The following is an 86320-nucleotide window of genomic DNA, read 5'->3' on the forward strand; positions in this document are numbered from 1 at the left end:
GTTCGCCGGATCGGGCACGTCACCGGCCAGCTCGGCGGGCAGCACGCCCATGCCGTCCGGCTTGGGGATGGCCCCCAGCAACGCCCTGGTGTACGGATGTTTCGGGTCGTCCCACACCTCGGCCGTCTCGCCCACCTCGACGATCTTGCCGAGGTACATGACGGCGATCCGGTCGGCGATCAGCCGCACCACCGACAGGTCGTGGCTGATGAACAGCAGCCCGGCCCCGGAGTCCACCGCGAGGTCGCGCATCAGCCGGGCCACCTGGGCCTGGGCGGAGGCGTCCAGCGCGGAGATCGGCTCGTCGCCGATGAGCAGCCGCGGCCGGGCCGCCAGCGCCCTGGCGATCGCGATGCGCTGCCGCTGGCCGCCGGAGAACTCGTGGGGGTGCCGTCCGGCGAACTCGCGCGGCAGGCCCACCCGCTCCAGCAGGTCGGCCGGGTCGGTACGGGTGTCGTCCGCGGTGCGCAGGCCGTCGGCGATCTGGTCGCCCACCCGGCGCCGCGGGTTCAGCGACGCGTACGGGTCCTGGAACACCATCTGGATGCCCGTGAGCTTCCTGCGCCGCAGGCCGAGCGGCGTGACCTGCTGCCCCTCGAACGCGATCGACCCGTGGGTGACCGGGTTCAGCCCGCAGACCGCCCGCGCCAGGGTGGACTTGCCGCACCCCGACTCGCCGACCAGGCCCACGACCTCGCCCGCCCGTACCGTCAGGCTGGCCCCCGCCACCGCCCGCACCACCGGACGCCCGGGGGAGCGGTGCTCGACGACCAGGTCCTCGATGTCCAGCATCAGCCCTCCACATCCGGAGCAGGATCAGGCACAGAATCAGGTAGGGACTCCAGCAGCGCGCGGGTGTAGGGGTGCTCGGGGTCGCGCAGCACCCGTCCGCGCGGCCCGGTCTCCACGACCAGGCCGTCCTTCATCACGCTCACCTCGTCCGCGACCGCCGACATGACGCCCAGGTCGTGCGTGACCAGCAGCACGGCCAGGCCCAGCTCGTCGCAGAGCCCGCGCAGCAGCCGCAGCACGCCCGCCTGCACGGTCACGTCCAGCGCGGTGGTCGGCTCGTCGGCGATCAGCACCTTGGGCGAGCAGGCCAGCGCGACGGCGATCGCGATGCGCTGGCGCATGCCGCCGGAGAACTGGTGCGGGAAGCGCCCGTACGCCTCCTCGGCGCCCGGGATGCGTACCTTGCCCAGCAGCTCGACCGCCCGCGCCTTCGCCTCGGCCTTGCCCAGGCCCAGGTGGTGGCGCATGTGCTCGGTGAGCTGCCGGCCGATCGTGAGCATCGGGTGCAGGCTGGTCGCCGGGTCCTGGAAGACCATGGCGACCTCGCCGCCGCGCACCTGGTTGAGCTCCTTGGGCGGCAGCGTGAGCAGGTCCCGCTCGCCGAGCCCGATCCGGCCCGAGACGCGCGCGCCGTGCGGCAGCAGCCCCAGCACGGCCAGACCGGTCATCGTCTTGCCCGAACCGCTCTCGCCGGCCAGGCCGTGCACGCGCCCGGTGGCCAGCTTCAGGTCGACGCCGCGCAGGATCTCCTTGCCATGGATCGACACCTTCAGGCCGGTGATGTCCAGCGTCACAACGCACGCTCCTTGATCGCGCGGGCCGTCCGCGGGTCGAGCGCGTCCCGCAGCGTGTCGCCGAGGAAGTTGAACGCCAGCACCACGGTCAGGATCGCCAGGCCGGGGAACGTCGCCACCCACCAGCTGTCGAAGACCTCCACGCCCGAGGCCACCATCGCGCCCCACTCGGGGGACGGCGGCTTGGCGCCCAGGCCCAGGAACGACAGGCCGGACAGCAGCAGCAGCGCCGTGCCGATGTCGAGCGTGGCCAGCACCAGGATCGGGCCGGTCACGTTCGGCAGCACGTCCACCCGCAGCGAGCGCCACACCGAGAAGCCCAGCAGCCGCCCGCTCAGCACGAACTCCCGCTCGCGCACGCCCAGCACCAGCCCGCGGGTGACGCGGGCGTAGGCGGGCCAGGCCACCACCAGCACGGCCAGCACCGCGTTGCCCAGGCTCGCGCCCAGCGCCGCGGCCACCACCATGGCCAGGATCACGGTCGGGAACGCGAACACCAGGTCCGCGATCCGCATGATCGTCTCGCCGACCCACTTGCCGAAGTACCCGGCGCACGCCCCCAGCAGGCCGCCGACCAGCACCGACAGCACGACCAGCAGCAGCGTCAGCGGGATCGACACCCGCGCGCCGTACATGACGCGGCTCAGGATGTCGCGTCCGAGCTGGTCGGTGCCGAACCAGTGGCCGGGCCCCGGGGGCGCCAGCCGCGGCAGGTCCTGGGCCAGCGGGTCGTGCGGCGCCAGCCACGGCGCGGCCAGCGCGATCACCAGCCAGGCCACGGCCAGGACGGCGCCCGCGACGGCCAGCGGCTGCCGCCACGCCTCGGGCAGCCTGCCCAGCAGACCCTTGCCTCTCATTGCAGCCTCACTCGGGGATCGATGACGCCGTACAGCACGTCCACGATCAGGTTGATGACCAGGTAGACCACGCCAACGACCAGGCCGACGCCCATCACGGCGGGCAGGTCGAGGCTGGTGGCGCTCTTGTAGGCGTACTGGCCGACGCCGGGCCAGGCGAAGATCGCCTCGACCAGGACGGTGCCGGACAGCAGGCTGCCGAAGGCCAGACCGGCCACGGTGATGATCGGGACCAGCGCCGAACGCAGCACGTACCTGAACAGGATCACCCGGCCCGGCAGCCCCTTGGCGCGGGCCGCCCGGACGTAGTCCTGGCCCAGCACCTCCAGCACCGCCGAACGGGTGAAGCGGGTCAGCAGGCCGATCGTGTAGAGCGCCAGCACCAGCGCGGGCGTGATCAGATGGCCGACGGCGGAGGTGAAGATGTCCCACCGGCCCGCCAGCAGCGCGTCGACCGTCTGCAGCCCGGTCACCGCCGGCGCCGAGCCGAGCGCCGCGTCCACGCGACCGCTGCCCGGCGTGATCTGCAACCGGAAGAAGAACACGTAGAACGCCACCAGCGCCAGCCAGAACGTCGGCACCGAGATGCCGATCAGGCTGACCAGCCGCAGCACGTGGTCGGACAGCCGGTCCCTGCGCAGCGCGGCGACCACGCCGAAGGCCACGCCCAGCACCAGCGAGATCAGGATCGCCGCGCCCGCCAGCTCCAGCGTCGCCGGGACGAACTCGGCCAGGTCCTGGCTGACCGGGCGGTGGCTCTGCTGGCTCATGCCCAGGTCACCCTGGACCAGGCCCTGCAGATAGATCCCGTACTGCTGCCACAGCGGCTTGTCCAGGCCGTGCTCGGACCGCCACTGCGCCACGATGGCCGGGTCGCCCAGGGCCCGCTGGCCCAGGTTGGCGGCCACCGGGTCGCCGGGCACCAGGTTCGTCAGCAGGAACGTGACGAGCGTGATGCCCCAGGCCAGCAGCACGGCGATGAGGATGCGCCGGATGAGGAAGCGCGCCAGCGGGTGCACGCCCCGCCGTCGCCGCGTGCCCGCGGCGGCCGCCTCGACCGGGGAGCCGGCGCCGGGGCGCGGCGGCGAGCCCGCCGCGCCCGGGTTGTCGGACACCTGACGGTCTCCTTACTTCGCGCCGAGGTCGGCGACGTCCACGGTCCAGACCGGGTGGTACTCCAGGCCCGTCACGGACGCGGCCGACACGATGTTCTGGCTCGGCTGGATCAGCGGCACGAACGGGCCGGAGGTGTTGAGCTTGGTCTGCAGGTCGGCGTAGGCCGTCTTGCGGGCCTCGTCGCCGATCGCGGTCGCGGCCTTGTCAGCGGCCGCCTCGATCTCCTTGGCCGCGCCTTCCTTCCAGCCGGCCCGCAGGCCCACGGTCTTGCCGGGGGCGAAGGCCAGGTAGTCGCTCGGGTCCGGGTAGTCCGGGCCCCAGTACCACAGGCCCATCTCCTCCTTGCCGTTGCGGTAGTTGTCCAGCGCGGTCGTCACCGGCGCGGGCTGGAGGTCCACCGTGATGCCGACCTCCTTGAGGTTGGCCTGGATGCGCTCGGCCAGCGGCTGGAACGACAGGCCGTTGACGGTCAGCTCGCTCGGGAACTCCAGCTTGACGGTCGGGTTCGACACGCCGCTGGCCGCCAGGGCCGCCTTGGCGCCCTCGACGTCCCGCTTGGGAGCCTGCTCCGGCGGCAGCGCGCCGAGCAGCTGCGACGGGATCACGCCCGGCGCCTGCGTCGAGCCCTCGCCGGCCAGCTCCAGCAGGCCCGCGTAGTCGACGCCCTTGCGCACGGCCTCGACGAACTTGGCGTTCGGCGTGGTCTTGCTGACGCCCGAGTCCTGGTTGGCCAGCAGGAAGATGACGTTCGCCGAGGCGGTCTTCTTCACCTGCAGGGTGGAGGGCATGTTCGTGACCTGGTCACCGGACAGGTTCAGCGCCACCTGGCTGTCGCCGCGCTGCACGTTGAGCTTCTGCGTGGCGGCCTCGACGTTGCGGATGACGACCTTGTCGTAGGCCGGCTTGGTGCCGTAGTACTTCGGGTTCGCCTTGAGCGTGACCTGGCTGCTCACGTTGAACGACTCGATCGTGTACGGCCCTGACCCCGCCGAGGAGGCGTTCAGGTACTGCTCGGCCTTGTCCTGGGCGTCGGCCGTCGCGCCGTGCTCCTTGGCGACCTTGCTGTTGAGGATGCCCAGCGCCGGGTTCGGCAGGATGTAGGGCAGCGCCGGGTTGGGCGCCTTCGACGTCAGCGTGATCGTCGAGTCGTCGGTCTTGGCCACCTCGACGCCGTCCAGCAGGAACGACGGGGTGCCCTTCATGTCGCGCACGCGGTTGAGCGAGAACACCACGTCGTCGGCGGTGATCGGCGAGCCGTCGGCGAAGGTGGGACCCTTCTTGAGCTTGAGCGTCAGCGTCTTGCCGTCCTCGCTCAGCTCGTAGGACTCGGCCAGCGCCGGGACCGGCTTGGTCACGTCGGAACCGTCGAAGGTCAGCAGCGTCTCGTAGACGGCCTTGCCGACGATGAGCCCGGTCGGCTCGTAGGTGCGGCCGGGGTCGGCCGTCTTGAGGTCGAACGACGTGTCGATGACGAGCGTCTTCCCACCGCCACCGGAGGCCGCCGGGGTCTGCGAGGTGCCGCCGCTTCCGCAGGCGGCGAGGGCGAGCGCACCGGCGAGCAGCACTGCCGCCGTCTGCGAGCGGGTCGCCATGGGGTCCTCCAAATTGGACGTTCGGGAGAAGGATGTCGAGGATTGTCCGGCAGAACGTCCAGGTCATGTGCGGTCCGCGAGACGGATATAAATGGTCGAGGTGTAATGATGAGTGATATTTCCAGAAATGGTGCCAGCGGCGGCGGTCAGCCTGGACGGATCGGCATCGGTCTCGAACTGGACGACGTCCATATGAAGATCCTTGAGGTCCTGCGCGAGAACGGCAGGATCTCGGTCGCCGCGCTGGCCGAACGGGTGGGCATCTCCCGCGCGAACGCCTACACGCGCTTCGAGGCGCTGCGCGCCGACGGCGCGATCAAGCGCTTCACCGCGGAGATCGACCACGTGCGTGCCGGGCTCGGCATCACCGCGCTGATCTTCGTGACCGTGCGCCAGCAGATGTGGAAGCAGTTCAGGGCCGAACTGGCCCGGATGCCCGAGGTCGAGTACTGCGCGATCACCACCGGCCAGCACGACGCCATGATCCAGGTACGGGTCTCCGACGTGGCCGCCGTGCACGCCATGGTGACCGACCGCCTGGCCAACATCCCGGCGGTCAAGGCCACCGAAACCGTGTTCATCCTGGACGAAGTGCTCAGGCGGCCGTACGTGCTGCCCTCCGACCGGGACGCCTCCCGTCCCGCGCGGCGGACACCCCAGGAGACGCAAGGGGACGTGCCGCTCGGCATGATGCGCTTCGTCGGCGCTGCCGAGGGACGCGCAGCCCTCCGCAAGGACGGCTAGCCACCGCTCTGCGCAAGGACGGTGGACCACCGTTCTGCGCAAGGACGGTGGACCACCGTTCTGCGCAAGGACGGTGGACCACCGTTCTGCGCAAGGATGGCTAGCCACCGCTCTGCGCAAAGACGGTCGGGCGCCGCCCTCCGCATGGTCGGGCGCCGCCCCTCCGCGAGGAGGGCTGGGCGTCGCCCCCTGGGCCGAGAGCGGCCGGGCCGCCGGGCCGCCGGGTGGCCGGGTGGCCGGTGCGTTGCCCGCTCCCGGCCGATCGGCCCCTCCGGCCTTCCGGTTTCCCGTCGGAGGGCCGGTCAGGAGGCCGGGACCTCGGCGCACACGCTGACGTGCAGCTTGTCGTCGCCGTCGAACCGGAACTCCTCGACCAGGCGCAGCAGCCCGTCCTCGCCCTGCTCGACGCGGCTGCTGCTCTGGCCGCCCGCCTTGCCGCCCGCCTTGAGCGCATGGGCGTAGGAGATGGAGACGTCTGCGCCGTCGCGCGTCCCGACGAAGCGGCCGTGGGTCACGGTGTCGCCCGTGTAGCTGCCCCACACCACGCCGTCGGCCTCCCAGTACAGGAACTCCGTCGGGCTGTCGGGGTCCACCGCGCTCGCCGTCGAGCTCACCATCACGAATTTACGGCCGTTGAGATTCACGCCATCCATAGTCACCATTTTTCTGGATCATCACCGACCGGCTGGACGTTTGGTCAGAACGCCCGGTCATGATCAACGATCCGTCCAGCGGCGGCGCCGCCCCGGACCCCTGCGCGAGCAGGTTCTCGACGTCTCCGGTGCCGCCCGGCGCCGCCCGGCGCCGCCCGGCGCCGCCCGGCGCCGCCCGGCGCCGCTCCCTCGGCGGCCGACACGCTTGCCGCGACTTTACTTGCCGGTAGCTGACACCAGCGTTGCATAGTGTGATAGTCATGTAACACTGTGTATTCGAGAAGATTTGGGAGATCTTCATGCTGGCGTACACGCTCTCGATCGTGGCGGCCGTGGGCGTGGTGGCGCTCACCGCGCTGGTGTTCCGGCTCACGAAGAAGGGCAGCGAGGACGCCGAGCCCGACGGGGTCTCGGCCGGTCACTCCGGGTCGATGTTGTCGGCCCTGTTCCTGCTGGTGTTCGCGATCGCGATCATCGTGCCGTGGACCACCGCCGACGCCGCCCGCCAGAACGCCCAGGCCGAGAGCCAGGCCGCGATCGACGCCTACTGGGCCGCGGCCGACCTGCCCGGCACCGCTCAGCAGACGGTCCGCACCGCGCTGCGCGACTACGTCACCTTCGTGGTCAGAGACGAGTGGCCGCTGATGGCCGAGGGCCGGATGGACCCCGTCGGCGCCGCCCGGCTCGACGCCATGCGCAGCCGGGTGAGTGCCGTCGACGCCAAGACCGACGACGACAAGGACGCCCGCGACGCCGTGCTCGAACGCGTCGCCGCGATCGCCGCCGCCCGTTCCCAGCGCTCGATGGACGCCGCCGCCACCCCGCCCCAGGGGCTGCTGCTGCTGACCGTGCTCACCGGCCTGCTGGTCGTCGTCTTCCCCTACCTGGCCGGCGCGCGGCCACGCGGCCTGGCCGTCCTGCCGCTGCTCGCGATGGCCGCGATGCTCGGCTTCGGCACCTTTCTGACCTGGGACATCTCCCACGCCTTCGCCGGGCCGCTGGCGGTCGGGCCGCAGGCGTTCCAGGGCGCGCTGCAGGAGTTCTCCCGCATCGCCGGGGGAATGTGACCGTGGGCGTCAGGCGTGCGCCGCTGCTGCTGGCCGCCGCTCTGCTCGCCGCGAGCGCGGCCGGCCCGGCGGCGGCCGACCTGCAATCCCCGGCGCCCGGCGCCGTGCGCGTGCGTCCGTCGCAGCTCCCGAGCCCGGGGATCACGATCCACGGCGGGCGGGGGCGCGACGGCCGCACCGGGCCGGTGGTGTCGGTGCCGGGCGCCCAGATCTGGGACGGCCCGGGGCCGGTGGTGTCGGTCCCGGGTGCGCAGATCTGGGACGATCCGGAGCCGCGGGTGTCGGTTCCGGGTGCGCAGATCCGGGACGATCCGGAGCCCCGGGCGTCGGTGTCGACGCGGCCCGGCGGGCGGGCGCCACGGACCGGCGCCCCTGTGCCGCGCGTGTCGATCGGCCCCGGCTCGGTGTGCGTGTACGGGCCGAGCGGCAGCGTCGAGGTGGGCGACTGCCACGTCCGCCCGTCCCCGCCGCCGCCTCCGCCGCCTCGCTCGTCGCCGCGGCCGACACCGCGGCCGACACCGCGTCCCACGCTGCCATCCACTCCGCCGCACACGCCGAGACCGGTGCACCACCCCGCGCCCCGGCCGGTGCGTGTGGCGCCTACGGTGCGGGTGCCCGTCCAGGAGGTCACGCCGACGCCCAAGCCCACCCCGGCGGTCGCGATGCACAAGCGGGTCAAGCAGTTCCAGGCGCCGCCGCGGCGCAAGAACCCGCTCGGCACGGTCCTGGTCATGGTGGTCCTGGTGACGGCGATCGCCTCCACGACCGCGGTCGCGTTCAGGGCCCGCTGACGCCTCCCGGCGGGGTCCGGGCTCGACGGCGGTGGCCGGTGCGCGCCGTGATGCGAGGATGGCGGACGTGTCCGAGCGTGACGAGGAACTGCTGACCGGTTGTTGTGACGGCGAGTCGCTGACCGGTGGCGGCGGTGGCTGGGAGCGGGTGACCGGTGGCGGCCCTGACGAAGGGCTGCTCAGCGGGCGGCGGGGCGGGTGTGCTGAGGAGCTGCTGACCGGGGGCGGTGTCAACCAGGTGGCGCGGGTCGGCGCCACCGTGCGCCGCCCGACCGGCCCGTGGACGCCGGCCGTGCACGCGCTGCTCGCCCACCTGGCCGCCCGCGGCTTCACGGGCGCGCCGGCCGGGCACGGGATCGACGTCCTGGGCCGGGAGGTGCTCGACTTCGTCCCCGGCGAGGTGCCCGGCCATCCGTTGCCCGACTACGCCCGCTCCGACCAGGCCCTCGGCGACGTCGCCCGGCTGCTGCGCCGCTACCACGACGCCACCCAGGGTTTCCGGCCCGCCGACGGGGCCGCTTGGTACTTCCCCCCGCGCGAACCCGCCGAGGTCATCTGCCATGGGGACGTCGCGCCGTACAACTGCGTGTTCCGCGACGGGCGGCCGGTGGCTTTGATCGACTTCGACACCGCCCATCCGGGGCCGCGGGTGTGGGACGTCGCCTACGCCGCCTACCGGTTCGTCCCGCTGAGCGATCCCCGCCACGACGGGGCCGATCCGGTGGGGGAGCAGGCGCGCAGGCTGCGGTTGTTCGCCGACGCCTACGGCCTGGCCGAAGGTGACCGTCCGGCGCTGCCCGTCACCGTCGCCGACCGGCTGGCGCACCTCGTACGGCATATGCGCGACCGCGCGGCGGCGGGGGACCGGGCCTTCGCCGCGCACATCGCCCGCGGCGACGACGTGTTGTACGGCGCCGACCGCGAGCACGTCCTGCGCCACCGCGCCCTGTTCGCCACGGCGCTGACAGAGCCGCCCCCCGCCTGATCCGGACAGGCGCCGCTGCCTGATCCGGCCGGGCGCCGCTGCGGGAACGGCTCGGCGCCGTTGCGGGGCGGGCCGGGTGTCGCCGCAGGAATGGCAGGGTGGGAAGAGCGGGCGGGTGTGCGGGGTTGCACTCGACCGTGGAGACGACCGAGGTTGTGGTGATCGGGGCCGGGCAGGCGGGGCTGTCCAGCGCGTACTTCCTGCGGCGGTTCGGTATCAGGACGGTTGTCCTCGACGCGGCCGCAGGGCCCGGGGGCGCGTGGCGGCACCGGTCACCGTCGCTGACCATGGACAAGGTGCACGGCATCTTCGACCTGCCCGGCGTGCCGGACGGGGTGGTGGCGGCCGGTGACCGGCCCGCGGCGGAGGTCGTCCCGGAGTACTACGGCGACTACGAGCGGCGCGTGGGGCTGGAGGTCCTGCGGCCGGTCAAGGTGACGGCCGTCCGGGAGGGGGAGGACGGGCGGCTGGTCGTGGCGGCGGACGCGGGGGAGTGGGCGGCCAGGGCCGTGGTCAACGCGACCGGCACCTGGACGCGTCCGTACTGGCCGTACTACCCGGGGGGCGGCGACTTCCTGGGCGAGCAACTGCACTACGCGGGTTATCGCGGGCCGGCGGCGTTCGCCGGTCGCCGGGTGGTCGTGGTCGGGGGCGGGGCCTCGGCGATGCACGTGTTGTCGGAGGTGGCCGGGGTGGCCGCCGGCACCGTCTGGGTCACCCGGCGTCCGCCCGTCTTCAGGGGCGACGACTTCGGCGAGGACGCCCGGCGCGAGGCCGTCGCCCTGGTGGAGGCACGGGTGCGGGACGGGTTGCCGCCGCAGAGCGTGGTCAGCGTCACCGGGCTCGGCTACAGCGTCGTCGTGCGGGAGGCGATGGCGAAGGGGGCGCTGGAGCGGCTGCCGATGTTCCGCCGCCTCACCCCGTACGGCGTGGAATGGGCGGACGGGCGGCAGACCGCGGCGGACGTCGTCGTGTGGGCCACCGGCTTCCGGTCGGCGCTCGACCACCTCGCGCCGCTGCACCTGCGGGAGCCGGGCGGCGGCATCAAGGTGGACGGGACACGGGTCGTCCGGGAGCCGCGGCTGCAACTCGTCGGCTACGGGCCCTCGGCCAGCACGGTCGGCGCCAACCGCGCGGGCCGCACCGCCGCCCGCAACATCCGCGCCCTCCTGGCCCCACGCCCAGCCGTCCCAGCCGCCTGACCCGCGCCAGGTCCTACCCGTGGCCTGACCTCGCGTCTGGCGTTTCGGGCCGTCCGACCTCGTGCCCGGCGATTCCGGCCGCCTGGCCCTACGCCAGGGCCTGATCTCGTGTCCGGGGCTTCGGGCCGCGTGGCCTTGCGCGGCTTTGCCCTTGCTTCGCGCGCTGCTTGGCGCAGGGGGTCAGTTCTCGGCGACGCCGAAGGCGGTCCAGCCGAGGTCGGGGAAGCCCGCCGCCTTGGCGACGGCGGCCGAGGCGGTGTTGCTGACCGCGTGCATGTACGTCGGCACCGCCCCCTCGTCCAGCACCCGCCGCGCCGCCTGCGCCACCAGCCGTCTGGCCAGGCCGCGCCCGCGGGCTTCGGGCGCGGTCACCACCGACAGCTCCCGGCCGAACCGGTCGTGCCGTTTGATGCCCACCCCGGCCAGGTGCTGGCCGGTCTCGGGGTCCACGGCCACCAGCACCTCGCCGCCGAACACGCGCAGCCATCCGGGGACGGCGTCGTCCGTCGCCGGGACCCACTCGCCGGCGTCGGGCAGGGGCGTGGGCTCGGTGGTCCACCGGAAGACGGCGTCGAACCAGCCGCGATCCCCATATCCGATCAGCTCGGGGATCTCCCGGAGCGTCCGCGCGGCGCGCACCCGGGCGACGTGCTCGGGCGGCACCGACAACATCGCCCCCTCCGGGTGCCGACGCCGACGGCCGGGTGCACGCGGCCGTCCCAGGCGGGCAGCGTACGCAGCGGCGAGCCCGTGACGTCGAGGTTTCCCGTGGGCGGCCAGGCCCCGAGCCATTCGCGCAGATGATCGGTGAGAGCCACGGACCTACTATAGGAAGTAGGAAAAATACCGATTGCGACAGGGGGTCGGTTACTCTTGCGAAGGGGCTCGACACGGCGTGTTACCTTCGGCTAGCGTCCTGACATAAGGATCTTTATCCGGTCAGGAGGGCCCGACATGGCTGTTCCCGGTTACACGGAGATCCGGGAACTCGGTCACGGAGGAACCGGCCGCGTCGTGCTCGCCGTCCGCGACTCCGACGGCTTACCGGTCGCGATCAAGCACCTGTCCGAGGCCTTGCGCGCGGACGGCGAGTTCGCCGCCCGGTTCCGCGCCGAGGCCGGGGTCATCAGCGAGATCGACAGCCCCCACACCGCCCGCCTGCTGGACTACGTCGAGGCCGGAGGCACGTCCGCGATCGTGATGGAGCTGGTCGACGGCGTCACGCTGCGCCGCCTGATCGCCGCCGAGGGCGGCACCGGCGTGGAGGCCGCGCTCACCCTGCTGAAGGGGGCCCTGCTCGGCCTCGCCGAGGCGCACCGGCGCGGGGTGGCCCACCGCGACTTCAAGCCCGAGAACGTCATCGTCACCCCGGACGGCGACAGCAAGCTGGTCGACTTCGGCGTCGCGGCCCGGTTCGGCGAGACCGGCGCCCTGGCCGGCACCCCCGCCTACATGTCCCCCGAGCAGTGGGAGGACGCCCCGGCCGGCCCGGCCTGCGACGTGTACGCCGCCGCCCTGGTGTTCTACGAATGCCTCACCGGCCGCCGTCCGTTCACCGCCGCGAACCTGGCCGCCCTGGCCTTCCAGCACCAGCACATGCCGCCCCCGCTGGAGCACGTGGACGGACGCCTGCGCGGGCTCGTCGAACACGGCCTGGCCAAGGACCCCGCCCACCGGCCCGCCTCGGCCGAGGCGTTCCTGGCCGAGCTGGACGAGGTGGCGCGCGGGACGTACGGCGCGGGGTGGGAGCTGCGCGGGCGGTCCGGCCTGGCCGTGCTGGCGATGCCGTTCGCCGCGCTGCTGCCGTCGGCCGGGACCGGCGGGGGGATGGGCGAGGGCCTCGGCGGAGGGATCATCGGGAGGAGCGGTGCGGAGCACGGCGTCGCGACGGGGACCAGCGTGGTGCGCAGTTCGCTGGGGCCGCCGGCCAAGCTGGGGGTGACCGGCGGGCTGGTGCTGGCGACGGCGGCGGCGGTGGCCTCGACGTTCGTGATCTGGAGCGGCTCGCCCTCGCCGGACAGCGGCATCGCGATGCCGCCGGAGTCCGCGGAGAGCTCGTTCGTGACGCCGCCCGTCTCGCCGGATCCGGAGCTGCCCGTGCCGAGCGGGTCAGGGACGGTCTCGCCGCCTGTGACGGTCACCGCCGGGGCCAGCGGGCAGCCGACTGTGCCGGCCATGCCGACTGTGCCCGGCGTGCCGACCGCGGGGCCCGCGTCGTCCGCGCCGCCCGCCACGAGGGCCCCGAACAGCCGGCCGCCGAGGCCGACCAGCGGTCCGTCGGAGTCGGGGCCCCAGAAGTCCGAACCGCCGAAGTCCGGGGCGCCTTCGGGGCCGCCTTCGGGGCCGCCCACGCGGTCGTCGCCGACGTCCACCCGGCAGTCCGCCACCGGCGGCCCGGTTCCCAAGCCGCCCGCCACGAGCGCCCCCGCTCCGGAGCCCTCCGCGAAGCCGCCCGCCAAGAGCCATGAACCGCTTCTGTCCGTCTCGGTCGGGTTGTCGCTCGGCGGCTCGCTGCTCGGCGGGGGCGGAGGCGGGGGCGGGTTGCTGGACGCCGACCTCGACGTCGGGTTGGGCTCCAGCCTGCTCGGCATGCTCGTGGTGCCGGGATCGGCCCTGCTCGGAGGCCGCATCGCGGTCAGGCGCGCACGAAGATCACGTAGTCAGGAAAAGTCATGAGTTGCGGGGAATGATGCTTGATCCCCTACTATCAGCGTCGGAAAGAGGGCGTCCCGGACTCTGATTAGCTCCTGACCGGAACCCGCCCTGCGGCTCAGGCTAAGGAGGACAGTGGCGGTCGCCTCCTCCGCCGTGGGCCACGTGGCGCGGGCCGTGGTCGCCGTACTCGTCGGGCTGACGCTGACGGCGGGCAACGCCTCAGCCGGGCGCGCGGCCCCCAAACCCTCGGTGAAGCAGCTCAAGAAGGAGCTGGCCGCGCTGAGCAAGGAGTCGGACCGGCTCATCGAGGAGTACTACAACAGCCGCCGCGCCCAGCAGCAGGCCGAGAAGACGGAGAAGAGCGCGCGTGAGCGGCTGGCCGCCGCCCAGGAGATCTACGACCGGGAGTCCCTCCAGCTCAGGACGCTGGCCGTGGCCCAGTACATCGGCGGCGAACCTAACCAGATCGCCCTGTTCACCGGCAGCCAGAACCCGGACGCGCTGCTGAGCCGCCTGGCGCTGAGCCGCCACCTCATCGACGTCCAGGACGCCCGGCTGCGCGGCTACGCCAAGGTCAGGGACGAGCGTCGCAAGGCCGAGCAGGAGGCCGCCGCCCGCGCCGAGGAGCTCGGCACCGCGGTGGCCGACCTGGAGGGACGCAAGAAGAAGGCCGAGAAGCTGATCGAGAAGATCAGGGACCGGATCGACAAGCTCTACACGGCCCCGGGCGTGCGCCGCCCGGACGGCACGTGGGTGCCGCAGCTCCCGGACGGCTCCGAGAACATCACGCCCCGCATGCGCCTGGTCAAGACGCTGATCAAGGAACGGTTCACGGTGCCGTTCGGGATCGGCTGCTACCGGACGATCCAGGACGGCGGCGAGCACCCGCTCGGCCGCGCCTGCGACTTCATGCTCAGCCACGGCGGCGCGATGCCGTCGGCGGCCGAGGTCAAGCGCGGCTACGAGATCGCCGACTGGGCCATCAAGAACTCCCGGCGCCTGGGGATCATGTACATCATCTACCGCCAGCGCATCTGGCACGCCAGGACGGGCACCTGGCGGACGATGTCCAACCGCGGCGGCACGACGGCCAACCACTTCGACCATCCGCACATCTCGGTCTACTAGCGCGCCTCGGGACGTACCCGTCCGCGCGGTTTCAGGCGGATGGAGGGCAGTGTCGGGGCGGGCAGCGGCTCGCCGTCGAAGCCCTCGACCGCGCCGAAGCCCTCGCCCTCCGCCCACTCCTTCCGGAAGGCGGCGATCTCCTCGTGGGAGCGCCCCACGAAGTTCCACCACATGACGATCTCCTCGCCGAACGGCTCGCCGCCGATCAGCAGCACCCGCCCGCGGCCCGACAGCCGCAACGTGCCGGGACCCGGCGGCAGGTAGCGCAGCGTCCCCGGCACGGCCTGCTCGATCTCGCCGTCGAGCAGCAGCAGCCCGTGCTCGAAGGCGGGGTCGAGCGGCACCTCGCCCGTGCCGTCGACCGTCACCTCGGCGCCCACCAGCGGGGTGTAGGTGGTCGCGGGCGAGGTCACGCCGCCGAGCGTGCCCATGATCACGGTGGCGTCGAAGCCGGGGCCGGACAACACGGGCAGGGTGGCGTGGTGCTCGAAGGCGGGGGCCGTGCGCCGGTGGGCCTCCGGCAGGGCCACCCAGAGCTGCACGCCGTGCAGCGTCGTGCCGGGCGACTCCTCCGAATGGGAGATGCCGCGCCCGGCCGTCATCAGGTTGAGCCGGCCGGGACGCACCTCGCTCAGGCTGCCGACGCTGTCGCGGTGGAGCACCTCGCCCGCGAGCAGCCACGTCACCGTCTGCAGGCCGGTGTGGGGGTGGGGCGGCACGCGCATCAACGCCGGCTCGGGGCCGTAGGCGTCGACGAAGCACCAGGCGCCGATCATCCGCCGGTGCACGCCGGGCAGCGTCCTGCTCACCCGCATCGCGCGCGGGCCGCCCAGCGGCACCTCGCGTCCGGTCAGCACCTCGCTCCGGTCGCCGCCGTCGGCGGCGCAGCGGAGTTCGCGGGGGTCACGTTCCATATTGCTCACCCCACGACTGTAGGGGGCCGTACGGCCCCCTACAGTCGGCGTTCCCCGGACGGGACGGCTATCCCAGGGTCTCCCACCAGCCGTCCACGGATGGGATGGCGGTCACGTCGACGCCCTCGCCCGGGCGGGGCACCGCGATCTCGACGTCGCGTGCCTTCGCCTCCCGCCACAGGCGGTCCACCGGTTCGGCCCACGGGTGCAGCGCCAGCGTGAACGTCGCCCAGTGGACCGGCAGCAGCAGCTTGCCGCCGAGGTCGAGGTGGGCGTTGACGGCCTCCTCCGGGTTCATGTGGATGTCGGGCCAGGCCGGGCTGTAGGCGCCGATCGGCATCAGCGTCAGGTCGAACGGCCCGTGCGCGGCCCCGATGCCCCGGTAGCCCTGGAAATATCCCGAGTCGCCGGCGTAGAACACCCGCTTGCTCGGCCCGGCCACCACCCACGAGCCCCACAGGGTGTCGTTCCTGGTGAAGGCCCGCCCCGAGAAGTGCCGGGCGGCGGTGGCGACGAAGCGCAGGCCCGCCACCTCGGCCTCCTCGTCCCAGTCGAGCTCGATGATCCGGTACAGCGGCACGCCCCACCGCTCCAGGTGCGCCCCGATGCCCAGCGGGACCAGGAACGGCGCCTTCTGGGTGCGGGTGAGCGAGCGCACGGTGGCCATGTCGAGGTGGTCGTAGTGGTCGTGCGAGATCGCGATCGCGTCGACCTGCGGCAGGTCGCCGATGTCCACCGGCAGCGGGTGGTGCCGCTTGGGGCCGACGAGCTGGGACGGCGACACCCGGTTGCTCCACACCGGGTCGAACAGCACCCGCCTGCCCTCGATCTCCACCAGCGTGGAGGCGTGGCCGTACCAGACCGCGCGCAGGCCGTCGGCCGGCGGCGGGCCGGACGGCGGCAGGCGCAGCGGGATGGGACCGGCGGGATGCCGCTGCTCCTTGTTCCTGGCCAGCTCGGCCAGCAGGCCCACCGGGGGCGTGGTCATCAGGGCGGTCGGCTCGGACATGGGGTTGACGAACGTGTCGCCCCTGAACTGCGGCGAGCGCCGCATCCTGCTCACCCGGTCCGGCCCCGACGTCAAAGGCCGCACGCCCAGCTCGGCCGGTATCCCGCGCAACGCCCACCCGGCCGCGGCGGCGAGCGCGCCGCCCGCGAGGATCCGCCGTGCGGTCCGCATTCCTGCCATTGCCCACACTCCCCTGGAGATGATGTCCATCCCGCCCAACCGGGCGGGATTCCCCGGTGTTCCCGTTCTACGATATATCGCGATAGTTCATACCGTCTTGATCGCTCCGCCGTCGATGACGTAGTCGGCGCCGTTCACGCTCCCGGCGTGCGGCGAGGCCAGGTACGTCACCAAGGAGGCGACTTCTTCCGGTTCGACGAACCTACCGGTCGTCATTCCGGTGACCGACGGCAGCCCCGCGAGCAACTGCTCGTGCTCCATCCCAAGCGAGGCCGCCAGGGCGGCGCCGTACCCGTCGGGGGCCTCCCACATCGAGGTGCGCGAGGCGCCGGGGGAGACGGTGGCGACCCGCACGCCACGCGGGCCGAACTCCTCGGCCAGGGCCTTGCCGAACGCCGTCAGCGCGGCCTTGGCGGTGGTGTACACGACCGGCCCCATGTTCGGCACGCGGGCGCCGTTGGACGAGATGTTGATCACAGTGCCGCCCCGCCGCAACAGGCTGGGCATCGCGGCCCTGGTGGCCCGCACGGCGCTGAGGAAGTTCAGGTCGTACGACTGGCGCCAGGCGTCGTCGTCGAAGCCGAGGAAGCCGTTGAGCTGCCCCTCGCCGCCGTCGCCGCCGCCCACGTTGTTGACCAGGAGGTCGATCTCGCCCAGCTCGGCCAGCGCGCGTTCGACCAGCTCGGCCGGGCCCGCCGCGGTGGACAGGTCGGCGGTCACGGTGATCGCGCCGGTGCGCCCCAGCTCGGGGGAGATCGTGCGGGCCGCGGCCACGACCCGCATGCCCTCCGCCGTCAGCGCCTCGACGATCGCCAGCCCCAGCCCCCTGCTCGCGCCGGTGACGACGGCGGTCTTGCCGGTGAGTCGCATGTCCATGTGAATCGCCCTTCCTGCATCAGTGATGATGCGATGACTCTAGAACTTGCAACATCGATGACGCAACTCTCCCTTGAATGGGTACTGTCGTGTACCCTTTGGGGTGTGAGTGGGACGACACGGGCCCTGCGGTCCGACGCGGAGCGGACCGTCCGGACGATCCTGGAGGCGGCCGAACGGGTGCTCAGCAGGAATCCGGCGGCCAGCATGGAGCAGATCGCCGAGGCGGCCGGGGTGGCGCGCACGACCGTCCACCGGCGCTTCGCCTCCAGGGAGTCGCTCGTGGAGGCGATGGCCGAGTGGGCCACCCGGCAATTCGCCGCCGCCGTGGACGCCGCCCGTCCCGAGCAGGCGCCGCCGCTGGTCGCGCTCTACCAGGTCACGGCGAACGTGCTGCGGGTGAAGATCGACTGGGGGTTCGCGATGAGCCGCGGGCCGTCGGCGGGGGCCGAGGTGGCCCGGGTGCACTCCGAGGTCGAGGCCAGGTGCGACCGGCTGTTCCAGCAGGCGCGGGCGGCCGGGGTGCTGCGGGAGGACGTGGAGCCGGAGTGGGCCCGCCGGGTGTACTACGCGCTGATCCACGAGGCGGCGCAGAGCCGCGACGGCGAGCCGGAGGCGCTGGCGGGCCGGCTGGTGGACACCTTGCTGCGCGGCGTGGGCCCGGGCCACGGCCTTCCTCCCACCCCGAGCCCTTCTGCCGCCCCGCCCGCCTCCCCGAGCCCTTCGGAGTAGGAGGTTCGTTCGGTCAGGGGTTGCGGGCCAGGGCGTCGCGGCGCTCGTCCGGGCGGCGTTCCGGGTGGGGCCACGGGTTCGGACGGCAGCGGCCCAGCGACTTCGACTGCTGGACCATCACCGGAGCCGGCAGGCCGGGGCCGGGGCAGGCGCGGTGGCCGTGTCCCAGGCTGTGGCCGACCTCGTGGCTGATGACGTAGTCGCGGTAGGCGGCCAGGTCGCCCTCGTACTGCGGGACGCCGTCGGCCCAGCGGAGCGCGTTGATGACCGAGCGCGTCCCGTTCCAGCACGACAACGTGCCGCCGGTGCGCAACGGCAGGCACTGGCGGACGGTCAGCCCCGGGCTGGACAGCGCCACCCGCACCCGTACCGGGCCGTGGTCGACGCGCTGGAAGCGGGCCCATCCGCGCGGGTCGTTGAGGGTGCGGTGCACGGCGGCCGCGAACACGGTCCCGTCGATCGGCAGGCCGCGTTCGACCTCCACCAGGTACCGCACCACCTCGCCCTCTCCGGCTCGGGCGGGCGCGCCGCCGGGCACCACGGCGTACGAGCCCGAGGCGGCGTACGGGACCTTGACGTGTTCGGCGGGAAGGGGGATCGGCGCGGGGATCGAGGGGCGCGGCGGAGGGGGGACGGCGGGAACGGCCCGTTCTGCGGGGCGCTCGGGCGTTTCCGTGCGTTCCGGGGCGGAGGCGCATCCGGCGGCCAGCAGCAGGACGATCAGCAGCGCGAACAGCGGCAACGCGGCCTCCCCACGAGATCACGGCGGGGAGAAATCCACCATATCCGCGCAGTGCCGCCCGGATCATGCCGGGGTCTGACCAAGAGGTCGCGCAGACCGGCGCGCGACTGCCGCGCCTCGGCTGTTCCTACGAGGCGATCGCCGACAGCAGCTGCTCGGCCACCACGATCCGTGCCTCGACGAGATCGCCGTGGACGGCTCCTTCACCAAGGCTCCCGGAGGTGGAGAGGCGGCCGGGCGTTACCTGGCACGTCGGACGCGCCCACGCCTGCCACCGGATCGCCCGCTGCTGCGAGCGGCGCGAATCGCCGGCCATGACCGCGCCCTGCCCGTACGGCCTCCTACGGCCCCGGGTGGAAGCCCGGAGAGCCCAGCTCCGCGAACCAGCTCGGTGGCTCCGGCGCGGTGAACGCGGTGGTCATCGCGTCCAGCCAGGCGGCGAACGTGGGGAAGTCCGGGGTGGAGTCGGCCAGCTCCTCCCAGCTCCCGTCCTCGACGTAGCGTGCGCGCCCCTCCTGGTCGTCGTAGTGGTGGTGGTAGACCGGGTATTCGCCGTCCGCGTCCGGCCGGGTGACGTCGAAGCACCAGACCGCCTCGTTGTCCGCGTCCGCGAGGGCGAAGCCGACCAGGTGGTTGGTGGACAGCCACCGGCCGTCGCCGCGGTCCACACCCTCGGGCATGTGCACGAGATCGGAGTTCAGCTCGACGATGGCGTCGTCACCGACGACGACGAACTCGATGTACTCGTTGGACGAGACGTCCCGGCGCTTGCAGGCAAAGGTGTTGTGCTCGGCGAGGAAAGCCCGGTAGCTGGGCGGAGCCGTCCAGTCGACGGTTCCGAAATGGGGCTTCAGTCCAGTCTCGCGGTTGCGGACGGCTTCGGCGGAGGCGGGCTCCGACGCCGTGATGATGACCGTTCCGGATTCGGCGGCGCGGTGGAGGATTGCCAGACTCTCGTGTATCGACATCGCGGTCCTTGATCGGGGGATAGTACGGCTATGTGGGCGTGGCTCCACAACTGTCAGGTGCCTGATCGTGGCCGATGACCACGATCGGCGGAGTGGGCGATTCCTGTCCGGGCCCGCGGACAGCCTCCCTCCGCATCGATCCGCATGGCCTTTTACGCCGACCTGCCACCAACCCCCGCCGTCCGGACGCGGCACGCCCTGCTCACGTCCTGGTTCAGCCTGCCGTCTGGGGGCGGCGTCATCGGTGTCTGGCGCCCGATGGACGCCTTTCCTTCAGCGCGGGGACATTCGCCGGGCGTCCACGGGCCGGCCTGGTCGGCGCGGGGCTCCGCGCCGGGGCGCGGTTCCGCCGGGCCTGCGGGTGGGTCAGACGGTGCGGGGTGCGTAGGGGGTGAGGTCGATGGGGGGTTGTTCGTCCAGGGCCAGCTTGGCGACGAGTTCGCCGGTGAACGGGCCCGCCGTCAGCCCGTACGCGCTCAGCCCCGTCGCCACGACCACCCGCGGCGTGAGCCGCCCGATGAGCGCGGGGCCGGGGGCGTTGACCGGGCGCAGGCCGACCCTCGTCTCGGACACCGTCGCCCCGAACAGGCCGGGCGCCACCCGCAACCCCGCTGCGATCACCTCTTCGAGCCCGCCCATCGTGACCCGGGGCGCGAACCCGACGTCCTCCACGGTCGCGCCGATCACCACCCGCGAGCCGGGGAACCCCAGCAGGTACGGCCCGCTCCTGGGCAGCACGATGGGCCAGAAGGCGGTGTCCACGCCGTCGAGGGTGGCGTGCAGGATCTGCCCGCGCCGGGGGAACACCGGCAGCTCCACCCCGAGCGGACGGCACACCTCGCCCGTCCACGCCCCCGCCGCCACGATCACGACGTCCGCCTCCAGCGGGACGCCCTCGCCGGCGGGCACGCGTCCGGCCCCGGAAGGGGCGACGGGTTCGGCCGGCGGCACGGGGACGATCGGCTCCACCACGGGCGGGACGGGCTCGAAGGCCGGGGCGGGACCTCCCGGGGAGCCGTCCGGAGGGCCGCCGAAGGGCGCGTCGCCCGCTGCGCCGACCGGTCCCTCGGCGGACGCCTCAAGAGGGCTCTCGGTCAGGTCGCCGGTGGCGGACGGCGGGTGGTCCGGCGCGAGCGGGGCGGCCTGGCGCCAGGAGGTGGTCCGGCCGCTCACCGCGCCGGCTCCCGGCCCCGGCTGGGCCCACCGCGGCCCGTTCCCCGCCGGGATGTCCTCGTCGGCGGCGTGCAGGCGCACCTGCCCGTCGGAGGTGAGGACGGCGCTGCCGGGCAGCACCTCGGCGCCCCGGGCGACGGCGGCGCGCAGCAGCGCGTCGCGTACGGCGCTGCCGTCCACCCGGGCGGCGCCCGGCACGAGGAGCGCGCTGAGGTCGTCGGACAACGGCGGGAACAGGTCGGACGGCGTCAGCACGTCGGTGACCTCGCCCATCTCGGGCGCGTCGGCGTAGCGGCGGCGCAGCAGGGCCCGCACCGGTTCGAGATCGACCGGGTCCTCCGCCACCAGCAGGGCCCCGACCTTGGCGTAGCCGATGTCCTCGCCCAGGGCCTCGACCAGCCTCGGGTAGTGGCGGGCGCCCTCGCTGGTCAGCCGGTACCAGGCGTCGTCCTCCGGATGGTCCACCCAGGGGCACACGATGCCCGCGCCCGCCTGGGTCGCCTGGCCCTGGGAGCCGCGGTCCACCACGGTCACGGCCACGCCGCGGCCGCTCAGGTAGTAGGCCGCGCTCGCCCCGACGATCCCGCTGCCGATCACCACAACACGCATGCACCCATGATCGCAGGCGCGGGCGATCCCGGACGATGACCGGATCGTACGCTTACCATCCGGATACTCCCTCACGCCCATCCCCGGGGGCTACAGGACTGCCCACCGCTGCGGGAGCGGACCCGTGCGGGGAGGACCGGGCCGCACGCGGGTCAGGCCACGCCCCACCCGTGCGTCTGCATAAGGACGGAGGCCACCCGGGCGAACCGGTCGCCGTCGAGCACCGCGCCCTCGCGGCGGATGTCGCCCTCATCCAGCACGAAGACCCGGTCGAGCCGCAGGTACGACACCCGCCCGTCGCGGCCCCACGCGCCGATCTCCAGCCAGTCGGAGCCGTCGTCGCCCCTGCTCGACAACATCATGCCGAGCAGCCTGCGCCCGGTACGGCCCACGACCAGCAGCGGCCGGTCCTTGCCCCGCGACGGATCCTCCTCGTACGGCACCCACGCCCACACGATCTCCCCCGGATCGGCCAGGCCGTCGAGGTCGGGGGAGTAGGCCAGAGTGACGGGACCGTTGAGCGAGTGGACCTCGCGTACGACGCCCCGGTCGGGCCGGGGGTCCTCACCTGCATCACGCATTGGGGGAGCTTACGGCGGCAGGCGACCCGAAATCCACCCGCCCGGGGGGAGCGGGGGAGGTCAGCAGGCGGCGCAGGACCGTCGGGGTGTGGCCGACGTGGCGGCGGATCGTACGGGTCAGGTGGGCCTGGTCGGCGAACCCGAGGTCGGCGGCGAGCGCGGCCAGGCCGGTCTCGCCGCTCTCCAGCCGGTCGAGCGCCCGGCTCACGCGCACCCGGTTGCGGTAGTGGGTCAGCGAGACGCCCAGCTCGCGGGTGAAGGCCCGGCTGAGCCGGTAGGGGGAGACGGCCAGCAGCTCCGCCAGCGGCAACAGCCCGGCGGCCGCCGGATGGTCGGCCGAGATCGCCTCGCGGGCGGCGTCGGCGATGGCCGCGGTGGAGCGGGCGGGGGACGGGGCGGGCCGGCGTGCCGCGGCCGCCCCGTCTGCGGCGGCCGGGGTGGTGGGGCCGGCCAGCTGGGTGAGGGTGGCGCCGGTGAGCGACAGCAGGGATTCGACCAGGGCGAAGTCGGGGTCTCCCGCGCGGGCGGTGGCCAGCAGGCGGCGGTGCGCGAGCTCCAGGCGGGCGTCGACGTAGACCGTGGAGCGGGCGAGGCGGGTGGCGTCGCCCGCGAGCGTGCGCCAGAGGGCGGGGGACAGGGACAGGGAGGTGCAGACGTCGCCGCCCGCCGGGTGGGCGAAGCGTTCCTCCTCGCCGGGGGCGCCGAGGTAGGCCATCGTCGGGTCGACGGCGGCCTTGCGGCCGTCGGCCATGCGGCGGAACGCGCCGCGGTGGACCAGCACCATGCGGTGGGCCCGGCCCACCTCGGGCCGCGACCAGCCGCGGTGGTCGTCGGCGCAGGTCACCAGGTCGAGGGTGAAGCCCTTCCCACGGGCCAGCGGCTTGGAGGATCGCACCCGCCGAACGCTACGCCCCACCACCGACAATCTCCCCCGCCAGGGCCTGGGGTCTTCGGCGACGCGTGCGTCCCCGGGGGGTACGGCGTCGGTCGGGGTACGCGACGGAGGCAGCACGGCGAGGGGGCGGCGGCGCGTGGGACTGGGCCGTACGGCGGGGACGCGGGGGCCGTTCGGCGGAGACGTGCGGCGAGCGTGTGGCGGTGGGGTGCAAGGATGTTCAAGACCTCGGGGGGTGGCACCGGCAAGGGTGGGGGCATGACGACAGCGATTTCCTCCATTGTTTTCGACTGCGCCGACCCCGTCGCCCTGGCGGGCTTCTACGCCAAGGCGACCGGGTGGCAGGTCGGCGACTCCGATCCCGACTACGCCACCGTCACCGGCGGCCCCGTGCCGCTGGCCTTCCAGCGGATCGACGGCTACCAGGGCCCGGGCTGGCCCAACGACGGCAAGCACGTGCACCTCGACCTCACCGTCCCCGACGTCGAGGAGGCCAGGCGGGAGCTGGTCGCCCTGGGCGCCACCCTGCCCGGCCACCAGCCGGGCGGCGACGACTGGACAGTGCTGCTCGACCCCGAGGGCCACCCGTTCTGCGTGATGCCCGGCTAGAGCCCGGCGAAGAACGAAGTGCCCGACAGAACGGCTAGAGCTCGGCGAAGAACGAGCTGACGTCCTCGGCCAGCAGGTCGGGGGCCTGCAGGGCGGCGTAGTGGCCGCCGCGCGCCGGCTCCGACCAGCGCACCACGTTGTGGGAGCGCTCGGCGTAGCGGCGGACCGTGCTGTCGCCGGGGAAGACGGCCACGGCCGTCGGCGTCGTGCCGGGCTCGGCGGGCGGCGCCCAGTCGCCGCCGCTCTCCCGGTACAGGCGCGCGGCGGAGCCGGCGGTGCCGGTCAGCCAGGTGATGGTGACGTTGGTCAGGACGTCGTCGGGGGCGACCCCGCCGGCGTCCTGGCCCCAGCTCGCGAACGCGTCCAGGTGCCAGGCGAGCTGGCCGGCCGGCGAGTCGGCCAGGGCGTAGGCGAGGGTCTGCGGCCTGGTGCTCTGGATGGCGGCGTACCCCGAGAACTCGCGGTGCCAGCGCTCGATCCGCCGCGCGCGCTCGGTCTCGGCCTCGGTCAGTCCGGACAGGTCGTCGGAGACGAACGCCGTGAGCGCGTTCAGGTGCACGCCCGCCACCCGGTCGGGGACCATCCGGGCCAGGGCGGGCGAGACGAGCGAGCCGAAGTCGCCGCCCTGGAGGCCGTACCGGTCGTAGCCGAGGCGGTCCATGAGCTCGATCCAGGCGGCGGCGACCCGGCGCACGCCCCAGCCGGTCCCGATGGTGGGGCCGGAGAAGGCGAACCCGGGCACGGACGGGATGACGAGGTGGAAATCGCGGCTGAGCGCCTCGGCCACGCGGGAGAAGTCGGCGAACGTGCTCGGCCAGCCGTGCGTCAGCAATAGCGGCAGCGCGCCGGGACGCGGCGAGCGCACGTGGGCGAAGTGCACGCGCTGGCCGTCGATCTCGGTCGTGTACTGCGGCAGCTCGTTGAGCCGCGCCTCGTGCGCCCGCCAGTCGTAGCCGTCCAGCCAGTACGCGGCCAGCTCGCGCACGGCCTCGGGCGGCACGCCGTAGGACCAGCCGACCCCCTCCAGGGCGTCCGGCCAGCGCGTACGGTCCAGCCGCGCCCGCAGGTCGTCGATCGCGGACTGCGGGATGTCGATGACGAATCGGTTCATGCCGCTCACGCTAGGCAGCATTGCGGCCAGGATCGGGCCACAATGGACCCGTGCTCGACACCTCGGCGCGGCTTCTGCGCCTGCTCTCCCTCCTGCAGACCCGGCGCGAGTGGCCCGGCGCGGAGCTGTCGCAACGGCTCGGCGTGGCCCCGCGCACGCTGCGCCGCGACATCGACCGGCTGCGCAGCCTCGGCTACCCGGTGGGCTCCACGCCGGGGGTGGCCGGCGGTTACCGGCTCGGTCCCGGCGCGGAGCTGCCGCCGCTGCTGCTCGACGACGAGGAGGCCGTCGCGGTCGCGGTCGGCCTGCGCACGGCCGCCGGCGGCACGGTGACCGGCATCGAGGAGACCTCGCTGCGCGCCCTGGCCAAGCTCGAACAGGTGCTGCCCGCCCGCCTGCGGCAGCGCGTCAACGCCCTGCAGACGCACACCGTCCGCGTCGGCGGGCAGGGCCCGACGGTCGACCCCGAGCTGCTGACCCGCATCACCGCCGCCTGCCGCGACCGCGAGCAGCTGCGCTTCGACTACACCGACCACGAGGGCGCCGTCACGCTGCGGAAGGCCGAGCCGCACAGCCTGGTCAGCAAGGGCAGCCGCTGGTACCTGGTCGGCTGGGACGTCGACCGCCACGACTGGCGCACGTACCGGGCCGACCGGATCGAGGTGCGCACGCCCAACGGCCCGCGCTTCGCCCCCCGCGAGCCGCCGGAGGCCGACGTCGCCGCGTGGGTGCGCCACCGGCTCGGCCACCAGATGTGGCCGGTCCAGGCCCGCTTCCTGATCCACGCCCCGGCCGGACGGCTGGCCGGCCGCGTCGGCGGCGAGGTCGAGGCGGTGGACGAGGCCACCTGCGTGCTCACCATGCGCGGCGACGACCTGCACCTGATGGCCGTGGCCGTGGCCTTCCTCGACCTCGACTTCGAGGTGCTGGAACCGGCCGAGCTGAAGGAACGTCTGCACGCCCTGGGACGGCGGCTGCTCTCTTCCAGAATATGATTCGGTGATGGCCACCTCAGCGTTCTTCACGCGCAAGGAGGGCGAGTTCGTGCCCGCCCCGCACGCGCGCAGCCCCTGGTCCCCCGACATGCTCCACGGCCGACTGCTCGGCGGCCTGGCGGCGAGCGCCCTGGAGGAGCGGCACGGCGAGCCCGGCCTGCACTTCGCCAGGCTCACCGTCGACCTGTTCCGCAACAGCCCCATGCTGCCGGTCACGGTGGAGACCACCCTGGTCAGGGACGGACGGCGGATCCGGGTCGCCGACGCCGTGCTCTCCACCGGACAGGGCGTGATCGGCCGGGCCTCGGCCGTGCTGCTCCGGCAGGGCGAGCAGCCCGGCGGCCGGCTGCCGCACACGCCCGCCTGGGACGAGCCCGCGCCCGCCGGCGACCCGGCCGAGGGGCAGGGCTGGAAGCCGCCGTTCGACCTGTGGCAGCTGACCGAGTGGGGGCAGGGCGGGCGCGACCGGGTGTGGCTGCGCGAGACCCACCCGCTGGTGGACGACGAGCCGCTGACGCCGCTCACCCGCGCCGCCCTGGCCGCCGACTTCGCCAGCCCGCTGGCCAACGTCGGCTCGGCGGGCGTCAGCTTCATCAACGCCGACTACACGCTGACGCTCGCCCGGCTGCCCGAGGGCGAGCTGATCGGCGTCGAGGCCACCGGCCACCTCAGCGCCGGCGGCGTCGCGACCGGCCAGGTCACCCTGCACGACACGGCCGGGCCGATCGGGTTCTGCGTGGTCACGGCGGTGGCCAACCCGGTCGCCCTGACCGGCGGCTGAGCGTCCGCCGAGCCCCGGGGCGGTCAGGCGGGGTGCTCGTCGCGGTCGCCCGACCAGTCGGTGTGGAAGGCGCCCTCCCGGTCCACCCGGTGATAGGTGTGCGCGCCGAAGTAGTCGCGCAGCCCCTGCACCAGCGCGGCCGGCAGGCGGTCGCGGCGCAGCCCGTCGTAGTAGGCCAGCGCGGAGGAGAAGCCCGGCGTCGGCACGCCGATCCGCACGGCCGTGGTCACCACGCGCCGCCACGCGTCCTGCGCGGCGTTCAGCGCGGCGGCGAAGGTCGGGTCGGCCAGCAGCGTCGGAAGCCGCCGGTCGGCGTCGTAGGCGGCGCGGATGCGGTCGAGGAACTTGGCCCTGATGATGCAGCCGCCGCGCCAGATGGTGGCCATGGCGCCCGGGTCGACGTCCCAGCCGTACTCCTCGGAGGCGGCGGCGATCTGGTCGAAGCCCTGCGCGTAGGCGACGATCTTGGACGCGTACAGGGCCTGGCGCACGTCCTCGATCAGCTCGCGGCCGCCGACGCCGGACAGCTTCGGGCCCTCCAGCGACGCGGCGGCGGCGCGCTGCTCCGGATGGCCCGACAACGCGCGGGCGAAGACCGCCTCGGCGATGCCGGTCACCGGCACGCCCAGGTCGAGCGCGCTCTGCACGGTCCAGCGGCCGGTGCCCTTCTGCTCGGCCTGGTCCACCACGACGTCCACGAACGGCTTGCCCGTGGCCGCGTCGACCTGCTCCAGCACCTCGGCGGTGATCTCGATCAGGTACGAGTCCAGGTCGCCCCGGTTCCACTCCCTGAACACCTCGGCCAGCTCGGCCGGCGTCGCCCCCAGGGCCTGGCGCAGCAGGTCGTAGGACTCGGCGATGAGCTGCATGTCCGAGTACTCGATGCCGTTGTGCACCATCTTCACGAAGTGCCCGGCGCCGTCGGGGCCGACGTGCACGGCGCACGGCACCCCGTCCACCTTGGCGGAGATGTCCTGCAGGATCGGGCCCAGCGCCTCCCACGACTCCTTCGAGCCGCCCGGCATGATGCTCGGGCCGAGCAGCGCGCCCTCCTCGCCGCCGGAGATGCCGGTGCCGACGAAATGGATGCCGCGCTCGCGCAGCGCCGCCTCACGCCGCCGGGTGTCCTGGAAATGCGCGTTGCCACCGTCGACGATCATGTCGCCCGGCTCCATCAGCTCGGCGAGCTGGTCGATCACCGCGTCGGTGCCGGGACCCGCCTTCACCATGATGATCGCCCGGCGCGGCCGCTTCAACGACGCCACGAAGGCGGCCAGCTCCTCGGCCGGCACGAACGTGCCCTCCCCGCCGAACTCCCTGACCAGCTGCTGGGTGCGGGCCGTCGTGCGGTTGTGCACGGCGACGGCGTACCCGTGCCTGGCCAGGTTCCTGGCCAGGTTGCGCCCCATGGTGGCCAGGCCGGTGACGCCGATGTCTGCCAAGTCCATCTTCAATGCTCCTCTGTGGGGGATACGCACGATCAAGCTGGGAGGTTCGGCGAGATATTCCCCCTTCGCTCAGGACGGGGAGCGCACGCCGAGCTCGTCCAGCCTGGCGAGCATGTCCGCCGGATCGGCGTACACGCGGAAGGCCCCGGCGCGTTCGAGCTCGTCCCTGCCATATCCACCGGACAGCAGCCCGATGCCGAGCGCGCCCGCCCGGCGGGCGGCCAGCAGATCCCAGACGCTGTCGCCCACCACCATCGCATGCAGCGGGTCCACCTGGACGAGCGCCGCACCGGCCAGGAACAGATCCGGGTCCGGCTTGGCCCGCCGCACCTGGTCGCGGGTGACCATCGGGGTGTCCTCCGGCAGGCCGAGCATGCCCAGCGCGAGCCGGGCCGTACGGGCGTAGCCGCTGGTCGCGATGGCCCACGGCACGCCGCGCGCGGACAGCTCGCCGAGCAGCTCGGCCGCCCCCGGCAGCGGCCGGACCGACGCCACCTGCTGCTCGTACGCCTCGGCGTGGGTGACCTGCAACTCGTCGATCTGCTCCTGGGTCAGCTTCAGCCCGGTCTCGCGCAGCAGCGCGCTGACGAACAGGCCGCCGCTCATGCCGATGCGCCGGTGGATGCGCCACACCGACAGGTCGATGCCCATCCCGGACAGCGCCTGCCGCCAGGCGATGACGTGCTGGTAGACGCTGTCGATCAGGGTGCCGTCCAGGTCGAACAGGAACGCGGGCGTGGGGGCCTGCGGGAAGTCGTTCATGACGTCCATGACACCATGGGGGGCATGCGGATCATCATCGCGGGTGGCCACGGCAAGATCGCGCTGCGGCTGGCCGAGCGGCTCAGGTCCGGCGCGGTCGGCCTGGTGCGCAACCCCGCGCACGTGGCCGACGTCGAGGCCACCGGGGCCGAGGCCGTGCTGTGCGACCTGGAGCAGGCCACCGCCGACGAGGTGACGGAGATCCTGCGCGGCGCCGACGCCGTGATCTTCGCGGCCGGCGCCGGCCCGGGCAGCGGCGCGGCCCGCAAGGACACCGTCGACCGGGCCGCGTCCGTCCTGATGGCCGACGCCGCCGAGCGGGCGGGCGTGCGGCGGTTCATCCAGATCTCCTCCATGGGCGCCGGCCGCCCGCCCGCGCCGGGCAGCGACGCGGTCTGGGCCGCCTACATCGAGGCCAAGACCGCCGCCGAGGACGACCTGCGCGCCCGCGACGGCCTGGCCTGGACGATCCTGCGCCCCGGCCGCCTGACCGACGAGCCCGGCACGGGCCTGGTCCGGCTGGCCCCCGAGGTGCCGCCCGGCTCGGTGCCGCGCGACGACGTGGCCGCCGTCGTCATGGCGCTGCTGGAGAACCCCGGCACCGCGCATCGCACGCTGGAGCTCGTCTCGGGCGACACTCCCGTCATCGACCTCATCGCCACGCAGTGAACGGCCGCCGAGTCATGCGTCCTTTTGCCGATTGCTGGCTATGACTTGCGGGTTCTTCGGCTAGATGTCCCCCTGATGCACTAGGGGGAGATCAAATGTCCGACATGCCGTTCAGGTCGTTCTTCGGGGGAGATCCGTTCAGGGGGTTCGAGGAGCTCACGGGGCGGGTGTTCGGCGGGATGGAAGGCTGGCCGCCGTCGCGTCCCAGCGTGCAGCGGGTCGACGTGGGCAAGCTGCTCAGCGCCTCGGCCAGGGAGGTGCTCAGCCGGGCCCTGGAGGTCGCCGGGCAGCGCGCCGCCCAGGACATGGACGTCCTCGACATCCTCGACGCGCTGACCGAGTCCGACGCCACCCGCCCGCTGATGCAGGCGGCGGGCGTCGACCTCGGCAGGTTGCGCGACCGCATCGACGCCCTGGCCGGACCCGGCACCGGCGCCGAGCCGCCCACCACGCTCACCCCGGCGGCCAAACGCGCCGTCCTGGACGCCCAGCGCATCTCCCGCGCCCTCCAGTCCTCCTACATCGGCCCCGAGCACCTGCTGCTCGCCCTGGCCGCCAACCCCGACTCCGCGGCCGCCCGGCTGCTCCAGGAGCAGGGCGTCTCGGCCAACGAGCTGCAGCAGGCCATCATGTCCGGCCCGTCCCGCCAGCAGCACGGCGACGGGCGGCGGCCCACGGACACCCCCGCGCTCGACGAGTACGGCCGCGACCTGACCGAGGAGGCCAGGCAGGGCAGGATCGACCCGGTCGTCGGCCGCGAGGACGAGATCGAGCAGGCCATCGAGGTGCTCTCGCGGCGCACCAAGAACAACCCGTGCCTGATCGGCGAGCCCGGCGTCGGCAAGACCGCCATCGTCGAGGGCATCGCCCAGCGCATCGTCAACGGCAGCGTGCCCGACACGCTCAAGGACCGCCGCGTCGTCGCGCTCGACCTGACCGGCATGGTCGCCGGGTCGAAGTACCGGGGCGAGTTCGAGGAGCGCATCAAGAAGGTCATCGACGAGGTGCGCGCGCACGCCGACGAGACCATCGTCTTCATCGACGAGGTGCACACCCTGGTCGGCGCCGGCTCGGCCGAGGGCGGCATGGACGCGGCCAACATCCTCAAGCCCGCCCTGGCCCGCGGCGAGCTGCACGTCATCGCCGCCACCACCATCGACGAGTACCGCAAGAACATCGAGAAGGACGCCGCGCTCGAACGCCGTTTCCAGCCCATCCTGGTCAGCGAGCCCACCGTCGAGCAGACGGTCGAGATCCTGGCCGGGCTGCGCGACGCCTACGAGGCCCACCACCAGGTCCGCATCACCGACGAGGCCCTGGACGCCGCCGCCAACCTCTCGGCCCGCTACATCTCCGACCGTTTCCTGCCCGACAAGGCCATCGACCTGATGGACCAGGCCTCGGCCCGGGTCCGGCTGCGCTCGCGCACCCCCGGCAGCGACGTGCGCGAGCTGGAGGAACGCCTGGAGTCGCTGCGCCGCGACAAGGACCAGGCGGTCACCTCCGACGACTTCGACCGGGCCAAGGAGCTCACCGTCCAGATCGACAAGCTCCGTCCCGAGCTGGACCGCGCCCGGCAGGGTCACGACACCGTCCCGCAGGTCATGGTGGAGGACATCGCCGAGGTCGTCTCCCGGCGTACCGGCATCCCCGTCACCCAGCTCACCGAGCAGGAGCGCGAGCGGCTGATGCGGCTGGAGGAGCACCTGCACGAGCGGGTCATCGGCCAGGACGAGGCCGTCACCGCCATCGCCGAGGCCGTGCGCAGGGCCAGGGCGGGCCTGTCGGACCCCAACCGGCCCATCGGCAGCTTCCTGTTCCTCGGCCCGACCGGCGTCGGCAAGACCGAGCTGGCCAGGGCGCTGGCCGCCGCGCTGTTCGGCGGCGAGGACCACATGGTGCGCATCGACATGAGCGAGTTCCAGGAGCGGCACACCGTCTCCCGCCTGATCGGCGCGCCCCCCGGGTACGTCGGCTACGAGGAGGCCGGCCAGCTCACCGAGGCCGTCCGCCGCCGCCCGCACGGCGTCATCCTGCTCGACGAGATCGAGAAGGCCCACCCCGACGTCATGAACATCCTGCTCCAGATGCTCGACGACGGCCGCCTGACCGACGGCCAGGGCCGCACGGTCGACTTCACCAACACCATCGTCATCATGACCAGCAACATCGGCGCCCAGCTCATCCTGGACGCCGAGGGCGACTCGCCGCAGCTCCAGGACGAGCTCATGGACCTGCTGCGCCACTCCCTGCGCCCCGAGCTGCTCAACCGCATCGACGAGGTGATCGTCTTCAAGCGGCTGGAACGCCAGCAGCTGCGCCAGATCGTGGACCTGCTGCTGGAGCGCACCCGGCAGCGGCTGCGCGGCCAGAACGTCACCCTGGAGGTCACCGACGAGGCCAAGGACTGGCTGGCCCGGCGCGGCTACCAGCCCGAGTTCGGCGCCCGCCCGCTGCGCCGGACCGTGCAGCGGGAACTGGACAACCGCCTGTCCACGATGCTGCTGACCGGCGAGGTGGCCGAGGGCGGCAAGGTCACCGTGGACGTCGAGGACGACCGGCTCCGGCTCAGGGCCCACAACCCCGAGCCGGTCGGCTGACCGGTCAGCGCCGCGGCAGGCGGGCGCGCTCCCGGCACTCCTCCAGGGTGAGGGTCGCCAGCGCCTCGCGGACGACGGGCACGCACACGGGGGCCATCGACAGGCTGGACACCCCGAGCCCGACCAGCAGCGGCGCGACCGCCGGGTCGCCGGCGGCCTCGCCGCACACCCCGACCGGCTTGCCCGCCCGCAGCCCGGCCTCGGCGCACATGCCGACCAGCCGCAGCAGGGCGGGCTGAGCCGGGTCGAGCAGGTCGGACAGGCCGGGATGCTGCCGGTCGGCGGCGAAGGTGTACTGGGCCAGGTCGTTGGTGCCGACGCTGAGGAAGTCCACCTCGGCCAGCAGCTCGTCGGCCTGGAGGGCGGCGGCGGGCACCTCGACCATCACGCCCGCGCGGGCGAGGCCGCGGGCGCGCACGCGGCGGGCGAAGTCGGCGGCCTCGCGCGCGGTGGTCACCATCGGGGCCATCACCCGCACGTCGGCGCCCGTGGCGCGGGCGGCCTCGGCGATGGCGTCGAGCTGGGCGTCCAGGACGCCGGGCAGCACCCGGTCGACGCGCAGGCCGCGCACGCCCAGCGCCGGGTTGGGCTCGGCCGGCAGGCCGAGGAAGGGCAGCGGCTTGTCGGTGCCGGCGTCGAGCGTGCGCACGGTCACCGGGCCGCCCCCGGCGAACACCTCCGCGTACGCGGCGACCTGCTCCTCGTGGGAGGGCGGCAGCCTGCGGTCGAGGAACAGGAACTCGGTGCGGAACAGGCCCACGCCCTCCGCGCCCGGCCGCAGGTCCGCGGCCGAGCCGATGTTGTGCAGCAGCCTCACCGGGTGGCCGTCGGCCGTCCTGCCCGGCCCGGCGCTTGCGGCCAGCCGCTCGCGGTCGCGCCGGTCGGACTCCCGTACGCGGTCGGCCTCCTCGCCGGTGAGGCCGACCGTGACCTCGCCGGTGACGCCGTCCACGCCGACCACCGTCCCGTCGGGGACGGCCGTGACGCCCGCGCAGGCCACCACGGCGGGCAGGCCGCGGCCGCGGGCCAGGATGGCGGTGTGGCTGGTGGGCCCGCCGCGCTCGGTGACCAGCGCCAGCACCCGCGGGCCCAGGCCGACGGTGTCGGCGGGCGACAGGTCCGCGGCCACCAGCACGAACGGATGGCCGGGGTCGGGCACGCCCGGCATGGGCAGGCCCAGGGCGGCGGCCACCGCGCGGGACCTGAGGTCGTCGAGGTCGGCGGCCCGCTCGGCGAGGTAGCCGCCGAGCGCGGCCAGGGCCTCCTGGTGCGCGGAGAAGGCGGCGTCCAGGGCGTGGGGGGCGTCCAGGCCGTCGTCGCGCACGTGCGCCTCGGCCTGCTCGCGCAGCTCCGGGTCGGCGGCCATCATGGCCAGCGCCTCAAGGATCTCGGCCCCTTCGGCGCCGGCGTGGGCGGCGCGGCGTTCCAGGTCGGCGGCGAGGGCGTCGAGCGCCTTCGCGGCGGCGGCCGTCTCGGCGCCGGGGTCGGTGACCCGGCGGGGGGCGGGCAGCACCGGCGGGGCCGCCATCCGCACCACGGGCCCGGCGGTGCGGCCCTGGCTGACCCCCACCCCCTTCAGCGTCGCCTCAGCCATCGAGCGCCTCACCGGCTGCAGTTTCAGCCGCACCGGGCGTGGGGACGGCGTCGAGGTCGCGGGACAGCAGGGCGGCCAGCGCGTCGAGCGCCTCCTCGGCCCCCGCGCCCTCGGCCTCCAGCGTCACCACCGTGCCCTGCGTCGCGCCCAGCGACAACACCCCCAGCATGCTGCCGGCCGGCACCGACCGCTCGCCGAGCCGCACCCGCACCGGCACCCCGAGCCGGGCCGCCTCCCGCACGAACACCTTCGCCGGACGCGCGTGCAGGCCGCCGGCGCTGGCCACGGCCACCGTTCGACTCGCCATCGCCAACCTCCTTCAGGGTTCTATCGTCACCTTGATCGCCTTGCCCGTGCTGACGAGGTCGATCCCGTCGAGCACCCGGGGCAGCGGCAGCCGGTGGGTGATCAGGTCGGACACCACGACGGCGCCCTCGGCCACCAGGCGCAGGGCCTCGGCGTTGTGCGCGGGGCTGGAGCCGTTCGCGCCCACGATGGTCAGCTCCCGGTAGTGGACCAGGTTGGCGTCGAGCGCGATGACCGGGTCGTCCTTCGGCAGCCCGCCGAAGAAGCTCACGCGGCCCTGCCGGGCGGCCATCCGGACCGCCTGCTCCTGGGCCGCGCCGGAGGCCGCGGCGGTGATCACGACGTCGGCGCCGCGGCCGCCGGTCAGCTTGAGCACCTGCCCGACGGCGTCGGAGTCGATCACCGCGTCGGGACGCACCAGCTCGGCCGCCATCGCCAGCCGGTCGGCGTTGACGTCCACCAGGAAGACCCGGGACGCGCCGCGCGCCCGCGCCAGCCGTACGTGCAGGCAGCCGATCGGGCCGGCGCCCATCACCACGACGTCGTCGCCCGGGCCCACCCCGGCCAGCGACTGGCCGTTGAGCACGCAGGCCAGCGGCTCGGCTACCGACGCCTCGGCGAACCCGACGCCGTCCGGTACCGGGTTGACGCCGTTCACCGCCAGCACCTTGGCCGGGACGACCACGTACTCGGCGAAGCCGCCGTCGTAGTGGTAGCCCATCGACTCCTGGCGCGGGCAGACGGTCAGGCGGCCCCGGCGGCACTCCGCGCACGTCCCGCACGGGATGGCGGCGATCACCTGCACCCGCGCCCCGGTGCCCACGACCTCGCCGGCGATCTCGTGGCCCATCACGCGCGGCGGCCTGATGTGGTGGTGGCCGTACCGGAAGATCTTGGCGTCGGTGCCGCAGGTCGAGCAGTTGCGCACCCGGATCTTCAGCTCGCCCGGCCCGGCCTGCGGCTCGGGCGCGTCCTCGATCCTGATGTCGCCCGGGGCGTGGAACCTGGCTACCTTCACGTCAGCTCCTTCAGCACCTGGCCCGGCTCCGTCGCCTCGCGCAACGCCCTGGCCCGGTCGGGGTCGAGCAGGATCTCGGCCAGCGCCGCCAGCAGCGGCACGTGCCCGTCGCCGGCGGCGGCGATGCCCACGCACAGCGTGACGCGCTCGCCGTCCCAGTCGATCCCGCCGGGGAAGCGCACGACGCAGATCGCGTCGCGCGTGACGTCCCGCTTGGAGGCGGCCGTGCCGTGCGGGACGGCCACCCCCTCGCCGACGTAGGTGGAGATCGTGCGCTCGCGTTCGAGCATCGCCTCGACGTACGGCTCCGCGACCGCCCCCACCTCCACCAGCACCCGCCCGCACCGGCGGACGGCCTCCTCCCGCGAGGCCGCGCTCTCGTGCAGCAGGATCGCCCGCGCGTCGAGCAGGTCCTCACGCATCGACGGCGCCGCCGTTCCTGATGGTGTTCACCAGCGCGGTCACCGCCGGGTCGCCGAGGAAGACCTGGAAGGACACCAGCGCCTTGCCCGGCGCGGCGGCCCTGGCCCGGGCGGCCAGCCCGGAGTGGCACACGACGACGTCGGCGTCGGCGGGGATGGAGTTCACCGGGGTGTGCTCGACGGTGACGCCGCTCTCCTTGAGCTGCTTGCGGAGCTGTGAGGCGAGCATGACGCTGCTGCCCATGCCCGCGTCGCAGGCCACGACGATCTTGTGGATGTCCTTGCTGTCGATGCCGGCCACGGCTCACGCCTCCTTGCTGACGGGTTCGGTCCTGACGGGTCGGGTGTTCGCGGGCTCGGGGCTCGCGGGTTCGGTGCTGGCGGGTTCGGGCGCCGGCGGGTCCGCGACGGCGTCCTGCGGGCCGGGGACGTCCGGCGCCGGCTCCTTCTCGCCCCGGCCGAAGCCCAGCAGCACGGCGGCGACGGCGAACGACACGGCCGCGGCCACCGCGATCCCGGCGATCGAGCCGAGCCAGCCGCCGCGCGGCGTCACCGCGAGGTAGGCGAAGATGCTGCCGGGGGAGGGCGTGGCGACCAGGCCCGCGCCGGTGATCATGAAGGTGAACACGCCGGCCGCGCCGCCCGCGATGACGGCCAGGATGAGCCGCGGCTTCATCAGCACGTACGGGAAGTAGATCTCGTGGATGCCGCCGAAGAAGTGGATGATCATCGCGGCGGGCGTGCTCGGCCGCAGCGGACGCGGCCCGAACAGCAGGTACGCCACCAGCAGCCCGAGCCCGGGGCCGGGGTTCGACTCCAGCATGAACAGGATCGACTTGCCCTGCCGCACCGCCTCGGCCACCCCCAGCGGCCCCAGCACGCCGTGGTTGACCGCGTTGTTCAGGAACAGCACCTTGGCCGGCTCGATCAGCACCGAGGCCACCGGCAGCAGGTTGTTGGTGATCAGCCACTCGACCGCCTGGCCCGCCGCGTCGGTGACGACCCGGACGACCGGCCCGATGCCCAGCACCCCGGCCACGGCCATCGCGGCGCCCACGATGCCGGCGGTGAAGTTGTCCACCAGCATCTCGAACCCGGCCCGGGTCCGCTGCTCAGTGAACTTGTCCACATATTTCAGGATCACGGCGGCGAGCGGGCCGACGATCATCGCGCCCAGGAACATCGGGATGTCCGAGCCCACGACCACGCCCATCGCCGCCACCGCGCCGACGACCGCGCCGCGCTGCCCATGGACCATGCGGCCGCCGGTGTAGGCGATGAGGATCGGCAGCAGGGCCTTGATGACCGGGTCGACCAGCGCGGCCAGCTCCTTGTCCGGCAGCCAGCCGGTGGGGATGAACAGCGCGGTGATCAGGCCCCAGGCGATGAACGCGCCGATGTTCGGCATGATCATCCCGGCCAGATGGCCGCCTAGACGCTGGATGGTGGCCTTGACTCCGGTGCCGTAGACCGGAGGGGTGTAACTGTCGGCCATGGACGTGCTCCTTCGGGGGGATGAGCAGTGGATCAGCCGTGCGGTGCGGGGGCGACCGGCTCCGGGACGGGCGGCGCGTGCGGGACGGTGAGCGGGCGGGCCGGGTCGGGGGCTCCCGTGCGCACCCCGGCGCGGTCGATGTCGGCGGGGCCGGGCATCCTGCTGCCGGGCAGCCGGACCGCCGCCGCGCCCCAGGCCAGCGCCTCGGCCAGGGCGGGGACGCCGTGCCCGCCCGCGGCCAGGAACCCGGCCAGCATGGCGTCGCCGGCGCCGACGGAGCTGCGCGGCCCGGTGACCGCGGCCTCGCCGTACCAGACGCCGTCGTCCTGGACGAGGACGGCGCCGTCGGCACCGAGGCTGGCCAGCACCGTGCGGGCGCCCGCGGCGCGCAGCCCGGCCGCCGCCTCGACGACGTCGCCGACCCGGCACAACGGCCGGCCGGTCACCGCGGCCAGCTCGTCGAGGTTGGGCTTGACCAGCGCCGGACCGGCCTCCAGCGCGCGGGCGAGGGCCGGGCCGCTGGTGTCCACGGCGACGTGCAGGCCCGCGGCGGCGAAACGGCGGCACAGCCGGGCGTAGACGTCGGCGGGCACGCCGGGCGGCAGGCTGCCCGAGGCCACCACCCAGTCCGCCTCCCGCGCCGCGGCCAGCACGGTCTCGGCGATCGTGTCCAGCTCGGCCGCCGACAACGCGGGCCCCGGCTCGTTGATCTTGGTGACCGTGCCGTCGGGCTCGGCGAGCGTGACGTTGGACCGGGTCGTGCCCGCCACGGGGACGGTGACCATGTCCAGGCCCTCGGCGGCCAGCAGGCGGACGAGCTGCGCGCCCTCGTCCCCGGCGAAGGGCAGCACGGCGCGGGCGGCGACGCCGTTGGCCAGCAGCGCCCGCGAGACGTTGACGCCCTTGCCGCCCGGGTCGAGCCGGGCCCGCGCGGCCCGGATCACCGCGCCCCTGGCCAGAGCGGCGATCTCGATCGTGCGGTCGAGGCTCGGGTTGAGCGTCAACGTGAGGATCACGCGCGGATCACCTCCGGCCCGGCCGCGGCGACGTCGGCGGCCAGCGCCGGGTCGATCCCGGCGTCGGTGATCACCACGTCGATCTCGCCCAGTTCGGCGAACGTGGCCAGGTAGGTGTTGCCGAACTTGGTGTGGTCGGCCAGCAGCACGCTGCGCTGCGCGGCCCGGACCATGGCCCGCTTGATCGCCGCCTCGGCCGGGTCGGGCGTGGTCAGGCCCCGGGCGGGCGAGCAGCCGTTGGCGCCCATGAACGCGACGTCGACGTTGAGGTGGGCCAGCGGGCGCAGCGCCCAGTCGTCGACCGTGGCCAGCGTCTTGCCGCGCAGCCGCCCGCCCAGCACGATCACCTGGAGGTTGGCCCGCGAGGCCAGGACGGTGGCCAGCGGCGGCGAGTTGACGATCACGGTGAGCTCGCGGTCGGCGGGCAGCGCCTGGACCAGGCGGCCGGTGGTGGTGCCGGCGTCGATGATGACCGAGCCGTCCTCGGGCAGCTCGGCCAGGGCCGCCTTGGCGATGCGCTCCTTCTCCGCGGTCATCACCTCGTCGCGGGCGGCCAGCGCGGGCTCGAACCCCAGGCGTTCCACGGGGATCGCGCCGCCGTGCACCCGGCGCAGCACGCCCGCCCGCTCCAGCGCGGTCAGGTCGCGGCGGATCGTCTCGGTGGTCACGTCGAGCTCGGCGGCCAGCCGCACCACGTCCACGCGGCCCGCGTCCCGCGCTCTGCGGAGGATCTCCTGCTGCCGCTCCTCGGCGTACATGATGTTGGTTCACCGCCGTTTCTGTTTGGTTTCTCCTGTGTTTATACCCGCTTTCGTTGGACGGTCAAGGGGTGGACGACGCAATCTGGTAGTTATAGGCGGGTGCGAATGAAGCCCCTGGCCGCCGCGGCGGCGGTCGTCCCCGTCGTCGCCCTGGCCACGCCCGCCCACGCCGCCGTCGCCCGCCCGATCCAGGTGCCCCCGGGCACCACGGCGGCCTGGGTGGTGTTCGACAGGAAGGCGGGCAAGATCGTCGCCGTCCGGAACGCCCACCGCAAGTTCCGCTCGGCGTCGGTCGTCAAGATCCTCATCGCGATCGACTACCTGGAGCGGCGCAAGAGCGTGCCCCCGGCCGACGCCCGGCTGCTGAAGATCATGCTGCGCTCCAGCGACGACGACGCCGCCTCGGCGTTGTGGGACCGCGACGGCAAGGGACAGATCATCGTCCGGACCGCCCGCCGGCTCGGCCTGTCCGACACCACCCCGCCGCCCGCGTCCAAGCCCGGCTTCTGGGGCTACACCTCGCTCAGCGCGTACGACGTCGTCCGCACCTACCGCTACCTGCTGGACACCGCCGACGCCCGGGTGCGCGACCTCGTCCTCGGCCACCTGCGCGCCTCCACGCCGTGCGGCACCGACGGCTTCGACCAGACCTTCGGCATCCCGCGCGCGGTGCCCAGGCCGTGGGCGGTCAAGCAGGGCTGGTCGGGGTTCGGCGCGACGCCGCCCGGCACGTGCGACCCCAAGGCCCTGGCCGCGCCCGTCTCGTGGATCGCGCAGCGCGCGACCGGCTCGGGCGTGCCCGACTACGGCCGGCCCGTGCTGCACACGACCGGCCTGGCCGGCGCCGGCGACCGCCTGGTCATGGCGGTGCTCACCGCCCATCCGGCGGGCAGCGCGTGGAGCGGCTCGGTCAAACGCGTCACCGACCTGACCGCGGCCCTGTATCGCTCGGTGTCGTGACGCCCTGAATGCACCGGGAAATGCCGGGAGCCCGCCGGGAAATCGTTCCCGCGGGCTGTCGGGCCGCCTTTTCTGAGGCGGTTATTTTCTGATGAAACCCCTGGTCGCAGCTGTAGGAAAATGGCGTCGAACGTGAAAAGGGAAAAACTCTAGGTGTGCCGTTCTGGCGGCGTTACCATTTGTCTGTGCCTAGCGTGGACATCGCGAAAAATGATCCGGGTTGGGAATCGGCCGGAAAGGCGCTCGCCGCCGAGCTGCTCGACGCGCTGACGCCGCCGGCGCTCCAGGTGGAGCACATCGGCAGCACCTCCATCCCCGGCATGGACGCCAAACCGATCTTCGATCTCCAGGTGAGCGTGCCCGACCTCGACGCCGCCGAGGAGGCTCTGGCCGAGGCGCTGCACGCGCTGGGCTTCGCCCGCACCGCCTACTTCCACGACCACGTCCCCGCGGGCTCGGCCGGCCCGCCCGACCTGTGGCGCAAGCGGCTCTGGATGCGCCGCGGCCACGCCGGGCCCGACGTCAACCTGCACCTCCGCGCGGCGGGCGGCGCGGGGGAGCGCTTCGCCCTGCTGTTTCGCGACTGGTTCCGGGCCCATCCGGCCGCGGTGCCCGCCTACGCGGCCTTCAAGCGGTCCCTGGCCGAGGCGGTGACCGACGGCGCCGCCTACACCGAGATGAAGAACCCGGTCGTCGACCTGGTCGTGGCGACCGCCGAGGACTGGGCGGCCCGCACCGGCTGGAAAGTGACCTAGCTCCGTGACCCGTCCCGGACAGCCCCGGCGGCCCGGCCGGCGCGCGCACCCGCGGTCGGGAACGCCCTCATGAAGCGGGCTCCCGTCAAGAAGTCCCTTCCCGCCGTCGCGCCCGCCGGGCCGCCGGCCGAGCCGGGGGCCGAACACGCCTGGAAGGCGCTCACGCTCGTCGTGGACCTGGTCAAGCACGCCGAGACCAAGGCGGGCCTCACCCTGGCCGCGGCGGGGGTCGTCGGCGGCCTCGTCTACACCCTCATCAGGAGCGTGCCCCGCACCGGCGTGGCCTTCGGCCTGGCGGCCGTGGCCTGCGCGGTGTGCGTCCTGACCGCGGCCTTCGCCGCCGCGCTGGCGCTGATCCCCAGGGTGCGCAGCGAGCCCACCAACGTGCTGCACTACCACCACGTCGCCACGCGCTTCGGCGCCCGGCCCGAGACGTACGTGGGCGAGCTGAGCGGCCTGGTCGCCCGGCCCGAGGCGCTCGTGCCCGCCATCGCCCACCAGATCTGGGCCAACGCCAGGGTGGCGAGGAAGAAGTACCGCTGGGCCGGCCTGGCGCTCGGCGCGCTGCTGGCCGGCCTGGCGATGCTCACCGTCATGGCCGTCGTCGCGGTGCTGCAGAACCTCTGACCGCCGCCGGTCATGCCGACAGTTCCAGCAGCTCCCGCACCAGCCGCGACAGCAGCCCGCCGTCGTCCAGGAGGCCGGCCCCCGTCGCGAAGTAGTGCCGGGCGGCGGCGGGCCGGCCCGCCAGCCGCTCCAGCCGGCCGAGCTCCAGATACGCCGTGGCCTCCCGCGGCGCGCGCTCGATCAGGTACGTGTAGGTCAGCCGCGCCGCCTCCGCCTCACCCGCGTCGAGCTGGGCGCGGCCCAGCCGCAGCAACGTGGAGGGCGAGGGGGCCGGCTCGGCCCGCAGCAGCTCCTCCAGCGAGGCGACCCCGTCGGCGCCGGCCGTACGGGCGGCGCCGGGCACGCCGGCCTGCGCCCGTTCCGACACCCACACCCACGCGGTCGCCGAGAAGCCCCGCTCCGGGATCGTGCCGTCCACCCTCCAGAACTCCTCGGGACGCAAGGACCGGAAGCCGTGCCGGATCACGTCCTGGTAGAGGTGGTCGGAGACGACCACCGCCAGCTCGGCGGCCGGATGGTCCACCAGCACGGACTTGACCGCCGGGCTGTCGAGCAGCCGGAAGCACTCGATGATCGCCGGGCCGCTGAAGCCGGTGGGCCCGGTGGACACCACGCCGTTGGTCAGCGACAACCGCAGCCGGATCCGGGCGCCCTCGCTCAGCAGCCGGTTCTCCTGCCGCAGCGCGACGGTCAGCCCGTGCACCAGCTCGGGGACGACCGCCGTCTCGTCGATGTCGCTCGGAGGCATGATCAGCACGCCGTCGCCGCTGCTCTGCACGATCTCCTCGGGCAGCCCGGCGGCCCGGCAGGCCGCGTACACGACCGTGACCAGGCTCTGCTGGGCGCGGATCTGCTCGGGCACGGGCCGTCCGCTCCAGCCCTTGATGTCGACGGCTCCGCAGAGCACTCTTCGCGGCGATGACATGCGCGTCCTCTCCTGTCGATGGTCGAGGTCATTGTCCGGGGGGCCCGCGACGGGCAACCCCTACTGGTGCGGGGAAGCCCGCCGGGACAGCGGCGATCCTGGGGGGAGCTCGGCCCGCCGCGCAGGGGCCGGCGGGACGGGAGGGGGTCCCGGGCGGCCTCTGCCGGCGCTCACCGTGGGGGATCGCCGAGGAGGTGGTCCGGGACGTCCATGTCGGCCAGCGCGGCCAGCCCGGCCACGTCCAGGATGACCACCCGGCCGCGCTGGCTGACGACCAGCTCCTTCATGGCGGCGATGGCCTTCTGCACCGTTCCCTCCTTCGCGCCGATCAGCATGGCCAGCTCCGCCTGGCGCAGGTCGGCGGCCCAGTGGCCGTCCACCACGTTGGCGTACCGCTGCACCTGGTAGAGCACGGCACGGGCGAGCCGCTGGTCCACCTCGTAGCCGGCCGCGTCCGCGCGGAAGATGTTGGCCTGCCGCAGCCGGTCGGCGGTGTTGGCGGTCAGCGCCACCGCGGCCCTCGGCTGCGCGCCGACGAACTGCTTGAACGCCTCACCGGCCACCACCAGCATGGTGGCCGGCACCCGGACGGTCACCGTGGCGGTGCGCGGCATGTCCCCGAACACCGCCATCTCGCCCAGGATGTCGCCGGGATGGCGGATCGCGAGCAGCGTCTCCGCGCCGTTCTCGACCGTGGCGTGCACGTTGACCCGGCCGGTGAGCAGCAGGAAGACCGCCTCGCCCGGATCGCCCTGGTGGACCACGGCCTCCCCCGAGCAGTACGTCTTGACGCGGCCCAGGCGCAGCAGCGCGTTGCGGGTCAGCTCGTCCAGCGCGCCGAGGAAGGAGGTCTTGGGCCACAGGTCGGGAGGCATGCGCGTCACCTCGGATCATGCGGGTGGGGGGCGGGGGACGTTCGTCGTCCAGGGGAAGGCCGTCGGGTACAGGCCGTGCTCCTGGAGAACCCTGATTATGACGTCGCCGCCTTCCCGGGATGCGGCACCTGTGCAAACTTCCCGGAGGAAGTCCTTTCTGTCCTCACCGGAAACCCGGATCAGGGCGGTGCCGAGCAGCCGCCGGGTCGTCTGCAGGTCCCGGCGCCGGGCCGCCCGGAAGGCGAGCGGCACCAGAGGCAGCGGGCTGCGGGGATCGGCCTCGGCCGCCTCGTTGAGGAAGGCGTCGGCGACGGCGAGGTCACCCAGCGCGCTGCGCACGCAGGACAGGTCCAGCAGCAGCGCGCAGGTCAGCCGGTCGGCCGTCGTCCCCGTCGGCGCCGCCGTCCCGGTCGTGCCCGCTGTTCCTGCCGTGCCCGCCGTGCCCGCCGGGAGCGGGCGGCTCCGGACCAGGCGCAGCCCCTCGGTGAGGTAGACCAGCGCGAGGTGGGTGCGGTGGCGTTCCAGCTCCAGGCGGCCCAGCCGCTGGCACACCGCCGCGCACAGCGGCCTGCGTGCCAGCAGGAACGACCACGTCTGGGCCGCGGCCTCGACGTCGCCGAGCCGCCGGTGGCAGTCGCCGAGCCGCAGCAGCGACTCCTCGGCGTCGGGGCCGTCCGCGCCGGGCAGCAGCCGCAGCGTCTCCTCCAGGTCCAGGATCGCCTGCCGGTACTCGCCCCGCCCCAGCAGCCGCCCGGCCCGCGCCGCCATCTCCGCCGCCATCTCCCCGGCCCGCAGACGGGACGGCCCGTCCACGACGGGGACGTCCGGGGCGGGGACGTCCGGGGCATGGAGCCAGGCGATCGGGGACGCGCCACCGCCGATCCGGACGGGACGGTAGTCCTCGGGACGGTGCTCCAGCAGCCCCCGGGCCACCACGTTCTGGAAGAAGGAGTCCGAGGCGACCACGGTCGGGTTCGCCGCCGTGGCCCGGACCGCGTCGCTGTCCAGCAGCCGGAGGCACTCGGCGACGGCGTGGCCCGCGATCCCCGGAGGCAGGACCAGCCCGCGAGCCAGCGCCAGCCGCAGCCTGATCCCGGACCGGGCGCCGCAGGCGCGGTTGGCGTCGTCGAGCGCGGCGCCGACCTCCCGCAGCAGGCGCGAGAGCACGGTCAGCGAGTCGCCGCCGGCGGGCAGCAACAGGTGCACGCCGTGGGCGGGCAACCGGTGCTGCTCCCCGACTCCGACCCCGACTCCGCCGCCGACCCCGCCCTCGCCGCCGATCCCGACTCCGCCGCCGACCCCGCCCTCGGCGCCGAGCCGGGAGGCGGAACGGAAGGCCGCGGCCAGCGCCGTCTGGAGCCGGACCCGGGCGGCGGCCGTCCCGGGGGCGCGCTCGTCGATGCCGGCGGTCACGCACACACCGTCCACGCAAGCCTCCGATCCGGCCGGGGACAGGGCCCGTCAGCACGGCCCGTCATCAGAACTCGACGTGGTCGAGGGGGACTTCGCGGAAGCCGGCGACCCGCTCCGGGACCTGCAGCGTGTTGCCGGCGGCGGTGGCCACCAGGGAGTTGAGCATGGTGTTCAGCGCGGAGGTGATCGCCTCGGTGTCGGTCGCCGCGCCGGGCTCGGCGATGAAGGCCGCGACCGTGGCCATCCGCCGCAGCACCCCCTCGACCGCCTCGCCGAAACCGTAGGTGAGGACGTGCGGATGCGGACGCCACCGCGGGTCGGTCAGCGACTCGAACGCCTCCACCCATCGCTGCGCGGGAGTGTCGGCGGGCGCGCCGTCGGTCAGCAGGAACACGACGGGCCGCAGGGGACGCGACCCCCGCGCGGCCAGCCCCGACAGGTCGAGCTCGATGCGGTCGCGCAGCGTCTCGAACAACGGACCGAAGTACGTGGACCCGCGGCACTCCACGATCGGCAGGCCGGTCAGCGCCGCGATCTCCGTCATCGCCAGCACCACGTGCGGCCTGGTGCTGAAGGTCAGGATCGACAGATGGACGAACTCCGAGATGCGCGGGCTGGAGTAGAGCGTGTTGACGATGTCCTCAAGGGTGCGGTTGAGCAGGCTCTCGTGCGGCTTCATGGACTTGGACACGTCGAGCACCAGATAGGTCGGCAGGACCTGCGGCCCGGCCTGGCCGGGGCTTGGATCGTTCACGGGGGGCTCCAGATCTGACGTCGTTGGGGACCGGACGCCGGCTCAGGCGAACAGGGACGCCACGAGCCCGGCGCCGGCGAGCAGCACCAGGACGGCGAGGCAGACCACGATCACCACGGGCAGCAGACGCCCCGGGGAGAGGACCCCGCCAGGAGACGCCCCCCGCCGGTCCCCGGAAGGGGCGGCGTCCGCGGGGCGGGGCTCCGGCCGCGCTGCCCGCCCGGCGGGCGCGGCGGCGGCCCGATCCGCACGAGAGGCGCTCCGGTCCACGGGGGCGGCGGCCCGGTCCGCAGGGGAGGCGGTCCGGTCCGCGGGGGCGGCGGTCCGGTCCGCGGGGGCGGCGGTCCGGTCCGCAGGGGAGGCGGTCCGGTCCGCGGGGGCGGCGGTCCGGTCCGCAGGGGAGGCGTGGCGGTCGTGGGGGACGCCCGCGACCGGGCCGAGCGGCGGCCGTGGGACGGGAATCCGGACGAACTGGTCCGGGCGCGCCGTCTCCAGCAGGGCCAGCAGGTCGGCGACGGCCGGACGCCCCGCGGGGTCGGCGGCGGTCAGCGACCGGTGCAGCGCCCGGCCGAGCGGCCCGTCGCGCACGGCCGACGGCAGGGCGGCGTGGGCCGCTTCGGGGTCCGGTCCGCGCACCCCGGTCAGGCAGCGCACGACCAGCACCGCCAGCTTGTACCGGTCCGTGCGGACGGTCAGCCGGTCACCCGGCGCCACGCGGGGGTCGTCCCACATCTTGGACTCCACCCACGGCCGGTCCGTCAGCCCGCAGGAGTCCACGTCGATGACGAACACCCGGCCGCTGCGGCGCGTCCAGAAGGCGTTGGCGTAGGACCAGTCGCCGTAGACGACGTCGTGCCGCTCCAGCAGGGCCCCCACGGCGGCCAGGTTGCGCGCGACGGCCAGCCGCTCGGCCGGGGCCGGCGTCTCCCAGCCGCGCCGGGCGAAGAACCCCGGATCGGCCTGGACGAGATGGTCGACCTCAAGGAGCCGGACCGTCGTCGAGCCCGAGATCATCCGCATCGGGACGCTGAACTCCGCCGGAGCCCTGGCGATGACGACCCCTGCCGTCCTGCCGCCGTCCACGACCCGGGTGACCGGCCAGGACACGCTCCGGTCGATCAGCGCCCGGTCGGCCGCCGGCATCCCGGCCGGCAGGGCGATCAGCTGCGCCAGCACGCCGGCCGCCCCGGCCGCCCCGGCCGCGTGGCCCGGCCGGTAGAGCTTCACCAGCCAGCCGGGGTGGGCGGCGCACTCGTAGACGATCTCCGACTCGCCGTTGTCTGCCGCGATCACCGCACCGCGCTCGGCGACCTCCTCGATCGGCGTGACGGCCTCGAACGGGCTGTCCGACCATGCCCTCACGACCCGCACCTCCCTTCCGCCCGCCTGCCGGTCATGGGGCGCACCACACGACGACGGCGGTGCGGTCGTCGAGCCTGCCGGGGGACTCGAAGCCGACGTCCCGCAGGAACTCGGCGATGGGCGGCGGCGCGCTCCACCGGCCGGCGAACCAGCCCGCCAGGGGATCGCCGGGCGCCAGCGCGTCCCCCAGGCCGTCGGTGGCCAGCGCCAGCACCGCGCGCGGCGCGAGTTCGACGGTGACGCTCGTGACCTGGTCGGGATGGAAGGGCAGGAACTCCGTCAGCCGGCCCGCGTCGAGCCCCGACTTCTCCTCGCCGATCAGCCGCCGCCAGCCCTGCGGGAGCCGGAGCCAGCCGCCGACGTCGGCCAGCGCCATCAGCCTGGCCGTCCGCCGCCCGCCGGGGTCCGGGCTCACCGGGACGACGGCGACCAGCGCCGCCGCCCGCACGTCGTGCTCGGTGACGCCGTGCCGCACCGCCGAGCCGGCCATCTGCCGGGCCGCGTCGAGGAAGACGTCGCAGGCGCTCAGGGGCCCGCCGCGGTCCAGGTCCGCTCTGACCCGGCCGACCAGGGCGGTGACCGCCACGTTCGCGCCCAGGTGCGACTGCCTGCTGTCGGACATGCCGTCCGCGAGCGCCACGATCAGGTGCCGTTTGGCGGTGTCCCTGCCGAGGCGGTAGGCGTCCTGCCGGGGCACGGCGGGCTCGGCGCACCGGTGGCCCGGGCCCACGAGCGACACCGCCCGCACCGTCAGGCCGCCGACGCTGACGGCGTCCGCGGCGATCCCGGCCAGGGCCGGCTCGTCCGGCAGCCGCCAGGGCAGCCGCGCCGCGGGCGAGGACGCCGACGTCGCCGACGTCGCCGACGTCGCCGGCGCCGCGGGCGGGGCGGTGACGGCAGGCGGCGGTTTGCGGAAGGGCCAGGGCATCACGGCTCCCCGACGACGTGCGGGCCGCCGTCGAACCCGCCGTCGAAGCCGCTGTCGAACCCGTCGTCGAACCCGTCGCCGGAGCGGGGGCCGGCGGCGTGGCCGTTGTGGTGGCGGCCGTTGCGCGCGGCGTCGTGCGGTGGGGTGGGCGCGGACGCGGGGCCGGGCGCGGGGCCGGGCGAGGGGCTGCCGGGCGTGGCCTGCGGTGCGCCGGTGTGCCGGCCGCGTTGCCAGGGAGCCGGGTGCCAGCCGGTGACGTGGTCCACCGATCCGGGCACCACCTGCGACGGCAGCACGTCCTCGCCGTCGTCCCGGGGGCCGGCCTCCGGCGGGGGAGGGGGCTGCAGGGCGGGCCGCGGCTCCCGCGCGCCGATCTGCTCGATCCCGAACGCCCCGATCGGCGCGGCGCTGGCGATCCCCTCGATGGGCTCGATGATCAGCTTGCGGATGGTGTCCATCTCCGCTTCCTGGATCATGTCGTTGTCCACGAGCTTGTTGAACAGGTCGATGCGGGCCTGCATGCTCAGCTCCTTGCGCTTGCGGATGTCGCCGATGACGTCGGCCACCCGCTCGGGCGCGCGGTGGAGCAGCAGCAGCATCAGGTCGTCCTCGGAGGTGATCTGGTGCCGCAGGCCGGTGATGCCCTCGGCCTCCAGCTGGCCCTCGATGCGGGCGTCCGCCTGGGCGGCCATCCAGCCGGCCGCCTTGCGGTCGTGGCTGACCTGCACGGCGAAGCGGAACAGCAGGATGCCCTCCTGGGGGTACTGCTGCACCCGGTCGTTGCCGAAGTCCGCCATGAGCTGCCGTTCCAGGTCGGCGTCGCGGGTGATGTCGAAGCCGCGGCAGACGGGCGAGACCGCCTCGCGGATCCGCGACTGCACCAGCGCGTTGCCGTCCTGGATCCGGGACGTCACGATCTTGACCGGGTCGGTGACCCGCCACCCCACGTCGATCCGCAGCCGGAATCTGGCCGCCCGCGAACTGCTGGCCAGCTCCAGGTGCAGCACGGAGTAGTGGTCGGACATGTCCACCTCGTACCGCCACCGGTAGCGGCGGGTGAAGATGCCGGGCGGCTTGGCGAGATGGAAGACCTGGCCGGAGTCGTCGCTGTAGAGCAGCGCCCGTCCCGGCTGGATGGGCGCGCGGCCCGCCTCCTGCACCGTCTGCTCGACCAGGATGAGCGGGATCGGCGGCGGGGCGGGCGGCCCCCAGATGTCCTCGGGGGCGTGCTGGGGCAGGTGCTCGCGGGGGCTGCGCGAGTGCGGCGGCACCGGCGGGCCCTGGGGGAGCGGGCCGGTCATCCCGGCCGGGTAGTCCGGCGGGATGGCCGGGCCGGGCGGCACCGGCTGCGGGCCGGCGCCGTTGTGGGGCGGGCCGCCGTTCCCGGGCAGGGGCTGGGGAGGCATGGGCTGGTTCACTGCGGTCATCTCTCTTCTCGGACGAGGCGGAGCACCTCCGCGGCGGTGGCGGGCGCGGGACGCGAGCCCTTGGCCCACTTGCCGGCCTCGTGGGCCAGGATCGTGGCGCTGCGCGGGGTCTCGGCGACCGCCTGCATGAGACGCGCGAACGACCTGCGGGCCAGGGGATGGGCGTCGACGCTGTGCGCCCACTCGGCGAGGATCTCCTTGGCGTGCGGGTTCAGGTGGGGCGCGGTGACGGCGTCCCGCCACAGGGAGGCGATCTCCCGGTGGCGGACGGGATCCCGGGTGGCGATGTGGAGCAGGGCCGGCCAGGTGGCGCCGCCCACCTGGCGGACCAGGTCGGCCGCGGCCAGCAGGAACGCCAGGCGCGCGATCGGCTTGCGCGAGCTCTTGCCGAGCCAGCCCAGCAGGAGCGCGGGCGCCTCCAGACGTTCGCCGTCGACCTCCCACATCTCGGTGAGGCTGTTGCAGATCGCCGTCATCACGTCCAGGTCGGCGGAGGAGGCCAGCTCCTCCAGGGCCTTCATGGCCGCGGCGGGGCCGGCCGCGTCGTACTCGATCCGCCAGCATCGGGCCGCGGTGGCCCGCAGCTCCGGCGACTCGTCCGCCGACCAGGCGCGCACCAGGTTCCGGACGGGCGGCCCGAGGTCCGGGTCGGCCATCGCGGCGTGCCGCAGGGCCCGCGCGGCGGCGTCCCGCAGGTCGGGGTCGTCGCCCTCGGCCCAGGGCCTGATCACCAGAGCCCGGACGTGGTCGAAGGACCGGGCCCCGAGGACGCCGGTGGCGACCGCCGCCCGCACCCGGACCGACTCCAGCTCGTGCCGCGCGCACACGCGCAACCAGGCCAGCAGGGTGGGCCGCGCCTGGTCGTACTCGTTCCAGAAGTAGAGCAGGTACTTCTGCTGGAAGCTCGGGTCGCGGTAGCGCACCACCTCGGTGGGCGCGCCGCCGTGCCGGGTCTGCACCGTCGAGCGGACGACGTGGGCGCGCAGCGCGCGCAACCGGGCCCGCTTGCGCGCGACCAGCGGGGCGTCCCTGGCCGGCTCCGCGCTCTCCAGCGGACGCTCGGGCTCCAGGCTCTCGCGCATCAGCTCGGCCGCGGCCGAGACCGTCTCGTACGGCTCCCCGCCCAGCACCGCCACCGCCACCGCCATGCTCTGGGTGGGCAGGTCCGGCAGGCCCTCGGCCCACCTCTCGAACTCGGCCGCGTCCAGCATCGCCAGCCGGTCGCCCACGGTCTCGGCCAGCGGCTCGCCCGCCTTGTACGCCTCGGCGGCGTACGCAGCGACCAGGGCGGCGTGCGCGGGCGAGGAGTTCTTGTCCAGCTCGCTCCGGAGCAGGGCCATCATCTCCCGGTCGCCGAAGACCCGCTCCGTGGCCTCGTCGTCGAGGTCGCGGCTCAGGTGCCGGTAGAAGACCTCGACGCGGTCGGTCACCTCGCCCAGCTCCATGACCAGCGCGCCGGCTCCGGCCCCGGTGATCCGGCCGCCGGCGGACATCGTCACGACGAGCCGCGCGCGGGCGCGTTCGAACACGTCGGCGAGCTGGCCGAGGTCGTCGGCGGTGAGCTCGCGGCAGGCGGAGCCCGGCAGGTCGGCCAGGATGTAGCCGCATCCCTTGGCCAGCACGTCGGGGGTGAGCGCGCTCAACCGGGTGTCGGCGTGCAGCCGGTAGACCGCCGAGCAGCCGAGCAGGAGCCTGGTGGCCGCCATGCACCTGCCGCTGCCGGGGTCGGCCCGCAGGAACAGCACCGGGCGCGTCCCGGCCGCCTCGGCCAGGGCGTCGAAGTCGGCCGGGGCGACGAACCTCTTGTCGGCGTGTTCGAGGTCGGCCGGTCCCAGCTGCCACACGCGCGGGGCGTCCCTGGCCGCCGACACCGCGTGGTAGGTGATGTACAGGTCGCGGCCGGCCGCCTGGCCCGCGCGCACGTCGGCGCCGCCGAAGCTGGAGAAGGCGTCCGCCTCGGTGCCCAGCCGGTCCTGCACGACGCCGGGGGTGGCGGCTCTGGCGGAGATCTCGCGGCCCAGGTCGTGCGGCTTGCGCTCGCCCGGCTCGGGCTCGCCGTCCGGGCTCTGGGGGTCGGGGTTCTTCGGCTCCTCCTGGTTCGGCGGTTCCTTGTCGCTCATGTCCTGTCTCCGTAGTGATGGTGGATGTCGCGGCCGGCGACGGACTCGGCGATGATGTGGGCCCCCGCGAAGGCCCCGCCGCCGGACCCGGCCGAGGGGGCGCCGGAGGCCGGCGCGTCAGGGGCGGGGGCGGCGTCGCAGGCGGGGCCTTGGCCCGCCGGATCGTCGGGCCAGGGATGTCCGCCCGGCAGCCACAACCACGCCCGCCGGCCGCCCGCGTCCACCTCGCGCAGGTCCTCGGTCTCCAGCGAGGTGAGCTGCCCGGCGATGGTGTCCTCGACGACGTCCGCCGACATGACCACGACCAGCTCGGCCGCGCCGCGCTCCAGCACGGCCCGCGCGGCGGCGCAACCGGCCAGCTCCCTGGCCACCACCGGGCCCGGCCCGGTGTACCCGCCGGCCGCCTCCCCGGCCGTCATGCCGAAGTTGATCGCCAGCCGCAGGCGCAGCCGGCCGTCGGGCGCGGTCAGCCGGTTGTGCTCGCGCACCGCGGCCAGCACCTGGTGGACGAAGGCGTCGCAGACCACCGGCTCCGGCTCGCCCGGCGGCAGCACGGCCAGCTCGCCCCCGACCTCCCCGACCCGCCCCCAGGACGGCCGGTCGAGCCGGGCACGCCGGGCCGCCACGTCCAGCGCGCCGCTCAGTCCCTCCCGGATCACCCCCTGCATCCTGGCCGTACGCGTGTCGTAGCCGTGCGCCCGCACCGCGAGCACCAGCCTGCGTTCGAAATCGTGGCCCATGCGCTCACCACCAGACCAGAAGGAGGCTCAGCACGATCACGGCCAGGACCAGGCCGGCCAGCAGCCAGCGCGGCACCCGCGCCGGCCGCCGCCAGTAGTCGGGCAGCAGTCCCGGCGGTTGTGCCGGACGCGAGGCCGGCAGGCGCGGCGCCGTCTCCTGGCGGGGCTCGGCCATCCGGTGCAGCAGGTCGGGCAGCAGCCGGTCGGCCAGGACGGCGGCCTGGCGCGGATCGTCCAGCCGGGCGTAGATGAGCGCGCCGGCCCGGGCCCACACCTCCGCGCCGTCCTCCCGTGCCAGCCGCGCGGCCAGCCAGCGCATCGGCTGCCCCCTGTCGAGCCGCGGGCCGAGCAGCGGTTGCAGCAGGCCGGCCAGCCGCGAGGGCGCGAGGTCGCGGTAGTGCCCGGTCAGCCGGGCGGCGTGCCAGTCCGCGTGGTTGAGCTGCTCGACGATCTGCGCCGCCTCGGCCTCCGGCACCGTCACCCGGCGGCCGGCGGCGGCGCAGATCCACTCGACGAGCTGGAAGAAGGCGTCGCCGTGCTGGGCGGGCAACATCCGGTACAGCTCGGCCAGCAGCTTTCCGTCCATGCCGTCCGTCTCTTCCGGGCCGCCCGGGGCGGCGGGCGGGGCGCTCACCGGGGCCGCGCCGCCGGGCGCGCGGTGCGCCCCGGTGGTGGCGGCGGGCGAGGCCGGTTTCTGCACCGCGAAGACGTAGCCCGACGCGGGCGGGTCGGCGTACTGGCGCAGGCAGACGGCCGCCGCCTCCAGCCGGGCCTCCAGCGTGCGGTACTGCGACACGACCGCCTCCAGCCGCCCGGCCACGCCCGTCCCGCCCAGCTCCTGGTAGGCCCTGACCAGGCAGCGGGCGAGCGTGTCGCACTCGTCGGCGGGCGCCCGCGGCTCCTCCCACAGGGCGATCCTGTTCTCCTCCCGCGGCTGGGTGGGCGGCGCACCGCCGTGCGCCTGGGCCACGCGGAAGACCAGGTGCGGCTGCAGGCCGCCGCGGTCGTCGCCCTGCGCCGCCTCGAAGGTGGAGAACGACGGACGCCAGGCGTGCGCCGTCCCCTGGAGCAGCACCGCGGCGGTGAACCGCAGCCCCCGCAGGTAAGCGCCCGGGACGGGCGCCTGGGGGTCGGCGGCCGGGAGCATCGCCGCGAGGGGCCGTCCCGGCTGCCGCAGGACGGCGGCCACCAGGGCGGTCAGGCCCTGGACGGGATGCGGCCGGACGGCGGCGCGCGCGAGGAAGGACGCGGTCAGCTCCTCGTGGTCGGCGGCCGGCAGCCTGGCCAGCGTCCGGCCCTGCGGGACCTGGCCGGGCGGCTCTCCCAGGCTCAGCGCGCCCAGTCCCTGCCACAGGCAGGCCAGCGCCAGGTCGACGCTCACCGCCGCGCACGGCCCGATCAGCGCACGCGCCACCTGCGGATGACGGCCGCCGCCGGCCCGCGAGGACGGCGCGGACAGGACGAGCGCGTCCGGGTCGTACGAGCGCTCGATGATCGTGGCCAGCTCGTCGCCGGGCAGGACGAGGTAGACCAGGCTGCGATGGCCGGAGGCCACCCCCCGCGGCAGCGTGGCCATGGGCAGGATCAGCTTCGAGGCGTGGTGGACCCGCGGATCCTCGGTGGAGCAGGCGATCGGCCCGAAGTCCTTGCCCGGCCGCCAGCGGAACTCGACCTGGTCGACTGACGTCGCGTTCATCAGATTCCGATCCTCCGGGCTTCTGGGGAGGTGAGCACGCCGGTCATCGCCATCAGGGAGATCAGCGGATTGAGCACCCGGCAGGGCCGCACGCCGCGGACGAACGTCTTGTCCGCCACGGTGTCGGAGCCGGCCGCCGAGGCCACGTGGAAGGTGGCCCTGCGGCATTCGCGGTAGGGGCGCGTCCAGGCGTCGGCCTGCCTGGCCCGGAGGTAGGCGTAGACGTCGGCGCTCTCCCGCAGCGAGGACTCCGGGTCGAGCACCCGGTCCGGCTGCCGCAGCCACCACGCGATCGGGTCCTCGAAGCGCAGCAGGTCGGCCTTGCCCAGCACGATCGCCGTGCTCAGCTCGGCCAGGCGGCCCGACCCCTGCAGGAGCTCCAGCACGGTGGCGAAGGTCCGGTCGCCGAGCTCGTCGCGGCCCAGCTCGGCGGCGTTCACCACGAAGATCAGCCCGTCGGCCACGTCGAGGAAGCGGCGCGCCGACTCGATCTCCAGCAGGTCGCCGCCCGCCACGTCGAACAGCGCGACCGGGCGCGCGTCCCCGCCCGCCTCGCGCACCAGGAAGACGTCCACCAGGCCGACGGCTCCCGGCCGGGTGTGCTCGACCACCCGCGAGTCGTTGAGGAACGGACTGACCTGCTCGTCGACCAGGCTCTGATGGGCCGCCAGGCTGATCGCCTGATGGCTCAGGCCGGGGCCGAGCCCGTGTTTCTCCAGTTGCGCGATCATCGAGATCAGCAGGTGCGTCTTGCCGGAGTTGGTCGCGCCGACGAACCCGTAGACCGACGGCGTGCCGTGCCCGCCGTAGGCGAGCGGGAGGTAGTGGGCCGCTCCGGGCCCGTCCTCCTCCGGCCCCGGGCAGCGGACGAAGGCCGTGCGCCGCAGCACCGCCCGCTGCGTGGGGCTCGCGCTGTCCGGGATCGTCAACGCGACGTAGGCGCCCTCGCCGCGGTCGTAGCGGTAGAGCTCGCGCTCGTCCCACGTCAGGGTCGCGGCGCAGATCGGGCACGGCACGAGGGGGCCGCTCGCCTCGCGGGCGGCCGGGTCGGCCGGTGCGGATGGGGGCATGGGCGCTCCGTTGGCTCTGCGCGCGTAGTCGGCCACCAGCCGGCCGGCGACGCTGTCGTGGACGGGATGCGCGGGCAGCGTCCCCGCGCGTTCGCGGAACCGGACGAGCAGCCCCGGATGGCTGGGCGGCCTGGCCCGGTCGTCGTAGGTCTCGAAGGCCAGCGGCGGCAGGGTGTCCCACGGTTCGCCGGCGGCCGCGCCGAGGACGGCGTCCAGCCCCCACAGCAGCGCGTGCGCGCACCGCGACGGCGGCAGCTCGATCGGGCCCTCCGCGCCGGCCAGCAGGTGCGACAGCAGCGGCACGAGCTGCGCCAACGGCTCCGGCGAGCGCGCCTCGGCGTCCAGGCCGGCCCGGTACGGCTCGACGCCGCGCACCGTGAGCGGCATCAGGCGCCCTCCCGGCCCGCGCAGCCAGCGCCAGTCGCGCAGCTCCAGCGCGAGCCGGGGCGTCAGCAGCGCGGGCGCGCCCACGAGCAGCCGGGCCAGCGCGCTGCGCCCCCCGCGCGGCTGCTCGCGCCGGACCAGCACGGCCTGCCGGTCGAAGATCGCGTAGACGTGGCTGACCCCCGGTGAGCCGCCGGGGTCCGTGCGCAGCCAGTGCTCGACCTGGCGGTGGAGCCGCGCGAGCTCGTCCGGCCGGAGCGTGGAGGCGGTGGGGCCGAAGGCCGGGCCCGACGCCGAGCGCTGCCACCCGTAGGTGACCTGGTGCAGGACGCTCATCTGCGCCGCCTCCAGGGGCGCCCGCGCCGGGCCGGCTCTTCGGGGGCGGCCGGGACGGGCGGGACCGGCTCGGCCTCGGCGACCGGCGCGGTCTGCGGGTGTTTGAGCGCCCGCAGCGCGAAGAAGTCCGCTCGGCCGCGCTCCAGCGCCACGTCGGGCGACATCCCGCGCGGCACCGGGTCGGGGACGTCGAGCCGCCGCAGCAGCTCGCGGACCGACGGACGCCCCTCGGGCGGGCCGAAGACGCCCCGCAGCAGGCGCGCCAGGTCGGGCGGCGCGTCGGCCAGGTCGGCCCGCTCCGGGGCGCGGCCGGTCGCCACCCAGAAGATGAGCCGTCCCGCCGCCCAGACGTCGTCCTCGCCGGTCACGACGCCGGCGGTCTGGCCGGGCCGCTGTTCGGGCGCCCACCAGGGCGGCGCGCCCGCCACCGACCGGGGCGTCCCGGCCAGGGCGGCCTCGGCGAAGCCGGTGATCTGCGCGCACACGGTGTCCCAGTGGACGGTCTCGGGCGACAGCGCCCGGTGCGCGATCCCGGCGGCGCTCGTCCACCGCAGCCCGGTCAGCAGGCTCCGCTGGAACGGCAGGTTCTCACTCGGCAGGATCCGGCCCAGCGTGCCGCCGACGGGCTTGCCGCGGTAGGGCTCCAGCAGGACGAACGGCAGCTCGCCGTCCGCCTCGTAGCCGATCAGCCGGGACACCTGCGGCGGGTACGGCGCCGAGCCGCACAGCCTGCTCAGCCGCAGACCCGCCAGGATCTCGTTGTCGAGGGCGTCGTACCCGGACCCGGGCCCCGCGGCCGCCGGCCCGACGTGGCGGGCCTCGCGCTGCCTCCCGTCGGGCCAGGAGAGCGCGAGCAGGCAGGAACGCAGCGGCGGCGCGGGCGGGACGGGGTCCTCGCGGCGGGCGGTCACCGTGACCTCGGCGGAGGCGCCGTGGCGGTCGCGGAAGCGCAGCACCGTTCCCGGTTCGGTCATCGGCGCGGTCATGGGCGCGGTCATCGGCGCTCGCCCTCCTGGACGGGCTCCGGCTCGTCCGCCCAGGTCTGGCGGGCGACGCCCGGCCGTACCGGGACCAGGCGCAGCGTCCCGGCGTGGCGCGCCGAGGGCACCCACACCGTCCCGGCGGGCAGCGACTCCTCCAGCGCGGCCCGGCAGGGGCGCGGGGCGAAGCGCACAGCGGCGGGCGGCCCGGCGCCGACGTCCAGCAGCGACAGGTCGCGGGCCAGGCAGAGCTGCCACATGACGGCGGACACGTCGTGCCCCGCGGCCGAGGCCAGCTCCGGCAGGTCCTCCTCCGGCGCGGCGCCGTCGGCCTCGACCGCCCATTCCGTCGCGAACGGCGGCGGATCGTCCATGCCGTGCTCGGCGACGTGCTTCTCCCAGACCGAGAACAGCTCGGCGGCCCTGCCACCGGCCCGTTCGCCGTGCTCGGCGGTCGAGCCGGCGGCCAGCCCGCGCAGCGCCGGCGCCGCCGCCTCACGCACCAGGTCCGCCAGGAAGTGCTCGACCCGCCGGTCCCGCCGCCCGGGGACGTCGTGCGCCGCGCCGCCCGGCGGGCGGGTGCGCTCGGCGACGACCGCGGCGACGTGCGCGAGCGCGGCGCTCACCCGGGCCGTCGCGTCGGCGGCGTCCACCCGCGCCCCCGCCCGCGCCCACTCACGGTCGGCCGCGCCGGCGACGGACAGCAGGTCGTCGACCGCCTTCGCGGCCGCGTCGAAGCGTCGCGCCGCCGCCCAGGCCGCCGTACGCCGCCGCCAGGAGCCGCGGATCGCCCACGCCGCGCCGGCCAGCGCCACGATCAGCACCAGCGCCCACGCCGGTTGCGGCAGGATCCCCGCCGCCTCCAGCGCCGCACCGGCCAGCCCGCCCGCGGCGCCGCCCACCACGGCGGCGGCGGCGTTCGCGGCGAGCGCGCCGAGGTGCCCGCCCGGCCGCCCGCCGGGCCCGCGCAGCACGGTCAGCGTGACCGACAGCGTCCAGAGCAGCGCCATCACCAGCCCGCTGGCCACCCCGAACGGGGTGAGCCCGGCCAGTGCCGCGCACACCAGGCCGACGGCCGGCAGCCACGGCTGCGGACCCGCCATCGGCTCGGGATCGCGCAGCCCCGCCACCAGCGCGTCCGGGCAGACCTCCCGCAGCCGGGGCACCAGCGCCCGGCTGCCGCGCGGCATCAGCCGCGTCTGCCACCGGTCCAGGCCCTCGACCAGGCGGGGCAGCGGCGTGCCGGTCCGCAGGCCGGCGTCCAGGTACCGGCCGATCGAGGCGCGGACGCGGGCGGCGTCGAACCCCTCCGGCTCGGCGGGCACGATCCCGGCCGCGGTGACGGCCGCCCGGGAGCCGGCGTCGGGCCTGGCGCCGCTGTGGGCCGCGGCGAACAGCTCCTCCAGCCGCTCCCGCAGCCGGCCGAGTGCCTGCCCGGCGGCGGTCGCCGCCGTTTCCGCGGGGACCGGGCCGACCATGAGGGACACGTCGTCGCCCAGCTCGTCCCCCAGGGCGGCCGCCTCGTCCAGGGCGGCCCGCGCCTGGTCCGCCAGACTCGCCAGAGGCCCGCCGGGGGCCAGCCGCAAGGGCGGCGCCGTCGGCGGAGCGGCCGGCGCCGCGGCGGGCTCGGGCGGCTCGCCCCCGCCGGCGGCCAGCAGCCGCCCGCCGGCCGCGGCGAGCGCCTGGCGCAGGTCGTCGCCGCCCGCGCCCGTCCAGGCCAGCCTGATGCCCGGATTGGCGATGCGGCCGGGCAGGCGTTCGACCCGGCGCAGCGCCTCGTGGAACACCTCGCTCAGCGACAGCACGTCGAGCAGGCGCAGCAGGCCCGCCTCGGCGCCCTCCGCCCGGTCCCGCCGTACCGCGGGCGCCGCCGCGGCCGGCCGCCAGTCGATCCCGTACGGATCGGGCACCCACAACACCCCGGCCGCCTGCGTCAGGCTGCCCGGCAGCGCGATCCGGTGCGGCTCGCCCTGCGGCCGGCCCACCGCCACGCACAGCACCGCGTCGGTGTAGCGGGAGGCCAGCAGCATCTCGTAGGCGCGGCGGTGCCCGGCCAGAGCCGCGACGTCGTCCACCACCAGCAGCGAGGTCAGGTCCTCCTGGCCGTCGTCGGACAGCAGCGCCGCCACCTCGCCGGACGCGCCCTCGCCGAGGCCCCGCAGGTTCAGCCGGACCACCCGCCCGCTCACGCGGCGCCGCCCGTCCGGCGCTTGTACGCCTCGTACAGGGCGTGCAGGTTCTCCCGCGTCGCGCCGGGCAGCTCGAACGTGACGGCCATCGCCGCGGGCAGCGTCTCGTGCCAGAACCGGCGCAGCATCCGGGCCCGGGCCCGGTTCGCCGGGGCGATCTCGACGAGCATCCGGTCCAGGCAGTCGACCTGCTCCCCGGCCAGCCCCACGACCAGCTCGAACAGCTTCGACGGCGGATGCGTGCCCTCGTCCAGCTTGTACGGCGCCGCCTGCATGAGCTGGGCGCAGAACACCCGGGCGGCGTCGTCGTTGTCGGCCAGCGTCCACAGCTCGTACGCCTGGAGCAGGCTGCCCCAGGAGGAGGCGTCCTCCAGCGCCTTGAGGCCGAGCGACATGGCCACCTCGTTGAGCCGGACCTCGGCCTGGGACGGCGAGGCCGGGTCGCCCAGCACCCGCACGTCGCCGTTCCACATCGCGCACAGCAGCCGGTGCAGGATGAGCACCCGGTGCTCCTCCCGGGTGGCGAGGTAGCCGAAGTCGTAGCCGGTGCGCTGCCGCCAGGGCAGGAAGTCGTCCCGGCGCGGCCGGTGCACCGCGTCCGCCCAGGTCCGCAGGACGTGCCGGACCTCCTTGACGTCGGTGATGCCCATCGAGGACCGGAACAGCACGACCGAGACGGACTCGGCGGTGGTGCCGGTGAACTCGAAGGTGATGCCGGGTCCCTCGGGAAGCTGCAACGACGTGCGCAGGTAGGCGGCGATGGCCTGGTTCTCGGCGCCCGGGTAGGACACCAGCACCTTCAGCGGCCCGGTGCCCTGCGGCGTGAAGTTGGCCGGCACCAGGCCGGTGAGCCGGCTGCGGAACTCCTCCAGCTCCGTCTCCCCGAACCGGGGACGGTCCGAGCCCAGCCCCGCCGCCTGGTCGAGCAGGTCGCGCAGCTTGGGCAGCAGCGTCGCGCGCCCCTGCGTCTCCTCCTGCAGGTACGTCTTGACGTCGGTCTTGATCCGCTCCCGCAGCTCGTGGACCGCCCGCTCGGGGGTGGTCTCGATCGACTGGCGGTAGATCCGCTGCCAGCCGTCCTGGCCCATCAGGCGCCGCAGCACCTCGGCGTCGTCGGCGGTCGGCTCGATCATCAGCCGCTCCCGGATGCGGGTGACGGCGTTGCGGTAGAACTGCTCCAGGCTGCCGGTCGGCAGGTGGAAGACCACGCCGACCCGGGGCCGGTACAGGTGCTCGGAGCGTTCCCTGAACCGGTTGGGGTCCTGCCGGGCCAGGTCGTGCAGCGTCTGGTTGAGCGCGCGCAGATGGTCCTCGGCCACGCCGAGCGCGCGCTCCCAGCGCTGGTGCTGGGACGCCCACGGCTCGGTCCACAACACCCGGCTGCGCCAGCTGTACCAGATCTCCTGCTGCTGCCGGGCCTCCGCCGGGGCGTCGTCGGTCCACTTGACCTTGACCATGCCGAGCGAGCGGTCGCGCAGCTGGGGCAGGGCGGGCGGCGCCTCGCGGATGCCCGGCGGCGGCGGCGGGGGCACGCTGCGGCGCTGCATCAGGCCCTTGGCCCCGAACTGGTCCACCGGGTCGGCGAGCGAGGCGTGCCCGAACAGCACGCGCCGCACCCGGAACGGGTCGATCGTGCCGAGCAGCCCGAGCACCGCGCTGCCCGGGTCGAACTGGCTCACCATGGCGGGGACGCTCTGGTCGAGCTGGGCCCGCAGCTCGTTCAGCCCGATCCGCATCGCGGCCAGGCGGTCGGCCAGCGCCGCCAGCACCTCGCGGGCGCCCGTGGCCGGCTCGGGCTCGGCGTACTCCACCTGCCGCCGGGCGAAGACCTGGTGGATGTGCGAGAGCGTGAAGAACTCCTCGATCAGCGCCCGGTTGCTCTCCGCGCCCGGCGACGGCTCGCGCAGCTCCTCGACGGCGGCCCGCAGCAGCCGTCCGGCCACGACGTCGGCCAGCTCCTCCACCGGCGTGGTCAGCGACGTCACCAGCGCCGTGGACACCCCGCGGCTGCCCACGCCGTTCTCGGCCATGGTCTGCCGCTGGGCGACGGAGTTGATGAAGCTGTCGGCGAAGGACTGGTGCTGCTCTCCGTCGTTGCGGACCTTCGGGCTCAGCTCGGTGCCGATCAGCGACATCACCAGCGACACCACCGAGCGCCGGAGGTCCCCGGGCTTGGCGCCGGTCGGGCGGGAGAACAGGAACGCGGTCTGGGCGACGCCCGGCCGCATCGCCACGCGCCCCTCCAGCGGGTAGCGCACCGCGATCTCCTCCGGGTCGCCCTGGTCGCCCTCCAGACCGGGCAGGTGGCGGACGGCGTCGGCGGTGTTCTGGTGGTCCACCAGCTGGAACATGTCGAGCAGGGCCCGGCCCGCGTTGAGCTCGGCCGGTCGTCCGCCGCCCGCGCCCGACTCGAAGGCCGAGGGCATGAGCACCAGCGGGTAGATCTTGGGCTTCAGGTCCGTCTCCTGGAACTGCCTGCTGATCAGGTGGAGGTAGTCGTAGAAGATGCCCGCGCCGGTGCCCCCGGCGACGGAGAACGCCACGAAGACGTCCACCGCCCTCGGGTTGATCGTCGCGCCGTCGGCCAGCCGGAACAGGTCGGTGGCCGCCTGGTTGCCGGACAGGTTGCCGATGGCCGCGTCGATGTCGCGGATCGCCGGGCCGATCCCGTCGCGGAAGGTCTCGAACAGGGCCGCCCGCCCGACGGTCGGCATCTGCCCGGCGCCCTTCTGCAGGGGCAGCACCCGCGGCTCCCCGTGGCTGGGCGGCAGCCAGCCGCGCACGGCCTCCCCGGCCGCCAGCCGCAGGTTCACCGCCACCTGGGGATAGGAGTCCACCTGCGGCACCAGGCCGCGCACGTAGTGGGCGGTGAGCTGCGCCGTGTGCACGTGCTGCGGGCCGGGCACGACGCTCAGCGGCAGCCGGTCCAGCTCGGCCTGGTTGACGTCGGCGTAGACGAACTGCAGGCAGGCCGGGAGCTGGTAGCGCTGGGCGTCCTCGCGTTTGCGCTGGAAGAGGCTGCCGTCGGGGCCGCAGATCTCCTCGCGCAGCCTGCGCTCCAGCCCGGCGCCGATCGCGCAGCCGGTGCCGCCGAGGCCGACGAAGAGCAGGGGTTGGTAGAGCTTCATGGGGTGTCTCCTCGCGGCCTCAGAGCCAGGGGCTGTCGTAGTCGGGGGCGGTCCGCTGCCAGGAGTCCTCCCGGTCCCGCGGCTCGCCGCCGGGGTCGGGGGCGGGGCCGGGGGCTGGGCCGGGGGCGGGGCCGGGGGCCGGCGGGGCCGGCTTCGCAGGGCGGCGGAGCCCGGCGCGCCGGGCCGTGCCGCGCCGCTTGGCCGCGTCCCGGAAGACCAGCCGGTGCCCGCTCGGCAGCGGCTCGCTCTCCACCCCCATCCCCAGCGGGTAGCGGTCGCCTTCGGGCGTCTGGACGGTGACGCCCGCGCCGGCCCGGCAGACCGTGAACACCTGGTCGCCGTCGTCGGGCCCGGGCGGCACGAGACGCGCGGCGTAGGTGTCGCCGCGCAGCGCGAACCGGAAGCGGGGGGACCATCTGCTGGGCGCCTTCAGCTCCGCGCCGGTGCGCTCACCGTCGAGCGTCAGCGCGACCGACAGGCCGCGCACGTTCACCCTGCGCCGGCGCGCGGCGCGGACCAGCAGCAGCGTCACGCCCGCCAGCAGCAGGACGAGCGCGGCCGCCGCGATGTACCTGCGGTAGGTCTCCCACCAGGTGGGCGGACGTTCGACCGAGACGGTGAGCAGTCCGGAGGCGTACGCCACGGCCGGGTCGCCGTCGTCGGCCAGCCGCACCTCCATGGACGCGCCGCCGAGCGCCGCGTCCTTGCCGAAGCGGATGGTGAAGGGGGTGGTGGAGTCGCCGGGCGGGAGCGTGACCGGCCCGTCGGGGGCCGGCGTCGCGCGCACCCCGGCGACGCTCCGGAGCGCCAGCCGGGCCCGTCTGGGCGAGGAGGCGCCGTTGTGCACGGTCACCCGGCCGCGCACGACCTCTCCCTGACGCACGGTGCCGTCGCCGTCGAACTCGATCTGGCCCTGGACGACGGTCTCCGCGGCCCCCACCGTGACGGTGGTCGGCACCCGTTCGGCCCTGATGCCGGTGCCCGCGACGACCCCCGTCAGGGTGACGTCGCCGGGCCCCTGCGGCGCGGCGAAGACGCCCGCGTACCGGCCGTCGTGCTCCCTGTCGTCCGGGGCGCTTCCGTCGTCCCTGACCTGGACGGTCTGCGGCTGCGCGAGGCCGCCTCCGGTGGCGGTCACCGAGAACGTGAGGCCGCGCAGCGCCTCCTCGTCGGTGATCGCGCCCCTGCGGGTGACCAGCGAGAGCCGGATCCTGACCTCCTGCCCGGCGCGGGCCGAGGGCGGTTCCGGCACGATCGCGGCCTGCACCGCGCCCTGCCACAGCGCGGTCGCGCTCACCAGCCGCCGGCTGAGCCGCTGGGGCGCCTTCAGCCGGACCGTCCACGTGCCGTTGAGCGGGTTGACGATGCGCAGCGCCTCCGTCGCGGTGTTCGCGCCGCTGTGGGCGAAGGTGGAGTCGCCGGCCGTGCCGGTCGTCACCGTGCGGCCGCGGGGGTCGACGAACTCGGCCAGCACCCGGGGGTCGCTCTTGCTGACCGTGATGGTGCCGTCGGTGGCGATCAGCGGGATCTCGACCTTCAGCTCGCGCACCTGGCCGTCCTCGACGGTGGTGGAGTCCGTCGGGGTCAGGCCCGAGCAGGTGGCCGCGGCGTACGCCTCGAACAGCGAGCGGGTGACGTCCCTGTCGTCGCGGACGATGCGGGCCCGCGGCCGCGACTCTTCGCGGGCGTCGCACCCGGCGCGCGAGCCGCCGGCGGCGAACCTGTCCAGGTTCTCCTGCGTGACCCCCGCGCCGAAGCCCAGCGGCCAGATCTGCACGCCCTCCCGCTGCGTCTGCCCGATCACGTCGCCGAGTTGCTGCGCGGCGCCCTCGTTGCGGCGCTGCCGCACCACCGGGTCGGCTTCGGAGCCGCTGCCGTAGGCGGGGCTGCGCGGCACGTCCAGGTGGCCGTCGGTCAGCAGGAAGACCACCTTCAGCGCGTTGGCGGGCGACCCGTCGCGCAGCGTCGCCAGCGCCTGGGTGAGCGCCGCCACGTGGTCGGTGTCGTTCCCCTCCTCGTCGGTCCGCCGGTGCAGGCCCTTCACGCACTCCGACAGGTACTGCAGGCTGACGCCGTCGCCCACGACGGTGGGCCGGCACACCTGGTCGACGGCGTTCTGCCCCGGCCGGCCGTTGTTGCTGCCGAAGCCGATCACGGTGACCCTGCTCTGCGGGTTCAGCACGCTCTGGGCGATCGTGGAGGTGGCCTCGATCTCCCGGGACACGGCCCCGGCCGACAGGCTCCCCGACTCGTCGACCGCGACCACCATGTCCAGGGGCAGCGTCTCCGGGGCGGCGGTCGCCGCCGCGCGGGCGGGGAGGGCGTGCGGCGGTACCGGCAGCGCGAGCGTCAGCGCCCCCGCCATGACGACGAGAGCGCGCGTCGCCCGGCAGCGCAAGGCTGATGTCATATCCGAGTCCTTCGGTGGAAAGGCGTTGCCAGAGGAGGGCATGAATGGGTCTCGCCCCGTTCGAGACGCGTAGCCCTCTCATTTTTAGCGGCCATGCTGACCGAATTAGATGTCATTTAGAAGGGTTTGTTACTTCACTGTGATCCGAACTAAATTCCAGGGAAGGTGCAGCCTTTGGGGGATGTTGTCCGGATTGTCGGTAATGTGAATCCGTTTCGGGTGAGGGTCGCGCCTGGAATGCTGACGCACGTCGTGACCTGCCAACCCGCAGCAATGCGGGTAAGCGGTGTATACCGCGAATCGGATGGATTGGGGGTGTTACTGGTGGTGCTGGTGGGACTGATGCCAACAATTGCCTGTTGAATCCGAATTGAAGAAGCCGGGTTCTCGCCCTGGGCTACGGACTCAACGGAAATATGCGGAGAAGGGGGACTTATCTGACTTACAGTCGTCTGCCCTTTTTGTGGGATTCGTTCCCGAAAGGGGGCTGTGCCACAGGGGGCCCATTCCGCTGGGACGCATCGTTCCCCATGCCGCGGCGCTCTCGCCGCGCCGGCGCGCGTCGCGCGGTCGGCCGGGGGCATGCCGTGGCCCGGCAGGAGTCACGGGGCCGGCGCGGGGCGGGGCGGGTCACCGCTCGCCGGATCGGCCACGCCGAAAGAGACGCGCGCCGGCAGAACGGGCCGGCGGCGCGCCTCAGAGGTGGTTCACGGACCGGGCGGAACGGGTCAGGGGCCGGTCTGGAGTTGCTGCTCCAGGCGGACCTTCTTGGGGACGCACATGCGCCACGCCTCCAGCACCAGCTCCCGCATCTCCGCCGCGTCGAGGGCGTCCATGCGGGCGACCACCCAGTTGAAGCGCAGATCGGACTCGCCGGGCATGAGGAACTTGTCCGGCTCGGCCGCCACCAGGGCCTCGCGTTCCTCCTTCGGGAACCCGAAGCCCATCAGCGTCTCGTCCCGCGAGAACGCCACGTAGACGATCTTTCCGACGCGGAACTTGACGCGGTCCCGGATCAGGTGCTCGGACGAGCGCGGAAGGGTGCGCGCGAAGCGCCGGACGTCCTCGACGGTGATCACACAGCCACGTTAGCGGTTGCCCTCCGCGGACGAGATGTCGGCGAGCGCGGAGTCCGGGTCGCGCTCCACCGCCAGGTCGCCCAGGCTCACGATGCCGACGGGACGGCCGTCCTCGACGACCGGAAGGCGGCGCACGGCGTGCGAGCGCATGATCTGCACGGCCTGGTCGATGCTCGTGTCGGGCCCGACCGCCTCGACCGACGGGCTGCACGCCTCCCTGACCGGCGTCTCCGGCCCCCGCTCGGCGGCCACCACCCGGATCGTGATGTCCCGGTCGGTGACGATGCCCTTCATGCGCCCGTTCTCGTTGACGATCACCGCGCCCGCGTCGTTGTCGCGCATGAGCGCCGCGGCGGCCGACACCGGCTGGTCGCACTCGACCGTCGCCGGGTGGGAAGTCATCACGTCTGCCACGGTCTCTGCCATGGGATCCTCCTGATTGCTCACGTCCCGGCCGCTTACTACCCGGGCCGGGGGAGAGCTCACAGGGCTTTGTCGGATCCCGGCGTCCGGCCATGCGTGTCCGGTACGTCCGTGGAGAAGCCCTTTACCGGGCCTCAGAGCGTCTTCGCCGCCAGGCGGATCTCCTCCAGCAGGATCGCCAGGTCGTCCTCGGTGGTGTCGGGATGCAGGAAGCAGGCCCGCAGCGCGTCCCGGCCGCCCAGGCGGGTGCCGGTGAGGAAGGCGTTGCCGCGCGCCTGGACCGCGCCCGGCAGGGCCCGGTTGAGCGCGTCGAGCCCGCCGGGTCCGCCGGGTTCGCCCGTCGCGGGCGTGTGGCGGAAGGCCGTGATGGAGGTGGCGACCGGCGCGAGCAGCTCGAAGTCCGGGGCCTGCTCGACCATGGCGGCCAGCGTGCGCGCCAGGCCGCCGGTGTGCTCGACCAGGCGCGTGACGCCCTCCCTGCCCAGGTACGACAGCGTCGCCCAGGTCTTCAGCGCCCGGAACGGACGGGTCTGCTCGGGCCCGTACTCGGCGAACCAGCCCAGGTCGTCGGCGTTGTCGTCGATCAGGTACGACGGCACCAGGCTGAAGGCGGCCCGCGCGGCGGCCGGGTCGCGCAGCAGCGCGCAGCCGCAGCCGACCGGGACGCCGAGCCACTTGTGCGGGTCCAGGGCCAGCGAGTCGGCCCGGTCCAGCCCCGCGTAGGCGGGCGCCGAGCGCGCGTCGAGCACGCCGAGCGCGCCGTAGGCGCCGTCCACATGGAACCACAGCCCGTGCTCGGCGGCCACGTCGGCGATGGCGTCGAGCGGATCGACCGCGCCGGAGTTGACGGTGCCCGCGCTGCCCGCCACGCAGAACGGCCGCAGGCCCGCCGCCAGGTCGTCGGCGACCATCGTGCGCAGCGCGCCGACGTCCATGCGGAAGGAGGCGTCCACCGGCACCTTGCGGACGTTCCGGGCGCCGAGGCCGAGCAGCTGGGCCGCCTTGTGCAGGCAGCTGTGGCCCTCCTCGGTGACATACATGATCATGGGCGGGCGGCCGTGCAGGCCCTCCTCGCGGGCGTCCCAGCCGTCGGCGAGCGCGGCGTGCTGCCGGGCCGTGGCCAGGCAGACGATCGTGGCCATCGACGCGCCGCTGGTCAGCAGGCCGCCGCCGGGCGGGTGGGGGAAGCCGACCAGCTCGGCCAGCCAGCGCACCACCGTACGCTCCAGCAGCGGGCCCGCGTGGTCGCCGCCCGCGCAGCTCGGGTTGAGCGCGGCGGCCAGCGGCTCGACGAGCACGCCGGCGGGGGAGGGCGGCGAGTTCACCCAGCCGAAGAAGCGCGGATGCCCGTTGCCCATCGGGTACGGCAGCACATGGGCGCCCACGTCGTCGAGCAGCGCGTCGAGCGGACGTCCGGCGTCGGGCAGCGGCAGCTCGCCCAGCCAGGCGCGCTCGGCGTCGGGCACCGGCCGCCACACCGGCCCGGCCGGGACGCCCTCCAGATGGGCGGCCACGATCTCGGCCGCCCTGACGCCGGCGCGGCGCAGCTCATCCATGCGGGGATTCCCTCCAGGTCTCGTGGTGGCCGCCGCCACCCAGCTCCATGGCCAGGTAGAAGACGCAGTCGGCGGTCCCGTCGTTGGCGAAGGCGTGGCGGTGGTCGCCGGGGTAGGCGGCCGAGTCGCCGGCCGCCAGCTCGTACGGCCGGTCGTCGATCGTCAGGCGCAGCGTGCCGCGCTCGACGGCCAGGTACTCGCGCGAGCCCGGGGCGTGCGGGGCGAACTCGCCCGCGTCCACGCCGGGGCCGATCGTGGTCCGCATGAACTCGAACTCCACGTCGGCCAGCACCGGCGACAACACCCGCCGTTCCCAGCCGGACGGGTCGCGCAGCACCCGCTGCCGGTCGTGCCGCAGCACGCGCACGTCCTCGCGCGCCGGTTCGTCGAGCAGCCGGGAGATCGACGTGCCGAGGGCCGTGGCCAGCCGGTCGAGCACCAGCACGGTCGGCGACTTCGCGCCGCGCTCGACGTCGGAGACCATGCTCCGGCTGATGCCGCTCAGCTCGGCCAGGCGCTCGACGGACAACCCGCGCCCGCGCCGCTCGGCGCGGATGCGCCCGCCCAGCTCGGCCAGGGACAGCCCGCTGGACAGGACGCCTTCACCTTGCATTCCTCCACTATAGCGGAGAAACGTCCGCTTTAGCGGCCATGGTCTGCTCGTAGGCTGCCAACACCTGCTTGCGGCGTTTGGCCGGCAGGCGGTCGATGTACAGGTAGCCGTCGAGGTGGTCGGTCTCGTGCTGGAGGCAGCGGGCCAGCAGGCCGGTGCCCTCGACCGTGACCGGCCGCCCCTCGGCGTCGAAGCCGTGGACGGTGGCGTGGTCGGGCCGGGGGAGCGGGGCGAACTGGCCGGGCACCGACAGGCAGCCCTCGTCGTCGGGGTCGAGGCGGCGCTCGCCGAGGCCGGGCAGCTCCAGGGCCGGGTTGACCACGACGCCCTTGTGGGCGACGCCCTCGGCGTCGGGGCAGTCGTAGACGAACACGCGCAGTGGCACGCCGATCTGGTTGGCGGCCAGGCCCACGCCCTCGGCCGCGTACATGCTCGCGAACATGTCGTCGACCAGCGCCGCCAGCTCGCCGTCGAACCGGGTGACCGGCTCGCACGGATTGTGCAGCACCGGATCGCCCACGTGCACGATCGGCCGGACCTCTCCCACGACCACGCCTTCCTTTTGCCAGGACATTGCCGCGACCAGTCTATGAGCGACGCCGGACGCACGACGCCGTCTCATATAGAAAGACACATCCTCTCGACAGGTGAGACTCGCGCTAGGGTCGGGGCACACATCGTCGTGAAGGAGTCTTTCGATGGACGCCGTCTACACCCATGGGCACCACGAGTCCGTCCTGCGCTCGCACCGGTGGCGCACGGCGGAGAACTCGGCCGCGTACCTGCTGCCGCACCTGCGGCCCGCGATGAAGGTCCTCGACGTGGGCAGCGGGCCCGGCACGATCACCGCGGACCTGGCCGCGCTGGTGGCCCACGTGACGGCGTCGGAGGTGACCGAGGACGCGCTGGCGCTGGCCAGGGCCGAGATCGGCGCGCGCGGGCTGGGCAACGTGGACTTCGCCGTCGCCGACGCGCACGCGCTCGACTTCCCCGACGACACCTTCTGCCTGGTCCACGCCCACCAGGTGCTCCAGCACGTGGGCGACCCGGTGCGGGCGCTGCGCGAGATGCGCCGGGTGACCAAGCCCGGCGGGTACGTCGCGGCCAGGGACAGCGACTACTCGGCCTTCGCCTGGTACCCGCGTCTGCCCGCGCTGGACGACTGGATGGCCCTCTATCAGCGCCTCGCCCGCGCGAACGGCGGCGAGCCGGACGCCGGGCGGCGCCTGCTGTCCTGGGCCCGCGCCGCCGGCTTCCAGGAGGTCACCGCCACCTCCTCCACCTGGTGCTTCGCCACCCCCGAGGACCGCGCGTGGTGGGGCGGCATGTGGGCCGACCGCGTCCGGCGGTCGGCGCTGGCCGAGCAGGCGCTCGCCACGGGCGCGGCCACCGAGTCCGACCTGGAGCGCATGGCCGCCGACTGGCTGGAATGGGCCGCCGACGACGACGCCTGGCTCTCCGTCCTGCACGGCGAGATCCTCTGCCGCCCCTGACCCGCCGGGCGGGTGACAGGCCGCTTCCGACCCGCGGGGCGGGTGGCGGGCTTGCTCCTGATCTGCCGGGCGGGTGGTGTGGGTCAGAGGCCGAGGGTGCGGGTGCGCTGCCACTGGGGGTCGCGGTAGAGCACCTGGTCGGTGCCCAGCAGCTCGTCGGGGGCCGACAGCATGGCGACCTCGCCCGCCGCCTGGAGCTGGAGCAGCAGGTCGCGCACCCGCGGCCCCACCGGCAGCCGCCCGGCGGGCAGCCCGAACCCGGCCCGCACCGTGTCGGCGATCTCCGACAGATGGAACGGCCCGTCGAACCCCGCCACGATGCCGCGCACCACGGTCATCGTGATCAGCTCCTCGGCCTCGGTGTGGGCGAGCTGCCAGGTGATCTGCTCCTTGCGGCCTCCGGTCGCCGCGCAGACCGTGCACCCGCGCGTCAGGTCGGGGGCCAGCTGCTCCACCGCCGAGCCGAGACAGGCCGAGCACCGGCCGTTCTCGGCGGCGTGCAGCTCGGCCGCCATCCGCCCGGCCAGCACCGCGCCGCAGTCGCAGCCGAAGCCGTCGCCCAGGATGCCGCTCTGCGGGGAGATCGTATGCTTCGTCATCAAGCCGACTTTACCGGCCCCGCCCGCCGCACCCGCGGCCCCGCAGGCGTGTCCCGTCAGGTGCGGATGTCGGCGAGGCCGCGCAGGCGGCGCAGGGCCTTGCGGGCCGCGGCCGTGACGCGCTCGTCCGGGTGGTGGTCGATGACGACCCGCAGGACCCGTCCCGTCCACGGGTGGTCGCTGAAGGCGAGGATCGCGATCGTGCCCGCCTGCTCCTCCGCATCCATCCCCATGGCGATCGAGTCGATCACCTCTCCCGCCTCGCCGCCGCCGAACTCCAGCAGCGCCGCAGCCATGTCCACCAGCACCCAGGCGATCTCGTCGGGGGTGGGCCGCCGTTCCTCGCGGCCCGTCCTGGCCGCGACGACCGCGCCCAGCCGGGGCTCCTCCAGCAGGCCGCGCAGCGCCCGGCGGCCCTCCTCGCCGAGGCCCGACTCCAGCAGCTCCACGCCGACCGCCCGGCTCAGCGGGCTCACCCCGGCCAGCGCCCCGGCGATCTCGGCGGCGGCCGGCTCGCGGTCGCGGCCGGCCAGCCAGCCCGCCAGCTCCTCGCTCCGCTCGGCCTCGGGGTAGGAGCGCAGGCCGTGCAGCAGGGTGGCGGCGTCGGCGCCGGCCAGCGTCCCCATGACGGGGATCTCCTGCCCGGCGGTCTCGGCGATGATCAGCCGCGCCACCCACAGCCCGAGCCAGCTCAGCGTGTACGGCTCCGCCTGCCGCACCAGCCCCAGGTCGGTCAGCGCCTGGGGCACCCGCCCGGCGACCGGCTCCCTGGACAGGAACATGCGGATGAGCTCCAGCAGCAGCCGCTCGTCGGCGGCCAGCCGTGCCCGGCACACCCGCGCCCACGCCTCCAGCACCCGCGCGTCAGCGGCGCGCTCGTCCCCCTGCTCTACTCCTTGCTCGGCCTGCGAGGCGTCGGGCAGGGCGGTCTGCGAGGCGTCGGGCAGGGCGGTCTGCGGGGCGTCGGGCTGGTCGAGCAGGGCCTTCAGCTCGCCCGCGAGCGGCGCGGCGCGGACCGCGGAGGCCAGGGTGGCGGCGTCGGGGAGCCGGATCGGCGGTTGCAGCGGCAGCGTGTCGTCGTCGTAGGACCTCACGGAGCCCATCCTGTCCTCATCCCTGTCCTCATCGTCGGCCGGATCGGAATCGTCCCGCCGGATCGCGAAACGCCGGAAACTGGACGCGGTCCAGCGTACTCACGTCGTCCTCCGGCCACGAGGGGAAGATCACGTCCGGGGAAAACGGCGAGCGGGCGACGGCAAGCTGGGCTAGAGTGCTGCGAAATGTCGGGAGAAGGGAGGCACTGAGATGTTTGGCAGTGTAAGTGTGATTTTCATTTCTCGGAGGAACTGTGCTTTTCCGTCCCGCGGCCGAGGCTGACCTCGACCGCCTGCTCGGCTGCGTCGTCGACGAATCCATCAGCTGGGCCCATCCCGACCGGCTGCTCTCCTTCCTGGAGAGCCGCAACTACCGCTACGACCGCATCTGGCTCGCCGAGGAGAACGGCGAGATCCTGGCCCGCGCCGTCTGGTGGGGCTTCGCCGGCGAGGAGCGACCGCTCGCCCTCGACTGCGTCTACGTCCACCCCTCGGTCGAGGACCGTGTGGGGCTGGCCGCCGAGCTGCTGCGCCACGCGCACGCCGCGTTCGGCCGGACGCCGGAGTACCACGTCTTCGTCTCCAACGGCTGGCGCGAGGACCCGAAGGCGTCGGCGGCCATCGCCTGGCGCTGGGAGGCCGCCGGCCGCGCCGGGCTGACCGAGGAGCTGGAACGCCTGCGCTACGCCTGGACGCCCGGCTCGCCGGTGCCCGAGCCGTCCGACCGCCTGGTCTTCCGCGGCGATGACGACGACGAGGTGTTCGTGGACGCCTTCCGCCAGGTCGCCGAGGGCACCCTCGACTTCCACACCCGGCAGGCCCTGATGACCATGGACCCCGTGGAGCAGGCCCGCGAGGACGTCCGCGACAACCGCTCGATGCGGGGCGAGCGGTCCTGGTGGCGGCTGGCCTACGACAAGAGCGGCGACCTGGTCGGCGTCGCGCTGCCCTCCGCCAACGACGCCGGGCCCGTGGTCGGCTACCTCGGCGTGGTGCCCGCGCACCGGGGCCGCGGCTACGTCGACGAGCTGCTCGGCGAGATCACCCGCTTCCACGCCGAGCGCGGCGTGCCGGGCATCATGGCCGACACCGACGCGGGCAACGTCCCGATGGCGCGGGCGTTCGAACGCGCCGGGTACGAGAACGTCTCGGTCCGGCTCGTCCTGTCGGCCGACCCCGGCGCCGTCTGACCCCCTGTCCCGTCCCTGACCGGCCGCACCCCGTCAGGGACGGGACGCCAGGCGCGCCCGCACGGCCAGGTCGTGCAGGGCGTCGTCCGCGGTGGCCCGCTCGGGCAGCGCCGAGCCCTCGCGCGCCGCCTCCAGCGCGGCCGTCATCCGCGCCACGTCCTCGGCCACACCCGCCACCTGCGGCGCCGCGCCGTGCTCGGCCTCCCGCTTGGCCGCCACCAGCTCCGGCAGGTACGGCGGCCCGTACGGCAGCAGCCGCGTCAGGTCGGCCTCCAGCTCCCCGGTGCGCATGAGGTGGGTGCCCGTCGCCAGCACGCGGAAGGTGTACAGCAGCGGCTTCAGCTCGCCCGTACGCCCGAACAACCGCCACTGCGTACGCGCGAACCCCAGGTAGTGGTGGGCGTGGTGCCGCGTCACGCATCCGGCCGCCAGCGCCACCAGCTCCTCGTGCACCGGCGAGGACGTCACCACCAGCGGCGACAGGAGCTGTTCCAGCACGTAACCGTTGCGGCCGAGCAGCAGGCGGCAGAACTTGACCAGGTCGTGCGTGACCAGGTCCACCTCGACGCCCTCGCGCGTCCACGTCCGGTCCAGCGTCTGCGGCCCGGTGCGCAGCCCGGCCACCTCCTCGACCGGCAGCACGTGCACGCCGCGCAGGTCCACGTCGGAGTCCACGGACGGGAACCCGTACAGGTGGGCGCCGCTCACCGTGGCGAACGCCACCGGATACGGCTGCTCCGCGGGAACCTCAGGCAGCCAGGACGGCAGCAGCGTGTTCACAGGTGCTCCTTCCGCACGCTCACCAGGAAGTCCTCCACGCGTTCGCGGTCCGGCCGCTCCGGCAGGACACAGGGCGCGGCGGCCAGCTCCGCCGCCAGCGCGGCCCGCCAGGCGTCCACCTCGGCCCACGTGACCTCGCCGCGCCGGACCGCCAGCAGCCGTTCGCGGTGCGCCCCGACCTCCACCAGCGGCTCGCCGTGCCGCATCAGGTGCAGGCCGCTGAGCAGCAGCCGCAGCATGTGCATGGCCTGCTTCCACTTGGGCGCCGCCGGGTCGAGCCGCCGGAACTGGTCGACGGCGTACCCGGCGAACGTCTGCCGCGCCCGCCGCGACACGAACGCCCCGCGCAGCTCGCGCAGCCGCCGCCCGGCCGGGGTCTCCATCTCCACGATCGGCGACCACAGGCACTCCAGCACCGTCGGGTTGGCCTCCAGAGCCAGCACGCAGAAGCGCTCCACCTCCCACGAGAACTGCTCGGGCAGCGGCCCGTCGCGGTGCGTGGGCGGCTTGGACAGCCGCCAGAAGTCCGCGGTGGGGGCCACGAACACGCCGCGCCGGTCGGTGTCGGACGCCGCGGTCTCCAGCCCGTACGCCCGCGAGCCCGTCACGACGGACAGGATGAGATCGTCATTCATCCGGACACCCTCCCACGGGGCTTGCGTTCGGGGGCCGGCGGCTGGTCTGATCGAAAAGTGGGCGGCTATGACGAGGCTTACCGGCGGAGCATCCAGCGCCCGGAGGAGTTCTGGGCGCAGGCGGCGCGCGACATCGACTGGGACGTCGCGCCCGCCGTCGTCAGCGACGGGAGCCGGTGGTTCCCCGACGGACGGCTCAACACCTGCCACAACGCGCTCGACCGGCACGTCGCGGCCGGCCGCGGCGAGCAGGCGGCGCTGATATACGACAGCCCGGTCACCGGCGCCGTCCGCACGATCACCTACGCCGAGCTGCTCGACGAGGTGGCGCGGACGGCGGGCATGCTGAAGGCGCTCGGCGTGACGGCCGGCGACACCGTCGTGATCTACATGCCGATGGTGCCCGAGGCGGTCGTCGCGATGCTGGCCTGCGCGCGGCTCGGCGCGGTGCACTCGGTGGTGTTCGGCGGCTTCGCGGCCAGGGAGCTGGCCCTGCGCATCGAGCACGCCGAGCCCAAGGTGGTGCTCGCGGCCTCCTGCGGCATCGAGCCGGCCCGGGTCGTGGCCTACAAGCCGCTGCTCGACGCCGCCCTCGACCAGGCCGCCCACCGGCCCGCCCACTGCGTGATCCTGCAGCGCCCGCAGGGCCCCGCCGAGCTGACGCCGGGCCGCGACCTCGACTGGCACGAGTCCGTGCGCGCCGCCGAGCCCGCCGGGTGCGTCAGCGTGGCCGCCACCGACCCGCTCTACGTGCTCTACACCTCCGGCACCACCGGCCTGCCCAAGGGCGTGGTGCGCGACAACGGCGGCCATGCGGTCGCCCTGCGCTGGAGCATGACCAACGTCTACGGCGCCGCCCCCGGCGAGGTCTTCTGGGCCGCCTCCGACGTCGGCTGGGTCGTCGGCCACTCCTACATCGTCTACGCGCCGCTGCTGACCGGCTGCACGACCGTCCTGTACGAGGGCAAGCCCGTCGGCACGCCCGACCCCGGCGCGTTCTGGCGGGTGACCGCCCAGCACGGCGTGCGCACGCTGTTCACCGCGCCCACCGCGATCAGGGCCATCAAGAAGGAAGATCCCACCGGCAATTTCGCGAAAAGATGGGACCTGTCCGGGCTGCGGCATCTCTTCCTCGCCGGTGAGCGCCTCGACCCCGACACCTACCACTGGGCGAGCGACCTGCTCGGCGTCCCCGTCATCGACCACTGGTGGCAGACCGAGACCGGCTGGCCCGTCGCGGCCAACTGCGTCGGCATCGAGACCCTGCCGATCAAGCCGGGCTCGCCGACGAAACCCGTCCCGGGCTACGACGTGCGCGTGCTCGACGCCGACGGCCGCGAGTGCCCGCCCGGGGCGGAGGGCGCGGTCACCGTCCGGCTGCCGCTGCCGCCCGGCTGCCTGCCCACCCTCTACCGCGACGAGGAGCGCTTCCGGGCCTCCTACCTGTCCCGCTACCCCGGCCACTACCTGACCGGCGACGGCGGCCACATCGACGCCGACGGCTACCTCTACGTCATGGGCCGCATCGACGACGTGATCAACGTGGCCGGCCACCGCCTGTCCACGGGCGCGATGGAGGAGGTGATCGCCGCCCATCCCGACGTCGCCGAGTGCGCGGTGATCGGGGTGGCCGACGCGCTGAAGGGGCAGCTCCCGGTCGGGTTCGTGGTGCTCAAGTCCGGCTCCGACCGCGACCCGGCCGACGTCGAGCGCGAGCTGACCGCCCTGGTGCGCGAGCGCGTCGGGCCGGTCGCCGCCTTCCGCCGGGCCGTGGTGGTCGCCCGGCTGCCCAAGACGCGCTCGGGCAAGATCCTGCGCGCCACGATGCGCGACATCGCCGACGGCCGGCCGTACGCCACGCCGTCCACCATCGAGGACCCCGGCGTGCTGCCGGAGATCGCCGACGCGGTGAAAGGCCCATAGCGGAGCGGGCGTCCGGGCAGCGCCGGGGGCGCCTCCCGGCGCATGATGGGACCTCCCGGTCCCGGAGAGAAGGCTGATGATCGAGACCCCGAGTTACGCCGACGCCCTGAGGGTGCTCGGCTGCAAGGAGGGCAGGCTCGTCAAGGTGGTCGGCTTCGCCGCGGCCGCCGCCCGCACGGGATGGGCGCTGGCCGGGGGCGGGCTGCTCACCATGGGCCTGGCCGACCTGCGTTCCGACGTCGTGCGCTACGGCGAGGAGGTCATCCGCAGGATGCCCGAGCTGAAGGGCGGCGTGGACCGTTACACCCGCACCCAGCGCCTGGCCGCCGCGCACGCCGTGATCGTCGTCTCGGCCTGGTTCGAGGCGCTGGGCGAGGCCAAGCTGCCCTTCACCCTGGAGCAGCTCGACCGGGCCGACAAGATCTCGCACGGCGTGCCCACCCCCGAGCGCTTCGCCCGCCTGGTGGCCGGTCTGCTCATGGAACGCCTGCCCACCCCCGAGCCGCACGTGCCCTTCGCCGAGACCCGCCAGGCCGTCGAACGCGCCCACCTGCGCATGTCGGAGGCGATGGCCGGGTTCGTCGGCGGCCTCAGCGTGTGGGACGAGCTGCCCGTCGACGACCAGCTCCTGTTACCCCGGATGCTGGCCGAGGGCCCGCCCGCGCACGCCCTGCGCATCTACGACGAGGACTTCCGCTCGCTGTCCCTGGACAGCCACGAGTTCGGCGTGCGCAGCCTGGTCACCGACCGCCAGCCGCCGGGCACCGGCCTGTCGCGGGTGGCCTGGCTGCTGGCCGAGCTGGCCCCGCCGCGGGTCGGCGACCGTCCCATGATCCACCGGGTCAGGATGGCGGCGAACGCGCTCGACCGTCCCCTGCTGGCCGCCGGCAAGCTGCCCGAGGACGTCTCGCTCCCGCTGCTCGGCGAGGGCTACCTCAGCCCGCGCTGCCGGGTCGCCGAGCTGACCCGCGAGTCCGACCCCTCCTCCGTGGGCTGGTGGCGGGACCAGCGCCTGCTGCCCGACGCCGAGGCGTTCCTCGTCGGCCACCTCACCTCGCTGCGCGCCACCCAGGCGCCCCTGCTGGTGCTCGGCGAGCCCGGCGCGGGCAAGTCCAAGCTCACCGAGGTGCTCGGCGCCCGCCTGGCCAGGTCGGAGTTCCTGCCGATCAGGGTGGAGCTGCCGCGCGTCTCGCCGCGCGCGCCGGTCGCCGAGCAGATCGAGCAGGCCGTCACCGCCGTGCTGGAGGAGGAGGTCGCCTACGCCGACCTGGTCGCCGCGGGCGACGGCGCGCTGCCGGTGATCCTGCTCGACGGCTTCGACGAACTGCTGCAGGGCGGCGTCAACCGCTACGACTACCTCGGGCACCTGCAGGAGTTCCAGCGCCGCGAGGCCGCGCTGGGGCGGCCCGTCGTGGTGATCGTGACCAGCCGGACCGTGGTGGCCGACCGCATCAGGTTCCCCGACGGGCTGCTGGCGCTGCAGCTCCAGCCGTTCGAGGACGACCAGGTGCGCCAGTGGCTCGACATCTGGGACCAGGCCAACCGTGCTCTGCTGGCCCGGCGCGACCTGAAGCCCCTGCCCGCGGCGACCGCGCTGGCCCAGGGCGAGATGGCCCGGCAGCCGCTGCTCCTGCTGCTGCTCGCGCTCTACGACGCCGGCGGCAACGCCCTGCAGCGCGAGCACCGCCCGATCGGCCGCGCCCGCCTGTACGAGGTGCTGCTGCGCGACTTCACCGAGCGCGAGACCGCCACCCCGCAGCGGGTGGTGATCGACAGCGAGCTCGTCCTGCTCGGCACGGTCGCCCTGTCCATGCTCGCCCGCGGCCGGCAGGTCATCACCGAGGAGGACCTCGACCGCGACCTGCCCGCCCTGTGCGAAGGCGGCGAGGACGAGCCCGACGAGCCGCGTCCGCCCGTCGACTGGGCCCGCCGGGCCACCGAGCGCTTCTTCTTCATCCGCCGCGACGGCCACTCCTTCCTCCACTCCACCTTCGGCGAGTTCCTGACGGCCTGGCTGACCGTGTACGCGCTGCGCGACCTCGACCGGCGCCGCCGCCTGGCCGGGGACGAGCCGCTGGCCCTGGCCCAGAGCGTGGACGACGACCTGCTGTACGCGGTCACGTCGTTCTCCTGCCTGGCCGAGCGCGGCCCGACGGTCGGGTTCATCCTGGAGCTGCTGGACGAGGTGCCGGCGGCCGTACGGGCCCGGTGCGTGACCCACCTGGCCGGGCTGCTGCGCCGGTCCCTGTACGAGCGCCGCCGCCGCTGCTTCACCGGCTTCGAGCCGGTGCGCCATCCCGTCACCCGCCGCCTGGCCGCCTACTCGGCCAACCTGGCGCTGCTCATCGTGGCCGCCTCGCCGGAGCCCGTGCCCGTCTCGCACCTCCTGGGCGGGCCAGACCCGCTGGGCCGCTGGGCGTCCTTCGGCCACCTGTGGAAGGGCCAGCTCGGGCACGAGGGCTGGACGGGCCTGGTCAACGCCCTGTCGGCGCACCGCGTCGCCGGGCGGGGCCAGGAGGAGGTGATCCTCGGCGGCGGCGAGGGCACCGCCATGGGCGACGCGATCGTCGCCGCCGCCACCGGGCACGCGCCCCGCCACCGCAGGCTGCTCGACCTGCTGATGCTGGCCGTGGGGGAGGGGCGCGCGCTGCGCTTCCACGACCGGGTGGCCGTCCTGCGGGAGCTGGTGGAGACGGCGGCCGTGCGGTCCCCGGCGGTGCACCGGGCGCTGGGCGCGTTGTGGCGCGAGGACGGCGCGGACCACGCCGAGCTGCGCCCGCTGCTCGGCCTGGTGCTGGCCGACCCGACCGAGCGCGTGGCGACCTGGGAGCAACTGGTCAAGGCGGGCGTGCCGGAGGAGGAGCTCTGGCAGATCCGCCAGGGCGGCGACTGATCCACCGGCGGCGGCACGCCGGATGTCAGGGCGCGGACCGGTCCACCGGCAGCTCTACGGTGATCGTCAGGCCGCCCTCGTCGCGCGGCCTGGCGGTGACCGTGCCCTCGTGGGCCTCGGCGATGACCCGCACGATCGACAGCCCGAGCCCGCTGCCCCGCTCCGAGCGCAGCCGGTCGCCGTGCAGCCGCCGGAACGGCTGGAAGATCGTCTCGATCTCGTACGGCGGCACGTGCAGCCCGGTGTTGGCCACCACCAGCTCGACCTGCTCGGCCCGCCGCCGCGTGGTCACCCACACCTCGCCCTTGGGCTGGTTGTGCCGGATCGCGTTCTCCACCAGGTTCTGCACCAGCCGCTCGACCAGCACCGCCTCGCCCGTCGTCGGCGCCGAGTCCAGCAGCCGGTGAATCGTCACGTCCCGCTCGGCCGCCTCCTCGCCGGCCTGGTCGAGCACGTGCTCGGCGACGTCGGTCAGGTCGAAGGGCCGCCGGTCCAGCACCGCCTGCTCGCCCTCGGCCAGAGCCAGCAGGCCGTCGATGAGACGTTCGTGCCGGGCGTTGACCAGCAGCAGCGACTCGCCGAGCCGCTTGACGTCGTCGGTGGCGTCGGGGCGGCGCACGGCGACGTCCACCAGGGTGCGGTTGATCGTCAGCGGGGTGCGCAGCTCGTGCGAGGCGTTGGCGACGAACCGGCGCTGCCCGTCGAACGAGCGGGCCAGCCGGCCGAGCATGGTGTCGTAGATCTCGGTGAGCTCCTTGACCTCGTCGCGCGGGCCCTCGTAGGCGATGCGCTCGGTCAGGTCGTGGCTCTGGGCGACCCGGCGGGCGGTCTCGGTCACCGCCTTGACCGGCCGCAGCACCCAGCCCGCCGCCCGCCAGCCGACCCCGAACGCCCCGGCCGTGGCGGCCAGCACGATGAGCCCGCCCACCGTGCGCACGCCGCTCAGCGTCTCGCGCTGGTAGGCCGCGCGCACCCGCATCGCGTTGCGGTAGGCGGACTCGTAGGAGTCGCCGTAGGAGTACTGCCGGGGGAAGTCGGGCCTGATCAGGTCCGCCCGGAACTCCAGCTGCGACCGGACGACGAAGTACACCCCGGTCACCGTCAGGGCGCCGAGGAAGAGGAACACCCCGGCGCAGGCCAGGGCGAAACGCATGCGCACGGTCATGGGATGCGGTACCCCGATCCGGGGATCGTCTCGATCACCTGCGGCTCGCCGAGCTTCTTGCGCAGCTTCATCATCGTGGTCCGCACGGTGTTGGTGAACGGGTCGATGTGCTCGTCCCAGACCTTTTCCAGCAGGTCCTCGGCCGAGACCACCGCGCCCTGGGCCCGTAGCAGCTCGGCCAGCACGCCGAACTCCTTGCGGGCCAGCGGGACGTACACGCCGTCGCGGAACACCTGCCGGTGCGCCCAGTCCAGCCGCACGCCCGCCCGCTCCAGCATCGGCGGGTCGGCCCGGCGGGCGCGCCGCCCGAGCGCGTGCACCCGCGCCACCAGCTCCTCGAACGCGAACGGCTTGGGCAGGTAGTCGTCGGCCCCCAGCGACAGCCCCGACACCCGCGAGCGCACGTCGCCGGACGCCGTCAGCATGAGCACCCTGACCAGCCGGTCCTGCTCCACCACCGTCCGGCACACCTCGTCGCCGTGCACCCCCGGCAGGTCCCTGTCGAGGATGAGCACGTCGTAGTCGTGCACGCCGAGCCGTTCCAGCGCCGCCTCCCCGTCATAGGCGACGTCCACGGCGAGCGCCTCGCCCCGTAAGCCCTCGGCGATCGAGTCGGCGAGCATGCGCTCGTCCTCGGCGATCAAAACCCGCACTTGTAGCCCCCAAGAAGATCATAAATGCCGCAAGTCTGGACCAGACCGCATAACGCGGGCGTAACCAGTTCCGGTGACGCTCAGGTTATCGGCGTCCCGCTGGACTGCCTCCCCTACGACCGGGACCGGCCCGGTCGGCTATGGGGGAGAAGGTCATGGCAGCCACCCTGGCCGGGACGCGTCCGCTCGCGCCCGCCGCGCGCCGCCCGCGCGGCCACGGGCTGTTCGCCTGCGTGCTGGCGCTCGCCGCCGCGCTGCGCGTGCTGGTCATGCTCGGGTACGACACGGCGCAGCTCTACTGGTACGACTCCTTCACGTACCTCGACACAGCCGTGCACCTGCGGCCCCAGGCGGCCTTCCACCCCGCCGGGTACTCCTGGTTCCTGTGGGCCCTGCGGCCCTTCCACAGCGTGGAGCTGGTCGCCGGGCTGCAGCACGCCATGGGCCTGGGGATCGGCGTGATGATCTACGCGTTGCTGCGCCGCCGTTCGCTGCCCGGCTGGGGGGCCGCCCTGGCGACCGTGCCGGTGCTGTTCGACCCGTCCTTCCTCCGGCTGGAGCACGCCGTGCTGTCGGACCTCCAGGTCATCTTCCTGATCACCGCCGCGCTGGTGGTCCTGATGTGGCGGCACGCCCCCTCGGGCGCGCCGCGCGGCTGGCCCGGGGTGCCGTCGGCGCGGGCCGCCGCGGTGGCGGGGCTGCTGCTCGCGCTGGCCGGGCTGACCAGGACGGCCGCCGTGCCGCTGCTCGCCCTGGCGGCCGGCTGGCTGGTGCTGCGCCGCGCGCCCTGGCGGCGGGTGGCCGCGCTGGTGCTGGCCGGCGCCCTGCCGCTGGCGGCCTACGCCGGCTGGTACGCCCAGCACCACGGCCGTTTCGCCCTCAGCGGCTCCGACGGCGTCGCCCTGTGGGCCAGGACCATGACCTTCGCCGACTGCTCGGTCATCAAGCCGCCGCCCGCCGAGGCCCCGCTCTGCCCGAACGGCACCGTCGCCGACGCCGCCTCGGAGTACGTCTGGGCCCCCGGCGCCTCGCTCAACCGGCTCCCGGGCGACCGGTTCGCCCACAACGACCTGGCCAGGTCGTTCGCCCTGCGCGCCATCGCCGCCCAGCCGCTGGACTACCTGCGCGAGGTGGCCCGCGACACCTCACTCGCCTTCACCTGGTCGCCGGTGCCCCACCCCCGGCGGATGAGCCCGTCCACCACCTTCCCCCGCGGCTCCTGGCCGCTGCCCGAGCAGCAGGCCCTCGTCGCGAAGGTGCGCTCGGAGTACGACCCCGGCATCCACGGCATGAGCTCCGTCGAGCCGTACGCCTCGATCCTGGCCGCCTACCCCTACCCCTGGTTCCTGCACGGCACGGTCTTCGGCGTGCTGCTCCTGGCCGGCGGCCTCGGCTCGGCCGGCCGCCGGCGCGCCGCCCTGCTGCCGTGGGCGACGGCGGCCTTCCTGCTGCTGGCCCCGGTGGCGGCCCTCGACTTCGACCACCGGTACGTCCTGCCCGCCATCCCCTTCGCCTGCGTGTCCGCCGCTCTGGCCGTCGCGGGGGCAGTGACGGGAAGGGCGACGGGGGCAGCGACGGGGGCACGGACCAGGCGGTTTCCGGGCCTGACCTTTCGGAGGCTGACATCCTTGCGAAAAAATACGTAATATCCACTGCATCGCGAGCGTTGGGGGCGCCAAGGTGCCGGGACAGAGCGTGGGTGTGGTCGTCGATCCGGAGGTTCCTCCGGAGGTCGCGGGGATGCTGCGGGCCAACGCCGCGCTGCTGTCCAGGATCCGGTCGGGCTGGGTGCCGCCGGCCGACGCGCGTCCGGGCCGGTTCAGGAACGTCTCCAGCGTCGCCCTGCTGGCCGCCACGCCCGGGGTGGTCGCGCTCATGGCCGTGCTGCTGGCCCTGTCCCACCCGGCCGCCGGGTTCACGTTGTTGGGCACGTTCGTGTTCATCGTCCTGGTCAAGATCGCGTCGATCAGCGAGCTGCCCGAGCACGACGTGTCGCGCGACCGCGAGGTGTACGAGCGGGCCCGCCCGTACCGGGACCGCTACCTGCTGCCCGAGGACTTCGACCGGGACGCCGCGGACGTGCTGACCAGGGCGCAGCGGGCCATCGGTTCGGTGCTGCGCTCGCACGTCAACGCCGAGGGGCTGCTCGACGGCGCCCGCAACGCGCTCATGCTGCCCGCCCAGGAGTGGGAGATCGCCCGTCTGCTGGCCAAGCTGTCGGCCTTACGCGCCGAGCACGCCGCCCTGGTGTCCAGGGGCGTCGCCCCCGAGGTGGCCGCCGTGATCGAGCCGCTGGACAGGGCCCTGGCCACCAGCGAGGCCGCCATGATCGCCCGCGTCGAGGCCCTGGAACGTTACGCCGGGCACGTCGCCGAGGCCGAACGCGCCTACCACGCCCGCGGCCAGATCGAGGAGCTGCGCGCCCGCCTGCCGCGCTACGAGGAGCTGCTGGCCGAGACCGGCGCCGACGCGCTGGCCGTCCCGGAGATCGACCGGCTCGCCGAGGACGCCGACCACCTGGAGCAGGTGTTGCGGCGCAGCGTGCGGTCGGCCCACGAGGCGTTCCGGTACCTGGAGAGCTGACATGCCGGTGGCCGGGCGGAACCGCCCTCGCAGGAGGTGAATCCCCATCCGATCCGACATCATGGCCGACGTCATCGTCGACCCCGGCGTGCCGCCGGCCGACGCGCGGCTGCTCAGGGACAACCGGCGGCTGCTGCTCAGGACGCGCAGGGGCTGGGTCCCGGACGGCCCCGGCCTGCCCGCCGCGCCGTACTGGCGGCTCGGCGCGGTCTGCGGGGCGACCGTCTGCCTCGGCCTGCTGCTGGGCGCCGGAGGGCTCGGCCGCTCCCTGGGGCCGCTGTTGCTGGTGCTCCTCGCCATCCCGCTGATGATCGTGACGTTCGTCCGCACCGAGACGCCGGAGGGCGAGGAGGCCGAGCACGAACGCCGGGTGCACGCCCAGGCCGTCCGGCACGAGGGCCGGTACGTGCTCCTGGACGACCTCGACGAGTCCTCCCGCAGGCTGCTGCGCCGGGCCCAGCGGGCGGTCGCCACGGTCTCGCAGTCGCGGGTCAACCTCGAAGGGCTGCTGGACGACGTGCGCAACGCGGTGATGCTGCCCGCCCAGGAGTGGGAGATCGCCCGCCTGCTGGCCAAGCTGTCCGGCCTGCGCGCCCGGCACCGGCAGACCCTGTCGGGGGAGAGCGCACCCGAGGTCGCGGCCGTGGCCGAACCCCTCACCAGGGCGCTGGACAGCAGCGAGCAGGCCGTCGTGGCCCGGGTGGAGGCGCTGGAGCGGTACGCCGCCAACGTGGCCGAGGCCGAACGCGCCTACCGGGCCCGGCAGCAGATCGCCGAGCTGCGCGCGCGGCTGCACGAGTACGAGGAGCTGGTCGCCGAGACCGGCGCGGGCGACGGCGCGATGGACGAGCTGACCCGCCTGACCGAGGACGCCGACCGCCTGGACCAGGCGCTGAGGCGGAGCGTCAGCTCCGCCCACGAGGCCTTCCGCTACCTGGAGCCGGGCCCCCCGGAACCCTGACCGCCCTGGACTCCGAAGCCCTGACCGGCCTGACCGGCCTGACCGCCCTGGCCGTGCGGCGCGGGGGAGCCGGGGGCGTGCGGCGGGTGGGTGCCGCCGTGGGCGGCCTCCAGGAGCAGGTCGCACAGGGCGTCGGCGGCGTCGAGGCGGCCCAGCTTGCCCGCCGCCTGCCCCATCGCCGCGCGCAGCCCGGGATCGGCCAGCATCGGCATCAGCTCGGCCAGCAGCTGCTCGGCCGTCGGCCGCGGCTCCAGCAGCGCCCGCGCGGCCCCCGCCGAGACCAGGTAGCCGGCGTTCTTGCGCTGCTCGTCGCCGCCGGTCGGGATCAGCGGGATCAGCAGCGACGGCTTGCCGATCGCGGTCAGCTCCGACACCGTGCCCGCGCCGCTGCGCGAGATCACCACGTCCGCCGCGGCGAACAGGTCGGGCAGCTCGGTCCCCACGTACGGCACCGGGTGGTAGCGGTCGGCCAGGCCGGGCGGCACCTCGACCGCCCGCATCTGGTCGATCCAGGCAGGCCCGCACTGGTGGACGACCTGGGCGTGCGGCAACAACCGCGGCAGGATCTCGGCGATCAGCGTGTTGATCTGCTTGCTGCCCTGCGCCCCGCCCGTCACGTAGATCAGCGGCACCTCGAACGTCAGCCCGAACAGGTCGTAGGCCGCCGCCCGGTTGCCCTGCAGCAGCTCCGGCCGCACCGGGTTGCCGGTCACCACGGCCTTCGCCCGCGCCGACGGCGGCAGGTACTCCAGCGACGACTCGTGCGACAGCGCGATCCGGGTCGCCAGCCGGGCCAGGATGCGGTTGGCCAGGCCCACCACGGTCGTCTGCTCGTGCATGACCAGCGGGCGGCGGATCAGCTTGGCCGCCACGCCGATCGGCACCGCCACGTACCCGCCGGTGGACAGCACCACGTCGGGCAGGTAGCGGGCGGCGTGCCCCACCGCCTGGAACACCCCGACGGGGATGCGGAACACGTCGGCGATGTTGGTGCCGAGCTCCTTGAGGTTCGGACGGCGGCGCAGCTTGCCCGTGGTGATCGCCTTGAACGGGATGCCGTGCTCGGCCGTGATCCGGGCCTCCAGGCCGTTCTCCGTGCCCACCCACAGCACGTCATGCGGCACCTGACGTCGCTGGACGGCCGACAGGGTCGTCAGGGCCGGATAGGTGTGACCGCCGGTGCCGCCGCCGGTGATCAGCAGTCGCAGGGTTCGTGACATGCGATCAGACTATGGCCGCGCGGCGGAAGCCCGTGTGCCCGGTCCGGCCGCCGGGCGTGTTCGCCGCGCGCCCACCCCGCCCTGACCGCGCGCCCACCCCGCCCTGACCGGGCACACGGCCGGCCGGTCGGCCCGCCCGGCTCGGCCGGGGGCAGAGCCGGCTTCGCCCGAAAAGCCGCAGACCGGTAGCGTTTTCCCATGCGACTAGGCGTGCTGGACATCGGCTCGAACACCGTCCATTTACTCGTCGTCGACGCCCACCGGGGCGCGCGGCCCATGCCCGCCTACTCCCACAAGGAAGAGCTGCGCCTCACCCAGTACCTGGGCGCGGACAACCGGCTCGCGCCCGAGGGCATCGAACGGCTCGGCGCGTTCGTCGAGGAGGCGGTGCGCCTGGCCGAGGACAAGGGGGTGGAGGACCTGCTCGCCTTCGCCACCTCGGCCGTGCGCGAGTCGGCCAACGGCGAGCAGGTGCTCGCCGAGATCGACGAGCGCTGCGGCGTGCACATCGCGGTGCTGTCCGGGCGCGACGAGGCCCGGCTGACGTTCCTCGCGGTGCGCCGGTGGTTCGGGTGGTCGTCCGGGCGGCTGCTGGCCTTCGACATCGGCGGCGGCTCGCTGGAGATCGCCGCCGGGGTGGACGAGGAGCCCGACGTCGCGGTGTCGCTGCCGCTCGGCGCCGGGCGGCTGACCCGCGACTGGTTCACCGGCGACCCGCCCTCCGCCGAGGAGGTGCGCAAGCTGCGCAAGCACGTCCGCACGGAGATCGCCCGCACGGTCGGCGACGTGGCCAGGTACGGCGAGCCCGACCGCGCCGTTGCCACCTCCAAGACCTTCAAGCAGCTCGCCAGGATCGCCGGCGCGCCGGCCTCCAGCGAGGGCCCGTACGTCTCGCGCGCGCTCTCCCGCGCCGACATGGCCTCCTGGGCGGCCAGGCTGACCGGCATGAGCTCCGCCGAGCGGGCCGAGCTGTCCGGGGTGTCCGAGGGCCGGGCCGCGCAACTGGCCGCCGGGGCGCTGGTGGCCGACGCGGCCATGGACCTGTTCGAGGTGGAGCGGCTGGAGGTGTGCCCGTGGGCGCTGCGCGAGGGCGTGATACTGCGCCGGCTCGACCTCCTGCCCGGACGGCTGGAGCAGTCCACCGGGATTGCCGAGTAAGGCCGATATATCCCAAAAAATTGGCATAATTCGCTGGTGAGCGGGCACTTTTCGCCCAATGTTGACAGTCCTCGGTACGATCGGCTCCCTGGTGATCGTCTTCGTCCTCATCGTCCTGGCCGTCCTGGTCATCGCGGTGGTCGCGATGCTGGCGATGGGCGCGCTGGCCGGAACGATGGTCGACTGGCACACGTTGTGGCGGCGGCTGACCCGCCGAGGGGCACGGTTGACGCTGAAACTCAGCGCCCCCGAGGCGCCCGCGCGGCTGCGGGCCAAGCTGAGCGGCGGCACGCCCCTGGTGAGCCGCCGTCTCCGGCTGGCGCCCGTGATCCGCGGGGGCGACCGGCGTCCCGACGTGAGCCGTCCCGGCCGGAGCGCCCGCGTACGCAGGCATTCCGGCCTCACCACGACCGCCGTCTCCGGCAACGAACACTGAGAAACGAGAAGTGAGAAAGGGCCGGGGGGGCGGGGCGGGGGGGGGCCCCCCCCCCGGGGGGGGGGCCCGCGCGGGGGGGGGGGGGGCCGCCCCCCCCCCCGGGGGGCGCCCGCAGGTGAGCGACCCCCACCACCCCCCCCCCCCC

At 74.2% G+C, this 86320-nt stretch carries 79 protein-coding genes and 1 pseudogene (1 of these 80 running past the window's edge); 26 read left to right on the forward strand and 54 right to left on the reverse strand.

What is annotated here, in order from left to right; all coding sequences use genetic code 11:
* The 6 genes from ACIBK9_RS08740 to ACIBK9_RS08765 all read right to left on the reverse strand — a co-directional run.
* Nucleotides 1-792, reverse strand: the 5' portion of a protein-coding gene (locus ACIBK9_RS08740; protein ID WP_397156405.1) for an ABC transporter ATP-binding protein. 111 nt of this gene lie to the left of the window's left edge; only the first 792 of its 903 coding nucleotides appear in the window; it begins with the start codon at nt 790-792; its stop codon lies off the left edge, out of view.
* Nucleotides 792-1586, reverse strand: coding sequence for an ABC transporter ATP-binding protein (locus ACIBK9_RS08745; protein ID WP_397156407.1), 795 nt, complete (start codon nt 1584-1586; stop codon nt 792-794). The genes ACIBK9_RS08740 and ACIBK9_RS08745 overlap by 1 nt, the downstream gene beginning before the upstream one ends.
* Nucleotides 1583-2443, reverse strand: a complete 861-nt coding sequence (locus ACIBK9_RS08750) for an ABC transporter permease (RefSeq protein ID WP_352328927.1) — start codon at nt 2441-2443, stop codon at nt 1583-1585. Before ACIBK9_RS08750 ends, ACIBK9_RS08745 begins: the two co-directional genes overlap by 4 nt.
* Nucleotides 2440-3558: an ABC transporter permease gene (locus ACIBK9_RS08755; RefSeq protein WP_397156409.1), complete on the reverse strand. Its 1119-nt coding sequence runs from the start codon at nt 3556-3558 to the stop codon at nt 2440-2442. Before ACIBK9_RS08755 ends, ACIBK9_RS08750 begins: the two co-directional genes overlap by 4 nt.
* Before the next feature lie 12 nt (nt 3559-3570).
* Nucleotides 3571-5151 (reverse strand): ABC transporter substrate-binding protein, encoded by a 1581-nt coding sequence (locus ACIBK9_RS08760; protein ID WP_352351040.1) that lies wholly within the window; start codon nt 5149-5151, stop codon nt 3571-3573.
* A gap of 63 nt (nt 5152-5214) precedes the next feature.
* Nucleotides 5215-5343, reverse strand: a complete 129-nt coding sequence (locus ACIBK9_RS08765) for a hypothetical protein (RefSeq protein WP_352351038.1) — start codon at nt 5341-5343, stop codon at nt 5215-5217.
* Between ACIBK9_RS08765 and ACIBK9_RS08770 the strand changes: the two genes are divergently transcribed.
* The gene (locus ACIBK9_RS08770) at nt 5344-5895 is read left to right on the forward strand and encodes an Lrp/AsnC family transcriptional regulator (RefSeq protein WP_352351036.1); all 552 of its coding nucleotides are present in this window, start codon (nt 5344-5346) and stop codon (nt 5893-5895) included. It begins immediately after the preceding gene.
* 302 nt (nt 5896-6197) lie between these two features.
* On the opposite strand, the gene ACIBK9_RS08775 is transcribed toward ACIBK9_RS08770, so the two are convergent.
* Nucleotides 6198-6548: a hypothetical protein gene (locus tag ACIBK9_RS08775; RefSeq protein ID WP_397156412.1), complete on the reverse strand. Its 351-nt coding sequence runs from the start codon at nt 6546-6548 to the stop codon at nt 6198-6200.
* A 299-nt stretch (nt 6549-6847) separates the two neighbouring features.
* On the opposite strand from ACIBK9_RS08775, the gene ACIBK9_RS08780 reads away from it, so the two are divergent.
* The 4 genes from ACIBK9_RS08780 (at nt 6848) to ACIBK9_RS08795 (ending at nt 10593) form a co-directional block, all read left to right on the forward strand.
* A complete protein-coding gene (locus tag ACIBK9_RS08780; RefSeq protein ID WP_397156414.1) occupies nt 6848-7615 on the forward strand; it encodes a hypothetical protein in 768 nt (255 codons plus the stop codon).
* Between the two features lie 2 nt (nt 7616-7617).
* Nucleotides 7618-8406 (forward strand): hypothetical protein, encoded by a 789-nt coding sequence (locus tag ACIBK9_RS08785; protein ID WP_397156416.1) that lies wholly within the window; start codon nt 7618-7620, stop codon nt 8404-8406.
* A 67-nt stretch (nt 8407-8473) separates the two neighbouring features.
* On the forward strand, nt 8474-9391 hold the full coding sequence (locus ACIBK9_RS08790; RefSeq protein WP_397156417.1) for a phosphotransferase enzyme family protein: 918 nt from the start codon (nt 8474-8476) through the stop codon (nt 9389-9391).
* A 137-nt stretch (nt 9392-9528) separates the two neighbouring features.
* The gene (locus ACIBK9_RS08795) at nt 9529-10593 is read left to right on the forward strand and encodes an FAD-dependent oxidoreductase (protein WP_397156419.1); all 1065 of its coding nucleotides are present in this window, start codon (nt 9529-9531) and stop codon (nt 10591-10593) included.
* Nucleotides 10594-10773: 180 nt separating this feature from the next.
* On the opposite strand, the gene ACIBK9_RS08800 is transcribed toward ACIBK9_RS08795, so the two are convergent.
* Nucleotides 10774-11265, reverse strand: coding sequence for a GNAT family N-acetyltransferase (locus ACIBK9_RS08800; RefSeq protein WP_397156421.1), 492 nt, complete (start codon nt 11263-11265; stop codon nt 10774-10776).
* A gap of 282 nt (nt 11266-11547) precedes the next feature.
* Between ACIBK9_RS08800 and ACIBK9_RS08805 the strand changes: the two genes are divergently transcribed.
* Together ACIBK9_RS08805 and ACIBK9_RS08810 are read left to right on the forward strand one after the other, a co-directional pair.
* Nucleotides 11548-13269, forward strand: coding sequence for a protein kinase (locus tag ACIBK9_RS08805; protein ID WP_397156423.1), 1722 nt, complete (start codon nt 11548-11550; stop codon nt 13267-13269).
* 111 nt (nt 13270-13380) lie between these two features.
* Nucleotides 13381-14376, forward strand: coding sequence for a coiled-coil domain-containing protein (locus tag ACIBK9_RS08810; protein ID WP_397156425.1), 996 nt, complete (start codon nt 13381-13383; stop codon nt 14374-14376).
* Here the strand turns inward: ACIBK9_RS08810 and ACIBK9_RS08815 are convergent.
* The 3 genes from ACIBK9_RS08815 to ACIBK9_RS08825 all read right to left on the reverse strand — a co-directional run bounded on the left by ACIBK9_RS08815 (nt 14373) and on the right by ACIBK9_RS08825 (nt 17355).
* Complete coding sequence (locus ACIBK9_RS08815) at nt 14373-15299, reverse strand: pirin family protein (RefSeq protein ID WP_397156427.1); 927 nt, start codon at nt 15297-15299, stop codon at nt 14373-14375. The two genes, ACIBK9_RS08810 and ACIBK9_RS08815, sit on opposite strands and share 4 nt — an antisense overlap.
* Nucleotides 15300-15357: 58 nt before the next feature.
* Nucleotides 15358-16479, reverse strand: a complete 1122-nt coding sequence (locus ACIBK9_RS08820) for an MBL fold metallo-hydrolase (protein WP_397156429.1) — start codon at nt 16477-16479, stop codon at nt 15358-15360.
* Nucleotides 16480-16566: 87 nt separating this feature from the next.
* Nucleotides 16567-17355 carry an SDR family NAD(P)-dependent oxidoreductase gene (locus ACIBK9_RS08825; RefSeq protein WP_397156431.1) on the reverse strand — a complete coding sequence of 263 codons (789 nt, stop codon included), beginning with the start codon at nt 17353-17355 and terminating at the stop codon, nt 16567-16569.
* Between the two features lie 105 nt (nt 17356-17460).
* Between ACIBK9_RS08825 and ACIBK9_RS08830 the strand changes: the two genes are divergently transcribed.
* The gene (locus tag ACIBK9_RS08830; RefSeq protein ID WP_397156433.1) at nt 17461-18087 is read left to right on the forward strand and encodes a TetR/AcrR family transcriptional regulator; all 627 of its coding nucleotides are present in this window, start codon (nt 17461-17463) and stop codon (nt 18085-18087) included.
* Between the two features lie 13 nt (nt 18088-18100).
* On the opposite strand, the gene ACIBK9_RS08835 is transcribed toward ACIBK9_RS08830, so the two are convergent.
* On the reverse strand, nt 18101-18829 hold the full coding sequence (locus ACIBK9_RS08835) for a DUF3152 domain-containing protein (protein ID WP_397156435.1): 729 nt from the start codon (nt 18827-18829) through the stop codon (nt 18101-18103).
* Between the two features lie 74 nt (nt 18830-18903).
* Between ACIBK9_RS08835 and ACIBK9_RS08840 the strand changes: the two are divergent.
* Nucleotides 18904-19070: pseudogene (locus tag ACIBK9_RS08840) on the forward strand (IS5/IS1182 family transposase); the annotation flags it as partial.
* A 100-nt stretch (nt 19071-19170) separates the two neighbouring features.
* Here ACIBK9_RS08840 and ACIBK9_RS08845 read toward each other — a convergent pair.
* From ACIBK9_RS08845 to ACIBK9_RS08860, 4 genes are all read right to left on the reverse strand, one after another.
* Complete coding sequence (locus ACIBK9_RS08845) at nt 19171-19797, reverse strand: hypothetical protein (protein WP_397156437.1); 627 nt, start codon at nt 19795-19797, stop codon at nt 19171-19173.
* Nucleotides 19798-20163: 366 nt separating this feature from the next.
* On the reverse strand, nt 20164-21579 hold the full coding sequence (locus ACIBK9_RS08850) for an NAD(P)/FAD-dependent oxidoreductase (RefSeq protein ID WP_397156439.1): 1416 nt from the start codon (nt 21577-21579) through the stop codon (nt 20164-20166).
* Between the two features lie 152 nt (nt 21580-21731).
* Nucleotides 21732-22160 (reverse strand): type II toxin-antitoxin system PemK/MazF family toxin, encoded by a 429-nt coding sequence (locus tag ACIBK9_RS08855; protein ID WP_397156441.1) that lies wholly within the window; start codon nt 22158-22160, stop codon nt 21732-21734.
* On the reverse strand, nt 22153-23055 hold the full coding sequence (locus ACIBK9_RS08860) for a helix-turn-helix domain-containing protein (RefSeq protein ID WP_397156443.1): 903 nt from the start codon (nt 23053-23055) through the stop codon (nt 22153-22155). Before ACIBK9_RS08860 ends, ACIBK9_RS08855 begins: the two co-directional genes overlap by 8 nt.
* A gap of 258 nt (nt 23056-23313) precedes the next feature.
* Between ACIBK9_RS08860 and ACIBK9_RS08865 the strand changes: the two genes are divergently transcribed.
* Nucleotides 23314-23664 carry a VOC family protein gene (locus tag ACIBK9_RS08865; RefSeq protein WP_397156445.1) on the forward strand — a complete coding sequence of 117 codons (351 nt, stop codon included), beginning with the start codon at nt 23314-23316 and terminating at the stop codon, nt 23662-23664.
* A gap of 34 nt (nt 23665-23698) precedes the next feature.
* On the opposite strand, the gene ACIBK9_RS08870 is transcribed toward ACIBK9_RS08865, so the two are convergent.
* Nucleotides 23699-24775: an epoxide hydrolase family protein gene (locus ACIBK9_RS08870; RefSeq protein ID WP_397156447.1), complete on the reverse strand. Its 1077-nt coding sequence runs from the start codon at nt 24773-24775 to the stop codon at nt 23699-23701.
* Nucleotides 24776-24825: 50 nt separating this feature from the next.
* Between ACIBK9_RS08870 and ACIBK9_RS08875 the strand changes: the two genes are divergently transcribed.
* Both ACIBK9_RS08875 and ACIBK9_RS08880 read left to right on the forward strand, forming a co-directional pair.
* Nucleotides 24826-25770: a helix-turn-helix transcriptional regulator gene (locus ACIBK9_RS08875; protein ID WP_397156449.1), complete on the forward strand. Its 945-nt coding sequence runs from the start codon at nt 24826-24828 to the stop codon at nt 25768-25770.
* A 7-nt stretch (nt 25771-25777) separates the two neighbouring features.
* Entirely contained in the window at nt 25778-26551 is a 774-nt protein-coding gene (locus ACIBK9_RS08880) for a thioesterase family protein (protein ID WP_397156451.1), read from the forward strand.
* Nucleotides 26552-26574: 23 nt separating this feature from the next.
* On the opposite strand, the gene gndA is transcribed toward ACIBK9_RS08880, so the two are convergent.
* Together gndA and ACIBK9_RS08890 are read right to left on the reverse strand one after the other, a co-directional pair.
* The gene (gndA, locus tag ACIBK9_RS08885; RefSeq protein ID WP_387669352.1) at nt 26575-27999 is read right to left on the reverse strand and encodes an NADP-dependent phosphogluconate dehydrogenase; all 1425 of its coding nucleotides are present in this window, start codon (nt 27997-27999) and stop codon (nt 26575-26577) included.
* 69 nt (nt 28000-28068) lie between these two features.
* Nucleotides 28069-28761, reverse strand: coding sequence for an HAD family hydrolase (locus ACIBK9_RS08890; protein ID WP_397157560.1), 693 nt, complete (start codon nt 28759-28761; stop codon nt 28069-28071).
* A 24-nt stretch (nt 28762-28785) separates the two neighbouring features.
* Between ACIBK9_RS08890 and ACIBK9_RS08895 the strand changes: the two genes are divergently transcribed.
* Nucleotides 28786-29430 carry an SDR family oxidoreductase gene (locus ACIBK9_RS08895; RefSeq protein ID WP_397156453.1) on the forward strand — a complete coding sequence of 215 codons (645 nt, stop codon included), beginning with the start codon at nt 28786-28788 and terminating at the stop codon, nt 29428-29430.
* Nucleotides 29431-29525: 95 nt separating this feature from the next.
* A complete protein-coding gene (locus ACIBK9_RS08900) occupies nt 29526-32030 on the forward strand; it encodes an ATP-dependent Clp protease ATP-binding subunit (protein ID WP_397156455.1) in 2505 nt (834 codons plus the stop codon).
* 4 nt (nt 32031-32034) lie between these two features.
* Here the strand turns inward: ACIBK9_RS08900 and ptsP are convergent, their stop codons facing one another.
* The 8 genes from ptsP to ACIBK9_RS08940 are packed head-to-tail and all read right to left on the reverse strand — an operon-like array spanning nt 32035 to nt 38639.
* Nucleotides 32035-33624, reverse strand: a complete 1590-nt coding sequence (gene ptsP / locus ACIBK9_RS08905) for a phosphoenolpyruvate--protein phosphotransferase (RefSeq protein WP_397156459.1) — start codon at nt 33622-33624, stop codon at nt 32035-32037.
* On the reverse strand, nt 33617-33931 hold the full coding sequence (locus ACIBK9_RS08910; protein WP_397156461.1) for an HPr family phosphocarrier protein: 315 nt from the start codon (nt 33929-33931) through the stop codon (nt 33617-33619). Before ACIBK9_RS08910 ends, ptsP begins: the two co-directional genes overlap by 8 nt.
* A gap of 12 nt (nt 33932-33943) precedes the next feature.
* A complete protein-coding gene (locus tag ACIBK9_RS08915; RefSeq protein WP_397156463.1) occupies nt 33944-34948 on the reverse strand; it encodes a zinc-dependent dehydrogenase in 1005 nt (334 codons plus the stop codon).
* Complete coding sequence (locus ACIBK9_RS08920; protein ID WP_358011434.1) at nt 34945-35370, reverse strand: PTS sugar transporter subunit IIA; 426 nt, start codon at nt 35368-35370, stop codon at nt 34945-34947. The genes ACIBK9_RS08915 and ACIBK9_RS08920 overlap by 4 nt, the downstream gene beginning before the upstream one ends.
* Nucleotides 35363-35671: a PTS lactose transporter subunit IIB gene (locus tag ACIBK9_RS08925; protein ID WP_358286402.1), complete on the reverse strand. Its 309-nt coding sequence runs from the start codon at nt 35669-35671 to the stop codon at nt 35363-35365. The genes ACIBK9_RS08920 and ACIBK9_RS08925 overlap by 8 nt, the downstream gene beginning before the upstream one ends.
* Before the next feature lie 3 nt (nt 35672-35674).
* Nucleotides 35675-36865, reverse strand: coding sequence for a mannitol-specific PTS transporter subunit IIC (mtlA, locus tag ACIBK9_RS08930; RefSeq protein ID WP_397156466.1), 1191 nt, complete (start codon nt 36863-36865; stop codon nt 35675-35677).
* A gap of 32 nt (nt 36866-36897) precedes the next feature.
* Nucleotides 36898-37881, reverse strand: a complete 984-nt coding sequence (gene pfkB, locus ACIBK9_RS08935; protein ID WP_397156468.1) for a 1-phosphofructokinase — start codon at nt 37879-37881, stop codon at nt 36898-36900.
* Entirely contained in the window at nt 37878-38639 is a 762-nt protein-coding gene (locus ACIBK9_RS08940) for a DeoR/GlpR family DNA-binding transcription regulator (protein WP_352350975.1), read from the reverse strand. The genes pfkB and ACIBK9_RS08940 overlap by 4 nt, the downstream gene beginning before the upstream one ends.
* Nucleotides 38640-38747: 108 nt before the next feature.
* On the opposite strand from ACIBK9_RS08940, the gene ACIBK9_RS08945 reads away from it, so the two are divergent.
* The 3 genes from ACIBK9_RS08945 to ACIBK9_RS08955 all read left to right on the forward strand — a co-directional run bounded on the left by ACIBK9_RS08945 (nt 38748) and on the right by ACIBK9_RS08955 (nt 40984).
* Complete coding sequence (locus ACIBK9_RS08945) at nt 38748-39602, forward strand: hypothetical protein (RefSeq protein ID WP_397156470.1); 855 nt, start codon at nt 38748-38750, stop codon at nt 39600-39602.
* A gap of 185 nt (nt 39603-39787) precedes the next feature.
* Complete coding sequence (locus ACIBK9_RS08950) at nt 39788-40357, forward strand: GrpB family protein (protein ID WP_397156472.1); 570 nt, start codon at nt 39788-39790, stop codon at nt 40355-40357.
* A 69-nt stretch (nt 40358-40426) separates the two neighbouring features.
* Nucleotides 40427-40984, forward strand: coding sequence for a Pycsar system effector family protein (locus ACIBK9_RS08955; RefSeq protein ID WP_397156474.1), 558 nt, complete (start codon nt 40427-40429; stop codon nt 40982-40984).
* A 10-nt stretch (nt 40985-40994) separates the two neighbouring features.
* Here ACIBK9_RS08955 and ACIBK9_RS08960 read toward each other — a convergent pair whose 3' ends face one another.
* The 20 genes from ACIBK9_RS08960 to def form a co-directional block, all read right to left on the reverse strand.
* The gene (locus ACIBK9_RS08960; protein ID WP_397156476.1) at nt 40995-41909 is read right to left on the reverse strand and encodes a tetratricopeptide repeat protein; all 915 of its coding nucleotides are present in this window, start codon (nt 41907-41909) and stop codon (nt 40995-40997) included.
* Nucleotides 41910-42079: 170 nt separating this feature from the next.
* A complete protein-coding gene (locus ACIBK9_RS08965) occupies nt 42080-42784 on the reverse strand; it encodes a Crp/Fnr family transcriptional regulator (RefSeq protein WP_387669335.1) in 705 nt (234 codons plus the stop codon).
* Between the two features lie 15 nt (nt 42785-42799).
* On the reverse strand, nt 42800-44197 hold the full coding sequence (locus tag ACIBK9_RS08970) for a tol-pal system YbgF family protein (RefSeq protein WP_397156478.1): 1398 nt from the start codon (nt 44195-44197) through the stop codon (nt 42800-42802).
* A 64-nt stretch (nt 44198-44261) separates the two neighbouring features.
* Nucleotides 44262-44951 (reverse strand): hypothetical protein, encoded by a 690-nt coding sequence (locus ACIBK9_RS08975; RefSeq protein ID WP_397156480.1) that lies wholly within the window; start codon nt 44949-44951, stop codon nt 44262-44264.
* 42 nt (nt 44952-44993) lie between these two features.
* Nucleotides 44994-46313, reverse strand: coding sequence for a hypothetical protein (locus ACIBK9_RS08980; RefSeq protein WP_397156482.1), 1320 nt, complete (start codon nt 46311-46313; stop codon nt 44994-44996).
* 31 nt (nt 46314-46344) lie between these two features.
* Entirely contained in the window at nt 46345-47241 is an 897-nt protein-coding gene (locus ACIBK9_RS08985; protein ID WP_397156484.1) for a protein phosphatase 2C domain-containing protein, read from the reverse strand.
* A complete protein-coding gene (locus ACIBK9_RS08990; protein ID WP_397156485.1) occupies nt 47241-48668 on the reverse strand; it encodes a hypothetical protein in 1428 nt (475 codons plus the stop codon). The genes ACIBK9_RS08985 and ACIBK9_RS08990 overlap by 1 nt, the downstream gene beginning before the upstream one ends.
* The gene (locus ACIBK9_RS08995) at nt 48665-50788 is read right to left on the reverse strand and encodes a hypothetical protein (protein ID WP_397156487.1); all 2124 of its coding nucleotides are present in this window, start codon (nt 50786-50788) and stop codon (nt 48665-48667) included. The genes ACIBK9_RS08990 and ACIBK9_RS08995 overlap by 4 nt, the downstream gene beginning before the upstream one ends.
* A complete protein-coding gene (locus ACIBK9_RS09000; protein ID WP_397156489.1) occupies nt 50785-51528 on the reverse strand; it encodes a hypothetical protein in 744 nt (247 codons plus the stop codon). The genes ACIBK9_RS08995 and ACIBK9_RS09000 overlap by 4 nt, the downstream gene beginning before the upstream one ends.
* Nucleotides 51529-51532: 4 nt before the next feature.
* On the reverse strand, nt 51533-53224 hold the full coding sequence (locus ACIBK9_RS09005) for a hypothetical protein (protein WP_397156490.1): 1692 nt from the start codon (nt 53222-53224) through the stop codon (nt 51533-51535).
* A complete protein-coding gene (locus tag ACIBK9_RS09010) occupies nt 53224-55014 on the reverse strand; it encodes a hypothetical protein (protein WP_397156492.1) in 1791 nt (596 codons plus the stop codon). The genes ACIBK9_RS09005 and ACIBK9_RS09010 overlap by 1 nt, the downstream gene beginning before the upstream one ends.
* Nucleotides 55011-56012 (reverse strand): hypothetical protein, encoded by a 1002-nt coding sequence (locus tag ACIBK9_RS09015; RefSeq protein ID WP_397156494.1) that lies wholly within the window; start codon nt 56010-56012, stop codon nt 55011-55013. Before ACIBK9_RS09015 ends, ACIBK9_RS09010 begins: the two co-directional genes overlap by 4 nt.
* Nucleotides 56009-58183, reverse strand: a complete 2175-nt coding sequence (locus ACIBK9_RS09020; protein ID WP_397156496.1) for a hypothetical protein — start codon at nt 58181-58183, stop codon at nt 56009-56011. Before ACIBK9_RS09020 ends, ACIBK9_RS09015 begins: the two co-directional genes overlap by 4 nt.
* A complete protein-coding gene (locus tag ACIBK9_RS09025; RefSeq protein ID WP_397156497.1) occupies nt 58180-61311 on the reverse strand; it encodes a tubulin-like doman-containing protein in 3132 nt (1043 codons plus the stop codon). The genes ACIBK9_RS09020 and ACIBK9_RS09025 overlap by 4 nt, the downstream gene beginning before the upstream one ends.
* Nucleotides 61312-61330: 19 nt before the next feature.
* The gene (locus ACIBK9_RS09030; RefSeq protein WP_397156499.1) at nt 61331-63721 is read right to left on the reverse strand and encodes a vWA domain-containing protein; all 2391 of its coding nucleotides are present in this window, start codon (nt 63719-63721) and stop codon (nt 61331-61333) included.
* A gap of 728 nt (nt 63722-64449) precedes the next feature.
* Entirely contained in the window at nt 64450-64800 is a 351-nt protein-coding gene (locus ACIBK9_RS09035) for an MmcQ/YjbR family DNA-binding protein (protein ID WP_352350971.1), read from the reverse strand.
* A 9-nt stretch (nt 64801-64809) separates the two neighbouring features.
* Entirely contained in the window at nt 64810-65226 is a 417-nt protein-coding gene (locus ACIBK9_RS09040) for a CBS domain-containing protein (protein WP_358286410.1), read from the reverse strand.
* A gap of 131 nt (nt 65227-65357) precedes the next feature.
* Entirely contained in the window at nt 65358-66779 is a 1422-nt protein-coding gene (locus tag ACIBK9_RS09045) for a pyridoxal phosphate-dependent decarboxylase family protein (RefSeq protein ID WP_397156502.1), read from the reverse strand.
* The gene (locus ACIBK9_RS09050; protein WP_397156503.1) at nt 66772-67392 is read right to left on the reverse strand and encodes a helix-turn-helix domain-containing protein; all 621 of its coding nucleotides are present in this window, start codon (nt 67390-67392) and stop codon (nt 66772-66774) included. Before ACIBK9_RS09050 ends, ACIBK9_RS09045 begins: the two co-directional genes overlap by 8 nt.
* A gap of 7 nt (nt 67393-67399) precedes the next feature.
* On the reverse strand, nt 67400-67966 hold the full coding sequence (gene def, locus ACIBK9_RS09055; RefSeq protein ID WP_397156505.1) for a peptide deformylase: 567 nt from the start codon (nt 67964-67966) through the stop codon (nt 67400-67402).
* A gap of 124 nt (nt 67967-68090) precedes the next feature.
* Here def and ACIBK9_RS09060 point away from each other — a divergent pair, with 124 nt between their 5' ends.
* On the forward strand, nt 68091-68885 hold the full coding sequence (locus ACIBK9_RS09060) for a class I SAM-dependent methyltransferase (protein ID WP_397156507.1): 795 nt from the start codon (nt 68091-68093) through the stop codon (nt 68883-68885).
* 83 nt (nt 68886-68968) lie between these two features.
* Here the strand turns inward: ACIBK9_RS09060 and ACIBK9_RS09065 are convergent, their stop codons facing one another.
* Nucleotides 68969-69484: a hypothetical protein gene (locus ACIBK9_RS09065; protein WP_358286420.1), complete on the reverse strand. Its 516-nt coding sequence runs from the start codon at nt 69482-69484 to the stop codon at nt 68969-68971.
* Nucleotides 69485-69540: 56 nt separating this feature from the next.
* The gene (locus tag ACIBK9_RS09070; RefSeq protein WP_397156509.1) at nt 69541-70578 is read right to left on the reverse strand and encodes a hypothetical protein; all 1038 of its coding nucleotides are present in this window, start codon (nt 70576-70578) and stop codon (nt 69541-69543) included.
* Nucleotides 70579-70832: 254 nt separating this feature from the next.
* Between ACIBK9_RS09070 and ACIBK9_RS09075 the strand changes: the two genes are divergently transcribed.
* Complete coding sequence (locus ACIBK9_RS09075) at nt 70833-71768, forward strand: GNAT family N-acetyltransferase (RefSeq protein ID WP_397156511.1); 936 nt, start codon at nt 70833-70835, stop codon at nt 71766-71768.
* Between the two features lie 33 nt (nt 71769-71801).
* On the opposite strand, the gene ACIBK9_RS09080 is transcribed toward ACIBK9_RS09075, so the two are convergent.
* Nucleotides 71802-72548 carry a DNA polymerase beta superfamily protein gene (locus ACIBK9_RS09080; protein WP_397156512.1) on the reverse strand — a complete coding sequence of 249 codons (747 nt, stop codon included), beginning with the start codon at nt 72546-72548 and terminating at the stop codon, nt 71802-71804.
* Complete coding sequence (locus ACIBK9_RS09085; RefSeq protein ID WP_397156514.1) at nt 72545-73183, reverse strand: DNA polymerase beta superfamily protein; 639 nt, start codon at nt 73181-73183, stop codon at nt 72545-72547. Before ACIBK9_RS09085 ends, ACIBK9_RS09080 begins: the two co-directional genes overlap by 4 nt.
* Nucleotides 73184-73240: 57 nt before the next feature.
* On the opposite strand from ACIBK9_RS09085, the gene ACIBK9_RS09090 reads away from it, so the two are divergent.
* Together ACIBK9_RS09090 and ACIBK9_RS09095 are read left to right on the forward strand one after the other, a co-directional pair.
* A complete protein-coding gene (locus ACIBK9_RS09090; RefSeq protein WP_397156516.1) occupies nt 73241-75106 on the forward strand; it encodes a propionyl-CoA synthetase in 1866 nt (621 codons plus the stop codon).
* 76 nt (nt 75107-75182) lie between these two features.
* The gene (locus tag ACIBK9_RS09095; protein WP_397156518.1) at nt 75183-77999 is read left to right on the forward strand and encodes an NACHT domain-containing protein; all 2817 of its coding nucleotides are present in this window, start codon (nt 75183-75185) and stop codon (nt 77997-77999) included.
* 25 nt (nt 78000-78024) lie between these two features.
* On the opposite strand, the gene ACIBK9_RS09100 is transcribed toward ACIBK9_RS09095, so the two are convergent.
* The gene (locus ACIBK9_RS09100) at nt 78025-79164 is read right to left on the reverse strand and encodes a sensor histidine kinase (RefSeq protein ID WP_397156519.1); all 1140 of its coding nucleotides are present in this window, start codon (nt 79162-79164) and stop codon (nt 78025-78027) included.
* Nucleotides 79161-79817 (reverse strand): response regulator transcription factor, encoded by a 657-nt coding sequence (locus ACIBK9_RS09105; RefSeq protein WP_397156521.1) that lies wholly within the window; start codon nt 79815-79817, stop codon nt 79161-79163. The genes ACIBK9_RS09100 and ACIBK9_RS09105 overlap by 4 nt, the downstream gene beginning before the upstream one ends.
* Before the next feature lie 155 nt (nt 79818-79972).
* Here ACIBK9_RS09105 and ACIBK9_RS09110 point away from each other — a divergent pair, with 155 nt between their 5' ends.
* The 3 genes from ACIBK9_RS09110 (at nt 79973) to ACIBK9_RS09120 (ending at nt 83361) form a co-directional block, all read left to right on the forward strand.
* Complete coding sequence (locus tag ACIBK9_RS09110) at nt 79973-81463, forward strand: hypothetical protein (RefSeq protein WP_397156522.1); 1491 nt, start codon at nt 79973-79975, stop codon at nt 81461-81463.
* Between the two features lie 49 nt (nt 81464-81512).
* Nucleotides 81513-82400, forward strand: coding sequence for a hypothetical protein (locus tag ACIBK9_RS09115; protein WP_358286437.1), 888 nt, complete (start codon nt 81513-81515; stop codon nt 82398-82400).
* 61 nt (nt 82401-82461) lie between these two features.
* Nucleotides 82462-83361 carry a hypothetical protein gene (locus ACIBK9_RS09120; protein WP_358286439.1) on the forward strand — a complete coding sequence of 300 codons (900 nt, stop codon included), beginning with the start codon at nt 82462-82464 and terminating at the stop codon, nt 83359-83361.
* On the opposite strand, the gene ACIBK9_RS09125 is transcribed toward ACIBK9_RS09120, so the two are convergent.
* Nucleotides 83331-84581, reverse strand: a complete 1251-nt coding sequence (locus ACIBK9_RS09125) for a UDP-N-acetylglucosamine--N-acetylmuramyl-(pentapeptide) pyrophosphoryl-undecaprenol N-acetylglucosamine transferase (RefSeq protein WP_397156524.1) — start codon at nt 84579-84581, stop codon at nt 83331-83333. The genes ACIBK9_RS09120 and ACIBK9_RS09125 overlap by 31 nt on opposite strands.
* A 198-nt stretch (nt 84582-84779) precedes the next feature.
* Here ACIBK9_RS09125 and ACIBK9_RS09130 point away from each other — a divergent pair, with 198 nt between their 5' ends.
* Nucleotides 84780-85739 (forward strand): Ppx/GppA family phosphatase, encoded by a 960-nt coding sequence (locus tag ACIBK9_RS09130; protein ID WP_397156525.1) that lies wholly within the window; start codon nt 84780-84782, stop codon nt 85737-85739.
* Nucleotides 85740-85797: 58 nt separating this feature from the next.
* Complete coding sequence (locus tag ACIBK9_RS09135) at nt 85798-86175, forward strand: hypothetical protein (protein WP_387669290.1); 378 nt, start codon at nt 85798-85800, stop codon at nt 86173-86175.
* Nucleotides 86176-86320: the final 145 nt, after the last annotated feature.

Source organism: Nonomuraea sp. NPDC050227, assembly GCF_044459705.1.
Lineage (GTDB): Bacteria > Actinomycetota > Actinomycetes > Streptosporangiales > Streptosporangiaceae > Nonomuraea.

Excerpts from the sequence above, each read along its gene's own strand:
- ACIBK9_RS08960 (WP_397156476.1), bottom strand. The coding sequence starts at position 41,909 with ATGTCATCGCCGCGAAGAGTGCTCTGCGGAGCCGTCGACATCAAGGGC.
- ACIBK9_RS08945 (WP_397156470.1), top strand. The coding sequence starts at position 38,748 with ATGAAGCCCCTGGCCGCCGCGGCGGCGGTCGTCCCCGTCGTCGCCCTG.
- ACIBK9_RS08865 (WP_397156445.1), top strand. The coding sequence starts at position 23,314 with ATGACGACAGCGATTTCCTCCATTGTTTTCGACTGCGCCGACCCCGTC.
- ACIBK9_RS09000 (WP_397156489.1), bottom strand. The coding sequence starts at position 51,528 with ATGGGCCACGATTTCGAACGCAGGCTGGTGCTCGCGGTGCGGGCGCAC.
- ACIBK9_RS09010 (WP_397156492.1), bottom strand. The coding sequence starts at position 55,014 with ATGAGCGTCCTGCACCAGGTCACCTACGGGTGGCAGCGCTCGGCGTCG.
- ACIBK9_RS09095 (WP_397156518.1), top strand. The coding sequence starts at position 75,183 with ATGATCGAGACCCCGAGTTACGCCGACGCCCTGAGGGTGCTCGGCTGC.
- ACIBK9_RS09025 (WP_397156497.1), bottom strand. The coding sequence starts at position 61,311 with ATGAAGCTCTACCAACCCCTGCTCTTCGTCGGCCTCGGCGGCACCGGC.
- ACIBK9_RS08850 (WP_397156439.1), bottom strand. The coding sequence starts at position 21,579 with ATGCGTGTTGTGGTGATCGGCAGCGGGATCGTCGGGGCGAGCGCGGCC.
- ACIBK9_RS08820 (WP_397156429.1), bottom strand. The coding sequence starts at position 16,479 with ATGGCAGGAATGCGGACCGCACGGCGGATCCTCGCGGGCGGCGCGCTC.
- ACIBK9_RS08870 (WP_397156447.1), bottom strand. The coding sequence starts at position 24,775 with ATGAACCGATTCGTCATCGACATCCCGCAGTCCGCGATCGACGACCTG.
- ACIBK9_RS08760 (WP_352351040.1), bottom strand. The coding sequence starts at position 5,151 with ATGGCGACCCGCTCGCAGACGGCGGCAGTGCTGCTCGCCGGTGCGCTC.
- def (WP_397156505.1), bottom strand. The coding sequence starts at position 67,966 with ATGTCCTGGCAAAAGGAAGGCGTGGTCGTGGGAGAGGTCCGGCCGATC.
- ACIBK9_RS09135 (WP_387669290.1), top strand. The coding sequence starts at position 85,798 with ATGTTGACAGTCCTCGGTACGATCGGCTCCCTGGTGATCGTCTTCGTC.
- ACIBK9_RS09085 (WP_397156514.1), bottom strand. The coding sequence starts at position 73,183 with ATGAATGACGATCTCATCCTGTCCGTCGTGACGGGCTCGCGGGCGTAC.
- ACIBK9_RS09125 (WP_397156524.1), bottom strand. The coding sequence starts at position 84,581 with ATGTCACGAACCCTGCGACTGCTGATCACCGGCGGCGGCACCGGCGGT.
- ACIBK9_RS08965 (WP_387669335.1), bottom strand. The coding sequence starts at position 42,784 with ATGCCTCCCGACCTGTGGCCCAAGACCTCCTTCCTCGGCGCGCTGGAC.
- ACIBK9_RS09030 (WP_397156499.1), bottom strand. The coding sequence starts at position 63,721 with ATGACATCAGCCTTGCGCTGCCGGGCGACGCGCGCTCTCGTCGTCATG.
- ACIBK9_RS08940 (WP_352350975.1), bottom strand. The coding sequence starts at position 38,639 with ATGTACGCCGAGGAGCGGCAGCAGGAGATCCTCCGCAGAGCGCGGGAC.
- ACIBK9_RS08805 (WP_397156423.1), top strand. The coding sequence starts at position 11,548 with ATGGCTGTTCCCGGTTACACGGAGATCCGGGAACTCGGTCACGGAGGA.
- ACIBK9_RS09120 (WP_358286439.1), top strand. The coding sequence starts at position 82,462 with ATGGCCGACGTCATCGTCGACCCCGGCGTGCCGCCGGCCGACGCGCGG.
- ACIBK9_RS08910 (WP_397156461.1), bottom strand. The coding sequence starts at position 33,931 with ATGGCGAGTCGAACGGTGGCCGTGGCCAGCGCCGGCGGCCTGCACGCG.
- ACIBK9_RS09100 (WP_397156519.1), bottom strand. The coding sequence starts at position 79,164 with ATGACCGTGCGCATGCGTTTCGCCCTGGCCTGCGCCGGGGTGTTCCTC.
- ACIBK9_RS08900 (WP_397156455.1), top strand. The coding sequence starts at position 29,526 with ATGTCCGACATGCCGTTCAGGTCGTTCTTCGGGGGAGATCCGTTCAGG.
- ACIBK9_RS08800 (WP_397156421.1), bottom strand. The coding sequence starts at position 11,265 with ATGTTGTCGGTGCCGCCCGAGCACGTCGCCCGGGTGCGCGCCGCGCGG.
- ACIBK9_RS08750 (WP_352328927.1), bottom strand. The coding sequence starts at position 2,443 with ATGAGAGGCAAGGGTCTGCTGGGCAGGCTGCCCGAGGCGTGGCGGCAG.
- ACIBK9_RS08775 (WP_397156412.1), bottom strand. The coding sequence starts at position 6,548 with ATGGATGGCGTGAATCTCAACGGCCGTAAATTCGTGATGGTGAGCTCG.
- ACIBK9_RS08985 (WP_397156484.1), bottom strand. The coding sequence starts at position 47,241 with ATGCCCTGGCCCTTCCGCAAACCGCCGCCTGCCGTCACCGCCCCGCCC.
- ACIBK9_RS08895 (WP_397156453.1), top strand. The coding sequence starts at position 28,786 with ATGCGGATCATCATCGCGGGTGGCCACGGCAAGATCGCGCTGCGGCTG.
- ACIBK9_RS09005 (WP_397156490.1), bottom strand. The coding sequence starts at position 53,224 with ATGAACGCGACGTCAGTCGACCAGGTCGAGTTCCGCTGGCGGCCGGGC.
- ACIBK9_RS08765 (WP_352351038.1), bottom strand. The coding sequence starts at position 5,343 with ATGGACGTCGTCCAGTTCGAGACCGATGCCGATCCGTCCAGGCTGACC.
- ACIBK9_RS08890 (WP_397157560.1), bottom strand. The coding sequence starts at position 28,761 with ATGAACGACTTCCCGCAGGCCCCCACGCCCGCGTTCCTGTTCGACCTG.
- ACIBK9_RS08825 (WP_397156431.1), bottom strand. The coding sequence starts at position 17,355 with ATGGACATGCGACTCACCGGCAAGACCGCCGTCGTCACCGGCGCGAGC.
- ACIBK9_RS09050 (WP_397156503.1), bottom strand. The coding sequence starts at position 67,392 with ATGCAAGGTGAAGGCGTCCTGTCCAGCGGGCTGTCCCTGGCCGAGCTG.
- ACIBK9_RS08780 (WP_397156414.1), top strand. The coding sequence starts at position 6,848 with ATGCTGGCGTACACGCTCTCGATCGTGGCGGCCGTGGGCGTGGTGGCG.
- ACIBK9_RS09130 (WP_397156525.1), top strand. The coding sequence starts at position 84,780 with ATGCGACTAGGCGTGCTGGACATCGGCTCGAACACCGTCCATTTACTC.
- ACIBK9_RS08855 (WP_397156441.1), bottom strand. The coding sequence starts at position 22,160 with ATGCGTGATGCAGGTGAGGACCCCCGGCCCGACCGGGGCGTCGTACGC.
- ACIBK9_RS08845 (WP_397156437.1), bottom strand. The coding sequence starts at position 19,797 with ATGTCGATACACGAGAGTCTGGCAATCCTCCACCGCGCCGCCGAATCC.
- ACIBK9_RS08995 (WP_397156487.1), bottom strand. The coding sequence starts at position 50,788 with ATGAGCGACAAGGAACCGCCGAACCAGGAGGAGCCGAAGAACCCCGAC.
- ptsP (WP_397156459.1), bottom strand. The coding sequence starts at position 33,624 with ATGGCTGAGGCGACGCTGAAGGGGGTGGGGGTCAGCCAGGGCCGCACC.
- ACIBK9_RS08990 (WP_397156485.1), bottom strand. The coding sequence starts at position 48,668 with ATGACCGCAGTGAACCAGCCCATGCCTCCCCAGCCCCTGCCCGGGAAC.
- gndA (WP_387669352.1), bottom strand. The coding sequence starts at position 27,999 with ATGGACTTGGCAGACATCGGCGTCACCGGCCTGGCCACCATGGGGCGC.
- mtlA (WP_397156466.1), bottom strand. The coding sequence starts at position 36,865 with ATGGCCGACAGTTACACCCCTCCGGTCTACGGCACCGGAGTCAAGGCC.
- ACIBK9_RS09060 (WP_397156507.1), top strand. The coding sequence starts at position 68,091 with ATGGACGCCGTCTACACCCATGGGCACCACGAGTCCGTCCTGCGCTCG.
- ACIBK9_RS09110 (WP_397156522.1), top strand. The coding sequence starts at position 79,973 with ATGGCAGCCACCCTGGCCGGGACGCGTCCGCTCGCGCCCGCCGCGCGC.
- ACIBK9_RS09015 (WP_397156494.1), bottom strand. The coding sequence starts at position 56,012 with ATGACCGCGCCCATGACCGCGCCGATGACCGAACCGGGAACGGTGCTG.
- ACIBK9_RS09040 (WP_358286410.1), bottom strand. The coding sequence starts at position 65,226 with ATGGCAGAGACCGTGGCAGACGTGATGACTTCCCACCCGGCGACGGTC.
- ACIBK9_RS08880 (WP_397156451.1), top strand. The coding sequence starts at position 25,778 with ATGGCCACCTCAGCGTTCTTCACGCGCAAGGAGGGCGAGTTCGTGCCC.
- ACIBK9_RS08920 (WP_358011434.1), bottom strand. The coding sequence starts at position 35,370 with ATGCGTGAGGACCTGCTCGACGCGCGGGCGATCCTGCTGCACGAGAGC.
- ACIBK9_RS08955 (WP_397156474.1), top strand. The coding sequence starts at position 40,427 with ATGAAGCGGGCTCCCGTCAAGAAGTCCCTTCCCGCCGTCGCGCCCGCC.
- ACIBK9_RS08770 (WP_352351036.1), top strand. The coding sequence starts at position 5,344 with ATGAAGATCCTTGAGGTCCTGCGCGAGAACGGCAGGATCTCGGTCGCC.
- ACIBK9_RS09045 (WP_397156502.1), bottom strand. The coding sequence starts at position 66,779 with ATGGATGAGCTGCGCCGCGCCGGCGTCAGGGCGGCCGAGATCGTGGCC.
- ACIBK9_RS09065 (WP_358286420.1), bottom strand. The coding sequence starts at position 69,484 with ATGACGAAGCATACGATCTCCCCGCAGAGCGGCATCCTGGGCGACGGC.